Genomic DNA, 114466 nt, shown 5'->3' with positions numbered 1-114466 from the left:
ACAGCCGAATGCGCTGTCAGAACTGTTGGAAAATCGGGACGCTCGCCAGCAGCTTAAAGGAGTCGGAAACGTCTATGTAGAGTACCGAGCACCTTTTCTTGAAGGCCTAACCGCCAGGACATCCTGGGGCGGCGACTTCCGGTCTAACGAAACGGCGGCCTACACGAGCCCGGATACATATTCGGGAAGTTTTGATGTGGGTGGCCAGGGAAGTCTCTTTCGGGAGCTTGATCGGTACTTCCGGTACACCGGAACGACATCGGTGGGCTATGGTAAAACGGTGTCAGAAGACCATACCTTCGCTGTAACGCTCTACAATGAGATCATCAACAATACATTGCGTTCCTTTGAATTTACGGGTTATGGATTGGGAGGTGCATTTGACAACGAGGCGGGCATTACACCAGGCAACGCGGAGAATGGTTTCATCCCCGATGTGGGTGGCAATGGTAGTGCAAATGCTTTGCTGTCTTATTTTGCAGATATTAAGTATAGCTACAAGAACCGTTATTACTTAGATATAACCGGACGACGTGATGGTTCATCACGATTCGGTGCTGACCGCAAATGGGCAAACTTCGGCTCGGTGGGCTTCAGCTGGATCGTGTCGGATGAGGCCTTCATGGAACCGTTGAAACCGATCTTCAATAATTTGAAATACAAGATCAGCTACGGATCGGCCGGTAATCAGGCGGGCATTGAAGACTTCCAGTCGCGCGAACTCTACGCACGGGCTGTTTATGCGGGTGTGGGTGGATTGGTGCAGGACCAACTGGCCAATCCGCTGCTGCAATGGGAGCGTAAAAGTACGTTCAACACTGGAGTTGAATTTAATACGCTAGGCGGCCGTCTTGGCGCTACCATAGAATATTACAATTCCATTACCTCCGACCTCTTCCTCAATCAGCAACTGTCCAGGACCACAGGCTTCACATCACTGACCGCCAACATCGGCGAACTTCAGAACTCCGGAGTGGAAGTCTTTCTCGATGGCAATTTGATCAGGACGAAGGACTTTGTCTGGGGCTTGAATTTGAGCTTTACCTATAACAAAAACAAAGTGCGTAAATTGATAGGCGACCAACAGGAAATCATCAGCACTATCACCATCAATCGTGTAGGTGAATCAATAAACTCCATTTACGTGGTGCCGTATGCGGGGGTAAATCCGGATAATGGGAATCCACTGTATATCGACCTCGAAGGAAATGTGACAGAAGATTACAGTCCTTCGTTTCGAAGGATTGTGGGATCATACGAAGCCCCGTACTTCGGCGGTTTTGGTACCAGTTTGAGCTACAAAGGATTTAGTGCAGACGTGTTTTTCTCGTTTATCACTGGACATTCGATTTTTAATAACGACCGGGCTAACGTAGAAAACCCCAACTACGTGAGTGACAACCTGGCAGCGGTAATGAGTACGGCGTGGAAGCAACCGGGCGACCAAACACAGATCCCGCGTGTGGACTATCCGTTTTTCCGCAGCAGCACATCCCACTTCGTGGAAGATGGCGATTTTCTACGCCTGCGCAATGTAAATTTATCCTACACGCTACCCCGCCAGTGGCTGGACAAGATTGGTGTGAGTAACATACGGCTATTTGCACAGGGCCAAAACCTGGTGACATGGACGGATTTTCAGGGATTTGATCCGGAAATGGCGCGGGGTACATTAAATGGTGCGCAGTATCCGGCGCTACGCACATACACATTCGGATTAAATGTTGGGTTTTAACTTGGAGGGCATTATGAAAAGGAGAAATTTTATTTTAGGGCTGGCAGGTGTTTTTTCGTTGTCAGCATGCAACAGTATCATTGATATCGAGCCAGAGTTCGTAAAAGATGGAAGCCAGATTTTTACAACCATCGAAGATTATGAATACGCCTTGACCGGGGCTTACTCCCTCTTCAGAGAAGTGGGTTATTTCGCTAGTGGTGCGCAAACCACCAGCACATGGGCCAGTCTACCGGACATGATGGGCGACAACTTGGTAAGGACCACGGAGGACTTGGCTAACTGGCAGGAACAGGTCAATTGGGTCTATGAATCAACTGATAGCGATATCAACACGGCTTGGCAGGAGGCCTATAGCGTGGTAGCACAGGCTAACTTGGTACTGCGGAATATCGACCAGTTCAGCGCCACCAATCCGAAGGCCGTCAACCGTATTAAAGGACAAGCGCTCGCGATTCGGGCGGTTGCGCATTTTGATGTCTTACGGTATTGGGGTACAGACTATGACTTGAACAGCACAGGACCGGGAATTCCTTATGTGGAAATCGTAGACATCAATAACAAACCTTCACGGCTGACAGTTGCCGAGAGCTGGGCAAAGATTTTCGCTGATATGACGCAAGCCGAAACATTGTTGGGCAATGTAGACGGTACGATCAATTCGGGAAACAGTAGATCTTACCTCGATCAAAAAGCTGTGCGGGCGCTGCTGGCGCGAATGTACTTGTATGCCGGACAGTATGAAGAGGCTGAAGCTTTTGCTTCCCAAGTAATCGCAGAGGAGCCCTTGGCAACAGGTGCTGACTTTGAAGGGATATGGACGGATGCGTCGACCGCTGAGGTGCTGTGGGCTGTGCCGTTCAATGCGGGCGAAGGGTCGCCGTCTTCGGGTGTGCATAATGCACCTTCCAACCGAAACCGCTTCCGTCCGGCGGATCCCTTGCTTGCGTTGTACGATCAGAATAACGACATACGGTACGGCACCTACTTCGGCGTGCGTTCGCTTTCGGGCGCCCCGCGCAACATCTTACGGAAATTTTACGGAAGAGGAAATGCCTCCGACAACCTGGTTAACTGGAAGGTAATCCGTACTGGTGAATTGTACCTGATACGCGCTGAAGCCCGGGCGCGGCAAGGAGGGGCTAAGGAAGCGCTGGCCAATACCGATCTGAATGATCTGCGATCAGCACGTATAGCGGATTATGCCCCGGAGACGTTGACAGGAAGCGCCCTGATAGAAGCGATTTTTACGGAACGTAAAAAGGAGCTTGTGGGTGAAGGTCATCAGTGGTTTGACATAAAACGGACGACGCGGACAATCGAACGTACCGACCCCGGACTGCTTGCTGGCAGCGGTGTGATCCTCACCCCGGAACACCGTGCCTGGGTATGGCCGGTTCCGCAGTCGGAAATCGACGCAAACGAAAACATTCGTGGACAGCAATCAGCGGGTTACTAATCTGCTGTGCATTTAAGTGCTTTTGGGCTGCTCTCACTCGTTGGGAGCAGCTTTTTCTTTGTATTGCCTCAAGCTTTTTTTAGCTCAACCCAACAATTCGAGCCCTTGTGTGTCTTCTTGGAAGAAAGGATGTTACCAATCGACAACGCTTATGGAACAAAAAGGTTTTTTTTCAGGTAAAGGCGTGTATACCCGCAGGCAGTTCGTAGGCCAGCTATCCCTGATGGGCATTGGAGGAGTTGCCTTTGCCGGGCTATCCAGCATTGGCGGTTGCACGTCGCCGAGCAACCAGCAAGCAGAACAACGTACCGACCAGCAACAGGCGCAGCAGAAACTGGGCATTGCCCTGGTAGGGCTAGGTCAGTATTCCGAAGGGCAGTTAGGTCCAGCATTGAAAGATACCGATCATTGCTACCTCGCCGGTATTGTGACCGGCACGCCTGCCAAAATCGACAAGTGGCGACGCAGCTACGATATCCCTGAAGGGAATGTGTATAACTATGAGAATTTTGATACGATTGCCGATAATCCAGATATTGATATCGTATATGTGGTGCTGCCCAATGCAATGCATGCGGAGTATACCATACGGGCACTTCAAGCCGGTAAGCACGTTATCTGTGAGAAACCCATGGCCGTGACGGTGGAAGATTGCGACCGGATGATTGCAGCCGCGAAGGAGGCGGGTAAACTGCTCTCCATTGGCTACCGGCTACACTTTGAACCGCATAATATTGAGATGATGCGGTTTGGTCAGGAAAAGCGGATGGGGGCGATAACGCATATCATGGCAGAAAACGGGATGAACGGTACGGAAGGTTGGCGGCTGGATAAGGCCCTCGCTGGTGGTGGCCCCTTAATGGACGTGGGCATCTATTGCGTGCAAGCCGCACGGTATACAACAGGCATGGAACCCATCGCCGTAACGGCTGAGGAGGGGACTAAAACGGACCCAGAAACTTTCAAGGAAGTGGAGGAATCGCTGACCTGGCAAATGGAATTCCCAGGTGGTGTGACAGCATTGTGCAAAACCAGTTATTCAGAAAGCATGAACCTGCTACGGGCAGAAGCCGAACACGGATGGGCAAAGCTGGAACCGGCGTATCCATACTCCGGAATACAGGGAGAAACTTCCGAGGGTGAAATGGATTGCGAAGGCGTAAACCAACAAGCACTCCAAATGGATGATTTTGCCATAGCGATTAAGGAAAATCGGCCGACCCCCGTACCCGGTGAAATGGGCCGGCAGGACGTGAAGATACTACAAGCCATCTATAAGGCCATGGAAACCGGCCAACGGGTGGAGGTGTGACGTTGGATGGACGCTTGCAGAGGCCATACCAAAGTGCCTCCAACAAAACGGACGTTTTTTTGTTTCTACGGAAAAAGGAACGATGCGGGCAATTTGGACAGGAGCAATCGGATTTGGACTGGTCAATATTCCAGTGAAATTATTTAGTGCGACAACGGATAGCCGACCGGATTTGGACATGCTGGACCGGAAGGATTTATCACGGATACGGTATAAACGTGTCAACGAACGGACAGGTAAGGAGGTGGACTGGGACAACATCGTGCGTGGCTATCTACTGGATGACAACTACATCGTGCTGGATGAGGCTGACTTTGAAGAGGCTAGCCCTGAAAAGACAAAAATGATAAACTTACAGGTTTTCGTGAAAGAAGCCGATATTGAGAGCATTTACTTTGAAGCGCCGTATTACCTTCAACCCCAAAAAGGTGGTGAAAAGGCATATATGCTGTTGCTGAAAGCGTTGGAAAAAACAAAAATGGCGGGCTTGTCGACCTTTGTCCTTCGCAATACGGAAAACTTGGCTATCATTCGGCCATATCAAAATATATTGATGCTCAATAAACTGCGGTTTCAGGAGGAAGTTAGGGGTGTTGATGAACTTAATGTCCCCGAAAACGTAAAAATTGCTAAGCAGGAAATGGATATGGCAGTGCAGCTAATTAAAAGGCACTCGGGAGCATTCAATATCGATGACTATAAAGATGAATATAGCAAAGAATTGATGAAAATCATCCGGGCTAAAGCAAAAGGTAAACGGCCTACTGTGCGGAAGATGAAAGTGAAGCGCACTGACTCCAACGACCTGCTTGAACAGTTGCGGGCAAGCTTAGGGTAGTCGTATAGGCTTGATTTTGATCATAACATACCTTGTGCCTTAAACCACCGGATGGCATCATCGATTCCCGAGTCGATAGGTCTGAAGGTTACCCCTAATGCTTGCTGGGCTTGGTGATTGGAGTAATAGTTGTTGACGCATAGAATTTTCATGTTGACAGACGATAGGGGCGTTCGGATGCCGATGCTTCTTAGCACGTCGCCGAAGTAACCTGCGGCCAACAGAGCCGGCTTGGGCACGGTAACCAGCAGCGGGTTGCCGGTAGAATACCCGGCCAGTTTTCTGAAAAAGCCACGGTAACTCAGGTTTTCGCCAGCGAGCAGGTAAGCCGCCCCGTTTTCGCCCCGTTCGAGTGCCTCAACAACCCCCTGGGCTGCATCTTCGACATGGACGAAATTTTTGCCGCCGGGGGGGTGAAACACGATCTTCTTGCCGTAGCCCATACGGATAATGGCACCTGAGCTGGGCTTACCATCATAAGCGCCAATCATGAAAGTCGGATTGACGACCGTAACGGCCAAGCGATCTTTGGCGGCGAGGGCACACTGCTCGCCTTCCTGCTTGCTCCGTGCATAATGGGCCTCGGTGAAGGGCGATTTCATGGGCTGCGTTTCATTTCCCGGTCGCTGCATGCTGCCGTAGCCGAAGGTGTTGGCAGTGCTGACGTAGACCACCTTTTTTATGCCATTGGCCAGCGCGGCTGTGATGACCTGTTCGGTCCCGGCAACATTGACGCGGTGATAGTCTTTATAATGCAGCAGGCTCATATCAGTAGTGGCCGCACTATGGATGATGTAGTCGCACCCTGCTACGGCGCGTGCAAGCGACTTGGGGTCGGTAATATCACCGATTGCCAGTTCCAGTTTGTCTTGTGGCGGCAAAAGAAATTTTTTGGCATCGCGGATAAGCCCCCTAACCCGGTAACCGCGCGCCAGAAGTGCGATAATGGTATTCGTGGCCAGCAGGCCATTTGCCCCGGTAACCAGTACGTTCATGCGCGGTTGATTTCTTTCTTGATGGCGTTAGTGAGCAGCGGTAGCCGGATATAGACAGGGAGAAATTTCATAACCATCCAGGTGAGCTTGTTTACCCAATTGAGCATAATCAGCGAATCGCGCTTGAATAGCCGCCGGATGGATATGGCGGCGACTTGATCAGGCGTAAGCAATCCCATCGTAGCGAAAAACCCCTGTTGCTGCAGACGGCTGGCTGAATCAGCATTGGTCATCATAGGGCCGGGGTTGACAAGACTAAAAAATACATTGCTGTCTGCAAATTCTTGGTATAACCCTCGTGTAAGGCTATAGACAAAGGCCTTAGAGGCGGGATAAACGGTTTTATAACCAATCGGACTGTAGGCAGCGACGCTGCCTACATTGAGTACATAGGCCTTGTCACGTTTCATCAGGTTGGGAAGCAACTGGTGGGTAAGCAGCGATGTGGCTTTTACGTTAAGCTGGATAATGCGGTCAAGGTAATCGACCGTGACGTCCTGAAAGCGTTGTGTGCCGCCGCATCCCGCATTATTGATCAAGATGCTTAGGGCGAACCTCTCGTTGACCCAAGCGGCAAGGGCAACGATGTTATCTTTTTGTGTGAGGTCCGTTTCATAACAATGGGCTTCTTGCCCCAAAGCTACTACTTGAGAGGCTACAAAATCCAACCCTTCACCCGGCAGGCTAACCAAAATGGTGTTGATTTGCCTGCTGGCCAGCTCCAGTGCAAAGGCTTTTCCCAAGCCTTGGCTAGCCCCCGTGATTAATGCGTAGGTTTTATTCATCGCCTGTAAATTTACAACAGGTTTTGGTTTGTCATATACTGGAGGTAAAATAAAATTCGTTAATTTTTGTTAATAAATTACTCATCGCCAGTGCGATATTTTTGGGCGGTATTTCTGAATTACAGGGTTTCCTTACGAGCTAATGCTGAGCAAAACAGCGCAGCTGAGATGGCTACGTTAAGTGATTCGGCTTGGCCAACGCGGGGGATGGTGATATGGTGGTTAATGTGAGGCAACACGGCCTGGCTGATGCCATTGCCTTCATTGCCCAGTACAATAAGCCCTTCGTGGCCGAAATCCGCCTCATAGAGCGATAAACCGTTCAATACCGCACCGAAGATAGGCACCGGCGCTTGCGCTACCAGCGCCCGGATATCGGTGTAAACCAGTTGCATGCGGGCAAGTGATCCCATGCTGGCCTGCACGGCTTTGGGATTATAGGCATCTACCGAGCTGACAGAGCAGATGATGCGTTTTAATCCGAACCATTCGGCAGTGCGGATAATGGTACCCAGATTGCCAGGGTCCTGGATGTCATCCAGTACCAAGTGAAATGTGTTGCGCAGCATGTTGTCAGTGATTGGGGGGGCGGTAGGGATACGTACAAGTGCAAGCACGCCCTGGGGCGTCTTCAGCGCGCTGATACGCTGCAAATCCGAGTCGCTGATTTCATCCGATTTTATATTTTGCGGGATTTTAGTCAATTTTGTAGCCGCTTGGGAGGTGTAAAAAACATGTTGCACGGTATAATCTGAACGGAGAAATTCCGTTACGGATTTAACGCCTTCTACGACAAACAACCCATGTTCCCTACGGAATTTTTTATGTTGGAGTGAAGCGATGGTACGTATTTGCAGTTTTGAAAGCATAGTTAATGGATAAACGGGATTGCCTTTTTGTGTATGCAAGTATACTGCTTTTGCTGATATTATTCGCATCCTGCCGCTCGACAAGACTGCTGGAGGAAGGGCAGGCGTTGGTGACCAAAACAGAAATTGAAGGGATCGAACCCCGGCTGACGGAGCAGGCAAAGGCGTATATTCCGCCTGACCTACGGCCGAATTCTCGTATAAATCTATTCATCTATAACTTGGCTAATGCCAGAAAGGGACGTTATCGGACAAAGAATATCCGCAATGTGGGCGAACCTCCGCATGTGCTCGATAGCGCGCTGGTCGACTTTTCTACGCAACAAATTAATCGTTACCTTGCATCCAAAGGGTATTTCAATGCTGAAGTAAGCAACAACATTGTATTAAAAGGAAAACGGGCACATATTTACTTTCATGCAAACCTGGGCGTGCCTTATACGGTACGCAATGTACATGTGAATATAGCCGACCCCCAATTAGCACAGGTATATGCCGAGCACGGTGTCATCGGCCGTAAAGTGCGGCCTGCCATGCGATATGATGCCGATTCGTTGGTCGCTGAGCGCGAACGGATATACCACCTGATGCGCCAGCAGGGTTACTACGAGTATTTGAGGCAATATATGCGGGTAGATGTGGATACCAGCCTTCGTAGAAACCAAGCCGATCTCAAGCTCATCGTGGATAATCCGGAAGGGCAAGCTGCACATACGAAGTTCACTATTGATAGCAGCTTTGTCATCATCCAGCATAGCCGTGATGACCTGAACCATGTGATGCCGAAGAAAATGGTGTTGGACAATCAGGTGTATGTTGAGGATTATACCGGCCGCTTTCATCCGGCGCCTATCGCCCGTTACCTCTTCCACCACCATGGGGATGCCTATAATGTTGATCTGGAGAACCTTACTTACGACCGCCTATACGAACTAAACGGATTCCGCAGTGTGAAAATCGCGTATAGCAAGCCCGACTCCAATCGGCTTAATGTGTATTATGAGCTTACTCCTCGACCATATATGGCCAATCAAATCGAGGGTGAATACACGTTCAATTCGGGGATGAGCGGCTTTAATGTTGGCAATACCTTTACCCACCGCAATTTGTTTGGTGGACTGGAACAGTTGGAGGTAAAGCTACGTTATGGCGTGTTGTTTGATTCCCGGTTGCCAGGCAATCTGCTCGATAGGGTGTTCAACAACGATTTTCAGGTAGGGGTAAACATTACAGTTCCCCGGTTGCTTACACCTTTTTCCGTACCGCTCGGTGGAAGAAACGGGTTGCCTCGAACGATTTTTTCGGCCAACATCCAGGCATTTGACCAGTTTCAGACGTATTCCAACCGCTATTTTAGCGGAACACTGTCTTATAATTGGTCTGATACCCGATATAAGCACCACACACTGACGCCACTAGTGCTGGAATATCGGTATGGGCAACTGAATGAAGAATTTGCGCAGCGGTTAATCGATCAAGGCTTTTTGCTTTACGTGCGGAGCAATAACAGGGCTTACTTCGGGTTGGGGTCGCAGTATGTATACACATTGAATGCCGTGAGGCTATCCCGGCTGGAAGACTTTATTTATTTCCGTGGCGCACTTGACCTAAGCGGCAACCTGCTGGGGGTAGCCAGCCAAGTGATAGACTTCCAGCGGAATGTGGATGGTGAAAAGGAGGTGTTTGGCGTGCCGTATTTGCAGTATGCCAAGGCAGAGACGGATTTGCGGTACTACCGGTATTTCGGGGGTGACAGGCAATTGATTGTCCGGCTTAATCCGGGAATTGCCGTGCCTTATGGCAATAACTCCAGCCTGCTGATTTTTGAGAAAAGTTTTTTTGGCGGGGGCATGAACGGCATCAGGGCATGGCAGGCACGTACGCTGGGGCCGGGCAATTACAATCGCCAGGTGCTGGACCCTGGATTGCGCCTGAACCTGCGCAACCTTGATCAGTTGGGCGAAGTCAAACTGGAAGGTAATGTGGAGTATCGCTTTAAGGTATTGAATGACTTATTTGGAGCAAAACTCAAAGCGGCGACCTTTGCCGATTTTGGTAATGTATGGCGGATAAAGGAGAATGAATTAAACCCGGGCGGTGAATTTAGGTTCGATAAATTTTTGGGGCAGATGGCAATCGGCACAGGGGTAGGGCTGCGTTTTGATCGCGGCTATTTCGTGATCCGACTGGACGCCGGGCTGAAAGTGCGCGATCCGCAATTCGACGGCGCAAATCAATGGGTGATTACGGAACTTTTCAATAGCCGGGAGTTTAAGGAACAATATCGTATCACCAATGCGCCAGACCGCTACAATTTTGTACAATATAATTTTGGTATCGGGATGCCTTTTTGAGTCCGAGGGCTACTCGCATTTCAAACCCAATCTTTGATGCCGTGCACGATGGTCTCGACGATGTTTTCCAGATCTAACCCTTTGCTATAATTGAAGATAAACAACCCCACCAGTATGATGACGGCTAAGACTATCATCCGCTTGAATAGGTAAGCGGCGAGGAGGATCACCGCCGGAACGAGAATCAGGAAATACCAGCTGATGGCAATGGGATTGAGTCCATTGTCGTTTTTTACCACATAGTACAACCGGCCATGCGAACCTTGTTGATTACGGTGCTTGATGAATACAAATGCCGATGACTCAATGGCGTTGGGTGTTATGGCTACCCCTTCACGGAATTCCAATTCTTGCTTAAAACCGTTGACAACAAATTGATAAGTGCCTGAAACCGAAGTTAACGGATTTTCGTCAGCATCCGTGGCGATGACTGCCAATTTGCCGTTTTTAATAAGGTTTTCTTTAATAATAAAATGGTTAATGATATTTTCTTGTTGCGCATGCAGCAACGTCGAAACGCATAGGATAACCATGGAACAAAGAACCTTTCGCATGCTCACTGATGTTGGATGGTGCAATGTTAAGGAAAAAACGGAAAAGTTATGTATTTTTCTATATTTGTGGACACGATTGTGTTTTACTTCATTTTCCAATTATATAGCGTAACGACACTAATGGATTATATTATCGGCGTAGATATCGGTACTTCCGGCACCAAAGCGGTTGCTTTCGGCATCGGTGGTGAAGTGGTTGCGGAATATCGCATAGGCTATGGTATTTTAAATCCGCAACCTGGCTATTTCGAACAGGAACCCGATACGCTGTATATGGCGGTCATCCAGTCCATCGCTGGGGTGGGGCAGGCGGTAGCGCACACTGCTCCCGGCAACCGTGTACTGGGCGTGGGTTTTAGCAGCGCTATGCACGGCCTGATCGCGGTGGACGAACAAAACGCGCCGTTGACCAACTGCATCATCTGGGCTGACACGCGAAGCGAGATGTTTGCGACCCAGCTCAAGGCGACGGCCGCGGGACTCGATATTTATTTGAAAACCGGGACACCGATCCATCCCATGTCGCCATTGTGTAAACTGGGCTGGATGCGTGAACACCTCCCCGCCACGTTTAGCCATGCGCATAAATTTATCTCCATCAAAGAGTATGTATTCTTCAAGCTCTTCGGCCGCTACGTTGTGGATGAATCCATCGCTTCGGCTACAGGGCTATTCGATAGCACCGCCTTTGATTGGTATGCACCGGCTTTGGCGCTGGTAGGCATCTCCAAGGCGCAATTGTCGACGCTTGTGCCGGTTACCCATACGCTGACAGGCCTGGATAAGCAGGCGGCGAAGGTGATGGGCATCCCGGAGGACACGCCCTTTGTTGTTGGCGGAAGCGACGGTTGTCTGGCCAATCTTGGGGCGCATGCCATTGCGCCCGGAGACGCGGCGGTGACCATTGGTACAAGCGGTGCAATTCGGATGGCGTCCAGCTTGCCCAAAACCGATAGCCAGGCACGTACATTCAGCTATGTGCTGACCAAAGACTTATTTGTACTGGGTGGGGCGGTCAATAACGGCGGGGTGGTGTTGAGCTGGTATAACGATAATTTCGGTGTCGCTGGGACGACCATTGAGGACGCGTATCAGCAGCTGGCTGAAGAGGCGGCCTCCGTTCCAGCAGGAGCCGAAGGGCTGATCTTTTTGCCTTATCTTGCTGGCGAGCGGGCACCGCATTGGGATGCTAACGCGAAAGGACTGTTTTTTGGGGTACAAATGCACCACCGTAAGGCTCATTTTACGCGGGCTGTATTTGAAGGAATTGTATACGGGATGTACAGCGTGGGGAAGGTGTTGGAAGAAATCAGCGGCCCTGTTCATGTCATCCATGCCAACGGTGGTTTTGCACGCTCCCCCATGTGGGTACAGCTATTGGCCGACGTATTTAATAAGCAGGTGCTGGTTAAGGAAAGCGTGGAGAGTGCAGCCAAGGGAGCGTTTATGGTCGCCCTAAAAGCGTTGAATAGGATTACTGATTTTCGGGATGTGTTGGAAGATACTGTCACTGCGCGTTATCTGCCCGATCTCGACAACCATCAACGCTATCAGGAAAATTTCAGACTGTTCGAACGACTATATGGCAGAGTCAAAGACGAATTTTATCACTCACCTAATTAAACCAATTTAGACGATGGTGCCTATTCTTATTGTTGTATGTGGTGTATTGTTGCTGTTGTTGCTTGTTGTGGTGTTCAAGCTAAGCGCTTTTTTTTCCTTGATTATCACCTCATTAGCGGTAGGGGTGGCCTTGGGGATGCCTATTTCGGATGTGATTGGTTCAATAGAGCAAGGAATGGGAAGCACACTGGGGTCGTTGGCCTTGATATTGGGTTTTGGGGTTATGCTGGGCAAATTGATAGCCGATGGTGGTGGGGTACACCGGATTTCAACCGTCTTGATTAATGCTTTTGGGATAAAGAATGTGCAGTGGGCCGTCGTATTGATCGGATTTGCGGTGGGCATCCCCATGTTTTATAACGTGGGGTTTGTGATTCTGGTACCGTTTGTTTTTGCGATTGCAGCCCAGACCAAGCTGCCGCTTATCTATGTGGGGCTGCCGATGCTGGCATCGCTGTCTGTGACGCATGGCTACTTGCCGCCGCATCCAGGACCAACGGCTATCGGTACACTATATCATGCCGATATGGGGCTTACGCTTATTTATGGGATCGTGGTAGCCATACCAGCGGTGATAGTAGGAGGGGTGCTTTTTTCTTGGACATTGAAAGGTATCCACCCCAATCCTCCCGCCCAATTTATGCAAGCGGATATGCCGTCCGATGAAGTGGTTCCGGGATTTTGGAGTAGTCTGTTGACTGGGTTATTGCCAGTATTGCTAATCGCGATTGCTTCGGGCTTTACTTTTGTGCTTCCCGCCGATTCTGCCGCGCTGCGCGTAATGTCATTCATCGGTAACCCCATTATTGCACTGTTAATTTCGGTATTTGTTGCCGTTTTTACCATGGGTATCGCCCGCGGAAAAACCATGCAGGCTGTTATGATAAGCTTGGAAGAGGCGGTGAGCAGTATAGCGATGATTTTGTTTATCGTCGGTGCCGCCGGTTCGTTCAAGGAGGTGCTCGTAGATAGTGGAGTGGGCGATCACATCGCCGCCTGGGCAGGCCGTCTTTCTTTCTCCCCTTTGGTACTGGTGTGGGCTATTGCGGCAGTAATCCGGGTAGCCCTCGGCTCGGCAACAGTAGCAGGTCTGATGGCTGCCGGTATTGTATTGCCGCTTATTGAATCTACCCAAACAAGCCCCGAACTGATGGTTTTGGCAACGGGCGCTGGCTCGTTAATGTTCTCGCATGTCAACGACACCGGATTTTGGATGTTTAAAGAGTATTTTGGCCTCAGTATCCGTGACACCATTTTATCGTGGTCACTGATGGAAAGTATCGTGTCCGTCGTTGGGCTCCTCGGCGTGCTGCTGCTGGATATTTATATATAGCCCGTCGTGGTTAAATATACCTATTCCGTAAAAAATGTGATACAGCGATAAAATACCTAATGTTTGCCGTAGTTTTGACAAACGAAAAGCGCTATATTTAGATCTTTTTGAGGTGGAGGGCGTACCCGAAACCGACCTTTCAGATACTAAAATGAATAAGAAATACCTATATATTGCGATAGCTATCGTTGCTGTGGCCTTTGTAAGTTATCGGTTGACCCGAAGCAGTAAAGCGAAAATCGCGCCACCTGATGCAGCGCAGGGGGGGAGTCCGATGGAAGTTAATGGTATTGTAGTGGAACCCCGCGAGTTTGCTAACGTCATCACCCTGTCGGGTTCGATCGAGCCCAATGAGCAAGTGCAGATACGTAGTGAAGTATCCGGTATTGTCAGACAACTGGCATTCCGGGAAGGGACAATGGTGCAGAAGGGACAGCTGCTGTTGCGTATCGATGATTCTGAATTACAAGCACAGCTTATACAGGCACAAAGCCGCGAAAAACTGGCTGAAGATAATGAAAACCGTGCCCGCTTGTTGCTGGAAAAGGAAGCCATCAGCCAGCAGGAGTATGATGTGGCGCACGCTGACTATGAGTCTGCCAAGGCTCAAACGGCGCTGATTCGGGCACAAATCGCAAAAACCACCGTTCACGCCCCTTTCAGTGGAAAGGTAGGCCTCCGCTCAATTTCGGAGGGCGAGTACCTCACCCCCACCACGATAGTGGCCAACTTGATGAGCATCAACCCGGTAAAGATTTTGTTTTCGGTTCCTGAAAAATACAGTAGTCAGGTGCAGGTAGGCCAAGCACTGAAATTTAGCGTCAGTGGTTCGGAGACGATGTATCATGCAGAGATTTATGCCATCGAGCCAGGTGTAGATGCTGCGACGCGGACTATTAGTATCCGGGCGTTAGCCGAAAATCCGAACGGGCAGCTTTTTCCGGGTTCTTTTGCTCGCGTTGAATTGCCGTTAAGCCGTTTGGAAAATGCTATCTTGGTACCTACCGAAGCTATTATTCCAGTTCAAAATGGCAAACAGCTGTTCCTATATAAAAATGGAACGGCTATGGCTACCCCCGTAGAAGCAGAAAATCGGACACGGAGCGATGTGTTGATAAATAACGGGGTGGCAATAGGCGATACGGTAATCATATCGGGTTTGATGTCGCTCAAAGACGGTATGCCCGTGCGTATCAACCTTATGGAAACAGATTAAATGAAACAGCAATGAGCTTGTCCACCATTAGTATCAAGAGGCCGGTTCTTACCATTGTAATGAACCTGATGCTCATTTTGTTCGGTGTAATTGGATATACCTTTCTTGGTGTCCGTGAGTTTCCCTCGATAGACCCGCCGATCGTATCGGTGCGGACAAGCTATGCAGGGGCAAATCCCGACATCATAGAGTCTCAAATCACCGAACCTTTAGAGCGTGCCATCAACCAAATCGATGGAATACGGAATATTTCTTCATCGAGTAACCAAGGCTCCAGCAACATTAATATCGAGTTTGTGCTGGGGAAGGATCTGGAAGAAGCTGCCAATGATGTACGGGACAAGGTTTCGCAAGCTATGCGCAGCCTACCGGATGATATCGACTCTCCTCCGGTGGTCTCCAAAGCGGATGCGGATTCCGAACCGATTGTTATATTGACTGTCAGAAGCGAGACACGTGATCCGTTGGATTTAAATGATATTGCTGACAATGTAATTGCACAGCGTATTCAAACGATATCGGGTGTAAGTGCGGTACAAATTTATGGCCAGAAGCGCTACGCGATGCGTTTGTGGATCGATCCGATGCGTTTATCGGCTTATGGTATTACGCCGCTGGATGTACGTAATGCACTCAACCGCCAAAATGTGGAGCTTCCTTCAGGAAAAATTACTGGAGAGAATACCGAGCTGGCAATCAAGACTATAGGTAACCTGACAACGGAGGAAGATTTTAACAACCTCATTATCCGGTCTGAAGGCGATCGAATCATTCGATTTAGTGACGTGGGCAGAGCGGTATTGGCCGCTGAAAATTTAGAAACGAATATCCGCGAATCGCTGACACCTTTGGTCGCCCTTGCCGTTATCCCACAGCCGGGTACAAATTACATCGAAATTGCCAGCCTGTTGAGCGAACGTGTGGAACAGCTGCGGAAAGAATTGCCGCCCGACATTTCACTAGAAGCATCCATTGATAATACCATCTTTATAAAAAAGTCAGTAACAGAAGTGGCTGAGACTATCTTGATAGCTTTGGTCCTGGTGGTATTGATTATTTTCGTCTTTTTCAGAAACTGGAGTATTGCTTTCCGGCCGTTGATTGATATACCCGTGTCACTTATCGCTACGTTCTTTGTGATGTACTTGTGTGGGTTTTCGATCAATGTGCTGACCTTGCTCGCCATTGTGCTAGCGACAGGCCTTGTGGTTGATGACGGCATTGTAGTGACGGAAAATATCTATAAGAAAATAGAAGAGGGAATGTCGCCTATACAGGCGGCCATCAAAGGATCCAATGAAATTTTCTTTGCCGTTATCTCCATTTCCATCACGCTGGCTGCCGTGTTCTTGCCGGTGATGTTCATGGAAGGCTTCGTAGGGCGCTTGTTCCGGGAGTTTGGTGTAGTCATCGCGTCGGCGGTATTGATTTCTGCTTTTGTGGCGCTGACACTGACGCCCATGCTGAACGCCTACCTGATGCGCAAGGGTGGTCCTAAGCATTCCAAATTTTACCATGTGACAGAGCGTTATTTCGTAAAAATGACAAAGGGCTATGCACATTCGTTGCAGCAGTTTATGCGAATGAAGTGGGTCAGTTTCCCTATTCTTGCATTATGCTTTGGACTTATCGCTTGGTTTTGGGTACACCTTCGGAAGGAAACGGCTCCCTATGAAGACAGAAGTCTGATAACCGCCAATATTACCGGACCGGAAGGCAGCTCATACGAATACATGGATCGTTTTATGGTAAAATTGGCCCAATTGGTAAACGATTCTATTCCGGAGAAGACGACGAATATTGTGAATACATCGCCGGGGTTTGGGTCTGGCGGCGCCAATAGCGGCCGAATGCGCATCCGCCTTGTATCCCCCGAAGAAAGAGAGCGCTCGCAAGAGGAGATCGCTGATGCATTGACGCGTCAAACGCGTAGGTTTACTGAGGCTCGCACGTTTGTCTCACAACAGCCGACCATTTCGGTAAACCGACGCGGGGGGATGCCCATCCAGTATATCATACAAGCGGTCAACTTCCAAAAATTGGAAGAGAAAGTGCCGGAATTTATGAGTAAGGCAACAGCTGATCCGACATTTGTCAACGTAGATGTAAACCTGAAATTCAATAGACCTGAACTTAATATCAGCATAGACCGCGAGAAGGCACAAAGCTTAGGGGTGTCAGTATTGGATGTGGCCCAGACATTACAATTGTCACTGAGCGGTCAGCGGTTTGCCTATTTTTTGATGAACGGAAAGCAATACCAAGTGATTGGACAATTTATGGATCAAGATCGGAGCTCGCCACTGGACTTGGCAGCCGTGTCCGTGCGGAGTACAAACGGCGGCTTGGTCCAGTTGGATAACCTGGTGACAATGGAAGAACGTAGTAGCCCGCCGCAGTTGTACCACAACAATCGGTTCATGTCTGCTACGGTTTCTGCATCGCTGGCACGTGGAAAGACCATTGAAGATGGTATCAACGCTATGGACAGGATTGCAAGCGAAGTGTTGGACGAAAGTTTTTCTACCGACCTGGGCGGTGAATCGCGCGATTTCCGTGAAAGTAGCTCCAATACATTATTTGCTTTTGGCCTGGCGTTGTTGTTGGTCTACTTGATTCTGGCCGCACAGTTCGAGAGCTTTTTGGACCCGTTTATCATTATCCTCACAGTGCCTATGGCGGTGGCGGGTGCAATGCTGTCCCTTTGGATCACGGGCGAATCGTGGAATATTTTCAGCCAGATTGGTACGGTAATGCTCATTGGGCTGGTTACAAAAAACGGTATTCTCATCGTGGAGTTTGCCAATCAACTTAAGGAAAAAGGGTTGCCTGTACGGGAGGCTATTGTCGAGGCGGCTGAGGCACGGCTTCGCCCGATTTTAATGACCAGTTTGGCCATTGCATTGGGAGCTTTACCCATTGCCGTAGCCTTTGGAGCTGCGGCGACTAGCCGTATTGGTATGGGAGTCGTCATCGTGGGAGGAACCTTATTTTCTCTGATACTTACCTTGTATGTTATTCCTGCTGTTTATGCGCTTTGGTCAAGGGAGCACAAGGTTAACCATGAATTAGAAGAAGCTAAACGCATAGAAGAAGAGGTGATGGCCGGCGTGCATTAATTATGAAAAAACTTATTTATATTGTATTTTTTGTCATTCCTTATTTCGGAGTCGCTCAACCAGAACTTACCTTAGAAGAGGCCGTCGCACTTGCGTTGGAAAATAATTTTGATATTCGCTTGGTCGCCACGGATGTAGCGATAGCGGCAAACAACGTACATATTGGAAATGCCGGTATGCTGCCAACGGTCAGTGGAGACGTATCGGCGGCGGCGTCTATCCAAAATACTACACAAACCTTGTTGAGTGGTGAAACGCGTGCATTGCGCGGTGCCCGAAGTCGGTCTGCGGCTTACGGAGCCAGTCTTGATTGGACGATATTTGATGGGTTGCAAATGTTTACCCGCTATGAGCAACTGAAAGCGCTGAAAGCGCTTGGCGATGCCAACCTCAAGGCGGCTATTTTGACTACCGTATTCGAAGTGATGAGTAGCTATTTTGATCTGGTGCAGCAGCAACAACTTATCAATGCGACCCGGACGGCACTGGAGCTATCCGCCTTTCGCTATCAAACAGCCGAAAACCAATACCAGATCGGCCGCGCTTCCAAATTGGAAGTATTAGCGGCGAGCGTGGATATGAATACCGACACCACTAACTTGCTGCGCCAGCGTGATCAATACCGAAGTACACAGATCCGACTCAATGAGTTGCTGGCGCGTGACGTGAATACCGATTTCAGTGTGACGGATACGATCATCATCGCCAACAATCTGAACTATGAAACACTTTCCCGATGGGCAAAGCAATTGAACCCAAATTTGCAATCGGCCATTGTCAACCACCGGATAAGCCAACTGGAGCTCAAACGCGTAAAAGGTGAGCGTTACCCTGTCATTAGCGTTTCATCGGCTTACACGCGGTCGCAATCCCGGGCTGCACTTGGATTTTCGACTGAATCGAAAAATAATGGGTTTAATTACGGTATTGCCGCCTCCGTAAACATCTTTAATGGACTTATGCAACGACGCAACGAACGGAATGCGGAATTTGCTATGGAAGCGGCAGAAATCGAGGTTGATCGGGTTGGTAAGAATATTGAGGCCCAGTTGCTTGCGGCCTACCAGACCTACTTGATGAACCTGGAGTTGGTCAGGCTTGAGGAGCGGAATAAGCTTATTGCGAAAGAGAACATGGATATCACGCTTGAAAAATTTAAGCTTGGCAGTATCGCTCCGCTGGAATTTCGCGAGGCCCAGCGCAACTTCGTGGATGCCAGTGCCCGATATAGCACGGCCCAATATCAAGCCAAACTGGCCGAAATAACACTAAATCAGATAGCAGGTACGCTAAAAACAGAGTAGGTACGCGATAAGTCCGAAGTCGGCGAGGGTTTGACTTGCAAATGAAAGCAAATTTGTCTAAGTTTGATATTCTGAAGCAAGCTAACGCGTAAACTTGTGTATTGAATGATATTAGTAGCAGATAGCGGTTCCTCTCAATCGGATTGGATGTTGGCTCTTCCTGACGGCCAACGACTGGCATTTACAACGAAAGGATTAAATCCCTTTTTTGTAAATGAAAAAGATATTGCCAAAATCATACAGAATGTTCCGGAGATTTTACCTTATGCAGACCGTGTAAGTGAAGTGTATTTTTTTGGATCCGGATGCACGAGCCCCGATAGGCGTGAAATGGTTTCCAATGCCTTGTCTCAACTCTTTAATCATGCATTTATTTCCGTAGAAACCGATCTGCTTGGAGCTGCTTATGCGGCATGTGGCGACCGGAAAGGGTACATTGCTACCTTAGGCACCGGATCGGATGTTAGCTTCTTCGATGGCCAGGATGTGCTTCCCACCCGGCAGGGCATTGGTTATGTACTGGGTGATGAGGGGTCGGGCGTATGGTTCGGAAAACAACTCGTGACCAAGTATTTGTACGGCACAATGCCTGCCGACCTGTCGGAGAAATTCCGCGCGAGGTACCGGATTAATAAGGAAATAGTCATTAAGAACGTGTATCAGCGGGCTTCTCCGAATGCTTATTTGGCTTCTTTTGCTATTTTTATGGGGGAAAATATTCATCATCCCTTTATCGACGAATTGCTGAAGAATGGCTTTAAGGAGTTTATCGCAACCAACATCAGACTTTTTCCCGACTACCGGGATTACGTGTGTCACTTTGTGGGATCGATTGCCTTCCATTTTATAGAACAGCTACGAGAAGTATGTGACCAGTACGAGGTCAAGGTAGGTAAGACGCTGCGCCGTCCTATCGCGGAGTTGTTTGACTATATTATTCAGCGTGAGAGAAATTACGAGATACAGTTATAGTTCGTGAAGAAAAACCGGCGGTGGTTAATGGTTAGCTGTTAGAAAAAAGAAAATAAAAATGAAAACAATGGTATTATTAGTCATTTCAATGATGCTGGGTTCATCATTGAATAATGTGCATCAGTTTACCTTTACATCCATTGATGGTAAGCAAGTCAACCTTTCCCAATTTAAGGGCAAAAAACTCTTGCTGGTAAATACGGCTTCCGAATGTGGGTTTACCAAGCAGTATGCGGGTCTGCAGGAGTTGGCGGAAAAATATGGCGATAAAGTGGTTGTGATAGGTTTTCCGGCCAATAATTTCGGAGGGCAGGAACCGGGGAGCAACGAAGAAATTAAGGGCTTTTGCGAAAAGAATTTTGGTGTAACGTTCCTGTTGGCTGAGAAAAGCAGTGTCAAAGGAGACGATATATCGCCGTTATTTCAGTACTTAACCACAGCTGGTAATGCTGATTTCACCGGTGAGATCAAGTGGAATTTCGAAAAGTTCCTTATCGACGAAGAGGGCAATCTAGTTCATCGCTTTCGATCGAAAGTAGAGCCGATGAGCGACGAGTTGATTAGCAAGTTGTAGGCTAAGCAACGCACCCGATGTGCAAATCGCCCGCTAGGCCGAAAAAAAACATGCCCGGCACCTGGGCTCATAGCTCTCTTTTTCGCCTAGCAGCAGTTTTTGTTGGTCTCCTGCTAGCCGGTAGGAATAGTTTGCAGGGGCTCCGCATCGTACACAAACCGCATGTACCTTCGTGACGTGTTCGGCAATGGCCAATAGCGCAGGGATAGGTCCAAAAGGTCGGCCTTTGAAATCCATATCCAGGCCCGCGACAATCACGCGGAGTCCGCGGTTTGCCAGCTCATTGCAAACGTCGGGCAATCCGTCATCAAAGAATTGCGCTTCATCGATACCTACAACACGTGTTGTACTGCCTAATCGTAAGATTGTTGAGGAATGCTCAACGGGCGTTGAGGAAATATGGCTGCTATCATGTGAGATGATATCCCTATGATGATAACGCGTATCTACCGTTGGCTTGAAGATTTCCACATCTAGTCGCGCAAATTGTGCTCGGCGTATCCGCCGGATGAGCTCTTCGGTCTTGCCAGAAAACATCGAACCGCAAATCACTTCTATGCTTCCATATGAAGCATCACGCCGCACCAACCTATCTTCTGAAAATAGCATATCCGTATCGCATATTTCGTTTGGGCCTTTTTCGTTTGGCCACTCAAATTATTTGTCGCTAAGCGCCGCTAATATCAGCATTTAATGCCGATAAACCGCTTTAGTATGCCGTTTTTGTAATTTGTATATTCGCGGCAATTTAGCTAAGTTTGACTAATCTTTCGTTGATGACATGATCGGGCTTGTTTTGACAGGTAAGACTCCAATCATGTCAGCGAATAGCAGACAGAATTATTTATTGATAACGTACAAATAAGGGCGTTTCTATCAGTATCGTATGGCGACAAAACAGCAAATTTTAGAGCGGATAACAGCACTATTGGACGACATTAATGACCAATATCAACAATTGGCAGCTGATACCAAGCCAAAGCATTCCTTGAAGGGCGATCTTTTTGAGTCTACGACGCATTATTTTGCTGGGCTTGCGGCGTTGTACAATAAATTGCTAAAGACAGATAAAGGTGACGTACCGGCTGCGGCAGTTGTTTCAGACGAAGAACCGCGTGAAAGCCAAGACGCTGGAATGGAAGAAAATGCCGGAACGGAAAAGGAAATCCACTTTACCCCCGCAATCGATGCAGAGGAGGAGCAGGCAATACACGCCGCTCAATTTGAAGAAGTGCGGGAAAATCCCCGGGATTTTACGGCTAAATCCGAACCGGCGCCAGCGCCTTCAAAGGAGGACATGGAGCATAACAAGGATGCCAGCGAGCCGATTTTTACGCCTGCTGTGGATACGGAAACCGAACAGTCCTTACATGCCCAACAAATTGAGAACGTCAGTGAAACAGCGGGCGACGTGTCGCCGCAGCTGATTGCTAAGACAGATGAAGAAGGAAGTGCTGACGTTGAATCATCGAATAGTACATCCGAACGAGCAGATAAGGTTCCCAATGGAGCGGACAAAGTGCAAGATGCTAATGAAGGAGCCGATGATGAGGAAATGGCTAACGAAGTTGTCAATGAAGTTACCATTGCGGAGAAAGCGGTGAGTGTAGACGCCTCCGATTTGCTCACTGCATCCACGGCCGAACCGGAAAAAGCGGTACGTCCGCTGACACTGAACGAACTCATTTCAGCACAACGGAAAGCGGGAACTGCTGGGGCTGCCGGTTCGCTGCTGGCCGCCCGTCGCGGAGGAGATACTGAACGGGTTACAGACATTAAGTCGGCTATCAGCCTTAATGACAAGTTGTTGTTTATTAAGGATCTTTTCAACGGCTACAGCTTAGCCTATAGTGAAGCAATAGAATTGCTTAACCGGTACGATGATTTTGCTTCGGCGGATGCTTTCCTGCAAACCAACTATGCTCAGAAAAATAACTGGGCCGATAAACAGGCTACTGTGGATAAGTTATACGCGGTGCTGAGAAAGCGATTTGGATAATTTCCTGCCTTAAGCGCATTTGCCTACTTTAAGCTTACCCCCCCATAACGGGAGCTGATGCTTACCGAGTTATTGACCGCTTTATTCCAATAACCGGTGTAACTTTTTGAGGTACTACGCTCAGATTTGCTGCCGATACTAATGCGGTTATGGTCATAGTCGAATCCACCATAGCTCACCGACACGCTGAAATTGAACGCTGCATCAGTGGCCGGTTTGATGTGTACATTGGAATAGGATGCCGCGATGTTGGCTTTTTGGATGGCCGGACCGAGCCCCATTTCAAATCCACCACTGTATCGCAGGCTGATATCGGCTTCTCGGTTGACCTTGCCAATGTAGCCACCACTGGAGGTACTCATCGCTAACGTGATTTTTTCGGCCTCAGATAACTTAAAACCGCCATAACGAACAGATACGTCGCCTTCGTTGAGGTAGACGATGGTGGCACTGGAATATGCAACTGCCAACGAGTTGTTGGGGCCTTGGAGACGGCCGGCTTGAAGACTGCCATAGCTGACCGATATCGCTACACTGCCATCCCGGTCGCCCAATTCGATTGGCCCATACCGATTGGCCAGCGCTAATTCATTCTCCCTTGGCATATAAATTTCATAATCTACCTGTAGGGCACGGTCTGTAGCACCGCTTGTCAACGAAGACCACCAGCTGGAATCGTCAGCCAAGATGTTTGTCTTAAATGATATGCTGTTTTCTGAAATGGATTCATCAATACGAACGCGATCGAGTGCCTCCTGCGCTCGCTTCTCTGAGTTTTCAGCAGTACGTATCCTTATGGCCACTTTAATTTCTCGGCGTGCCCAATTATGGAGCTTGATCTTGCCATATCGGTTGGCAATGCTGACCTTTGTATGGCTGCGAATTGGATACATTTTTTCGATGACTTTTTCTTTTTGAAAACCAACATGACCGGTCATATTGGGCCGGGCTTCCGCTTGACCCTGATCCAGGTTTCGCATGGCCATTTTTACTGCATCACTGGCAATGGTTTCGAAATCGATATTCCCAAGTGCTGTCAGCACTTCCACACCGATTTCAGCGGTCAGTTCGGTGATCGTCTCAACCGACGCCTTCAGTGTTTCTTCCTCGACGTACTGGCAGGACTGGCCGAATGCGGTCAGGTGAAGCAACGATACGGGTATGATGAAGGTCACGAATAGTTTAAATCTGTTCATTTTTGGTTTGGTTTTTTGTGCTGTTTATATAATTCAGTATTTCCATTTGCTGGCTAAGCACTTCTATTTGTGCTTGGAGGTTTCGTATCATGGCTTCTAGTGTCAGCTCTTTATTCGGACTTCTCGAAAACTCCTGTTTCAGCACTTGGTAGTTGGCCTCCATCTGGTTAAGTACTTTTGAAAATTCGCCGTATAATGCGGGATTAGATGTGGCAATGTATGCAATAGAGTCCTTTTTTTGCGTGACAAGCTGGGCGTACACCTGTTGCTCGGCGGCCAGGTGCGGATTGATCTGACTGTAATCTTCGTAGGCCTGTTTTTTCCCATAAAAGTATATGAAGATGCCGGCCGTACCGATTATAAATGTAATGGCTGCTACACTCAAGACCCGCATCACCCAGGATTTTCTAATCAGAAGCTTGTCGGGATGTGGTTGTTCATGTTGATCCAAATCGCTGGTGATCCGTTGCCAAAGATCCGCAGGAGGATTTGCATCGTCAAACGCAGCCCTGTTTTCCGTAATGAATATTTTTAAATCCTTTTTCATATCGTCTCCTAATATAACACCGTCAATTCACTAAGTAATCCAGTAGTTTACGCTTTCCCCTAAGGTATTGGCTTCTCGAAGTTGCTTCGCTGATACGCAAGATGTGTGCAATTTCTTCATGATCGTATCCTTCAAGCAAATATAACGTAAGAACCAGTCGATAGCCGTCGGGTAATTTATGAATGGCATTTTTAATCGCTTCCACTTTCCATTCAATATGGCTATCTTCCGTTTCCTCCTCAGCGATTTCGTCTTCTTCGTCGAGCGACTGCAACGGCAATCGCCGCTTGCGCAGGGAGGAGATGGATTTATTTATTACAATTTGTTTTATCCAAAGCCCAAATGTGCTTTCCTGACGGAAACTGTCCAAGCGGGTGAATGCGTCTATGAAGGCCTCTTGCAATACATCCGCAGCTTCCGCTTCATCCTGTACAATGCGTAAAGCCGTGTTGTACATGGATTTTGCGTACAAGTTGTACAATTTGAATTGGGATTGGCGATCGCCTCGTTTACAGGCCACTACCAATTCATAATGCTTATCATTGAATGAGGCTTCCAACTCGTTGCTTACTATGACTCAAAAATGGTATTTCCAATGCGCTCTGCTGCTATTCCCGACTTGCTTTTGACTAATAGACGCAGGCAAGGAGGCATGTGTTGCATCCCGTGCATAAAAAACTTGTTTTGGGAAAAAACGTACTTTCATCGGTCTATGGGTGTTTGCCCGCTTGTGTATAACTGGTAAGTTGCCTATGTTTGCAGCCGATGCACATCATTAAACTCAAAAAGGGTAAGGACAAGGCTGCCCGCCAAAGGCATCCATGGGTCTTTTCAGGCGCAATAGAAGATAGTAACGGCGACATCCTTGACGGCGACATCGTTCAGGTGACGGATTCGTCAGGTGAATTTGTCGCTTATGGCCTATTCAACGGCCAATCGCGTGTGGCTATTCGACTGATGGATTGGGACGTCAGCCAGTTTCCGGATGAACAATGGTGGCGTGTACGGATACAACGGGCGATAACCGCACGGAAACGTTTGCTTGATGCCGCAGACACCGATACCTTGCGGCTTATATTCGCTGAAGCAGACTTTTTGCCGGGATTGATTGTCGATAAGTATGCGGATTTTCTGGTGTTGCAAATACACGCTTCAGGCACGGAGCGCATGAAGCCAATTATCGTTGGCGAGCTGAATCGCTTACTGGCTCCCAGCGGTATATACGAACGCAGCGATGCCAACGCCCGTATGCACGAAGGATTGCCGTTGGACAACGGGTTGCTTTTCGGTATTCATCCCCCAGAATGGGTCGAAGTGTCTGAGCATGGTATCCGTTATCGGGTGAATATCCAAGAAGGCCAGAAATCAGGATTTTACTGTGACCAGCGAGTCAACCGTTTATTGACCGCGAAATATGCAGCTGGAAAGCGGGTATTGGATTGTTTCTGTTATTCTGGCGGATTTTCGTTGAATGCGTTGGCACACGGGGCTAAGGAGGTTGTGAGTGTGGATAGCTCTGCCTTAGCTATCGAAACGCTGCAAGCGAACGTAGCGTTGAATGGTTGGACTGGAGAAAGACATTCGGGTATCCAAGCTGATGTAAACAAGCAACTCCGTGCATTTGCGGATAGTGATGAACGGTTCGATCTTATTGTTCTTGATCCGCCCAAATATGCGCCTTCGCGTTCGAGCCTCGATAAAGCGGCCCGGGCCTATAAGGATTTAAATAGGAGAGGGCTGCTGCTGTTAGAGTCGGGCGGTTTATTGGCTACATTTTCATGTTCAGGCGCGATGGATATAACGACCTTTAAGCAAGTGTTGGCCTGGGCAGCGATAGATGCAGGTAAGGAAATCCAGTTTATCCACCAGTTTTCTCAGCCTGAAGATCATCCGATACGAGCATCCTTCCCCGAAGGAGAGTACCTGAAAGGGGTGTTGTGCCGGGTGGTTTAGTTTTACGGTACTGCGCGGAAACTCGGTACGAAAAACTCACCATCCGTGATGTCGACCGTGCCTGTGACGACCACGATTCCGTTGCTCACATCGCGTGCTTCCAGCGCGCCGGAGAACGATCCTTTTACATTCGTGTCGGTTATTTCATCAAATGTTACGGTTGCATTACCAAATACGCTATACGGATTGTTATTCAGATTGGAAGCACTGTATAATACCCCATCGTTGTCGTAATATCCCATCATAAATAGCTGATAGATTAGCATGGTGGAGCCCGAAGAAACGTTGGAATAGGTGACCCCTGTATCGAATTTTTCAGGATGTTGCATGAAAATAACCAGGTTGTTGCGATAATTGTTTAATGCTCCGCCTTCGGCAAGTGTTCGCATGCCTGCAAGATTGCATACGTAGTAGCTCCCCAGATCGGCGTCATGCCCGGCCATGTTTACGTTTCCTATGAGATTATGTTCTATTCCCGTTCGATATGGGTAATCCACTTGCACACCGTTTACTTTGAAACGGAAATAATAATCAGCGCTGGGTACGGGAGTATCCTTTTTGGAGCAACTCACCGCAGTAGCGCATACGAATAATGCAACGATGATAATGGAAGATTTCATGGGTATTCTCTTTTTTAAGCGTAATGATTTATGATTCCGGTAACATAGATATGCTGTTCGGACTAGAAGGGCGACATATCCGGCTTCAAAAATGCCGTGGTAATTTTCCCCCACACGTAAAACGCCAAAAGGATAGCCAATGGCGAAATATACCAACTGATGGCATCCTTCGTGCCGCTGGCTTTAAGGGATTGCTGGAAGATGTTAACCATGAACAAGAAAATATATAGCGTGAATACCAGTAAGAGGCGGAGTTTTGAAAGTAAGCGACTCGGATCCATCATGTCAAATAGGTCGATATTACCCGAAAAAACGCGCACAAAAACAAAGGACACAAGTACCAAAACCAATCCGATGCCACATAATGCACCCACAAGCAATTCGTTTTTAAAGATGGGCTTTCCGCTGATTGATTTTATCCCAAAGGCGAGGGCCGAAATCACCAGTATGAATACGCCTGAAGAGATGGAGATTTTTAGCAGCACGCCGAGGGAAAGCACTTCTCTTATATACTTACCGGCCAGTAGATAAGGTACGACAAGATAGAGAGCCATCGTGCTCAATAACAGTAGGATTGAGTTGTTGTAGGCGCCTTTTTGTGGGTTTTTAAACAGTTCGAACGTACCGGAAATTGGGTTTAGAAATACGGTTTTTAGCAGCGAGGGCAATTGTTCCTTATAAAAGGATTTCAGGTTGTCTTTGTCCATCAGTTTGGGGTCGGGTACCGTGGTGTTGTCGTATGATTCCATGATTATCAAAAGTTTTTCTAAAAATACAGCTTGATACTTCATGGTCGAAGTGCTACTGATTTTCTGCCGCTTTTTATTGATTTCTTGTGCCAAGTGATTTATTAACCGTAAATTTCTAACTCAATAGGTGCTTGTGGAGGACAGCGAAGGGGTGAATTAATTTTTCTTGCATACAAATTAATTATTTTGCATTAAGTACAAAATTTACCTAAGTTTGATTCTATGAAAGGTCTCCTATCCCTCGTCGTAATATGTAGTATTGGTTCGATGGAAGGATACATTCAGCGGCCGTTGGATTCGCTTCATGCGGACCTTGCGCGCCGAGACGTAATAGACACCGCATTAGTAGACCTCCGCAACGATTACCTCAGGCAGCGCCTATTGGCCAACCCAACGGATACGATACTGCTGGCTTTTGCCAACGAAACATTAGAAATAGCGGGCGCTATCCGTTACGCAAGAGGTACGCTACTCGCTTATGAACGACTGGGCTTGGTGTATCAATATGCGCTGGGAGATCCGTACCGAGCATTGGAGTATTATCAACAGGCGATGCAGCTGGCCGAAAGTGAAGACGTATTGGCGTCCTATCAGGCAGGCATCATTGGAAACATTGGTAACATTTATTACGAACAGGAGGAGTACGGGAAAGCTTTGAATTATTTTCGTCGGGTATTGGCTTTTCAGAATGATATGGAACTTGCAGCCACTGCCAATATTGGTAATATCTATGGGAACCTTCAGCAAAATGATTCTGCTGCATATTATCTAAAGCGGGCCATCAGTTTAGCTCGAGAGACATCCAATTGGGTTTTTCTTGCCAATGGGTTGTGCAGTCTATCATTAGTGTATGTGCATTTGGGCGAAACGCATGCTGCTCAGGAAGCTATAGAAGAAAGTTTAGCGCTTATCGAACAGCATCAAATTGGTTTTGTCCGTACAACAGCGTACATCAATGCCGCTATGGTTTACTTGGCGGGGCATGATCTGGTGCATGCCGAGCGTTTCGCATCGGATGCGCTGAAGATGGACGGCGCCTTGAACAATGCCACTGTCCAAAAGGCTGCTTGGGCTACGTTGGCGGATGTATATGCCGCACAGCATCGCTATAAAGATGCGTTGGAAGCTTATAAGCGCTACGATGCTTTTCAGGACAGCCTCACCAGCCAAAACCGCCGCGTGGAAATCAACCGCAGGCAGCTACAGTATGATTTCGAGAAGCAGAAAGCTCTGGCGCAAGCAGAGATTCGACGGCAAACGACCATAAGAAATGCGAGTTTATTGGGTGGAGGCGTGTTGCTGGTGATTGGGATATTGGGTTTTATATTGTACAAACGCAGGCGTGACATTGTCGTCCAAAAACAAGATGCCGAATTTAAAGCGTTGGTGGCCGATACTGAATTAAAGGCATTGCGCGCCCAGCTAAATCCCCATTTTATTTTTAATTCGTTGAATTCTATCAGCGATTATATCGCCAAGAGCGATATTGAATCAGCTCAGGAATACCTTACCCAATTTGCTCAGTTGATGCGCCAAACGCTGGAAAATTCTGACCGGAAGGAGATTTCGTTGGCCGCTGACTTATTGTTCATGGAGCTTTACCTGAAAGTGGAAGCCAAGCGCTTATCGGATAAGTTTAGTTACCGTATTGACGTCGATGAGGCCATTGATATAGACAATACCTTAGTACCCCCCATGCTGTTACAACCCTTGATTGAAAACAGCATTTGGCATGGGATGGCCAGGAAGGAAGGGAAAGGGCACATTCACATCGCTTTTCGGAAGGCAGGAGAAACGCTGATATGTAGTGTAGACGATGATGGGGTAGGAAGGAGAACGGAAGATGTTGCCAAAGCTTCTAAGCGTTCATTTGGGCTCCGGCTTACCGAGGCGCGGTTGGCGATACTGAATAAGCAGAAAAACGTGCAAGGACGCCTGGATATCATAGACAAAACGGAAGGAGGGGGAGTCTTTACGGAAGTGCGACTGCCGCTGCAACTTGCTTTTTGAGACCATGATGGATGCTGTAATTATTGACGATGAGGAACATTGCGTAGCCAGTTTACGCCGTTTGCTGCTCCCTTACCAGGATAGTGTACGCCTTGTTGGTACCTTTGCGACCGTTGACGAGGCCGTAATGGGCATTGGCACTCGGCAGCCCGATATCGTTTTTATGGATGTGCAGCTTGGCGAAAGTGGAACAGCGTTTGACGTGTTGAACGCCTTAGGAGCTGTTGCCTTTAACTTGATATTCACTACAGCCTATGATCAATATGCGGTTCAGGCTTTCCGCTTTGCTGCTTTGGACTACTTGCTGAAACCCATTGCCGTAGGGGATTTTGCCAATGCAATGAACAGGGTCTTCCAGCGGAACGAACAGCAACAATTGTCAGTGCGCGTTGCGGCGTTATTGGATAATTTGTCCGGCGCTGATAAACCAAAAAAAATGGGATTGCCAACGGCCGATGGCTATGAGTTCGTAGACGTGTCGGAGGTAGTACATTGCCGGTCTGATGTCAATTATACGCACATCTTCACCGTATCAGGGCAGAAGTATACCGTTTCGAAAACATTGAAGCATTTTGAAGAATTACTTGGGGGATATCATTTTTTTCGCATACACCATTCACACTTGATCAATTTAGATTACGTAGTTAAATATGTCAGGGGGAAGGGGGGAGCTGTGGTGCTAGCAAATGGCGTGACACTTGAAGTATCGTCGCGCAGGAAGGATGAATTTTTAGCGCGTTTGAAGATGAAGTAGCCGCGGGCCGCTAACCATCCAGCTTTGAAAGTGCGTCGAGAATGACGTCGCAGGCCGTTCTAATTTCGTCTTCGCTGATGGTGAGCGGAGGTGCAATGCGTAGCGCGGTTTCGCAATGAAGGAACCAGTCGATAATGACGCCCTGTGCCGCACAGTAGTTGCTGATTTGTTCTACCTGAGCGAATGTGTTTAGCTGCAGACAGAGCATTAGCCCTTTACCCCGTATTTCATGAATAGCAGGATGTTGGAGATATTGGCGGAATAATTGGGCTTTGCGGTCAACATGTCCAATCAGACGTTCATCCAATATGACCTGAAGCGATGCTAACGCCGCAGCACAGCTTACTGGATGCCCGCCGAATGTGGTAATGTGTCCCAAAATAGGGTTGTCTTTAATGACGTCCATTACGGACCTGTTTGCCACAAACGCGCCGATTGGCATGCCACCCCCCATACCTTTGGCGAGCAGGATGATGTCCGGCTCGATACCATAATGCTCAAAGGCAAAAAGCTTTCCCGTACGGCCGAAGCCGGTTTGTATTTCATCAAAAATAAGCAGCGCGCCCACGTCATCACAACGTTTGCGTACCGAGCGCATATAGTCTGCATCGGGCACGCGTATACCCGCTTCGCCTTGTATGGCTTCCAAAATTACTGCAGCCGTGTCGGTAGTAATCTGATGGAGATCCGCAGGTGCGTTATAATGAATAAACTTGATTTCTGGCAAGAGGGGAGCATATGCCCTATGGTACTCGGTGTTACCCATGAGGCTTAAGGCACCTTGTGTACTGCCGTGGTATGCCTTGTGGGCGGCAAAGATTTCACGGCGTCGGGTAAACTTCTTCGCTATTTTCATGGCACCTTCTGTAGCCTCAGCTCCGGAGTTGGTAAAATACACGGTGTCGAACCGATCGGGAAGCACGGATAACAGTTTGGTGGCCAGTGCAACCTGGGGAGCCTGTACAAACTCGCCATATACGGTTACATGCAAGTATTTGTTGAGCTGATGGGTGATTGCTTCGAGTACTTTAGGATGCCGATGCCCGATATTGCTTACCGCAAAGCCAGACACCAAATCGATGTATTTCTCACCATTGGGCCCATATAGGTAAACCCCTTCTGCCCGTTCGATCTCAATAAGCCTTGGAGAGTGGGAGGTCTGCGCGGTATTCAATAAAAAAAGCTGCCGATTAGTAAGCATGCATCCGGTGGGGTTTACTCGTGTTCTTTATCGCGGCGCCGGTATTGCAACTCGCGGAGCAGGTAGTTGCGAAACTCTTCTTCAACCTCGAAAAATCGTGAAGCGCGGGCCTCCCCAACAACGCTGGCAAAACGTTTCCGGTAGATTTTTTTTAACTCTAGCTCCTTGGCATCAAATGCCAGGACATCGTGATTGTTGGGATTGAGGGTGTTGCCTGGCAATCGTTGGCTTTGTAGGTTCTGCTGCCCTTTCAAGCTTCCGCCCCGCCGCTCATGCTTCAGTGTAGATATTTCCTTGTAATACTGGTTATACACCGGGAAAAATTTTTGAGCTTCTTGGGGCGTAAGGTTGAGTTCTTTCGTAATGAAGGCTATTTTTTCCGCTTCAATTCGTTCAAATCGCTGTGCCCTGCTTTCCTGTGCTGTTAGGCTGGTAACGGAAAGCAACAGCGTAATTGCGATAAGATTCAATTGTTTTATTACGGTCATCTCTACAGCGTATGATTAAGGTATGCTTCTATATCTTCTTCACTGAGTCCTTCACCAATGTAGCCTTTGTCGAAATCATCTAAATGTTCGGAAATATAGACTACGTCGTCTGCTGTACCATAAAGTTCGAGGTAGTTGAGGATTTCCTGATCAGATACTGATGCCAATGGACCGGCATTCGGCCGACTATCATCAGTTAATCTGAGTAGACCCGCGACACTTATTATTACAGCAAAACAAGCTGCCGCGGCATACACCATCCACCGTGGCCTGTTGATTTTCCTAACAGGGGCCATTTCCCGTCCGAGAACCCGGTTGGTGATGCGGTCTTGCAGGGTATCAAAATAAGCAGTGGGAACCGTAAAGCCTGTTTCCCTGGTCTGTTTGCTGAGCTTTTGTGCCGCCAACAACCGTTCTGTCAGATCGGCAAAATACGCCGGTGGCGCCGAAAACCCGGCTTCGTCGACCATGTCCTTCAGCTTTTGCTCGGCAAATTTGGCCATCATGCTATCTCCGAGTTGCTCGAAATAACCTTCGGGCACCACAAATCCGGGTTGCGGATCGTCTATATGGCGGCACCGGTACAGTATGCGTTGTTGCAAATCTTCGAAATAACCTTCCGGCAGGACGTATGGATTCACACGCAAGGCTTCAGGGAGTGTGCCCGATGCGCCCACATGATTATATGTGTGTTTATCCTTCATGGTATTCCTTAGATGTTTTTGTTACCTAAAGGTTTAATCGTTTGCCTCAAAAAATTGTGCGATCTTCTTTACTGCCAAATGGTAAGATGCCTTCAACGCGCCAACGCTTGTGCCGAGGATGTCTGACATTTCCTCATACTTTAGATCATCGAAATATTTCATGTTGAATACCATACGCTGCTTGTCTGGCAATGTCAATAACGCTTGCTGCAGTTTTAGTTGCGCTTGGGTGCCATTGAAATAAGCAGTTTCCGTGAGTGAATCCGTAAGGTAGGCAGAACTTTCGTCATCCAACGAAACGTTCTGCCGTTGTTTTTTCTTATTCAGAAACGTGATGCATTCATTGGTCGCAATACGGTAAAGCCAAGTATAAAGCTGCGCATCTTCCCTGAAATTCTCCAGATTTTTCCACACCTTTATAAATATGTCCTGTACCAGATCATCCGCGTCGTCGTGATCAATGACCAAACGCCGTACATGCCAATAGATTTTCTGTTGATATTTTTTTAGCAATAATGCAAATGCATCGTCCCGTGTACGCTTATCTGCAAATTTCTCCAATATCTGGGCGTCTTCCATCATCCACTGGCCTTGCCTCGCTGCTTGCTTTTACTTCCGTTTGATCACCCGTTGGGCAGCTGCCACGATATTAGCAGCGTTTAATCCATATTTGTCCATAAGCTGCGCTGGTGTGCCGCTCTCTCCGAAACTGTCATCCACCGCTACATATTCCTGTGGTGTTGGACGGTTTTTGACCAAAACCTGTGCGACACTGTCGCCGAGGCCTCCGAGCCGGTTATGCTCTTCCGCAGTGACAACACAACCCGTTTTGGTCACCGATTTCAAGATGGCTTCCTCATCCAGTGGTTTAATGGTGTGTATGTTGATGATTTCGGCATTGATGCCCAATTCGGCCAATTGCTCGCCTGCTTGGATGGCTTCCCATACCAAATGGCCCGTCGCAAAGATACTGACATCACTGCCTTCATTGACCATCCACGCCTTGCCAATTTCAAATTTTTGGTCGGCATCGGTAAAAATTGGGACTACGGGCCGGCCGAAACGTAGGTATACCGGTCCATCATGGTCAGCGATAGCAATGGTAGCGGCTTTGGTTTGATTATAATCACACGGGTTGATGACAGTCATTCCCGGCAACATCTTCATTAAACCGATATCTTCCAGAATTTGATGAGTCGCACCGTCTTCGCCCAAGGTAAGCCCCGCATGCGACGCGCATATCTTTACGTTTTTTCCCGAATAAGCAATGGATTGCCGGATTTGGTCGTAAACACGTCCCGTGGAAAAGTTAGCAAATGTGCCTGTATAAGGGATTTTTCCGCCAATGGTCAGTCCCGCAGCTATCCCCATCATGTTGGCCTCAGCGATGCCTACCTGAAAAAAGCGATCGGGAAACTCCTTGATAAAGTCGTTCATCTTCAGGGAACCAACCAGATCAGCACACAGTGCCACCACGTTGTCGTTTTTTCGCCCTACTTCTAACAATCCAGCCCCGAATCCGGAGCGTGTGTCTTTTTTATCGGTGTATGTATATTTTTTCATTATTGTTGAGATTTGAGCTGTCAGCTATCAGCTTCCTATCTGACGCCTGATAGGTGATGTCGTATTATTAATAGTCGCCTAACGTTTCTTCCAATTGGGAAAGCGCAGCGGCCAGTTGCTCGTCATTGGGGGCTACCCCGTGCCATTTGTGGGATCCCATCATGAAATCCACGCCATAGCCCATCTCTGTCTTCATCAGTATTAGAATCGGTTTACCTTTTCCGGTGCGCGACTTTGCCTCGGCAAGACCGGCTACAACCTCTTGCATAGCATTGCCGTTCATCGCTAAGACATCCCAGCCGAATGCCTCCCACTTAGCTTTAAGGTTGCCGAGAGATAATACATTTTCGGTGGCGCCATCGATCTGTTGCCCATTATAGTCGATAGTCGCTATGAGATTGTCTATTTTGTTGTATGGTGCATACATTGCGGCCTCCCAGATCTGGCCTTCCTGCTGCTCGCCGTCGCCCATCAGGGCATATACCAAATGGTCATCACCATTCAGCTTTTTTGCGCGTGCCGCTCCGATGGCTACGGAAAGGCCCTGTCCAAGCGATCCCGAGGCGACACGTACACCGGGCAGCCCTTCATGGGTAGTCGGGTGGCCTTGGAGGCGGGAATTAATCTTGCGGAATGTGGCCAACTCACTGACATCAAAATAGCCAGCACGGGCAAGAGTGCTATAAAATACGGGCGAGATATGTCCATTGGAAAGGAAGAAAATATCCTCCCCGATACCGTCAATATCAAATCCGGCTTTACGTTCCATCGCGCTGAAATACAGTGCTACAAAAAAATCGGCACAACCCAGGGATCCGCCAGGGTGTCCGGATTGACAGGCGTGAACCATCCGCACGATGTCTCGCCTGACCTGGGATGCGATACGTTCTAATTTGTTTATGTCTTCGCTCATTATAATGGGTTATTACTGATTCGGTGCTAAAGTTAAGGATTTTACCGATAAATTAGACGCGGGAAAATGGAAAGTTTAAAGTAATGGCTGCAATACTTTCCATACATTTTCGGCAAGTATGCGGTGTCCTTCTTCGGTGGGGTGGATGCCGTCACGTTGATTAAGCCCCGCTTCTCCCGCTACCCCTTCTAATAAAAACGGTACATAAGCCATGTTATTGGCTTTAGCCAATGCCGGAAAAAGGGCTGTGAATGCCTTGCCGTAGTCACCACCCATACTCGGCGGTACCATCATACCCGCGAGTACCAGTTTGCATTCGGGATATTTTGCGGTCACCTTATCGATGATATTTTGCAGATTTTTTCTGGTTTCTTCGGTAGGTATTCCCCGAAGGCCGTCGTTTGCGCCCAATTCTAAGACAAAAATGTCGATATGCTCGTTGAGCAACCAGTCGATGCGCTCATTTCCAGCGGCTGTAGTTTCGCCGCTTAGCCCGGCGTTGATGACACGATAAGGTAGATCTAAGGAGTCTATCCGTTGCTGAATAAGGCCTGGAAACGCCAGATCCTGACTTTCAAGCCCATAGCCGGCAGTAAGGCTATTTCCATAAAATAAAATGGTCCTTTTTTCTGCCGTGTCGGCAGTGGTATCTCGCCGATCGGCTTCTTTACGGCGATTGTCCTTTTGGTCGGGTGCGCTGCTACACGCCGCAGCAAAAAAGACTCCGAGGATCGAGGCAAAGAATACGTTGAAAGACATAAGTCAGCTTACATTGCTTCGGCTACCACTTCCTGTACTTCCGGGACCATCCGTTTGAGTAGTCCTTCAATGCCCGCTTTGAGCGTAATCGTGGAAGAGGGACAGCCGCTGCACGACCCACGCAACTCAACGAATACCGTCCCTTCTTCGAATGACCGGTAATTGATGGCTCCGCCATCCTGTTCGACCGCCGGACGCACATAATCGTGCAGGATTTGCTGTATTTTAATCTCGGTTTCCGTGCCTTCAAAGTTTACCTCTTCATCTTTTACCACCTCTTGCACCTTGAGTTCGGATTCCACGGCCCCTTTTACGAAGTCCTTTAAAATCGCTTCGATGTCTTCCCACTCGGCATCCTCGGTTTTGGTAATGGTCACGAAATTGCTGGCGAAAAACACACCGTTCACGAAATTGAACTTAAACAGCTCCCGTGCGAACGGAGATGCTTGTGCCTTTTCCCGATCCGGGAAGTCCAAGCTGCCATTGACCAATAATTTATTGACCAAAAACTTCATGGTCGCGGGGTTCGGTGTATATTCGGTATAAACGTTTATCGTAGCCATTTCTTCGTCATTTTTACAAAGGTATTAATATTCCAGCAAAATCCGGGTCAACATATCGTCAGATTACACGCCCGTGTAGTCCCACGGTGTTATGGCCTTCAGTTCGGCTTTTACCGTATCACTTACGTTAAGCGTATCCACAAACGCCGCGATGGTAGTCTGGGTGATCGTATCGTTGGTACGGGTCAATTCCTTGAGGGCCTCGTAGGGTTTTGGATACCCTTCGCGGCGCAGAATCGTTTGAATCGCTTCCGCCACCACAGCCCAGTTTTGCTCCAAATCGGCTTTGAGTGCCGCCTCATTCAGGATGAGCTTATTCAACCCTTTTATAGTGGACTTGAAGGCGATAAGTGTATGTGCCATGGGCATTCCGATATTACGGAGCACGGTCGAATCGGTAAGATCGCGTTGCATGCGCGATATCGGCAGCTTCGCAGCGAGGTGTTCAAAAAGCGCATTGGCAATGCCCAAATTACCTTCCGCATTTTCAAAATCAATGGGATTGACCTTGTGGGGCATTGCTGACGAACCAACTTGACCTTTCGTGATTTTTTGCTTGAAATAATCCATCGAGATGTACGCCCAGATATCCCTGCATAAGTCGACTAAGATGTTGTTGATGCGTTTTAACGCGTCGCATTGCGCCGCAAAATGGTCGTAATGCTCAATTTGCGTAGTGGTTTGTGAGCGGTGCAATCCTAACGTATCGTTCACGAAGGCATTGCCGAATGCCACCCAATCTAAGTCAGGATAGGCCACTTGGTGCGCATTGAAATTGCCCGTGGCACCTCCGAATTTCGCGGCGTGCGGTATGGACACGAGAAGCTGCAACTGGTTGGTAAGCCGTTCGACAAATACATTGATCTCCTTCCCCAAGCGGGTGGGGGAAGCCGGTTGGCCATGGGTACGGGCGAGCATGGGGATTCTGGCCCATGTTGTGGCCAGTTGCCGGAGTGTGTTATTAACCGCGTTAACCTGAGGTATATAAACGTTGGTCAATGCTTCTTTCCACGAATAAGGGATAGCCGTATTATTGATGTCTTGCGAAGTAAGCCCGAAATGGATAAATTCCAATGAGTCTACCAATCCCAGTGACTCAAACCGGTCCTTCAGGAAATACTCTACCGCTTTCACGTCGTGATTGGTTTCTTTCTCTTTTTCCTTAATCCATTGGGCGTCTTCCAATGAAAAATGCCGATAGATATCCCTCAGCTTATCGTTGAGGCTGCCATCAAAATGCGCCAACTGGGGCACCCCCGAACCGCATAAACTAATAAAGTATTCGACCTCTACAAACACGCGGTATTTAATCAGCGCATATTCGGAGAAAAAAGCAGACAACTCGTGAGTTACATGATGGTAACGGCCGTCTACAGGAGACACGGCCGTCAGTGGTGATAACGCCATACAGAAATTAGTTTTCTGCAAAGGTAGGTATTTTCCTGTTCACCTTACCCATCGCCCCATCAGGGGAAAGAAGGGCTTGCCAGCGAGTCAGTAGTCGGGGTGGTGTCTCCCCAGGTCGCTGAATCGTTTGCCGTTGAATCTATAAACAGCGAGTCTGATCCGTCGGTGTCCTGATTTTGCCCCGAATTTCCGCATGAAGCCATGCTTGCTATTAGTCCACATGCTATTAATAATCTCAACGTTTTCATGAATAATATAGTGTTAAAGTAAAACAAGAAAATTATATGGTAATACGTCCGCCAGTAACCGGAAGTGTCGCGCCAGAGATATAGTTAGCCTCTTCAGAAGCTAAAAAAACATACGCCGGGGCGACCTCAACGGGCTGCCCGGGCCGTTCAAATGGTGTGTTTTCGCCGAAATGTTCATGATCTGGGATGGTAGAAGGAATAAGCGGCGTCCATATGGGACCGGGCGCCACAGCATTTACGCGGATGCCTTTCCCCTGTTCGAGTAAAATTTGGCTCAAGTTGGCCGTGAAGTTCTGGATGGCGGCTTTTGTCGCAGCGTAGGGCAACAAGGTCGGATTTGGCTCATAAGCGTTGACTGACGTGGTATTGATAATGCTCGAACCCGGTGGCATATGCGGTTCGGCGGCCTTACACAGGTAGAACATGCTATGGATGTTGACGGCAAATGTTTTCTCCCATTCCCATGCCGGAATATCTTGTAAGGTATCCCTTGACATTTGGTACGCCGCGTTATTGACCAGGATATCAATTTTGCCAAATTCCTTTACGGCTGTTTCAATAATTTTTTGGCAGTGCTTTTCTGAGCTAATGTCGCCTTTCACCTGGACGCCTTTCCTTCCCGCCTCTTCGATATATTTAATGGTATCTTCGGCATCCCGGTCTTCGACATCATCCAAGTAACTAATCAGCACATCGGCGCCTTCCCGCGCGAAGGCAATGGCTACCGCTTTTCCGATACCAGAATCTCCGCCGGTGATAATCGCTGCTTTACCGATTAGCCTGCCTTTTCCGCGGTATGATTGTTCGCCATGGTCGGCCTGTGGGTCCATGGCGCTCTCCGTACCCGGCACTTCTTGAGGCTTTTTGGGAAACGGTGGTTTTGGGTATTTGTTAGCCGGATCTTCATGCGATTGCTGAGCTTCATGGCTCATGGTTTTATTCGATGCCATAACAAGAATATTGTTGTTTTACCAATGTTATTTCTATCTGCCTAACAATCCGATCCAACGTTGGTTTGGTTTTTCTTAAACATTCGGGGTGCGCGATTGTAAGTAAGTATACACAACATAACGAAACACACGATATAACGAACAACAAAACTCAATGCAATATGGCTATAAAGAAAGAAAGTGCGCAGGTCTCGGCAGATAGTAGCCGCCTGCGTGACAAAAAGGGCGACGATCTGATCCGAGCAAGGAAGGATTTGAAGGATAAAAAGCAGGAAAAAAACTATGAAGCGGGAATAGACCCTCAAGTTGAACAGATCAATACCGTGCCTGAAGGGGAAGGGGCGAGCCAGGGCGATGTGAAGCCGGGCGGCGGGAACCGATTACATAAGGACAAGGTAGCGGGTGGTGAACAAACCAAACAAAACGATCAAAATTAAAACAATAATATCGTCGGGAAGAAAACATTTAAACGGGTTGTTTGTACACCTTTTACATACATCCGTCAGCGGATGATGTACATTTCAATCAGCGATAAAGGGTTTTAATTTTTGACAGCAATCAACACTAACAATTGTAAATTTGATGAGAAAGAAAATTTTGTACGTCGAGGACGATCTGGATATGGCAGACATTGTTGCCGAGATTATGCAGTTCGAGGAATATGAAGTGATTACGGACAGTGGAAAATCAATGTACAAAATATTGAAGGATAATGATATCGGGCTTATACTAATGGATGAAGGATTGAGTTGGTGCTGGGGGAGCAATCTATGTAGAGAGCTGCGGTTGAATGAAGAGACTGCAACGATCCCGATTATCATGATTTCGGCCGTGCGCGACATTGATGATATTGCCCAACACTGTGGAGCGAATGCTTACATCCGGAAACCATTTGAAATCTATGACGTTATAGATGCCGTAAATGAGTATTATCCAAAAGATGAAGCAAGTTCCCTGCCAAGCGGCGGGGTATAGGCCATTTTAATGCGAATATACGAATGGGGCCTGCCATTCACAATATAAGGCTATGGTAGCGGCAGAACGCCCATCCCTTATGATGCTACAGGCTCCGAGTCCTTACAAGCAATTATTGTCTATGAAAAGGAGTAAATTGAGCCGAGTGGCAGCGTCTACATCCACTCCGTATCAAAGTCCCCTACCAGCGCACGAAGGCATAGCCAACGACGAACATTCCAACGAGATGTCAGGCGTCAGAATGTTTGAGAACATGAAAATGGCGTTGTTTTTCAGTTGGGTACAGAGTGAGATGAGCAAGGACAAACGGGAGCGACAGGAGTAAAACCGCCAAATTGGAGCCAAAACGAAAACGTTCGAAACTTCGGTACCTTCCGGACTTGGTGCGTGGCTACACACGTGTGAAACGAGGGCGGGGGTATTATTTTACAGACCATGAAGGCAACCGGGTGACGGATCCCCGGAAATTGGATCGTTTTCGTGCATTGGTCATCCCACCCGCCTGGAAAAACGTGTGGATTAGCCCCAGTAAAAATGGCCATCTGCAAGCCACGGGACTCGACGAAAAAGGCCGAAAACAGTATCTCTACCATCCCGACTGGACAAGGGAACGGCAGCAGGCGAAGTTGTTGCGGATGGTAGAATTCGGTAATGCGCTGCCGCAATTAAGGAAGCAAATACGTAGCGATTTAAAATCTACGCCGCTCCAAAAAGAGCGGGTCACTGCAATAGCATTGAAAGTGACTGAAGAAACCCTAATACGGATAGGTAATGAACAATATTTCCGCAAATACGGCAGCCATGGGTTGACTACGTTGAAGAAGAAGCATGCAACTATCCTGGCCAGTGAAATAATCTTTCGATTTCGTGGAAAAAAGGGCGTACGGCAGCACATTACGGTGCGCAATGCCCGCTTAGCGTCGCACTTGCGGGAGTTGGTACGATTGCCGGGCGCATATTTATTCCAATACATGGATGACGAAGGAAAAAGACGCCGGCTTAATGCAGCGGATATCAATGCCTATATTCAGCGCCATGCCAATCTGAATTTTACCTCCAAAGATTACCGGACCTGGTATGCCGGACTTTGGGCATTTCGCCTATTTGCCGGCTGCCTTGATTACGGCAATGAGCGCGAATGCCAGGCCAACGTCCTTACCGTCTTGGATGCGGTATCCAAACGCCTGGGAAATACGAGGACGGTCTGCAAGCAATATTATGTGCCTGATAGGTTGGTGAGCGCTTACAGCGATGGATCGCTACTGCCTTATTTGCGTCGTAGCTTAAATGGCAATGGCCAACCGCTGGCTACGGAGACCGAAAGGCAACTTTTAGCGTTTTTGCGTAAAGCCACCAAATGAGCGGGCAGGGCTATTTCCTGCGTAGCATGCCTTTCAACGAATCGAGGAAAGACGTTCTGTTTTTCCGTGTTCCTGCCGGACCGATAAGCGCCCCATAGGCTTGTAGTTGGGGGATATTATCGCAGATAATTTTGATGATGCCTATCAATGGTATGGCCAGGGCCATGCCGGCGATACCCCATAGGAGTTCGCCCGCTACCAATCCCATAATCGTAAACAACGGGTTGATGTTTACCTGTTGGCCAACCACGAGCGGTTCAAGAATATAGGTTTGCAAAAACTGCACAGTCAGGTACACCAGCACGATACCGAGTACCATACGGGCATCGCCGCCTTGTGCCAATGCCGCTAAAATAGCGATCAGGTTGCCAACAAAATTTCCGAAGAAGGGAACAATCTCCAACATGCCACAGATAATGGCGAACAATATGGCGCCTTCTAACCCGGCGATACTGAAGCCAATACCATACATAATCCAGAGGACGACCACCATTTTGAACAGGCCGATCAGGTATTGGCCTGCAACGGCCACCGATTTATGCACAATGCGGTCAGCGTCCTGCCGCTTGTCGTCCGGCACAATACGCAGGATGAATTTTTTCAGATGAGCGCGGTAAAAGATAAGCAGATAGGTATATACGATAATCAGCACACCATCCACCGCAATACTGGTCAAGGTATTGATAACGCTGAAGACTACCGTGCTTGTTTGCTGTGTTGCTTGACGCTCCCCCCCGTTGAGCATCTTTGCCTGTTCGGCCTTGGGAATGCCTAACGTTTCGCTTACCCACGATCGGAGCGCGTCTATTTTTGTGGTCACCGTTTCCTTCATGTTGTCGAAATCATCAGTCATGCGGTTGACTTGCCAGGAAAGGACAAACACGAGTAATACGACCACCCCAAGTACCAATGCGACGGGTACAAGCGCCGCCAGTGCCCGATTAAGGCCCTTTTTTTCCAACATTTCGCTGACCCGATTAAGTAACATAGCAAGTAGTGCCGCCAGTATCACCGGAATAAGGAATGGGGCCGCGAAATATAAACTTGCAACGGATAACGATAAAATGATAATGATATTGGCGATCCGCGCGCTCTTTGGTTCTAACATCCCTAATTTTCCGTACCGTAAGGTCTAAGTTTCTTCTTTAGTTGCTGCCTGGCAACGTGAATCCGTGTTTTGACAGTTCCAATAGGGATTTGGAAATGATCGGCAATTTCGTGATACTTATAGCCTTCATAATACATCGAAAACGGATAATAAAATTCGGCTGATAGTTTGGACAAGGCTTGCTCGATGTCTTCCATTACAAACTTTCCCTCAGCGGTGTTGCGCAGCGAGCTTTTATACAGGTCTGACGACGAGATGGTATCGGTTTTAAGGATGATCGCGTTGGTTTTAACTTTTCTTCGATAGTAATTGATGAATGTGTTTTTGAGTATGGTATAAAGCCATGCTTGCAGGTTCGTGCCCTCTTTGAATTTATTGTAGTAAGAAAACGCTTTTAACAGCGTGTCCTGTACCAGGTCATTGGCATTTTCTTCGTCGCGTGTGAAGTAAAATGCATAGTTGCTTAAAGAGCTGGCTTCTTGAACAACCTTCGCGTTAAACTCAATCTTATTCATAACTATAGAATTAATCGTTTACGTCATTCCCCCTTATAACAAGTGTCAACAATGCGCTTGATGCTCTTTTTAAGGCCATCGTCGATGAAGAAACCACTGAATTGACCGTTTCAGTTTTTGTCTCTTGCTAAATTAACGGAAACTGTATTAGATTAATGTGTTTGTTTAATTGAATATCTGTTTGCCAAGTGCCAACAAAACAGCTGCTTTTTTGTTTTAATTATTTTAACTAATTAAACGCTTCTTGCATGTGCTTCTATAAAATTACTGTATTTAATAATACCAAGGATATGTTTTTGTATTGTAATATAATTTTTACAATTAAATATTTGGTTCAACCCTGCGGTGAATCATTCGTCGCGTTATTCGGATTCCGTCTTTTTCCTTACGGCATCTGCAGGGGGAATATGGTCAACTTCGCTTTCTGTTTCCCGTTCTTCCACATGTACCGCAAATTCCGCAGGAGCAATATGTGATCCATGGTATTCAGTATATGCTCTGGTGAATGACGCCCCGATATAGAGAATGGCTGCTGTATAATACACCCACAGGAGGAGCACAATGACAGATGCAGCGGCGCCATAGGTAGATTCCGGACCGGTTGTCTGGATGTAGAAGCTGATGAGAAAACGACCGACCATGAATAACACGGCCGTGAAAAAAGCACCGGCTTTTACATCTTTCCACTGGATGCGTACATCGGGCAAGAACTTGAAAATGACGCCGAATAAGGTGCTGATGACAATGAAGTTGGTAATGGTTTCTATGGCGATGGACAAGTAGACGGCAAGGTCTGAAAACAGCCTTCTTACATGGTCCATGAATACCATCAATACCCCATTGACAATCAACGATACGATAAGCAGAAAGCCTAATGACAGCACGAGTGAAGAAGAGAGCAACCGGTCGGTAATTAGCTTGACCCAACCCCGTTTCGGTTTCGGCTTGATTTCCCAAATCTTGTTGATGGAATGCTGCATATCCCCAAACACAGTGGTCGCTCCCAGCAATAAGGTTCCGATCCCTATCACAAGAGCCAATGTATTGTCTTCTTTGAGTTGGACATTTTTAAGTATCTCCTGTATCTGTGCTGCGGCACTGTTGCCTACAAGTCCATTGATTTCTTCAAAAATTTTTCCTTCAGCCGCCTCTTGTCCGAAAAATAATGCAGCCAATGATATGGTTAAAACCAGCAGCGGTGCGAGCGAAAATATCGTGTAATAGGCCAGGGAGGCACTAAATTTGAGTCCTTTTACGTCCATAAAGATGGTGAACGTGTTCTTAAGGATGGTGAGCCAATCTTTGATAAAGCCTTTTGATTTCATCTGTTATCTTTTTAATAGTTCGATGTTATCGCCATTTTCTCATCAATCGATGCGTTCGCAAGCCCGGTGATGGAATATTTTTATTTATGTCAAGGTTCCGCCAGCTATGTCGGATAACAGACAATATCGTCGTTTAGTTTACAGCGAAGTCGAAAATGGCTCTGGGTGCTCGCCTGCGAACTGCTAATATTCGCTGAAATAACGGGCAAACACCGTTAGGGCTACCGCCAAACATGCCGTGCTGAGGATGATGAGTACCACTCCCGCCGTTTCGTGGACATAGATCCAGGCAAACCTGCCAAGCATCCCAGCTAAGATGATAAACGCAAAAGCTATCCAGAGTTTTTTTCGGTTTTTCATTATTGTGCCAACAGTTGGCCATCCGGTTTGTTGTGCGAAATATGCAAACACCAATAACACACCCATATCATTGAAAATATATGGCTTTAAAACCCCAGCAAGAACTAACGGAAGGAGATGTGAAGCGTGGGCTGAGGATGGTTATTTGGGATGGGCTTGCTTCTGAAGTGGTAACGTCGCTCACGGGTGGAGCTTTCTTGGTCGCTATGGCGTTGTTACTTGGCGCCAATAATGTTCAAATCGGACTGTTAGCAGCCCTGCCCATGATTACAAATGTCTTCCAGTTACTCTCCATCATGTTGGTGAGGAAATACCAGAACCGGCGGGCAATATCTGTCGTTTGCATCGCTTTGGCAAGGATTCCACTCGCGATTATTGGGTTGATGGTCCTCCGTTGGCAGGGCGGATCGATCAATATGCTTATTTTCTTTCTTTTCTTTCACTTTTTCTTCAGCTCAGTATCCGGCTTGAGTTGGAATTCGTGGATGAAAGACATGATTCCAGAGAAAATGCTGGGCGAATATTTTTCCCGAAGAAGTCGGTATACGCAGACGCTCAATGTGGCGCTGAGTATTATTCTTGCTTTGCTTCTTGATTTTATACGAAGCCGGTATCCGGCGTACGAGCTTACTACGTTTGCCGTGTTTTTCGTTATTGCAGGCGCCGTTGGCCTGGTAGGGGCTTATTTTTTGTCCAGAGCACCCGAGCCGCAATCTTATCTGTCAAAAGCCCGGTTGTTTACGCTTTTGAAAATGCCGTTGAAAAACGAAAATTTCCGTCGGTTGCTGGTGTTTAATTCTGCTTGGGTTTTTGCACTGAATATTGCAACACCTTTTTTTACGGTGTTTATGTTGCAAGGGATGGGATTACCGCTGTCTTATATCATTGTACTAACCATCATCAGCCAACTATCCAGCATAATGACGTTGCGGATGTGGGGCATATTTTCCGATAGGTACAGCAACAAAAGCATCATTGCGATAAGCGCACCCGTATATATTCTTTGTATTATCGCTTGGTCATTTGTTGGCATCTATTCTATCATGTATATCAACCTCGGATTGCTTGTGCTTATCCATATGTTCAGCGGCATATCCACCGCGGGGATCAATCTTTCGCTCACCAATATCGGGCTTAAGCTCGCTCCAAAGGAAGATGCGATCGTATACCTCTCGGTCAAGAACATCGTGACGGCTGTTTTTTCTGCGCTTGGTCCATTATTAGGTGGTGTGTTGGCGGATTACTTTGCCGAAAGAACCTTGGAAATCACCTTTGAATGGAATAGCCCTGATTTTGATAAAACGTTTAAGCTGGTGTCCCTCCACCAATGGAATTTTCTGTTTTTGATAGGTGCTTTCCTCGCCTTATGTGCGTTAGAACTGCTGGGCCGTGTAAAAGAAACGGGTGAAGTGGGAAAAGATATTGTTAAGCGGATTATGCGGAAGCGCCTGAAAAGCAATATGAAAGATGCAATTATCATCGGCAACCTCATCACCTGGAACAATCAATTGAGGGCCATTTTGAAATTGAGAAAAAAACGAACCGTTACCTCCTCCGTCTCGCCCGATAGATAACATAGATCAGTATGCCGATGAAAAAAACTGCACCAAATAGGATAGCAAAAAACATGGTATAAGTGTTAAGTGTTTGTTATTCTCTATACAATGGAGCAGCGAGTTAGTTTTATTTTTTTGGCATTACCTTTCATTGCTGTATCCAGCCTCGTATCGGACTTTCTATGAGCAAGAAATCATCGTACTCTGCCAAAACATGGGCTTGGCTGCCTACGTTCAGGTGGGTGATTTGTGCCGATGTAGTGTCTGGTTGGGCGTACAGGGTACGTTGCCTGGCAAGCCGCATGCGACGTAAGGGGGTGAGCGGTGTGGCGTGTTTCTCGAGTACAAAATGCTTGCTATAATCCGGAAGGACTACACGGTATCCGTTGCGATAAGACGCTTCCACAAGCATGGGCATATGCCGCGAAATGCCGGGAAGCAGTGACGTACTGCTGCGTAATGTGTCGCCGACGCGGGTGGTATCGGCGATAATCTTTGGTGGTGTCGATTTCCCTGGGCGCAAAAAAGGCAGTGGATCGACGGCCCCACCTATCCCATAGATGCCGAAGTGAAGGTGCGGTGGGGTAGTCCGCGCATTTCCGGTATTTCCCATCAGCCCGAGCGTGTCACCCATAGTTACGAATTGGCCGGGAGTTACCAATTGACTATCAAGGTGGGCATAATATAAATTAAACTGACGGTCTTTTGGCCGGAGCCAGATTACTTTTCCCCCCAACCGGTTATCACCTACACGACCTACCACGCCGTCAACGGCTGCGATAACGGGTGTATGGCGCGCAGCAAAAATATCAATACCCTCATGGCTCCGTCTTCCTCCATCCCGGACATCACCGAAAACGCTGCCTATGTGTTGCTTGGCGTTTGGTGCCACCGGGTTCCCGAGCGAGGCCTCCGCGGTAAGCCGGAGCTTGAAAGACAGCTCGGTCAGGAGCTCTGGCTGTACACGCAGTATATACTGCCCATCCCGCTTCGTATCCCAGGTAAGCACTGTAGCCCCGGTGTCTGCTGAGGTAAGGTGCCGCGGTTCGCCGGTTGTGTCCAATGCAGCTTCAAAAAGGTCGATAAATAATTGTACGCTGTCTGTGCTACTTATTGTTATATCGATATGTAGCCGTTCGCCTTGTCGCGCGTTGAATAGGTAACCAATAGCTGTGGGTTTTTCGCGCGCAATATAGGCAGATTCTTGATGGGGGACAGTCACGGTCGTCGGACTGGCAAGGCTATGTCTTGATGCATGTAGCCATTGCTGGTACATCGTACTATGCTCAAGCCCGGCGTCCCGTAGCTGGTTAAGGTAGCGCTCATGCGGCGATGGGCTCCTAAAAAGTGTTCCCGTTAATTGGTCGCTGCATGCTGCCGTAAAAGCAGCAAGCAGGATGACAGCGAATCGGATGTGACGGCGATAACTGTTCATACCTTTAGTTACACGCATGTTGATTCATTTGTTTGTTTATATAACAATTCGGATTTTGGTTTGTATCTTTTAAAAAACAATAACAACATGGGAGACATAACAGTAGATATCATTGGATGTGGTGATGCCTTTGGAAGCGGCGGACAGCTGCAAACGTGCTTTTATATTCATACTTCGCATTCGCGCTTGTTGCTTGACTGCGGGGCTACTGCGTATTACGGAATAAAACAGCAGCGCATCAACATAGACGATATAGATACCATCATGATTTCTCACTTTCATGGCGACCATTATGGCGGTGTGCCGTTTTTGTTGCTGGAGGAAGCCATTCGGCGCCGCGAAAAACCATTAACCATTATCAGTCCGCCGACGGGGAAGGAGCGGATTACAAAACTCCTTGACCAGCTCTATCCAGGCAGCAACGTATTAGGCAAGCTAAACCTCCTATTCAAAACCTATATAACGGACGGTGTTATGGAGGCAGACCATCTTGAAGTAACGGCTTTTCCGGTGATGCATACGCCCGATACGCTGCCGCATGGCGTGCGGATAGAAATTGGGGGGAAGATCATTAGTTTTTCGGGTGATACCGCTTGGACCCCGGTGTTAATCGAATTGGCAAGAGATGCCGATTTATTCATCTGCGAATGCAATGACTACCATTCGGAAGCAAAAGGGCACATGAATTATAAGACCCTGCTGGCCTATGCCGATCAATTGACCCATAAGCGAATTTTGCTTACTCACTTCGGTACAGAAATGTTCCGAAACCGTGAGCAAATCGACTATCCCTATGCACATGACGGGCTTCGCGTGACGCTGAATTAACCGAAATAAGGTTAGCTTACCCGTCTTGTATTAATGGCCAACACCCAGTCATGACGATTGCAACGACTGCAGCGATGGCGGCCTGGCGGCAATTGCTGTAACGTGCCGCAATATATGCAGGCGTACAAGCCGGCTTGTTTGATAAGATCCGAATGCTTGCGATAGGCATGCGGCAGGATCGGTAACCCGTATTTCACTTCGTCCTCCGGATAAAAAAATACACTCATGCTTCCGTTGGTTTCCAAAATAGCTGCTCGGACCTGCCCAAGGTGCTCAACACCCTTGTCTCGCAATTCAGCAAAAAATTCATCCTTCGAAAGGCTGTCCTTAGCCTCGTCCTTAATGATCAGGATACTATCCTCTACAATATACACCGGCTGTCCCTCCAGAAGCCGCTCAAATCGCTCATTTTTGGTCATCAACCAAGTAATCAGGCGGTACAAGCCAATTGCTGTGGCGCACACCAGCACAGTGGGCACGATAGCCACATCGTCATAAAACATCGGGTCGCCGGCTGCTGATCCCAAGCTCAGGATGATTGCCAATTCAAAAACCGACAATTGCCGTACGCCCCGTTTTCCCGATAGCCGCAGCACGGCCATAACAACGATAAACATGAACGCCGTACGAAATACAACTTCCAAGGCAAAATGGCCGTCGACTTCGTGGAGAAAGATACGTTCCCAATCCATGTCATTGAATCCGTTAATTGCGGAAGTTTTGCGTCACCATCAAACCGTATACGCCGCCGTCAAGCACGCCTATGCCAACGCGGCCAAACGCGGGGCGGAGGATATTCTCGCGGTGCCCTGGCGAGTTCATAAGTCCTTCATGGGCCAACGGCAAGGTTTGCGCGAGCGCCAGGTTTTCGCCAGCGGCAAGAAACGTGATCTTTGCCCGGCGGATACGATCAAAAGGGGTGCTGCCATCCGGTGAGATATGCGAAAAATAGCCGTTTGCAAACATATCTGCTGCATGTTCACGAGCTACGGGCGTAAGTTCTTCATCATGCTGTAAGGGTGATAGATCCACCTTTTTCCGCGCTTCGTTTATGAGTTGAAGCATCTGGCTTTCCAAGTCAGGCCGTGGCGTTGGGTTGGCGACGGTAAACGGCAAACGTACACGCTCGGTAGATTCAGGAGCTATCGTCATTTTGTTCACTGAGCGGTTTACCGCCTTTTGGAACGCCGGCGCAAATGGTTGCTCAACCTGTTCCAAACCTGCGGTCAACCGTTGCGCCCACACACTCTCACGTGTGTGGGCGGTGAGCGCCGCGGATAACGGGAATAACAACAACAACGTCGCAATAACCGCTGCATAGAGTTTGCCTGTTATAAAGCCCGGAATAATGCCCAACCACCTATTCAGCAAATTTGTGTGTGCAGCTTGAGGAATCCGCTGTACAATATGGTTCACCAGTAACGACAGAATAGTGCCTGTAAACAGCAACGTCGTTAAGAAAGACAACGGTACCGTCCAGACATTATCCATGATGTACACTTCAACAAAACGGGCCAAATAAGGATATAGCCAAAACGTCAGCACAAGGCTTCCGACCCACGAAACTAAGCTGGCTATCCCAATCAAAAAACCTCTTGAAATGCCATTCCACAGGGCAAATAGCACCACGAGAACTAATATGATGTCTATAACGTTCATTTTTTATGTCAGCCGATAACTGTCAAAGTTCCATGAAATATACATCCCTATGGATAAAATGTTTTGTCGCAAGGCGTCCAACAATTGGCGTAGATGGCTGTTTACCGTATGAGAGTAGTCATCATCGACTGCCTATTGTTTGTTGAACGCTTAAAGAAAGAATTATGGCAACACTAACTGAAAAGCAACTCGATACACTGCTGGGGCATCATGAACCCCCTGTTTTTTCCCTGTATATGCCTACCCATCGCACACATCCTGACAATGCGCAGGACCCTGATGTGTTTAAGAAACTGGTACAACAATTTGAGCCGGTCAGGGCAGAATACGTACGGGATAAGGCTATCCAAAACATATTTTCCGAGTTTGAAGCATTGGCCGGAGATTACCAGTTTTGGCAACATACGAGAGAAGGGTTGGCCGTATTTGCTACGCGTGAGTCGTTTGATGTGTATCGATTGCGGAAAAAAGTCCAACCATTGGCTGTCGTGGCAGATAGCGCCCATACAAAGCCGTTGTTGAAATACTTGCAAAGCAATGATCGCTATCATGTGCTGGTACTTACCACCAATACAGCGCAGCTATTCGAAGGAGACCGATATCAACTGGATGAGATCGATTTATCGGAGGAAAGTATACCCGAATCCATGATTGATGCACTGGATCACGAATTGCGTGATCTGCACGCCACGCTGGCTGCTTATCGTACGGCTACCGGAAAAAAGTGGGATACGGCGCAAAACCATGGGCTAAAAAAAACAGATTTGGATAACGATATTGAGCAGTTTTTTCGGGCGGTTGACCGGGCAGTTATGGCTAAATATTCAATTCCTACGCGACTTCCACTTATATTGGCGTCACTTCCCGAGCATCAGCACATTTTCAGACGAATAAGCCGAAATAAACAGTTATTGGAAGAAGGGATAAAGACGAATGCAGCTGCATTATCTGAAAAGGAGCTTCGGGAAGCCGCTTGGCAAGTGTTTGCGCCTCACTACGACAAACGCCTGGAGGATATCATTGGTGCATACAGGCAGGCAACCACCAAGCGGTTAGGGGCCGATCAGCTCGATGAAATCGTAAAGGATGCGTTTGATGGCAAGGTCGCAGCCGTGTTGCTCGAAGAGGATCGCGTCATCAGGGGACGCATTGTCGATCGCAATAATGTGCTTTATCATACGGATGAGACGGATCATCCGGTTGATGACGTGTTGGACGATCTGGCCGAACTCGTCTTGCGCTTCGGCGGGGAAGTATGGGTTGTCCCCAAAAGTAAAATGCCTTCGGAAACTGGTGCGGCGTCCATCAATCGGTTTTAGTGATTTCTTATCCGGTCGATAAGGTCTTTCTTGTTGAGCTTAGAATAGCCCGTGATACCGATTTTTTTTGCCTCCTGTATCAATTCGCCCTTTGTCCGCTCGTCTAGTTTTCCAGCTTTACCGCCCTTTTTGCTGGCATCTGGTGTGTTGGCAATGCGGGCGGCTTTTTCTTTACTCATTCCCTTTTCTTTCAAGGCTTCATACTTTTCGTCGTCCTTGATTTGTTTTCCGTGATCTTTAGCCATGGCCGTGAAGTTTTTTATAACATGTTTTACAAAGTCCAAACCAAATTTGGTGCGAAAACAACCGTCCGCCCCATTTGTTAGGTAGCATGAACGCAGATAACCCTAAAATGCCAGACAACACGACGCGCAACTACCAAGACTATCTTCCCAATCATCAAGTGAGGCTGCTTACCGGTGGTAAAACCTTTTTTTCCTTGTTGGTCCAACTCATCGAACACGCACAGGAAAGCATTCACTTGCAGGTGTACATTTATGAGGCGGATGAAACGGGGCAGTTGGTCGCTGACGCCTTAATTGCCGCGGCAAAGCGGGGAGTGGCGGTCTATCTATTGGTTGATGGCTACGGATCACAGGCGCTGAAAAAGACCTTTATTTCCCAGTTTGTTGAAAATGGGATACATTTCCGTGTTTTTGAGCCGCTGTTCAGAAGTAAGCGTTTTTATATTGGCCGCAGGATGCACCAGAAAGTGCTCGTTGTGGACGCTCGTTATGCGGTGGTTACGGGGACCAACATTGGCGACCGGTACAATGATAAGCCGGGGAAACCGGCTTGGCTGGACTTCGCCCTGTGCGTGCAGGGAGAGGTCGCAGTGAGGTTGTGTGAATTGTGCTGGGCGATGTGGAAAAACTTGCAGCGCATGAAAAGCGTACCAGAGCGTTGCAGACCTGCCGATACCGAGATAGCTTTTGGTTCCGAGCACGTAGGTGCTGTCCGTATACGCCGCAACGACTGGGTGCGCCGCAAATACGATATCACCCGCACCTATAAAGCGATCTTCCGCAAAGCCAAAAAGAAGGTAATTCTGCTGTCCAGTTATTTTTTGCCGGGAGCTACGGTCAGGCGGGATATCACTATGGCTGTAAAGCGTGGCGTGACGATACAATTAATTGTTTGCAGCCGCATGGATGTCCCCTTGGTAAAAGACGCTGAGCGTTCCATGTACGAATGGCTCTTGCAACACGGTGTAGAAATATACGAATATACGGGCAATATGCTGCATGGCAAACTTGCTACCTGCGATGACGAATGGTTGACTATTGGGTCGTTTAATGTGAATGATCTGAGTGCCCGTGTAAGTGTAGAATTGAATTTGGATGTACAGGGAAAATCGTTCGTGCGGCAGACAATCGGGGAGCTGGAGTACATTATGCAAAACCATTGCACACGGGTCAATCCTAGTGATTTTGCGGCTAAGACGACGTTGCTAAGTCGGCTAATCCGCTGGTTTTCATTTAAAATATTACGCCTTATTTTCTTTTTGGGAACCTTCTATATGAAACAGGAAACCTATCCACGAAGTTAATACCAGCTGAATTGTATACAAAAAACAACATCATGTACACAAAAGCGTATTGAGCATCCCCTTTGCCCTACTTGTGGCTTCGCTGATTGGTAAGTCTGTTTTTCTTAGTCCGGTTGGAATGGTTATCGTATTATCAGTCCGTATAAAGGAGGAATGTAGTCATGGAAAATCATTTTGAACAGTATGCCCACGAGGGAAATCTTTTCTTAAAAAAAGTAGCCGAACAGTTAGGAACCCCGGATGACCGGCAGCATGCTTTCCGCGTGGTACAGGCGGTATTTCAAGCATTACGTGACCGGATAACGGTAGAAGAATCAATGCATTTGATATCTGAGCTGCCTATGGTGCTGAAAGCCATATACGTCAATGGCTGGAATATCAGCAAGGAACGACGTGATTCATCGACGATGGATGATTTCTTACAGGAAATCACCGCAAATAGCCCTACACCAGGTCGTGATTTCGGTAGCAATCCGAAGGACGGCGCTGCCGCGGTATTCCGTGTTATAAAGGACTATGTATCGCCAGGAGAATACGAACACGTCAAAGGGCAATTAACACCTGAAATTGCAGAATTGTTGGAAGCTTAGCTATACAGGGGGATACGATTATGAGGCGAATTAAGGTTAAAGAACCCATCACCGGCGAGCAGCTTAGTTTGCTCGCCCAACCCGAGGATTATAATGGCGAGCAAGGGTGGCGAATCATCACGCCGGATAAAGACTCGTTTGTCATCCTTGAAAAGGAGGGGGCCTGGCAAGTGGTCGACGATGAAATCCATCCGGATATCATATCAGCTATCGGTAACGCCCTGCGGCCCTACGCACGGTACAACTCACTAAGTTAACGATTATCCGAAATTTTTCAAACAAATTTTGGTCATCAATTGTCAACCCCATAGAAAAGGCCTATAGCGGCCATAAAAGTTTGGCTTAAGAAAAGAAAGGAGCGTAAAAAATGGAAGATTTGAAAAAAACGGCAGAAGTACTTAATGATCTAATTAAAATAAACAATGATCGGATAGCCGGCTACGAAAAGGCTATCGCAGAATTGCCAGTTGCCGATGTGGATCTTAAGGCGTTGTTTAGCAGTCTCATCGAGCAAAGCGAACGGCTCAAAACCGAGCTGCAGCAGCATATCAGTGCGTGGGAAAATCGGGTGGATGACCAAACTACCGCATCCGGCAAAATTTACCGTGCATGGATGGATGTCAAACAGGTGTTTGCCGTAGATGACCGGTTGGCCGTGTTGGAAAGCTGTGAGTACGGCGAGGATGCAGCGCAAAAGGCTTATCGGCAGGCAGAAGAGGAAGAAGGAATATCCACTGCAGCAAAGGCGCTAATCTCCAGCCAGAAAACGCAGTTGCTGGCGTCGCATGATCAAATCAAGCAATTGAGAGACCGGGAGAAGGTCGAGTGATATTGCATAAAATAAATAATCAACACGTACATGGAAAACCTAAAAACAACAGTGGAATGCCTCCGGGATTTGGTGGCATTCCATAGCGAACGAATCAATGGTTATGAAGCCCTGCTTAATAGACTTACACCAGACGAACAACATTTGACGACTCTTTTTGAGGCCTTTATTAAGCAAAGTATCAACATGCGGCAGGAGTTGCTCGACATCGGTGCCAATTGGGGATTACCTGAGACGCAGCTTGTGGTCGGCGGTAGATTCGGTCTGGCATGGTCAGTGGTGAAAGCGGTTTTTTCCAGCAAAATGCCGAGTTATTCATTAGATAAGTGTAAGTCTGGAGAGAATGCATTGCTCATAGCGTACCATAGCGTTGAAGGCACAGACGGGTTGCAACCTGCTTTAAGGTTAGTCATCAATAGGCAAAAACGAGAGGTCATCGCCGCGCGCGATTGGATCGCACATTTTGGAAGGCTTCAAGGACAACCTGTGGAACAGCCGCTGGCCGCTGTTTCCTGAATATAAAACGTATGCCGCTGCGATATGGATCAGCTAACAAAAACACTGGAAGTGCTCAATGATCTGATAGAAGTGAATGGGCAGCGCATTTGGAGTTACCAAGCGGTACTCGAAGGGCCAGCAGACAGGGCGGACGATGAGTTGAATAGGGTTTTTGAGCAGATTATCGCGCAGGGGCAACGTTTGCAGGAAGATCTGGAGCTGGAATTCGTGGCGCTGGCACATGACCTTCCGGCAAAAGGTAAACCGTCGGGGACGATCCTCAGGGCTTGGAATGTTGTCAAAGCCACGTTCGCCAAGAACGGCAATTCGTTGTCCATTTATGAATTTTTCAATACAGGCGAGCGAGCATTGCTCAAAGCTTACCAATACGCAGAACGACAAGAGGGGCTATTCCCCACGGCGAGAAAACTAATTGTCAGCCAAAAAGCGGAGTTATCGACATTTTACCGCCAGTATAAACAGTTGTATAAAGGCCATCAGTTTGCTTAGCAACAACTAATCGAGACCTTTTCCTATCGCTTTCCAGAAACTCAAAGCCACCGACACCGGTGGCCATCCTGATTTGATGCATAATTAATCGGCTAAAATATTGAGATGTGTCAAAACAATTGTATTTTTGTTGATAACGCAAGGTAAGTCCAAAATACTGGCGGACTATTCATTGTGTAAACTACCTGTCTGGATGAAAAAAGTGTATAGCGAAGTTGATAATGTTGTGTTCAGGGATTTGTTTTTTGCCTCCCCAATAGCAAGTTATATCTGTAATGTCGAAGGATTTGTAACAGTGGTTAACGATGCGGCGATAGCGCTTTGGGGGCGCGAACCTGAGATTGGTAAAGAGAAATGGTCGGGGGCGTTTGCGATCTCATCTGTTGACGGACGCCCGATGCCCTTAGAAAAATCTCCCATGGCCCGGGCAGTGATTGGGCAGGAGGGAGTATCCGGTGAAGAGATAGTCATCCAGCGTTCAGACGGCACACAACGGATTGTGCTGGTTTTCCCGAAGCCTATCCATACTGCGGCGGGGGCGTGTATCGGTGTATGTACCACCTTAGTGGATATTACGCATTACAAGCAATATGAGGAAAGGCAGGCCGCCCTCTCCGAAATTGTACAGTCATCTGACGATGCCATTATCAGCAAAAAACTTGATGGCACAATCCTCAGCTGGAATGCAGGAGCGGAACGTATTTTTGGCTACAGTGAGCATGAGATTATCGGTAAATCGATTTACACGCTTATCCCAACCTATCTCCGTAGCGAAGAAGAAACCATTATACGGGAGATCCGCGAGGGGCGGAAGGTAGACCATTACCAAACCATCCGGGTGACCAAATCGGGCAAAGAAATCCCCATCTCGCTCACCATATCCCCGATGCGTAACAAGCAAGGTCAAATTATCGGAGCATCAAAAATAGCAAGAGATATTTCTGATAAAATCCAACGGGAACAGACCATTCAGTTCCACGCGCAAAAACTGGAAACGCTTCACGCTATCGGCAAGGTGATTTCCGAAAAGCTCGACACGCATTCCATCATCCAGACGGTGATCGACTCGACGACACACCTCGCTTCCGCAGATGTGGGGCTTTGCTTTTACCGGATTTCGGACGACCAGGGGCATACAAGCTTGTCAGTAGCCGTGGCTGCACATGGAAATAACAACGAATATTACAACCTCCACTTAGACGAAGGGATTATTCACGCCATATTTGCAGGCGAAGATGTTGTAAAGTTTGATGATGTGTGTGAGGCGGCACATGTGCTGTCTCTTTTTGACACAAAAGAAGGGGCCAAGGCTCCCCGTATACGGCATTGCTTAGCCATCCCTATCCGATCTGGCGACAAACTACTGATTGGGGCCATGTTTTTCGGTTATGCACAATCCGACGTGTTTAAGACCGCAGACGAAGACATGATGCGGAGCATCGCTTTGTTGGTTGCCGTGACACTGGACAACGCCCGTTTGTTGGAAGAAGTAAATGCACTGAATCTTAAAAAGAATGAGTTTATCGCATTGGCAAGCCATGAACTCAAAACGCCACTGACGACGATTAAAGGGTACCTCCAAATTCTTGAAAGGTCCGAAATCGACCAAGTTGGACGTCGCTTTCTCACGAAAGCGCTGAAGCAACTGGAACGTATAAATGCGCTTATCGCCGAACTACTGGATATCTCTAAAATCGAGGCGGGCAAATTAAGTTTTCATTTTGAGCGTTTCGATATGAGCGAGATGGTTCTTGATGTAGTCGAAACCTTCCATTTCAGCAGCCAAACACATACAATCTTTGTCAATAATGTCCGTGGAGACTATACGGTAGTCGCTGATCGGCAGCGCATGGAACAGGTGATCATCAACCTCATCACCAATGCCATAAAATACTCTCCTGATGCAAACAACGTCTATGTGACGCTCGAATCGTCTGTACATGAAGTGAGTGTACAGGTCAAGGATGAAGGGATGGGGATGAGCCGGGATCAACAGGAAAAGGTGTTTACCCGTTTTTACCAAGTAGAGGGCACCTCCAAGATGACTGGCCTTGGACTTGGGTTATATTTAAGTAAAGAAATTATTGAGCGCCACGGCGGCCATATCGGCGTAAACAGCGAATTGGGGAAAGGATCAACCTTTTATTTTTCCATACCCAGAGGTCAATAAATTCGATTAACTTGTAATTAATAGCCAATTTTTCTAACTTGCGAGGCATGAAAAAAGCAGTCCATGTCTTAGAGGACGATATCGATATTGGCGAGCTTATCGTATTCTTATTGACGGAACAAGGATACGATGTTGCCGTGTTTAGCAACATCGCATCGTTTAAACAGCATGCAGGGCAGCAGTCGCCGGATTTGCTGATCATTGACGTCATGCTGCCAGATGGTAATGGCTTGGATATTTGCGAAGCATGGAAAACCGATGAGGCAACCAGCCAGATACCTATTTTACTGATGTCTGCATATGATGATTACCGGCACGATCACCGAGCCGAAAAGGCCAATGGATTCATCAGTAAACCATTTGATATCAAGACCTTTCTTGGAGAAGTGAAGCTGCGGTTAGGCTAAGAAAAAGAAAAGAGCCCCGCTTTGCGAATATGGTGTTTCTTGTGTGTTAGCCATGGGGATGACGCAAAGGGGGCAGGGAACATGTGTTTTTTTGCTATCGGCGCATCACTGCGTCACATTTGCTTCTTCCATGGCAATTTCCGTGAGCTTTGCATCGGTGTCTTTCTCTTCTTCCAACGTTTGGTTAAGCAGATCGGCAGCCTCTTGGTGGTCCATTAGATTGGCATAAGTGACCAAGCATCCATAACTGGCAATTTCATAATGCTCTGCTTTCTGGGCAGCCGCAATCAGTGCAGCATCCAGCACTTGGGCGTCCTCGAAGTTTTCGATAATTTCTTCAGCTTCTTCCAATAGGCTTTCCATAGCCTTGCATTTTTTTGCTCTTGGTGAAAGGTTTATTGAAGCGAAAACTTTTTTTAGCCGTTCAATATGCTGTTCCGTCTGGGCGTAGTGCTCTTCGAACGCAGTTTTCAAGCCTTCGCTATTTGCTTTTCCGGACATGGTCTTTAACCCTTTAAGCAAAAGCTTCTCGGCACTTAATACATCTCTCAGTTCGTCTACAAATAATTCGTGCAGATGCGCGTTGGGCATGTTCGAATTGTTTTTTGCTTTGTTTGCCATGATGTTTAATTCATTTGGTTCGACTAATGCAGTTCATTTTTTATGCCGATATCGAGGGCATCGTTGCTGCTGGGGTCATTGATGCCATCGATGGCCGTTTTTTTTCCGTTCAGTGCTTTAGCCGTCCTGCAGCACCAACGGCAAGTGTCCTTTTTCTTGGTATGGATGTCTGTTTCTGCTGACTTTCATTCCCTATTTTAATCCGTCCGAAGCAGCGTACACGAGCACCCTCTCCGGAAAGGCCGACACAAATTGTTTGGCAGTATTTTAGGAAAAGCAGGATACAACGATTCAACAGCGCCAGATGGAAAAAGAGATAACCACGTTGGCAGACTACATGTTATGCATCAAGGCTTTAAAACAGAAACACCTGGAGGCCGGTACGCAGCGTGATTTTTTATACCGGGGGCAAGCGACCGACACGCCGCTTATTCCAAAGATTTTAAGGTTGAAGCCGCGCGAGGGAAGCCTGTTAGCGATGGAGCAGGCTATGCTCGATGAGTTTAAACGTGCCAACCCATTGCTGATAGAGCCGTTTCAGGTAAGAAATGATTGGGATTATCTGACGTTAGGACAACATTATGGCCTTCCTACGCGGTTTCTCGATTGGACCAACAACGCCTTAGCAGCGCTGTGGTTTGCTGCAAGCTCGGCACTTTCTGATCAGACGGCCGGATCACATGCCATCGTCTGGGTCTTCACGGCTGAAGCCGAAGATTTTCTGCCGAACGAGCAAGACCAGCATCCGTTTGACATCAAGGAAAGTAAATTGTTCAGACCGCGTATTATCAAGCAACGCATCAATAATCAATCGGGCGTATTTTCCGTACATTCAACCGAAGCGCTAAAACATCGGTATCGGTTTGAAGAAATTGCAGATTACCGGGCCAAAATGACTAAGATCAAGGTGCCCAAATCAGCCGTAGAAGCCATCGTGGATGACTTGCACAGTTTGGGGGTCGACGCCTTTAGCATTTTTCCGGAATTGGAAGGGCTATGCGCTTATTTACAGTGGAAGTTTTTCAACTAAATCAAGCCGTCATTTCTCGGAGTGTTTTTGCGTTGGCTGGTGCATACGCGTGCTGGTCATTATCGAAGTAAAAAAAGACATCGACACCGGCTTCAAGCCATGTCCTGCATTGGGCCGCCCATGAAGCGAGTTTGTCATCAGTATAAGTTCCCTGATATTTGCCCTCCGGCCCGTGCAGTCTGACATATGCAAAATCAGCTGTTATTTCGAGCGGGGATAAATGCCCGGCAAGTTCATAGATACAGAAAGCACAATTGTGCTCCTTCAAGACTTCATAGACCTGCTGCTGGTACCAGCTCGGATTCCTGAATTCAAAGGTATAGCGTGGCCCTTTGGGCAGTTCCGCCACGAAATTTGTTAGCAAGCGAGTATTTTCTTTCAGGAAAGGGGGCAATTGAAACAGGATAGGCCCCAGCTTCTCGCCTAAATTTAATGCACGCTCAACAAAACCAGCGGTATACGCTTTCACTTCGTGAAATTTTTTAAGGTGCGTAATGTAACGGTTTGCTTTGACAGCAAAAAGGAATCCATCAGGAACGGTTTCTTTCCATTGGCGGAATGTTCGTTCGATAGGTAGCCTATAAAATGAATTATTTACCTCTACCGTATCGAACGACTGGGTATAAAAAGCGAGCTGGTCAGCGTCTTTCAAACCTTCCGGATAAAAGACGGCCTTCCAATGTTTATAATGCCAACCGGAGGTGCCGATATGAATCGTGCCCATAGCCAATTCAACTGGAATTTATTCTTGGTGGTTATAACTGGCTATGGCTTCGCCAAGTTGTTGTACGGCATCCGGTTGCAAATCACCCCAAAGCTGTGTCCATTCGCCCGATGTCTCCTGCCGTAATTGCGCAATGGAAGCCCCTTCATCATAACAGTGGTAGACCGGCACGCCATCGGTGGTTTGCTCGGCTCTTATCGTCAACTGCCTGCCTTCAAACTGTTCGCCTGCCAGGCTGACTTCGAAGATGTCGTCCAATTTTTCCATGATCAACTGCATTTATTTGCCTCAGACAGCCTTATTAGTTCAGCACGCCCTGCTGAAGCGCGATGCGGATGACCGTGCCAATGTCGGGAGCTCCTGTTTTTTGAAGTAGGCTTTCGCGGTATTTCAGGATGGTGCGTTTATTGGTAAATAACTGGTAGGCAATTTCTTGGTTTGAATACCCTTCTAAGATTAGTTTGAGGATTTGCTCCTCCCGGGGAGAAAACTCCACGGTTTGTCCTTTCCTCCCGAAATCTGTCGCCGCCATCGATTCCAGTACCTTGAGGTACAGGGCTGTGCAAATGTATGTATTGCCTGCCAGGATGTGTTTGATGGCAAAGACCAATTCATCCTTGTTCGCTTCATTTACAATGTAGCCGTCCGCCCCGGATTTCATCAAACTCAGGATATCTTCGTCATATTCAATTCCTGATAACACAAGTACTTTGATGTGCGAAGCTATCTTTTTTAATGTAGCTAAATACCGCTGATCTTCTTCAAGAAAAACGTGGTCAACAACCAACAGGTTTGTTGCCGGCCTGGCTGAAAGCGCTGGTATAATATCCTCCCGCTTGGAAACAATTTCCGCAAAAGTAAAATCGGGCTCTTGATCCAAAAGTGCGATAATGCCGTCACGGGCGAGTGTTTGAGGCGAGGCCCAAATGATTTTTGCTGAATTTTCCATAATCTTACCTTCGTTCTTTAAACTTATAAACACGATGTTAATCGTAGAGGTATACGTTTCAACCGTTAGAAAGGTTTTAGTTTTTTTAACATACTTTCCGTTAGCCGACAAAAAGTTTGCTTTTTAGTACATCGAAGAATGGCAGACTAAACTATTCAGCAAAATGATTTTATAATCCCCAATGGGGCCATCCGGGACAAAGGTATATTGTTGCTGGTTGTAAGGTGCACGTTATAAGTGATTTATAGTGGTGTGGTTCGGCGCTCGCCAGAAAAATTAGGTGTGCTCAGGTGCCGTGGTATATAGCTTGAACCGGTTATACTATTGGATATGATTCGCTTTTATCATGTATGCAATACCGTACGGTGTTGGACGGGTGTCACATACAAGTGTTTCTGCATACAAGTGTTTCTATACGATTAACAGCGACAGCATGAACGGCAACAATAGACGACTACGCATTTTTACATGGCATATACACGGAAGCTACTTGTACTACCTGTCACAGGGCAACTACGACCTCTACATTCCAGTAAACAGCGATCGCACACCGGGTTATTACGGACAGGGCACCACCTTTCCATTTGGTCCGAATGTGCATGAAGTAAATGTAGAAGACTTGCAATCGCTTGATTTCGATCTTATCCTGTTTCAAACGGCAAATAATTACCAGAATGACCAGTATGAGGTACTATCTGCACGCCAACGGGCATTGCCGAAAATCTTCCTTCAGCACGATCCGCCATGGGGGCACCCCACCGACACCAAACATATCACCTACGGAAGTGATGTCATGCTGGTTCATGTGACTCATTTCAATAAGTTGATGTGGGATAATGGTCAGCCGGATGCACAGGTCATCGAGCACGGGGTTGTTGATCAAGGGTATACGTACAGCGGCGAACTTAACCGCGGTCTTGTGGTCATCAACAACCTGCCTGATCGTGGGCGTATGCTCGGATTTGATCTTTTCCTTGAAATGCGCAAGTACGTGCCACTCGACCTGGTCGGGATGGGCACCGAGCCATACGGACTGTCTGAAATATTGCACCCCCAATTGCCTGCTTTTGCCGGTCGGTACCGTTTTTTTTTCAACCCCATCCGCTATACCAGCATGGGTTTAGCAGTCTGCGAGGCCATGACATACGGAATGCCCATTGTCGGACTGGCCACCACCGAGATGGTGCGGCATATCCGGGATGGTTACAATGGCTTCCTTGATCTAAATCCAGCGCAGTTGATCGATCGGATGACGTTTCTGCTGGAAAATAAGGAGGTTGCAAAAACCATGGGTGCCAATGCCCGCCGCTACGCGCTGGAGAAATTCAGTATCCAACGGTTTGTACACGAGTGGGAGGCGCTGTTTCTTCGGGCCATAGCGGGGCAAGCAACGGCAAAAACATCATATAGCTACTAGCACATACAATCATGAACAAGACTATTGCATTAATTAGTGAACACGCATCGCCGCTGGCGGCGATCGGCGGTGTCGATAGCGGAGGGCAGAATATTTACGTGGGCGAACTGGCACGGCAATTAGCTACGCTTGGATATTCCATCGATGTTTTTACCCGCAGGGACGATCCCAAGTTGCCCATGGAGGTGCAATGGTTGTCTGATGTCCGTATCATACATATCGAAGCCGGCCCGGCTAAGTCCTTGCCGAAAGAGGAACTGTTTCAATATATGGATAGGTTTACGCAATCCATGGAAGCCTTTATAGCGCGGCAGCCAAAGCAATATGCGCTGGTGCATGCCAATTTCTGGATGTCGGGTTATGTAGCCATGAAACTCAAAGAGCGTCATGCTATTCCCTTTGTGGTCACCTTCCATGCCCTGGGTAAAGTAAGGTTGATGCATCAACGGGAAACCGACAGATTTCCCGAAGAGCGTTGTGAAATAGAAACCCAGATCATGCAGGCCGCAGATGGTATCATCGCTGAGTGCCCACAGGATGAGTCGGATTTGATTCAATTATACCAAGCCGACCCTCAAAAAATAACGATGATTCCCTGCGGTTTCAGTCCGCACGAATTTCATCCCATCGACAAGGCGTACGCAAGAATGCTACTGGACTTGCATCCCACGCGCAAAATCATTCTGCAACTGGGTAGAATGGTGCCACGTAAGGGCATTGATACGGTTATTCAGGCATTAGCGCAGTTGCGCAAAGAAGCGACAGATGCGCAGTTGGTCATTGTGGGGGGCGAATACGAAAAACCGCACCTTCATGCCGACATCGAATACCGGCGGTTGATGGATATGGCTACTTCGCTGGGGATAGCCGACGCCATCATATTTGAAGGACGGAAGAGTAGAGAGCAGCTTAAGTATTTTTATTCTGCGGCCGATGTGTTTGTATCTACCCCTTGGTATGAACCGTTTGGCATCACACCCCTGGAAGCTATGGCGTGTGGCACGCCCGTGATTGGTGCAAAGGTAGGCGGAATCCAATATAGCGTGGCCAATGGCAAAACCGGATTTTTGGTGCGGCCAAAAGACCCGGGAGCACTCGCCCGAAAACTGGAGTTGGTGCTTAAGAATGACGATTTAAGGATATACATGCGACACAATGCGATAAAACGCGTAAACGAATACTTTACGTGGAAAAAGGTAGCACAGCAGATGGACGACGTATACCGCAAGCTGACCAGCCAACGGCTCGAAACCGCGGATGATGAAAGGCAGACCATTGCCCAGGCGTTTCAAGAAGCAGCAGACCTCTTCCGATTGTCTGCCGATGGTCTTACCGATCACGTGTTGCGGGCGGGAAGGGTGCTGGCAAAGACATTTGCCAAGGGAGGCAAGGTGCTCGTCTGCGGCAATGGTGGCAGCGCAGCGGAGAGTCTCCATTTTTCCGCCGAGTTACTTGGACGGTTTGAACTGCCGAACCGAGTGGGGCTGCCGGTTATTTCCTTGATGGCAGATATGGCCATGCTGACGGCCTGGTCCAATGACATCGGTTTCAACGATGTCTTTGCTCGGCAGGTAGAAGCATATGGTCGCCCAGGTGATATCCTGTTGTGCCTAAGCACCAGCGGCAACTCCCCCAATATCCTGGAGGCTATGGATAAAGCCAGGCAATTGGGACTGGTATGCATGACGTTATTGGGCAATGACGGCGGCCGTGCCGCGGCAAAAGGAGATATCAATGTCATCGTGCCTTCCGGCAACACACAACGCATCCAGGAATTGCATCTCCATATCATTCACCTGCTTTGCACGATCGTGGAGCACCGGTTGGTCGATTACGCCGCCTCGCAAGCGGCAACCGGGCACTCTTCATCTTTGGTGCAGGCTATTGATCTGCCTCACCAGCAAAATGGGAAACTTAAACATCATCATGCCAAGCAAAAAAGCGATATTTTTGGATAAGGACGGCACACTGATCCGGGACGTCCCCTATAACGCAGACCCTGCTAAAATCGAACTGTTGGCGGGTGTGGCTGATGGCCTACGGCAACTCGGCACTTTGGGTTATTCGTTTTTCGTAGTAACCAACCAGGCAGGCGTAGCAAAGGGCTATTTCAGGGAGGAGGCACTCCTGGGGGTGGAGAAAAAACTGCAGCAGTTACTCAGCAGCAGCGGCGTGGTATTGTCAGGCTTTTATTATTGCCCACATCATCCGGAAGGCACCGTCAAGTCATACACGCGTATATGCCGCTGCCGCAAGCCCATGCCCGGCATGTTATTGCAGGCGGCGGCAACCTACGGCATCAGCCTCAGCGACTCTTGGATGGTAGGGGATATCCTCGATGACGTGGAAGCAGGTAACCGGGCAGGCTGTAAAACCGTATTGATCGATGGGCTTAGGCGCGAGCGGAAGAATGTGTTGAACGAACACCAGCGGCCTTCATACATCGCTGATAGTTTTACGCAAGCCGCAAACTTAATTATAAAAAGCACCTCACATGGAAAAGTATAATTGGCAATTTACCGCACAGTTTGAGCAAAAGAAGATCGTAGTAATAGGTGATTTTATCATTGATGAATACATCGAAGGGGGCAGTACGCGGTTATCTCCCGAAGCTCCGGTGCCGGTAGTTGATATCCATTCGGATAGATGGGTACTGGGTGGTGCCGCAAATGTCGCCGCCAACCTTCGCGCACTTGGCGCTGAGGTGGTCTTTTGTTCGGTCATCGGCGACGATATGGAGGCCGGTCGGGCATGTGATTTAGCTGTTGAAGCCGGGTTTTCGCCTGATTTTCTCATTCGGGAAACAGGGCGCGCGACGTTGGTCAAAACCCGGATATTGGCCGATGGCCATCCACTGGTACGGCTTGATCGGGGCGACGATACGACGATTTCAGCGGAATCGGCTCAACGGCTGATTCAATATCTACAACAGCATGTTGAGGCCTGTGACGGTGTAATCGTTGCCGACTATAACAAAGGTGTGGTAACCCACGCCGTAATAGACAGCCTCATCCAATTGAAGCGCAAACAGGCAAAATTTATCGCGGTAGATTCAAAACGGCTTTTGCTTTTCAAGGAGTTGGCTCCGACCTTGGTGAAACCTAATTATGAAGAAGCGGTTCACCTGCTTGGACACGAGGCTGGCACCAAAGACAGGAGGGCTTTGCTTGAGCAATGTGGCGACGCCCTCTATCAGAAAACAGGCGCGCAGTGGTCGGTAGTGACGTTGGATAAAGACGGCTCCTTATGGTTTGAAAAGGGCAAATTGATTTTTCATGCCGGAGCAATCCCGGTGGCTGCCCCACATGTATGCGGAGCGGGGGATACGTTTATCAGTACTTGTACCCTGGCCTTACTTTCGGGTGCCGATGCCAGGCGCACGGCGACCATGGCAACTGCCGCAGCCACGGTGGCAATTGAAAAGGATGCAACGTCGCTATGCACGCGTTTGGAGCTCTTAGCCAAGTTGGACAACGAACAGAAGCTGGTTACATCAATGAGGCACCTGGAAGAAATCCGTGCCTATTATAAAAGCATGGGACGCCGTATTGTATTTACAAACGGGTGTTTCGATATCCTGCATAGTGGACATGTCAATTACTTGAAGGAAGCGAAAAAGCTTGGTGACGTACTTGTCGTTGGAGTCAATGATGACGAGAGCATCCGGCGGCTAAAGGGTCCAGAGAGGCCCATCAACGGCCTTGCCGATAGGCTGTCCGTCTTGGCTGGGCTCGGATGTATTGATCATCTGGTGGTCTTCGGCCATCGACAAGATGACACACCTTCGGCACTCATTAAGGTGTTGGCGCCAGATATCTTCGTCAAGGGGGGCGACTACCGGATGGCCGAGTTGCCCGAAGCCAAATTGGTAGCGTCGCTGGGTGGCCGTGTGCAGTTGATTCCGTTGACGGCCAACCGATCGACCACCCAGTTGATACGGCGGATTTATGAACACACGCATGTAAACAGCGCCATTGTATAGTCATTATGGATAATTGGAATAGTTGTACCAACCTATTGATCATTCGCCCAGACAATATTGGCGATGTACTGATGAGCAGTCCGGCGATACGCGCGATAAAACGTAGTTTTGGATGCAAAATTACGTTGCTTACGTCTGAGGCAGGCGCAGCCGCCTCCGCATTGCTACCCGAGGTAGATGAAACGCTGGTGGCCAACTTCCCATGGGTAAAACACACATCGTCAATCCAGCCGGCATATTTGAGCAAAATGGTTTCTCGGCTCAAAAATGCTGCTTTTGACGGTTGCGTGATTTTTACCGTATATAGTCAAAATCCGTTGCCCACCGCTATGCTGGCCTGGGCGGCTGGTATCCCGCGCCGCCTGGCGTATTGTCGCGAAAATCCTTACGATTTGCTTACACGCTGGGTTCCGGATGACGAACCTTACTCCCATATCAGGCATCAGGTTGTACGTGACTTGGATTTGGTAGAACAAATCGGGGCATACACCAATGATGACCGGATCACCATCGCGGTACCTGCCGAAGCTCATATTCGAGCGATGGCAAAGCTGGCTCGCATCGGCATGGACACGCGGCAACCGTTTGTTATTTTCCATGCCGGGGTCAGCGAGCCTAAACGGGCGTTTCCCGTCGATCGGTGGATGGAGCTGACGAAACGTGTACTTGCTGCTCATCCTGCAAAACAAATTGTGTTTACCGGCAATTCCGATGAGCGCGCATTGACCGACTGCCTGAGCCGGGCGTCGGGGCCGGGTACGTTTTCTGCGGGAGGGCTATTGGATATTGCCGAATTTGCGGCCGTCATTCGGCAGGCAACGCTGGTCGTATCCGTCAATACCGCGACCATTCATTTGGCGGCAGCTTTCGGGAGGCCGTTGGTGGTTTTGTATGCACTTACTAATCCCCAGCATACGCCGTGGCGTTGTCCGCATATGCTTTTTCCTTACAGTATTACGGACAAGAGCCTTCAGAGCCGGAACGAAGTGATCCGCCATGTGGATCGTTCGCTGTATCAAGAAAAGATAGATCTACCGGCCACTGAAGCGATCTCAAACGCTATCGATATGGTGCTCAATAGACAAGGGGAGGGCCAGCTTGCTTGTTAGTGCTTTTTCTACCAACTTCAAATCGGGGGTTTGAATCCAGTCGATGGTAGCCAATGAAGATTTATTTAATGGCCGCCACCGGTTTGGTTCGCCATCCATGCTGATGATGACGCCTGGCGTTCCCAATGCCGATGCCAAATGGGATGTCCCTGTACAATTAGCCAGAATGGCTTTGGCCTGCTTGATAAGTACAGCCGCGGCACCCAAAGATGTTTTTCCCGCCGCCACAACCGGTATGTGGCGCATGTATCGGACAACCTGACTGACAATAGGCATTTCTTCTGTCGTGCCGGTAATGACAACACCGTAGCCAAGTTCGGCGCACCTATCGGCCATATAGGCAAAAGCCATGGGCGGCCACTGCCTCCAGGCAGCCCTGCTTCCAGGATGGATGCATACGTATTCGCCCGGTTGGATTGGCAGGCCAAGTGCATCAAAGTCCGCATAATCTTCGTCCGTAAGCGGAAACTCCAAATCCAGCCCTTGGTGCGGAATGCCAAGGTGCTGCATTAATAGTAGATGCCGGCATACCTCGTGCACATGCGAAGGATAGGGGATAAATAGTCCACCGGGCGGACGATAGCTTGCCTCCGTATAAAATCCAGCGGTATACGTAGCGCCGAAAAGCTCAATAAGTGGATTGACCAACGTACCGTCGCCCTGCATCTGCAGTGCCAAGTCAAACCGTTCGGTCTGCATGCGGGCAAGAAAGTGGGGCATGTCCTGTACGCTATAAGGCTGTTCGGGAAGCCCCGGGTAGCCCGGAAAAGGTTCCATTGCGTCAAAATACATCGGAAACCGCTCAACCAGTTGCTTGGCCCAGGGAAGTCCTACCAGCGTAATCGTCGCTTGAGGGAAATGGCGTCTCATGGCGCGTACAGCCGGTATTGCACATAGCAGATCACCCAATTGTAAGGCTCTAAAGACAGCTATTTTAGCGATTTCTTCGAATTGCATAGTCAGCTCTCGGTTAAAGTAACAATACCCGGTATTTGATCGCTCCATACCATTGCCAGTAGACGGACGCGAACGGAATCAGCATGGACGTCACCGCCATTTCGGCAATATGGCTTATCGATTTGCGGGTCGTGCGCAACCGTTTCCAGGTAAAAAGGACCACGCAGAGCAGCCAACCGATCAAGGCCAGCTGGAACCACGGCCTCCAATCGAATACCAATGCAGCGCACATGGCCACAAACAGCGATACCGTGATATAATAATGCCAAAGCGGACGCCGCTGTATTTTTTCACGGAAGAGGCGGGGATGCTTTTTATAAAGCAATGCATTGTATAGCCCTTTTTTTTGCTCCCGGAGGCTCACACCCCAAGGAGCGGGGCGCACCGGATGCCACACGCAGGCTTCGTCGATGCGTACAATGGGAATGCCCTGCGTAATCAATTTAAATTGCAGTTCGCTATCCTCGCGCCATGCCATGCCGAACGCTTCGTCAAAGCCATCAACGCTAAGCAATGCAGCTTTGGAACAGCAACAGTTGGCCGTGATGAACTCTGCTGTCTGCAATTGGGCCGTATTCCATTCGAAGTCCGTCGGCCGTGGCGATAGTGGCACTTGTACACGGCCTGTCATGGCCACATGAGGCTCGCCATGGTAGTGGCACCGGAACGCCTGGAGCCAGCCTGGTGCGGGTACGCAATCATCATCTGTAAAGGCGATAAGTGTGTGCTTTGCCGCCATCCAGCCGGCATTACGTGCCGCGGCAGGCCCTTTTTTTGCCGGCGTCGATAGATAACGGAGATTTACGGCCGGCTGCGTGGCATACCATCGGGCAATGGCTTCTCCGGTAGCCCGGTCTGGGCCGTCACTTACTATGACCACTTCAAACATTGTCTTATCCAACGTTTGAAGTGCTAATGCCTCCAAGCACCTAACCAAAAGCCGAGGCCGTTTGTATGTGGGAATGACCACTGATATCTTTGTTTCCATATTGTTTTGAAATTAAGAACGATCCCATAATCAATACGTCAAACGGCGAGGTCCAGAAGCACTCCAAGGCATCCCGCGGGCTGCAGACGATAGGCCGACCTACGGTATTAAACGAAGTGTTGATCAGCACCGGAATCCCCGTGATCTGCTCGAAAGCCCTCAGCAAATCATAATACAGCGGGTTTTGTTCACGATTTACAGTCTGTATGCGAGCTGTGCCATCTACATGTTTTACCGCCGGTATCAAGGCTGCCCTAGCGGGGGGTACTTGATTGACGAAAAGCATGAAGGGCGATTGCTGTGCATTCATAAACCACAACGGAGCGTCTTCTTCGGTCACGACCGGCGCCACCGGACGGAAATCTTCACGGTCCTTCACTTCATTGAGCCAGGCTTGCATTTCCGGGAGCACCGGTGAAGCCAGGATTGAGCGGCTGCCCAACGCCCTTGGTCCATATTCCATCGCGCCCTGAAACCATCCAACGATGCGATTAGCCGCCAATAGCTGGGCAGTCTCCTCGGCAACGCGCTCCATTCGCGTGTACGGAACTTTTGCTTTCTCCAAGAAATCGGCGATTACATCATCCTCATAAGCCGGCCCCCAGTAGGCGTGGCTCATTATAAATGCTTTTTGGCGCTCGCCGCGTAGCTTGGCATCTGCCCAAAGTGCGGCGCCCAAGGCCGTTCCCGAATCTCCTGCCGCAGGCTGTACCCACACCTTTTCGAACGGGCCATCGTCACGGATACGGGCATTGAGCACGCAATTGAGCGCCACACCGCCAGCCATGGTCAAGTAGCGTTGTTTGGTTTCGCTATGCAGCCACAATGCCAATTCCAGTACCGTTTCTTCCAGCACGTATTGAAGCGAACGGGCAATATCGAAATGATGATTGGTGAGGGCAGCATGTCGTAGCCGGGCAGGCCCGAAGCGCGCTTCAAGCTGCGTCTGTTGGATGCGGTATTGGCCATTTTCGCTCAAGTAAATCATGTCCCGGAAGTCTTTTGCATAAGTAGGCTTGCCGTAGGATGCCAACGCCATTACTTTGTACTCGTCTGAGGAATGGAGGAACCCGAGGTAACTGGTCACTTCTTCGTACAGTAGGCCCAGCGAGTGCGGTAAGTTTACCTGGCCAATCCGGGTTAAACTTTGCTGCTGCCCTACGTGATAGGAGGTGGTTGCGATTTCACCGCGGCCATCCAATACCATCACCGCTGCATCTTCAAAAGGCGACGGCAGGTATGCGCTTGCTGCATGGGAAAGATGATGTTCAACGAAGTGCCAGTCCCAGTCTGCTTGGCTGGCTTCCCTGAATCGTCGCTGAAGATGGTGAGGATAGCCATCTACAAGTTGTGCTGATGCATTGATAATAGACGAAAGGAAGAGGCCCTCCCAGGGTTGTGGATCAGCCGGTTCCCAGTCTTTTAAGTGAAACGGGATGGCGATGTTTGGGCTGGCAGCCTGATTTTCATCGATGAGCAGATAGGGGTCAAACGAATATACCACTTGGTCAACATCCTTCAGATGGATTCCGGCCACCTGTAAGCAGTAATCGATGGCATGAAATGGCAATTCATAGGTGGAAAACGGTATAGGTCGTTTCCCATGTTTGATGCGTGTGAAGCGCTCGTCTTCCACGGCTGCAAGCAATTGCCCGTCTTTGACAATGCAGGCCGCTGTGTCGTGAAAGACTGCGTTGATTCCTAATGTATACATATTGAAAGCTGGTTATTTGTTTTGTTCAGGCTTCCGGGCTCCAAAAAAAGTTATCGCAGCGATAAAGATAGCCTGTATGGCCGCATCCAATAGGTAGACGCGGCTGATATCCCCGCGTGCGACATACAGGATGTCCATCACCAGGAAACTCAATGCGGCACTGTAGCCGAGCAGCATGGGCAGACGCTGTTTTCTCAGGCTTGCTACAATAAAGGTGAGGCCAATGGAGGCTGCCAATAGCCCCACCATTTCCACAAGCCATGTGTCTTGCTTTGGGCCTGTAGCTACCAAAAAACTCTCCATGTTGAGCAATGGCCATATCCCGGTGATGATGAAATAAGCTCCTTGAAAAAGGAAGGCATTGCCCAATACACCCCTATTGCGCAGATTTAGCCATCGACTCATCTTAACTATCTTGCTGGTCGTGGCCCTGTGTTTTCACGATTTTATTATACGTGCCCAGTAATAGAAAAGGTGCTGCCCATTGCCCGACAAATAACGCTGTGTGTTTGTGCCCTGCACACTTCAACGCCAGTGATACGCCCATAGCTGCCAATGCTGCACAGAGAAACAGTTTAGAGGGTAATTTGGCGGTTTGTTCTTCGATTGCCTTCGTGGTTTGTCCTTCTTGGTGTTGCGGATTTTCTTGCAGTGCCATAATTGTTCTGTTTAGTATTATGTTGTCAACTCTGTTTATTGCGTATATACGAATGCACAGACGGTGCCATGATTTGTACGACAGCGGCATGCCAGCTTAAAAGGCTGTTTTGTCCTCAAAATCGCCTAGTCAGGCATGCGTGGCGCTCCGGTAGTTTGGTGATGGGGGCGCCGGCTATTCGGCATTACAAAACATCGTTTTTTGAAATGTCGACACTCTTATGCAGTATTTAGTACAGTGCGCTTATATGCGAATGTAGGGGATGGATATACGGAGTGGGTAGGCTTTTTGCATAGGTCAGGCACATACAAAAAGCTTATGGATATCGAAAGACTTTATGCACGGTTTGTCGAATGGTTTATCCATCAGGCGCCGCGTGTTGTACTTGGCATTCTCGTGCTCGTTGCGGGCATGTGGTTGATTAGACTGCTCTCGGGTTGGGTAAAAAGGAAGATTACACAGAAAGATTGGGATCCGACGCTGGAAGTTTTCCTTTCCAGTTTGATTGTCATGGCCTTACGGGTGTTACTGATTCTCTTGGTCATTCAAGTGATGGGCTTGCAGATGACGCTGTTTGCGGCTTTGGTGGGTTCCTTCGGCGTTGCGGCCGGGCTTGCGCTATCGGGCACCTTGCAAAACTTTGCCAGCGGTGTACTCATTCTCATGCTCAAGCCTTTCCGTGTCGGCGATTTGATCTTTACTCAAGGGCAGGAAGGAGAAGTGACATCTATCCAGTTGTTTTACACCGTCATGCTGACGCGCGATTATCGCACCGTCATCGTGCCCAACAGCAAACTCTCCAACGAAGTTATTATTAATATGAGCCAAGCTGGCAAGCGCCGGCTCGACATGGAGCTGAAAGTGACGTATGAAATCGATTTCGAGCATGCTAAGCAGGTGTTGATTGGTGCATTGCGTACAGCAGGCGATTTATTAGTCAATACCAATTACCTGATAGGCATCAGTATGCTGGAACCGGACGGGTACAAGATTTCTGTTTCAGTGTGGGTCGATGAACAAAACTACCCGGATACGCGGCTGGCCGTTCAAGAAAAATTACTCCAAGCCATGAAGACGCTTCGCTGAGGTGTGCTTTTTTGCAAACAACTAAACCACAAAAACGAACAGGATCGTCCAAAAGACCCCATTTCCTGCGGAAGGATTGTATGAGGAATCCCACGCATTGGCGCGAAAGCTGGCACAATGCGATACTGGCGCAGTATGTGATTTAAATCATGAAAAAAGAAGTGATGATACCAGATAATCGGAAAAACCCGCCTGTAATTCCGCTCGATGTAGCGGATACAGACGAAACAAGAGAACCAACAGGCGAAGACCTGCGGTTTAATGAAGAAGAAAATAGCTTCGAACTGGACGTCGAGACCGAAGATGCCGAATACCAGCATCCCGACCCGTATGACACCGCCGCTCCGGATGGTGAAGATGATAACTCAACTTATGATGAAGAAAACCCGTACACGCCCGATGAATACCGCGACAAACGAAGCGAGCTGAAAGGAGAACTCGAAGAGTTGGACGCAGAGGTGGCGGCGGACAGCTATGCGCGGCTTGACGAAACGGATGAGGCGCTGGCCGAAACACCAGAAGACGAACGGGTCGACTTGGATGAAGAAGGGTATCCTGTACGTGACGATGCGGGAGGCGATGATAATCCAATTTTAGAAAATATGGATAACACCATTGACGGCCCCGAGGACGAAGACGAAGACTCGGACGTGGAAGTCCCTCCATTTGAGGATCCGCGGCGCGACGATGATGAACCGATTTGGGATGATCCGAATAGTCCGATGGAGCCGGAGGACGTGCCCCCTGTGGATGAGCGTGATCCACTGGGGGATAAGCAAATCCAGTCAGATGACCCAACGGAGACCAGCGGCTAATAACCACCAAAAGTAGATATGATGACAGAACAACGTAAAACCATGGGGGACCCCTCGGTGCCTCCTCAATATACCGGAAAGCAGGTCGATCTGGATGCGCATATCGACCTTCCTGACGACCAAAGTGCCAGCAATTTCTTTTTGCTGGCGAAAAGTCGGCTGTTTGACGTGAACAATTGGTACCAAATTGCTGAAGTGCCCGTCTCGTCATTCGTGCTTACAGACCGATATGGCGGCGAAGCTGTCAAATCACGCCCCGAGGAAGGCGACAGGATCCGCATCGATATTCCCGGTCCGGGCCCGTCTGCAGGCGACGGCTACGATTGGGTGGAGGTTGAAGACATTACGGAAGAAAATGGACCGATGGGAGAACGGTGTTCGATAACCCTTCGGCCCACCAATAACCCGTTGAAGTTGAACGACGATACCGCTCATTTTTTTAAAGACGTAGCCAGTTCGACCATTGTCGTTGAGCGGCAAGGCCATCGGGTGATAGCCAGGTACCACGGCAGGAACGAAGTAGTCAATACCGATACAGACTCGGTTGTCGACAATACAAGAAACACCATGGTGGGTCTGGGAGCCAAGCTGGGGCTTTCGTACCCGCAATGGAAGAGCCTGGTAGCCGGTATCGTGAAGCGGCCTTAGAACCATTGCATATCAATTAACTATAGAATAGAATCAAATAGAATAGAATCCAACAAACTTATCAAAATTGAAAGCTTATGAGAACGTTAAAATGTTTAATGATCGTATTGATATCAAGTATGGCAATGTTGGCATGCAACAATGCTAATCAGCGCACGGCAAGTGACAGTGTGGATCAGGCTCAGGATGTGAATGACACTACCGCAATGACCAACAATAGCGATGCTGACTTTGCCGTAAAGGCAGCCGATGCCGGATTAGCCGAAGTGGAACTTGGCAAGCTGGCTTTGGAGAAGGCTACGGACCAGCGCATCAAGGATTTTGCGCAAAAAATGGTGAACGACCACCAAAAGGCCAACGACGAGTTAATGACCATCGCCAGTAAGCACAATATTACCCTGCCGCCGGTGATCAGCGAAGAACATGTAGAAAAGCAACGCAAGCTACGCGAGAAGTCCGGCGCTGAGTTCGACCGTGAATATATCGACCTGATGGTGAAGGATCATGACAAGGTGGTATCCATGTTTGAGGACGCTTCGTCGGATGCACAAAATGCCGATCTAAAAGCATTTGCGTCTAAAACGCTGCCTACATTGAAGCATCATCAGGAAGAAGCCAGAGCATTGCGTGATGCCGTGGATACAACAGACACGACCACGACGCAACGTATAATGCCCTAAACGGCAAACCGCATTATCAATACTTGCCTGAGCCCGTAAACACGCACGTTTACGGGCTTCGCTTTTGCTATGCCAAGCATTGAAGATAGTGGCTAATGTAATCCTGGCGATGCTTTGAACGATATTGTTCAATAAAGCGCGGATGATCAAGGGCAACAAACGAATCAAATAACTTTTCTTCCGCATTGATAATTTCGAAATACTTCGCGTTCTTTTTACCCAGAATGAAACATTTTGTGGTGTCGATGCCAAAGTCAATCTGTTTTTTAAGGCTGGAAATGATAAAAGGCTTCATGGTCGTAAACAGGCGTTCGTCGTCGTAGTAATTGCAATTGATCCAATTGCCTCTGTTATTTAACCGGATAAATCCGAGGGGACATACCGAGTTGATGAAATAACGGCTGTAGAAGGCCGCCGCACCACCGTACTGGCGGATAACTTCATAGATAAATACAGAGGACGGCTCGTGTGTACTGATGGACGAGACGGGAATGTCACATACCTGCGTAAGCCGTTTGGAATCGGTGAAGGGTATCCCTGTGGCCCCGCCGCCGAGCCTGCCGGGATTAATACCAAGAATCAATGTTCGTTCGTGGGCGTCGTTGTAGAACTTGCTGTAAAATGCCGCCGTCACCGACATAATTTCCTCGTTTTCCCGAAAAGGATTCAGTAACTGCACATCGTCGGGTAAGTGATCCGCAAACGTTAGGTTTCGATTGAAGTGGATGACTTGTTCTGCAAATGTATTCATTGGCCATGCGTACCTTTGGTTATTGCGGTACGATTGACAAAGAACGGCATATTTCGATAGATAACACAAAAAAAATACCTATAGCCAATTGTCTGTGTTTTTGGCATCGGAATTGCTATGGAATGCATAGGTTTAGGTTGATAGCCCCTAACCCCATTGGGGCGGCCGCCTCGATACATATCGGGGCGGCTCTTTTTTTGGCCATCAGTACGTTTTCCAAGACAGCGGGCGCGTGAGCGACGTTACCTTCATGAGCGTATTTTCGGTAAGTAAAGTAGGCGATGTCGTTTCGGCATTTGCTTTAAATAATTGGGTATATTGCTTGCCTATCTTGGGCCAGCGCAAAGACAGTCCGTGCCGGAAGGCGTTCTGTTTTAGTTTGTTCAATTCTGCGGGGTTACTGAGCAGGTTATTGACAATCGCTGACAACTGGCTGTGGTCATTGAAATTGAAGAGTTTGCCGCGGTTGCTCTTTAGGAGCTCCTGGGCATGCCAATATGGTGTAGAAACCACAGCGGCACCAGCTCCCACGGCATACGAAAGCGTCCCGCTGGTGATTTGAGCCTCGTTTGGATAAGGGGTCAAATAGATATCACATGCCGACAGGTAGGCGTGTAGGTCTTGCTCATCCACAAATTTAGAAATAAACAACAGATGCTTCTCCACACCGAGCTGGGCAGCCAGCAATTTTAAACTATCGCGGTAGTCTTCGCCCGAGCGCTTCAGCACGCCCGGGTGGGTTTTACCGAGGATCACATATTTTGCATCGGGATGTTGTTCGCGGATAGTAGGAAGCGCTCTGATTACGGTTTCCAATCCTTTACTGGGGCCGATCAAGCCGAAGGTGAGCAGTATCTTCCCGATGGGGAGCTCCAGCTGCTGTTTTATGGTTTGAATGTCCGGCTTCTCGAAATCGGGTACACCGTGGGGGATGGAACTGATCTTTCCCAGTGGTATCCGGTAAGCCTCGCGCAGCAGCTGGACGGCTTTTTTACTCATGACAATGACTTTGGCCGCTCCGTCGGCGAGTTTCCTGGTTATGAAAAGCTGAACCGGATCCGGGCGCTCAAGGACGGTATGTAAGATAACGGTATAAGGCATTTGCAAAGCGCTGGTCAACGTAAGTAGGTGAGCACCGCTACGCCCGCCGAATATCCCGAATTCATGTTGGATGCAGCACATATCAGCGCCACTTCGATTAATGAACGACGCCGCGGCCTGATAGTCCGCCAGGTGTTCCTGAGCGATGACAAATTTTACCCGATTGTCGTAGTCGTATTGATATTTATCATCTGAGTCGTTGAGGGCGACCATAAAGCTGCCCGATGCGTTAAACGGCAGATAATGATTTACCGCTTGCAGTAAATTTTCATTGAATGTGGCCAGACCGCATTCCCGAGGCTGACAAGTGGAGATGTACGCTATTTTCATTTGAATAAATTGTTTTCTGCTTTTAGATGGCAATGAAGCTGGTCCGTCTACCTAATAACGACATTAACTATCTCGGTAAAAAGTGGCAATCGTCCCCGCAGCATCCGGTATATACTTGCTCACTATATACGTGCTAACAAGCGCAATCCTGTTATTGTTTTGATAGCTTGCCAGGGGCAAAAAAAGTGGCGGATAAATGGTAAGTTTGGGTGATATTTTGCATGAAAAAAGCACATAGTAGTAAAAGGACTTTATGACGACGGCACTTTATAAGCGCGTTTTTCCATTAGTGGCTCGTTATGTAGCCAAGCGGGATGGAACATTAGAAGAAGCGAAAGATGTGTTCCACGAAGCCTTGTTGGTTTATTACGAGAAAATGCGCGATGGACAACTCACTTTGCGGCAAGGGGAGGAGGCTTATATCTTCGGGATAGTGCGGCATCTCTGGACTAAGCGATATCAAGAAAATCAGCGATACGCGTCGTTGGATCAACTGATGGCCGGATTTGGTGACGATGACGTAAACACGGATTGGGCGGATGGCGTTTCGGCCGATGAAACCGTGTCAAGCAAACGTATTCTTCGGTTGTTGCAGGCCGCAGGTCGCAGGTGTATGGACATGCTTACTGCCTTTTATTACGAAAAGTTGGATATGGAGGAGCTGGCACATCGTTTCGGTTTTTCAAGCACGCGCTCTGCAACCGTTCAGAAATTTAAATGCCTACAAAAAGTAAAACAAGTGGTCAAAGAAAAATCGTTACATTATGAAGACTTTGCTGGATAATTTGCAGATGGCGGAAGATTGTCTGCTTGGACATGCCTCCGACGAGCAGCGGCTACTTTTTGAGGCCAGCCTCCTTTTATATCCGGCGCTACGTGAGGATGTCCACTGGCAACGGAAGACTTACCATATCATCCGAGCCTACGGCCGGCAACGATTGCGGCATGAATTGGAGGCCATGCACCGGACACTGTTTACTGCGCCACGTCATCGCGCGTTCCGTGATAAGGTACTACGCATCTTCCAACAGCGATAACCGTTGATTTTTTGGCTTAATAGTGCTGGCATGCTCTTCAATGGGCGTGAAGGGACGCCTATGTTTAATCGTTAACAACGTATACTATGACTATCAATCACAATGAATTTCGCCGGTATGCCGTGCAGCATCACGGCATCAATGGCATGTATGTCGATCACTATCTTTCACGGGCATCAGCCTACGTCATGCCTGTAGCCCTGACGCCGTACATTACCGAAGAACGCCAGCTTAACGTCGCTCAAATGGATGTGTTTTCGCGCCTCATGGTCGACCGCATTATCTTCCTCGGTGAGCCTGTAGATGATCGCGTAGCTAATATCATTCAAGCCCAACTGCTCTTTTTACAATCAGCCGACGCGAAAAAAGATATCCAATTATACATCAATTCGCCAGGCGGATCAGTCTACGCCGGACTGGGTATCTATGATACCATGCAATACATCGGCCCCGACGTAGCCACAATCTGTACGGGCATCGCGTTATCCATGAGCGCAGTGCTGCTCAGCGCCGGAGCCGCCGGCAAACGCGCCGCCTTGCCTCATGCACGCGTGATGATCCACCAGACGTCTGGTGGTATGCAGGGAACGGCAGCGGATATGGACATCAGCATCCGGCAGACCTTGAAAATACAGCAGGAGCTTTATCGAATCATTGCCAATCACAGCGGGCAGGACTACGAAGTAGTGGATAAGTTGGCTGATCGCGATTACTGGATGACCGCAGATGAAGCCAGGGAATTCGGCATGGTAGACGAAGTATTGGGCGGCAGGGGTCGGTAAACTTGTCGTCTTCCCGCCTTCTGCCGCACCGCTGGGCTGCCGTTTGGCAGGAGAGGCTATTCCAGCGCTTCAATTCCATGGAGGTCCCGGAGTCGCGCCACTACGCCCCAGCCGTAGAAATTGTTTGCCAGGCCGATGAGGATTTCATTGTCGCCCTTTTTCAATGGCATATAGACGGCTGTATTTTCAATGGAGCAACGGCCGAAAGGAGGCTTCATGATGGGCGTGCCGTAGTAGTTCTTGTCGGCATAAGTATATGAGCCGTTGACGAAGAGCCATACCTCATCGCTGAAACCGAAGTCCATCCACTTTTGCTGATCGATGGCCGACCGGATGCGCGCCTTAATCCAGATTAGCTGTCGTTCAGGCATCTTAGAGCCATGTAGGCGGGTAATGTTGAGCAGTCCGCGGCGCTCGGCACGATGGTCAGTCCAGCGGGCGTCCGGCTTAGGGAGATCAAGGTCTGCCGGTTCACGACCGAATGGAAAGTCCATAGGATCGCTGACTAGCCATTGCCGGAGGTAGCGGGGGTCATTGGCTGTGGGATCTAAGCCAGCCTGATGGGGTAGCCCCTCCGTGTCGCCCGGTTTCACGGCCAGGTTGGCCACCAATCCCTCACCGGAAAAGGCCAACGTGCCGCTCGTTACATCCCCCTCCAGCTCGGGCACCCAGAGGCGGGGCGTCGAGAGATCATTGATAAAGATCAGCAACTGCTTTTCGGAAATGATCAATTTGATGCGGTTCCATTCCCTTTTACTGAATGTGGCCGTTGCCTGGAAATGAAGGAGCATATCCCATAGGTTGACGCCTTTGATAAACGGCGCATACTGCACCGCATCCATGGCCAAGGAGTCGCCTGCCCGGGCGGTACGCAGGTACACGCACTCGCTTTCCATGCTGCTTTGATACCGGAAATTGAAATGCGAAAACGTGGTGTCGGTTGGTTGCCAGTCGAATTCGATGGTGCCCGTGGTGAAATCGAAATCTTTTAGCCATGTGAATCCCGCCATCGGCAATAGCCGCATGATGGGTACGCCGCCGATTTGTTCAAATACCACCTTGCCGGAATCATTCTGCCAATGTGCGGCATCCAGGGGGATGGCCATCCCATTGCTGTCTGGAAAACTTGGCTTGCGTTGTTGTGCTGTAGCTGATCCAAGAAGCGAAAGGCAGCAGATCAGCGTTGTCAAATTGTTTGTGCTCATCATACGGTTGTTTATTGGGTTACTTTAATAACTTTGTATTTGTCATCACAAAGATTAACATCGCGAAAGCCAACAACGAATCATAGCCGGTTCAAAACCGTTCAATTTCGTTCAAGGTCTTTCGCGTTTAGGTAACACCGTGGAAAAACAGGATGTATATTTGGAAGCCTGTCTGCGAGCCATCGAGAAAAAACTGGGATGGGGCGACAGTAGCGATTGGACGGGTACCGACTTCCAGCAATTGAGCGATCGCATTTATGAGGCTACGAAGGTTATGCTAAGTGCCAGCACGCTGAAGCGGGTATGGGGCCGAGTTAAACACGACGGCAAGCCGGCAACATCGACGCTGGATACGCTGGCAGCCTTCCTAGGCTACGAAAACTGGCGTTCGTTTGTGGTAGCGCAGCAGCAGGCAGCCCCGATGGAACCACCGGCTAAGCTTGGCAGGAAGAAGCGGCTTTTGCGCTGGGGATTAGTCATCGTGGCTTTGGTCTCCATTGGGTTTGCCACCTATTACCGGGGCGGCAAGGAAGATGGGGGTGGTGATAATGAGGTAGGAACGGTAGCGACGGCTTCACCTGATGATTATCGGTTCAGCAGCGAGCCGGTGACCCGTGGTATCCCCAATTCGGTTATCTTCACGTACGACGCTTCCCGGGCCCAGATTGATTCCGTTTTTATCCAGCAGAGCTGGGATCCCATGCGGCAGGAGCAAGTAGCAAAAGACGGGCATAAGCATACCTCCGTGTATTATGAGCCTGGGTTTTATATAGCCAAGCTGTTGGTGGGCCAGCAGGTGGTGAAGGAGCATCCACTGCTCATCCCATCAAATGGGTGGCTCGGTATGATAAACCGGGCACCCAGACCGATATACCTGAAGCCGGCGGATTATCTCCATCCTGATCACATGGGCGCAACCACCGTTGCCATCGAGGCTAACCAAGTCAGCCTGACGCCTGATCCGCCCATGGTGAAATACTACAACGTAGGGAATTTCGAGCCTGTGTCTATTGCGGACTTTTCGTTCAGCGCCCGTGTGCGCAACGACTATGCAGCGGGCAATAACGCATGCCAATTTTCGCAGGTCATGCTCATCACCGACGGCATGCCTATATCGCTGCTGCTTTCAAGCAAAGGATGTGTATCCGAATTGGCGCTGATGGGAGGCGGCCGTTCCGTCTCCGGAAAACATGAGGACTTATCGGCATTCGGCGTGGACCTTTCAGACTGGGTGACCGTCGGGTGCCGCAGTGTTGACGGCAAGCTTGTCTATGAGGTCAATGGCTCGGAGGCTTATGTATTGCCTTTAGGGCCTGAACCGGTCCGAATCGTCGGCATGATGTTTTTATTCGTAGGAACTGGATCGGTGCAGGCCGTCCGGCTACAAGAGGGCGATGATACGGCATACCGTGCCTTCTAAACGGGATTTACCGCCTTCTGCCACCCCAGCTTCCTCCGCCGGAAGAGCTGCTCACGCCACTTCTGCTGCTTGCGCTCTCCCACGACGAACCGGAGCCGATTTTCGGAAGGGTGGCGATACCAAGGGAAATGGAATGATCACAGCTGCGGTACACTTCGGCGCGGAATCGCGCGATGGCTGGTATGGCTGCAGAAAGTAGCCAGCATATCGCCGATAAAAAGACGGTTTGTGCAACAAACTTTAAAGAGTCTTCTTGGAGCTCGCCTCGATTTTGTCTTCCAACGCTTTAATATACTTTTCTTGTATTTTCACCAGCTTCTGGAGAGATTCCAGGGTAAGATCGTCATTTTGGTCGACAGGCTGATAGGCACCGTCCGAATCAGTTGCAATGGTATACCCCGAAGGGGGGGTCGATTCCAGATCTTTTTCAACTAAGTCCTTTAGGTCGATGTGAAACAAATTCACGATTTTGACCAGCACTTCCAACTTCGGGATAGACCCCCGTTCATAGGAAGCCACATTATCGCGGGTCACATTCAACTGCCTGGCCAATTCAGCTTGGCCCCATTTCCGCTCCTCCCGAAGGAACTTTATATTTTTAGAAAAATAGTTCATTGTGAAAATAAATCACAAATTAGTTGTAAATATGAAAAATATTCACAAACTTTGCTTGTGTATTCACAAAAGTAATAAAAAATGAAGAAAGCGAGGTATCCCGAGAATTTGCCGCTGAAGCTCGAGATCGTGAAATCCCGGCGCACCATCAAAGAGATTGCCGAGAAAATCGGCGTCAGCAGGGAAGTGCTGACAAACACCGTGAATGGACACTATAAAGGTGTCGAGGTGATTAAGAAACTGAAGTCTGAACTAAACATCAACGATTGACGAAATTTTTACGCGCCATGCACGCATCGACCTACCGTACCAAGAAAAACGCCGAACGATTTTTCGACGCGCTCAAAGCTGGCGATGAAGCCGGGCTGAATTATTTCTACCGGGCCTATTATAACTACTATGCCTGGCGGGCCGAGCGGTTCGTCAAAGACGACGTCATAGCCCATGTTATCGCACAGGAAGCGTTTCTCCGGCTGTGGCTCATGCGCGATATCATCCGCGACGTACCGCACCTGCACGAATTCCTCGGCAGCCAGCTTCGCGAAGCCGGCATGGCGTATTACCGCAAAACCGCCAACCGCTTCCACCGGAGTATGCTGCGGCTGGATGGCATCGAAGATTTCCAGGAGTTCATGCTGGGTTATGAAATAGAGGGAGAAGAGGAGGCAGATGTGGTCTACCTCGAACAGCTGGAAGCAGAAAAACAGCGGCAACTGGAGCAAATCAATGGGCTGTTGCCCAACCTGACCGCACAGCAGCAGTTGTTTATCCGGCTGTGCCTGCGGTACGGATTCAACAACGAGCGCATCGCCTACCATTTGGGCGGCATCTCGGACTACGAAGTGGCCCAGCGCGTGGAGCAGTGCATCGCCAACCTGAAAGCCGCACTGTCGGACACGACCAAACTGGACAGCGCCGCCCGCACCAAGCCGCTCGTCGCCGAAGGCATGCTCAGCGATGAGCAGGCGCAGGTACTGGCCATGCGGTATGACCTGCAATATTCCTTCGAGGAAATCGCCGAGGCGCTGCAACTGGACGACGCCAAGGTGAAATCATTGTTTGTACAGGCACACGCCGCCATTAAGAAGGGGAGACAATCGGCCTGACCATGGAAAAGAAGACCATCATCCTGACACGGAAAATACAGATATACGTAGACTGCGAAGACAAGGAGCAGAAAGATGCGCACTACAAACAGCTGTACGAATGGCAGTTTATGGCTTTTCAGGCCGCCAACCTGATTTTCACCCACCTGTATGTACAGGATCGGGTGAAAGACCTGATTTACTTTACCGATGAGGTGAAAGTGAAGCTGGCCGACCGTGCCAAGGATGCCGGGGGCATTTTGAACACCTCGCGGATGAGCACCACCTACCGCGTGCTGTCCGCCAAGCTGCTGGGCAAGATGCCCTCGGACATCTTTTCCAACCTGAACAATTCGCTCTACAGCGTTTACAGCACCGAACGCAGCGCGTATTGGAAAGGGGAGAAGTCGCTGCGCAACTATAAGCGCAGCATCCCGCTGCCCTTTTCGGGCAAACTGCTGAAGTTCGTGGCCGACGAGAAGCAGCGGGAGTTCCGGTTCACATTGTTCAAAATTCCGTTCAAGACCTATTTGGGCAAGGACAAGACGGACAAACGAGTGCTCATCCAGCGCCATGTAGCCGGTACGCTCAAGCTTTGCGCCAGCTCGCTGAAAATCGATAACGGCAAGCTGTACCTGCTCGCGGCCTTTGAGATGGAGCGCGACGAGCACCGGTTGAAAGATACGGTAATCGCCGAAGCGTCGCTCTCCATCGAACACCCCATCGTGGTGAAGGTAGGGAAGGCCCAGTTCCAAATTGGTAACAAGGAGGAATTCCTGCACCGTAGGCTGGCCATTCAGGCCGCGCGGCACCGCCTGCAGCGGGGCTCCACGTACAACCGCCCGGGCAGAGGCCGCCGGCGCAAGCTGAAAAGTCTGGAAGATTGGGATGCTAAAGAAAAGCGGTATGTCGACAACCGGCTGCACCTGTACAGCCGAAGGCTGATTGACCTGTGCGTGAAGTCTGAGGCAGGCACATTGCTTCTGGTGAACCAACAGCAAAAAGAGGAGGTGGCGAAGGACGAGGAGTTCTTGCTCCGCAACTGGAGCTATTACGGGCTGAAGGAAAAGATTGCCTATAAGGCCAAGAAGGCGGGGATAAATGTGATTGAGGAGTAGGCAGATACAAAGTTCTTTGAAATGTTAGAGGCTGCTTGTACAGCCGCAGGGTGAGGTCAGGTTGACACTCACTGAATACCTTATTTTACTTTTGCCTTTTCAACAGAAAGCCCATGATGGCGCTTGGCGGGTATTTGTAACTAATAAATAGCTCTGGCGTCGGAAGTATAATGTGATGTTGCAGCCCCGATTTAAAGGTATATACAACCCATTAAGGTTGCGGATGCCGTAAACCTCCGGTGTTACAGACCCCTATTTGAAAGGTATATACAACTAGGGCTTGCTTTAGTAGCACACCCAAAGGTGTTACAGCCCCCAATTTGAAAGGTATATACAACTGCATTTTCTTGATAGAACCTAGCAATGGAGGTGTTACAGGCCACAATTTGAAAGGTATATATAATCTTTGGCCCAGCGGTCGGTTTTTGAAACAAGGTGTTACAGACCCAAATTTGAAGGTATATACAACTTGTTGAACTTAGATAAGAAAGCAATGTCAGGTGTTGCAGATCCCAATTTGAAAGGTATATACAACTTCAATCCAACATAAAGAACGTATTTACTGGGTGTTGCAGATCCCAATTTGAAAGGTATATACAATGCAGGATTTCTTTACCATAAGCAGCTCTATGGTGTTGCAGATCCCAATTTGAAAGGTATATACAATGGATTCGGAGAGGATTGTCGTCCCATACGAGGTGTTGCAGATCCCAATTTGAAAGGTATATACAACTATTGCGATTCTCATCCCTGAATTTCTGAAGGTGTTACTGACCACAATTTGAAAGGCATTTACAACAGGTATTAAGCGATGTTTGCAATATCAATAGGTGGTGTTAGAGACCACAATTTGAAAGGTATTTACAACTGCACATAATGTCATATCGCTTTATGTACGGGTGTTACAGATCATAATTTGAAAGGTATATACAACGGTGCAAGAACTGGGTCTCCGTGTAGGCCCGGTGTTACAGACCCCAATTTGAAAGGTATTTACAACCATCAGCCAATCTTTCAGATAAAACGTCTAGGTGTTACAGACCCCAATTTGAAAGGTATATATAACTAGTGGTTGCCTTGCCAAAAAGCATAATGGGGTTTACAGGACCCAATTTAAGATGTGTCCATTAATTGAGTTCCATTGAGATCTTCATTTTTGGATGTGTATAAAATTTCGTATCTTTACACATAATAAAATGAGTGATTATGCGTACCAACATTGAATTAGATGACCAACTGGTTAAGCAAGCGCTACAAATCAGTAATCTGAAAACAAAAAAGGACGTCGTGCACGAAGCGCTTAAACAATACGTTGCCTCGTTGAAGCGGAAGAAACTATTGTCTATCCGCGGTAAGGGAACGTGGGAGGGCAATTTGGAGCAGATGCGCAGTCTATGAATGAGCCGTTAATTTTTGATACCTCTGTTTGGATTGATTTTCTCAACAAAAAGGAAACACACGAAGCGAGGTTATTGGAAGAATATGTTTTAGCTGATGACGAGGTGCTGCTTACTCCAACCATCCTACAAGAAATTCTCCAAGGGATCCGTACAGACAGTACCTATATTGACGTTAGAGAAACACTGTCGTATTTCCGATTATTAGAATTGCCAGCTTATGAAGCTGCCGTTGGGGCGGCCGATTTATATCGCTCGTTACGAAAGCGAGGGGTTACTATTCGTAAAAGTAACGACTGCTTAATTGCTTATTATGCAATTTGGTTTTCGACTCCGCTTGTCCACTCGGATCGCGATTTTGGCAAAATTGCAAATTATAGCGAATTGGAGGTGTGGAAATAAGTGTGATAATGCGACGGCTGCTTGTACAGCCGCAGGGTGAGGTCAGGTTGACATTCACTGAATACTTTATTCTATTGCGAATTTGCTTATTCGCTAACTTGCCGTAGTGGTGGAAACCAATTTGTAAGGTATTTACAACCAACGTATTTCTGTCGCCAATTTCGTTTGAGGTCTTACAGACCCAAATTTGAAAGGTATATACAACTCTGGGATATCTCCGTCAAACACAGCGCGCGGTGTTACAGACCACAATTTGAAGGGTATATATAACTAGGTATCACATTTTGCGGTACCATCAATTGGTGTTACAGGCCACAATTTGAAAGGTATATACAACGCTCCCGAATAAAGTGCTTTCAAAAACACCGGTGTTAATGACCACAATTTGAAAGGTATATACAACAGAATTTATCAAGCGGTATGGTGTTACTGACGCCAATTGAAAGTATATACAACAGTCGATATAGAAATGTCCAATTCTGTGCAGCGTTACAGACCCCAATTTGAAGGTATATACAACTGCTTGTTGCTTTTCCTTGCGGGCGAGGAAGGTGTTACAGATCCAAATTTGAAAGTTTATACAACTATTTGATTGCACAGGATCCGCCTGAAATAGGTGTTACTGACCACAATTTGAAAGGTATATACAACTCATGAGCATGTAACTAATTGAAATAGACAGGTGTTAGAGACCACAATTTGAAAGGTATATACAACCGTTGGCCAACGGGTCGGTTTTTGAAAAAAGGTATTACAGATCATCATAATTTGAAAGGTATATACAACGTGAAATACTCATTATCAGGAGTTTATTTGGTTGTTAGTGGCCCCAATTTGAAAGGTGTTTTAAAAAAAGATAATTCATCGGTATCTTTGTTTTAAACGTGACTCATATGACACAGGTGACTTTGCATATTGATAGTAAAAAGAAATGGGCGGCCATAAAGGCTATTTTGGAGGCTATGGATATTGCCTACGATGCGCAAGAGCCTGTGAAGGAAATCAGTGAAAAAGAACAGGTGCTGTTGCGGCGGGCAGAAGCGGATATTGCTGAAGGGCGACTGCACAAGTTTAAATCCCATCGTGAAATATTGGGTCGTTAGTACCGATTCGTGTTTAAGAAAATCGAATATACCGAAACCTACAAAGAAACCTTATCAGCTACAGTTTCGATAATCGGGCGTGATTGGGCGACCGGTATGTCAATCGTTTTCTGAAAAAATTGGACGATATGGTTGGCAAAATTCAGACGCACCCTTATCTGTTTCATGCTGTACCTGTGAACCCGAGATATAGAAGGTGTGTCATTTCCAAACAAACGTCTCTGGTCTACGAAGTCACCGATTCAAAAATTATACTCCTGTATTTGTTTGACAATCGCCAAGAGCCACTATGGGATTAGGTATTGATTAAGCTTTCGTACATAACAAACGCCCTGTAAGCTCTTTAAAATCTTTGAGGCTGCTTGTACAGCCGCAAGGTGAGGTCAGGTTAACACTCACTGAATACTTTATTCTATTGCGAATTTGCTTATTCGCTAACTTGCTGTAGTGGTGGAAACCAATTTGAAAGGTATATACAACTCAATTATGTGTTGTGCTAGGGGTGTGATTGGTGTTACAGACCACAATTTGAAAGGTATATACAACTTGTTGAACTTAGATAAGAAAGCAATGTCAGGTGTTGCAGATCCCAATTTGAAAGGTATATACAACTTCAATCCAACATAAAGAACGTATTTACTGGGTGTTGCAGATCCCAATTTGAAAGGTATATACAATGCTGGTCAACCCTTGCTTCAAGCTTGGCTAGGTGTTGCAGATCCCAATTTGAAAGGTATATACAATTTTCTTCTCATATTCGTCAAACCTCATACGGTGTTGCAGATCCCAATTTGAAAGGTATATACAATATGAGAGCGGATTCGATATTTCTTTCTGGTGTTACAGCTCCCAATTTGAAAGGTGTTTCAGCAGGCAGCACATCTTTCAGAAGTAATGGAAAATGAACAGGTACTGCTTCAGGCGGCAAAGGTAGCTGTCGTGGAAGGCCAACTGCGCAAGTCTAAATCCCGCTGTGAGATTTTGGGAATTAACCTATTTAAACTGTAAATACAAATAGTCGCTTGTCACTAGTTCTCCGGCTTCGTTATATGAGGTCCAGGGAGATAGCGTAATTTCAATGGTATATCGCCCCGGTTTCAACGCAGATTTCTCCGTGGCGCACCAGAAAAACGTGGAAACTCCCTCCAATAGCTGGTCGTCCACTGTTGCTTCGATCTGACAGTCCGGCAATCCGGAATCCGTGCCGAATGCGTCAAACCGCCTGACACCCGAAGACTTGCCATTCGAAAGAGTGCCTAAAGGCTGTCCATTGACAGATAGATTGTTCAGCGTTTCGCCGCTTACATTGCGGAAATCATGACGATACCGTCCGATTCGTTCTTCTGGCAACCGGCAAGAAAAAGGGCTGAACCTACGAAAAGTAGGTTGACCCAAATAGATAACCGCTGTTTCATTGCGCCGCCGTTTATTTTGTTAATTGATTTGTACAACGGAATATGCGTCTTAATCACTACACCAATTGATTGCAAAACATTGTTTATTTTTGGGCATGGCACGGAAAGTTTTCAAAAGCCGGAAAGATGCGCTGTTTACAGTGGTTATGTGGGGCACCGTATTGACGATGCTCTTTGTATTGGCTGCTGAACTAAACCGTATCAGGCAGCCGGGCAACGGAGTAGAGGTTTTAGGGCTCATTATATTGGGATTTGTAATAGGTCTTATGTTTTGGCTGTGGTTTGATACCCGCTATTCGATAGACGAAGCCTTTGTCTATTTCCGCTCAGGTCCGATCCGCGGGAAAATCCGCGTCACAGCAATACGCGAAGTCGTCATAGGAGAAACCATGTGGTCCGGACTCAGACCCGCCCTGGCGCGGAGAGGGGTAGTTGTGAAATACAAGCGGTATGACGAAATCTATTTTTCCCCAGACAGCAACGAGGCATTCGTCTCCGCACTGCTGGAAGTAAATCCGGAAATAACGGTCGCCACTAAGGCCGCATATCGATGATGCTATCTACAATGAACGGGCTGAACCCGCGCCAAGGAATGGCTTTTTTATACTCTTTGTAGTGCAGGTCAAATGTCTTGCCGCTATTCACCATCAGCACGTTGGCGATGCTGTCGTCCTCAACGGAAAACTCAAATTCGTTGGATTGGATGGCGCCAGCAGTGGCCGAACGTAGCCCAACCTGAATAAGTTTGCCTTCGTAAGTCTTAAAGATGTTGCCCTTTTTGACAACATAGTTGAGTTGGCCGGATTTTACGCCTTCGCCGAATACATAATAGTAATTCCACCAAATCAGTGCTGCACCAATAACGAGCAGAGCGATTCCAGCAATAATCATAAATTTCCGAAGGGGATTTTTTCGTTTCTGGGGAGTTTGTCCATGTTCCATGGTATGCGGATGAAATGAATGAACCTGATACACAAACTTAAACAAATTAGCTTTGATATGCAATGCCTATCTTAATCAATCTTCACCGCGTTGCCAACCGGATGTAGGTGCGTCGTCCCGATGGATAGACCCGCTCATAAATTGAACGCGAGTTTAAGCACGGCCATGCGCCCGCGTAGGTTGTACCGGCTATAACCAAATTGGTTGGCAGATAAACTGTAGGTCTCATACGCCGTGATATTGGCGAGATTTGTCAGATTCAATTCGATATCCGTATTCCATGGATCCAACTTGTACCGGATATTGGCATCCATGAAGAAATAGCTGATGTCTTCCGCCTGCGCTTGGCTGGTATATTGATGACGGCCACTCAGGCGCAAAAACGTATTGGGGAAAGGTGAATACAATAGATTCACTGATTGGTCATACCGGCTGATTTGCCTATCGGGCATGCGGAGGGTCGTTTCGCCCGTTACCAGCTTGCTGGTCGTCCAGGTACCTGTGCCTTCATAGCGGAGACTAATGCGGTTCCACAGCCGTGCCTCGAAAAGCGGGGTGAGGCTGAATGACACATTGTTATACGGGAGCAGTTCATCGTTGAGGAACTGGTTGAAGCGTGTCGTGCTCCATGCGCTCTTTAAACCTGCCGTAGCACCGAGAGCAAAGATATACTTGCTGATGCCGGCGTTCGCTGTGAATGTGCTCACGTCGTTTTCGTAAGGTAGCAGGACGGTGCTCGAGATGTTGTCGGTCTGTACGTTGGACGCAATGGTGTTTGCTTTGGCATGCGTATAGCTAATGCCAGCATTCATAAACAACATGCTGATGTTGCGCTGAAAGTTGTAGTTCAAGCCGACGTTATGCGCATATTGTTCCTGCAACGCCGCATCATTGGCCTGCAAACTACGAAAGTTGGTAAGGACAGCGCCCCGGTATACGCCGTTGATATTGCCCATTTGGTTGCTGTATGTATAGCTTGCCGATAGGTAGTCTTCCGGGGTGGTCATGTATTTCGCGCGGAAGAATGGATTGAACAGCAACCGTTCGTTGGTCTCATCAAGGCCGAAGCCAGCGTCTTTATACGCAATGCGCTGCCAGATAAGTGGCAGGGAAAGCAGGGCCTCCCATCGGCTTTCCCTGAGTTCGTACGTGGTGTTGAGCTGGGCATTGTGCCGTTGCCAATGTAGGTTGTTGTCGGTACTCCCGACGTAGGCAGACTGTTCGCCGGTGTGCTGTGTCAGACGGAGCAGCGAAAGGAGTTGCTGCCATTCGCTAAGTGTGCTCAACCGGTAACTTTGCATAATCCGTCCGTTTGGCATGCGGTAACCCACAGCCAGCGTATTGAACCATGTTGGCGTCTCTGTATGTTGGGATACGGCATCGAACGGGTGGCCCTGGTTGAGGACATCCGCGTGGATGCCTGGCTCAATGTTCAGTGCTTGCGGGCGGTTGAAATGGTTCAGGTACCAATTGACGCTTAGGATATTCCCGTTGCGCAGGGCAGGTATATAGTCCAAGGTATTGGAAAAATCACGTATGCGGTGGCTGATTCGTTGGTTCATCGCCATTGCATTGCTGGCCAGGGCCGCATGGCCCGTTTCACCCGAGTAGCCGATTTTGAGTGCATTGTTGAGGTAATAGGTCGCCTTGTTGGCTTGTGCATTGAGCGAAATGTCGACAAGAAATGGGCTCCGGTCGATTTGTTGGACTTCGCTGTACCGGATGGTGTCATCGGCGAGATAAAGATCATGGGTGCTTTGGTAGTCCATGTTGTTGTTGTCGAGCAATAGTCCCACATTGGCTTTGAGTTGCAGCCCACTTCGGAGATTCATCAGGTTGTTTGCATTCAGCGAACCTGAATTGTTGAAATAGTAACGGTTCGTAGGCAATGCCGGGTTGCCCACCGTGCCGGAGGAAAGCAGTTCGCCGGGGCGCGAATTGCCCGCGTTGGCGCGCCTGCCTGCCTGATTGAATGCGGTGAAATCCGTGGCGAGGTCAGTGCCCACGTTGTTGGCCTTGCCTACATTCAGCATTTTATATTTTTTGTTGAACAGGATGGTGTTTAACTCCCCGTCATACTGGCTCGGAAGGCCACCGCCCGGCTTGGCCTGCCCCGTGAGCTTCAATTTGGCTTCGTCCCTGATTTTGAGATTGAGGGCTACGTTTTCGCTGAGTGCCTTGCCCTGTAATACGTTCAGGGGCTGATGGTTTTGCATCACTTCGACGTCTTTGACCATAGCGTGAGGGATGGTCTTCGTGCCGATAGCATACTTGTCGTCCAGCAAATCGTCGCCATCCACATAGAAATTGGATATGGCTTTGCCATTATACTTAATCTGGCCGTTTTCTTCGACCTCTACGCCCGGCATGCGCTTCAATACATCCTCAATGGTACGGTCTTCGGGCTTGGTGAAAGAAGCGACGTCATAGCTCAGTGTATCGCCGCGCAAATTGATTTTTGGCCTGCTCTTGACTTCCACCTCTGCCAGATCGATGGCTTCCTCTGTCATCAAGATGTCGTAGTGATGTTGGTCTGCCACAAGCGGCACCGACACTTTTTTGTAGCCGAGGTGGTTGATTTCAACGCGGAGCCCGGCAATATCGACCGTATCTCGCCATACCAGCGTAAAGGCGCCGTGGCTGTCGCTGGTCTTAAAAGCCAGTATGCGCTGTTGATCATTTTTGATGGTTACGCTGGCGTAAGCAACAGGCTCACCCCCTGCCGTTTTCAATGTGCCCCGAATCGCGCGGTTTTGCGCGGACGCAAGGAAAGACCATAAGGGTAGTAGGATGATAATTAACAAGGTCGCTTTCATACATCGACGTTTTATAGCATATCTTTACGGCCATGAATCACAGGCCATCCAGTGACTGTTTACGCCACCGATCAGCGATCACCGTGTAATTCGAGCGGATTATTGGGGTGCTTCATTTTTCCCGCTTTCATGGCCATTTCACGCATCGCGTTAAATTCTTCTGGCGACAGCTCGCGCCCATGCTGATCTTTCAGTACGATCTTGCGTTCTACGTTGGCACCTGCGGGCGCCTCGATATTGCGCAGGGCATTTGCCATAGGATTTTTGTCAAAGGCTGCCTTGGCTTTCGCGAATTCTTTGGCTGTCGTCGTTGCCGCATCGCTGGGCAATGCGATTTCGATGCCGCCGCTTCCTTGCTTATCAAAACCGGCGTATCGGAAAATGACTTCTTTCCTGCTGTCTTCTGCCTCAAGGATGAGCCCGGGCAGGCCATTTAGCTTCCAAGGACCATAGGGGAAGGGTAGTTCCGGAGCGAACCATACGGTGTATTCGCGCCCACCGAATGTGCCGATGGCCTGTTGGCAGGTATAGCCACCGATTTCTTTGACGTCATCGCCGATTTGCCAGTCGATCTGCGGGTATTCCTGGGGGATAATGTAAGTACTGGCGCCAAGCCGGTTGGTAAGAAAAGCGTTGTTTTCCTGAGGGAAAAGGTAAAGCGTCTCATTCGATACATTGGGTGAGCTGACAAAAAAACGGGATTGGCTGGGGCCGTTTGCCGCACCTGCCTTGGCGGCGTCAGCTCGCTGGCGGCTTTCCATTTCCTTTTTCATTTTTTCCAGGGTGGATGCGAGGGTGAAGCTGTTGTACATAGCTGATCGTCGGCCAATATAGAGCATCATATCTTCCCGCCGTGGATTGTCTCGGAAGTTGGTGTCGTCGATGTGGACAAGCTCATACTTGACGTGAGCCAAGGCCACGTCGCTTTCTTGGGCGCGGACGGCAAATAGGTGGCCGAAGGTGGAAACACCCGCCAAGATGGTTGCAAATGAGATGTTTTTTATGGTCATAATCTTCAATTTTTAAACCGTGTTTTGCATGCAAAAGTAGGGGAGTACCGCCGGCGGATTTTTATTTTTAGTGTTAAGCAGTGTTAACATCGCCCGCGTGTGTTAAATACTGTTAACGAGTGTTAAGCGGTGTTATATTTGTTCGGCAAACACGTTCAAAAGCTATCAGGTTTCATAGCTTTGCAGGATGATGTCCAAAAGGATACGTTTTATCGTTATTATCGTCAGCTGTTCTTTGGCGGGGATACTCCTTTTCCAGGGGTATTGGTTATATAATTCGTATCAGCTGTCCACGCAGCAGTTCGAACGGGATGTACGCGAGATCATGAAGCGGATGGAACGTAGCCATGCGTTGGCAGACATGGGGGAGATGGGCTTTTTAGACAGTGTGGGCAGAAGCGACACGGGCCGGTTGGCCAGAACAGTGGACTTTTTGCTTTCGGGGCCACACATGCAACCGGAAATGCCGGACGGCGAACGGCTAACAGACCGTAAATTCATCGCCGAATCAAAGGTTGTGCTCGCTTATTTAGAGGATACGGTCGATACCCCGCACAACATCAGTTTGGACAGTGTCGTGGCGTTCAGGGCGCGGGTCGGAGACTCCATTATCCGGGATTCGCAGATACGGGTGCGGGCAAACACCTCAAAACAATTGTTTACCATCAATACGGCGCATGATTATACCGCCGACGAATTTTCGGCGTTGAGCGGCGCGTTGGCTCGTGAAGTCGATTCCTTGTTGCGGGCTGCCGGTATCGGTTCGCCCTTTGCCTTCAAATTGAGTAATTTCAGCGGGCGGGGCGATACGTATATCTCGGACAGCACGCGCTTTGGGCGGCAGGCCGATGTGATTCATGGAGCCATCAGGGTGGGGATACGCAAGCCCTACCGGCTGACGTTAGCTACCGGCAATGATGTCGTTTACATCTTGCGCGATATGCTTTGGGCGCTATTGGCATCGTTGATTATTATCGGGATTACGTCATGGGCTTTTCTGGCGATGCTTCGCACTATTTTCCAGCAGAAACGGTTGTCAGCTATCAAAAACGATTTTATCAACAACATGACACACGAGTTTAAGACACCGATTGCTACGGTGTCATTGGCGGTGGAGGCCATGAAGAATTTCGATGTGATGAACAAGCCGGACCAGGCAAAGGAATATCTTGATATCTGCGATCATGAGCTGAAGCGTATTTCGGCGATGGTGGAAAAGGTATTAAAGATGGCTGCATTCGAACGGCTCGATCTCAACTTGTCCTTGCAAAAAACCGATATCGGAAAGCTGGTGCATGATGTAGTGGAAAACATGCGGCCGCAGTGGGAAAAAAAGGCCGCCAGGCTGTCTGTCAGAATGGAAAGCAACAGCAACGTGGAGGCCTTGGCTGATCGTGCTCACTTGGCCAATGTGGTCTATAATCTGATAGACAATAGCCTCAAATATACAGCCGGTATACCCGAAATAGAAATCGCCTATGGGCTGACCAGCAATGGCCTGGTACAGCTGGCCGTGAGCGACAACGGCATTGGCATTCCCTCGGCATATCGCGAGCGCATATTTGAAAATTTCTTTCGTGTGCCTACCGGCAATGTCCACAATGCCAAAGGGTTTGGCTTGGGATTGGGGTATGTGGCGGCTATTGTTCAGAAGCACCAGGGCAATATCCAGGTGAAAAGTACCGTCGGAGCCGGGAGTACATTCACCATTACGTTTCCCGTGGCGCCAAATCAATAACTAAAACCCGAAACATGACAAAGGACGTCGGAACTCAAGGTCTTATTGGCAGAGGATGAACCCTTCTTGGGAAAAATCGTAAAGGAAAGCCTGGAATCGCGGGATTTTGACGTGATCTGGGTACAGGATGGACTGAAAGCTTATTCGGCATTCCGGACGTTCGACCCAGCTATCTGTGTCTTCGACGTGATGATGCCGGCCAAGGATGGATTTACGCTCACCGAAGAAATCCGCAAAATAAATGAGCATGTGCCCATCATCTTCCTTACCGCAAAGTCGCTGACCGAAGACGTGGTGAAGGGCTTTGAAATGGGCGGGAATGATTACCTTAAGAAGCCTTTCAGCATGGAAGAGCTTATCGTACGGATGAAAGCGCTGCTAAACAGGCCCGTTAAGCAACCGCAGTACACCACACGTGAGCAATTTGCTATTGGCAGTTACATGTTCAACAGCACGTTGCAGGAACTAGCTGCAGATGGCGAGGTTGTCAAGCTTTCGTTCCGCGAATCGGCGTTGCTCAAAATGTTGGTCGAAAACAAAAACCAAGTGCTTGACAGGAAGATGGCATTGGACTACCTATGGGGGGAGGACAGTTTCTTCAATGCGCGGAGCATGGATGTCTTCATCACCAAACTCCGCAAATATTTAAAAAAAGACCGCAATATCGAAATCGTCAATATCCGGGGCATCGGATATAAATTAATGGTAGACGATGACGAGTAAATGGACAAAAAAAGGGACAGCTGAAAGCCGTCCCCTTCTTTTTTAGATTTTTTTTAATCAGTCTGACATCAAATCTTACAAAGAGTCAGTTGACAGAGAGTCAAGAGAATCAATGGCAGCGCCGCCGATAGAGTCGATAGAATCTGTAGTGGCATCAACTTCTGACTCAATTTCATTGGTCAAAGAATCAGTGGTTGAGTCGCTTTCAGAAGTGCCTGAATTACAAGCGGCAATAGCTACAGAAAGAGCCAAACCTAAAAAACCGAACTTAAATACCTTTTTCATTGCTAATTTCCTTTTTTGGTTAAAACAAATTTGTTTATTTATCCCTTAATACATCGGCTCCGAAAAGGTAACCCAAAAAAAAACAAAAGGTCGCAGGAATTTGCTTTCGGCAATCCGGAAGCCGGAGATGACAGCGCCTGATAGACGGCAGCAACAGCTGTCAGGTGACGACCGAAGGGGGAACTTTTTGCAGAAAATAAAAGAATACCGTATCTTGTAACCCATGATAAACCTTGAATTTAACCAGAATGAGGATCTAAATAAACTGGCGGTTGCTGAGTTGAGGAGTCGGTTGAAGAAGGTATATGCGGGAGGGGGTGGCAACGCTGCCGAGAAGCAGAAGGCCAAAGGCAAACTGTTGGCTCGTGAGCGGATAGCGTATCTGTTGGACGATAATAAGCCGTGGCTTGAAATCGGTGCGTTGGCGGCTGACGGCATGTATGCCGAGCATGGCGGCTGTCCGTCGGCTGGTGTAGTAGCCGGTATAGGTTATGTTGCGGATCGGCAATGCGTGGTAGTGGCTAATGACGCCACGGTAAAGGCTGGCGCATGGTTTCCGATGACGGCCAAGAAAAACTTGCGCGCACAGGAAATCGCTATGGAAAACCGGTTGCCCATCATCTACCTGGTTGACTCGGCAGGTGTGTTTTTGCCTTTGCAGGATGAGATATTCCCAGACAAGGAGCACTTTGGCCGGATCTTTCGCAACAACGCCCGGATGAGCAGTGAGGGGATCGTGCAGATAGCGGCCATCATGGGGGCTTGTGTGGCGGGCGGTGCCTATCTGCCCATCATGAGCGATGAGGCCATGATTGTAGAAGGTACGGGCTCTGTGTTTTTGGCTGGGTCGTACCTGGTCAAATCGGCCATCGGCGAATCCGTGGACAATGAGATGCTGGGCGGAGCGACGACACACTGCGAAATCTCCGGAGTGACGGATTATAAACAGCCTGACGACAAGGCTTGCCTGGACTCGATCCGTAATATCATGGGCATGTTAGGCAAACCGAGCGATGCCGGCTTCGATCGGATAAAAGCCGCGCCTCCCAAGTTGGATGAGCATGAAATTTATGGTATTCTACCGTCATCGCGCGAGAAACCATACGATACCAGGGAGATTATCCGCCGGCTGGTAGATGACTCCGCGTTTGAAGAATATAAGGCGCTGTACGGCCAAAGCATCGTTTGCGGTCTCGGTCGGGTGGAGGGCTGGGCTGTCGGATTCGTGGCCAACCAGCGAAAAGTAGTAAAAACCAAAAAAGGCGAGATGCAGTTTGGCGGGGTGATCTATTCGGACGCGGCAGACAAGGCGGCGCGCTTCATTATGAACTGCAACCAGAAAAAAATACCCCTGGTTTTTCTGCAAGACGTGACCGGTTTCATGGTGGGCAGCCGTGCCGAACACGGGGGCATCATCAAAGATGGTGCTAAGCTGGTCAACGCCGTAGCCAACTCCGTGGTGCCTAAAATCACCATCATTTTGGGCAATTCCTATGGCGCTGGCAACTACGCTATGTGCGGCAAGGCCTATGATCCGCGGCTCATCGTTGCTTGGCCTTCAGCCAAAATTGCGGTAATGGGAGGGGCGCAGGCCGCCAAAACGTTACTTCAAATCCAAACGGCGTCCATGAAAGCCAAGGGCGCTGAAATCGACGGCTCAACGGAAGAAGCGCTGCTGAAAACAATTACCGAGCGTTATGACGAACAGACGACGCCCTATTATGCGGCGGCAAGGCTTTGGGTAGATGGGGTCATTGACCCGCTGGATACCCGGAAGGTAATTGCTATGGGGATAGAAGCGGCTAACCACGCACCCATCGAAAAACGTTTTAACGTCGGGATAATACAGACGTAGTTCGGGACCGTCTTTTTATTTGTCTGGATTGTTTGTGAAACCAAAATAGAGAACCATGTTGTCAAAAATCAAAAAGGCTTACCAGCTGCTCAAAAGTATCGACTTGGAAGCGTTGGATAAGCTGTCGCAGAAAATAGACCTACCCAAGGCGATGGCGTCTTTTTCAAAGCTGGACGATAAACAACTTAAAGGCCTGATGAAAATGCTGGAGGGCGGAAAGGCTAAAAAGGAATTGCCACCTATCAACGGCGACTTTTACGAGTTGCATCTTCGGTTGAGCGAGGCGGATCGGGCATTGCAACTCAAGGTGCGCGATTTTATGGAGCGCGAAATACGCCCGCTGGTCAACCAATATTGGTTGCGCGATGAATTCCCCTTTGAGATTATCCCGAAATTAGCCGAACTGAATATCTGTGGCCTGACCTATGAAGGGTATGGGTGTGCCGGCCGGTCATCGTTGATGGAAGGTATCATCGCCATGGAAATCGCACGCATAGATGCGTCTGTAGCTACATTCTTCGGCGTGCAAAGCGGCTTGGCCATGGGGTCGATCTACCTGTGTGGATCGGATGAGCAAAAGGAAGAGTGGTTGCCTGCTATGCAACAGATGAAATTGATTGGCGCTTTCGGCCTTACCGAACCGGAAGTTGGATCAGGCGCTGCCGGGGGGCTTACGGTGACCGCACGCAAGACGGACAATGGATGGGTACTCAACGGACAGAAAAAGTGGATTGGCAACGCACCGTTTGCGGACGTGACCGTTATCTGGGCGAAAGATGTCGATGACGGCGAGGTGAAGGGCTTCCTGGTGCGGAAAGGCGCCCCGGGATTTGAGGTGGCGAAAATCAAAGGGAAAATGGCACTGCGTATTGTCCAGAATGGGTTAATTACGTTGACGGATTGTTTGGTGCCTGAAAGCGACCGCCTGCAACACGCCAATTCGTTTAAAGATACAGCCAAGGTATTGCAGCTGACCCGGGCGGGTGTGGCTTGGATGGCAGTAGGGTGTGCGCGCGGTGCCTATGAAAATGCCCTTGACTATACACGTAAACGCAAACAATTTGGCAAACCGATTGCCTCTTTCCAGCTTATTCAAAATCACCTCGTGGAGATGCTCTCCAACCTCACAGCCATGCAAACTTTGGTGTACCGCCTTTCTGAATTGCAGGATGCCGGAATGCTGCGTGATGAACATGCGTCGTTGGCAAAGGTATTCTGTACACTCCGTACGCGCGATATCGTGAGTCGTGCACGGGAGGTGATGGGCGGAAACGGTATCCTGCTGGAATACGATGTGGCGCGCTTTCTGGCCGATGCTGAAGCCATTTATTCGTACGAAGGCACGAAGGAGATCAATTCGCTCATCGTTGGTCGGTCGATTACCGGATTTAGCGCCTTCGTGTAGGGCGTTAACGCACTGAAGCCGGGATAACGCCCGGCTTCAGTGTTCTGCAATAGTACCTGTGAATTACTTCTTGCCTTTTTTGCCTTGCGCTTGCTGCTGGCGCATGTATTCTTCCATGCGTTGCTGGAATTTCGATTTCTTCTGTGCTTCGGGTTTCTTCTTGTTGGCCTCGATGATGGCGAGTATTTTATCGTCATTGATTAGCTGCCGGATAACCAACTGCTGCCCGAAGGTGAATACGGTAGAAAGCAGGTAATAGTAGTTAAGACCGGCAGGAAAGCTATTCAGCACAAACAAGAAGATGAGCGGCATGAAATAACCGATGTATTTCATTTGACCGGTGGCTCCGGAAATGGAATTGTTGTACCACGTCGAAAGCAGCGTGGCGACGGTCATCAAAATACACATTAAGCTGATGTGATCCATGCCGATGAGTGGCAAAGGAGGAAAGGTAATGGGTGAATCATAAGTTGAAAGGTCTTTCACCCAAAGGAGGCTCTCGCCCCGCAACTCAAACAGATTGGGGAAAAAGAAAAAGAATGCGATCGTAAACGGCATCTGGAGCAGCAACGGGATGCAACCGCCTAATGGGTTGACACCGGCCTGTTTGTACAGTTTAAGATACTCCTGTTGCAATAGGGTTGGATTATCCTGTCCTACTTTTTCCTTGATCTGGTCCATCTCCGGCTTAAGTACCCGCATCTTGGCCATCGATACATACGAACGGTAAGTGAGGGGCGACAGGACCAGCTTCAACATGACTGTCAAAATGAGTATAACCAGACCATAGCTCCAGTTGAAACTGTCCAAAAAGGAAAATACAGGGATGGTGATGAACCGGTTGATCCATTTCATCGGCCCCCAGCCCATGTCTATTTGTTTTTCCAGTCCGTATCCATGCGCTTTCAGCACCTTGTATTGGTTCGGCCCGAAGAAGAAATGCATCGGATAGGTGTTGATATCCTGACGGCTGAAATCAAGGCGGAGGTTCGCGGAAAACAACTTTACAATATCACGGTCTGCGCTGGTATATACATTCACCTTGCCGCCGTTGAATCCGTTCTCAGCAACCAGTACGTTGGAGAAAAAATGTTGCTTGAAGGATACCCATTCCACCCGTTCGTCGAGTTGTTCCTCGTCATCCTTCGCTGTATTGAGATGGTCGACTTCCCCATCGGCAAGGGAATAATATAAGGTAGAACGCTGACGTTCGCTGCTCATATCTTTCTCCTTTTGGGAAAGCACGGCTTCCCAGTTGAGTACCAGCTGACTTTCCGTAGGTGCTACCACATCCTGTAACCCTTTCGTGACGACGGTAAAACCGAGGTTGTGGTCATCGCCTTTGATGGAGTAAATGTAGTCAATGTACTTTTCTGGGGCATAGGACAGCCTGAAGGTCACGGACGCAGAGTCCTGCCCTGTCACCTGGATATCACCGCCTTCTGTTGTAAAATAGAGGTCGTTGGTTATGATGTTTTTCCCCGCAGCGGAGAAAAAGAGGCCAAATTTGTTTTGATCGCCTTCGAAGAGCATGAGCGGCCGTCCGTCATAGGTTGTTTCATTCTTCAGCTCAACCGATTTTACGCGTCCGCCCTTGGTACTGATTGCCGCGCGGATATAGTCATTTTCGAGGGTGACAACCCGATCCTCGCCCTGGATGGCATTGCCGAAGGGTCCGCTGAGCAGGGCTGAATCAAGGGCGGTGGTTTGCTGTACCGTGGTGTCACGATCGACTTGCTCAATGCCTGCCCGCGCCCGGGCAAGGGAATCCTGCAGTTGGCGCTCCCGTTTCAGTTCTTCTTCCGAGGGCTGTAGTAAATAAAAGGAACCCGCGATAATAATGAAGATTAAAACGAGTCCTGTGATTGAATTTCTATCCATTTCTTAATATACACTATTTCTGCTTCGCTGCTTTGCTATGCGCCAGGGAAGCGGCTACAAAGCTAACAAAAAGTGGGTGAGGATTTGCAACTGTTGACTTTAATTCGGGGTGGAATTGCCCGGCGACGAAAAAGGGGTGTCCCTTGAGTTCTACAATTTCAACCAGGTTGTTCGCGGGGTTGATGCCCGAAGCAATCATGCCTGCGGCTTCATATTGCGCAAGGTAGTCGTTGTTAAATTCATACCGGTGCCGATGCCTTTCCGAAATTCTGCTCTTCCCATAGATGGCAGCTGCCTTCGTGCCTTTTTTGACTTCACATTCATAAGCGCCCAGCCGCATGGTGCCACCCATGTTTTTCACTTTCTTTTGTGCTTCCATGAGGTGGATAACCGGGTGTTTGGTTTTGGGATCCATTTCATAGCTATTGGCATCCTTGATTTTCAATACGTTTCGGCCAAATTCAACGACGGCACATTGCATACCGAGGCAGATGCCAAAGAACGGTATATTGTGCTCCCGTACATATTGGATGGCAATCAACTTTCCATCCAACCCGCGTTCGCCGAAACCGGGTGCAACCAACACACCGCATACCCGTTTCAACTTTTCGTCAACGTTAGCCGCATTAATACTTTCCGCGGCAATGAGCTTAACCTTGACCTTGCATTCATTGGCAGCACCGGCGTGGATAAAAGCTTCGTTAATGGACTTGTATGCATCGGGCAGTTCCACATATTTGCCTACGAGCGCAATCGTCACTTCCGCTGTCGGATTTTTCAGTTTACCCAGAAACGCTTTCCAACTTTCCAAATCGGGGTCGCTTTTGGTCGAGAGCTTAAGTTTTGCCAGCACAGTTTTGTCCAATTGTTCTTTCAGCATCAACAAAGGAACATCATAGATCGAAGGCGCATCAATGGATTCGATAACAGCATTGGCATTGACGTTGCAAAACAGCGCGAGCTTTTTGCGGATCTCGGCGTTGAGGTGGTGCTCGGTACGGCAAACCAGCACGTCAGGCTGAATGCCATATTCCAATAGGGTTTTCACCGAGTGTTGCGTAGGCTTCGTTTTGAGTTCGCCGGCCGCAGCCAAAAAGGGTACAAGCGTCAGGTGGATAACCAGGGAGTTATTCGTACCCAGTTCCCATCGGAGCTGTCGCACGGCTTCAATAAAAGGAAGTGACTCGATATCGCCGACAGTTCCGCCAAGTTCGGTAATAATGATATCGTACTGACCGTCCTTACCCAAGAGGCACATCCGCCGTTTTATCTCGTCCGTGATATGCGGTACGACCTGTACAGTTTTGCCAAGGTAGGCTCCCTCGCGCTCCTTGTCAATGACGTATTGATAAATACGGCCCGTGGTCACGTTATTGGCCTGTGAAGTGGGCGTATTAAGAAAACGCTCATAATGGCCAAGATCCAGGTCGGTTTCTGCGCCGTCTTCGGTCACATAGCATTCGCCGTGTTCATAAGGATTAAGTGTGCCTGGATCGATGTTGATGTAAGGGTCGAATTTCTGGATGGTCACTTTATAACCACGTGCTTGAAGCAGCTTGGCTAAGGACGCCGAAATAATACCTTTTCCTAACGACGAAGTAACGCCGCCCGTAACAAAAATGTATTTAGTCATGACAAATTCTGGGTGTATTTTATACGTTGTCTACGCCAAAAAAGCTTCGAACATCACGTTTGTGTACGGGATGCAAAGATACGTTTTTTTGTGTAAATGATAAAAAAGATTTTCCTCAGCGGGGATAAACAGGGCGTGGTCTTTGTTATAGCAACAATGTTGTCTTAACTGGTAACTTTCCTATTACGATGGTAGTTTTTTGTTAAAAAACCGAGGTAACCGTCTAATTTTGGTGAAAATCATTCCTTTTTAATGTAAAGCTGTCGCGAGTGGCCTGCGAAATGGCTAAAATAATGCTCATGATTGTTTTATTGTCTTAAAAAAACAAGTGTTATGATGAAGAAACCGATACTTTTCTTTTGTTTTATGCTGGTTTCGGGGCTTATACTGGCTCAAGGGACCTTTCCGGTAAACGGATCGCATGATGAACGCCCGCAATTATTTGCATTGACCAATGCAAACATCGTAGTGAAAGCGGGAGAGATTATCCAAAACGGCACGTTACTGGTAGACGGGCAACGCATAGCCGCATTGGGAAAGGGCCAAGCCGTCCCCAAAGGTTATGTTGTTGTCGATTTGAAGGGCAAATTTATTTATCCGTCATTTATCGATGCCTTCAGCGAATATGGTCAATCCAGGGAGAGCCGGAGTGGCGGCCAACAGGGATTCGGAGGACGGCAGGCTCAGATTTTCGAGTCGACTAAAAATGGCCCTTACGGTTGGAACGAAGCCATACGCCCGGAAGTGGCAGCTAAGGAGACCTTTACCGTCAACCAGCGGCAAAGCGAAGAATTAAAGAAGATAGGATTCGGCGCGGTGCAATCCGTTGTGCGAGATGGTATTGCCCGTGGGAGCTCCGTCGTTGCAACCTTGGCCGATGCCCGTGAAAACGAGGTCATCATCCTTCCGGAAGCGGGAGCACACTATTCATTTAACAAAGGGACGGCACGGACCAGTTACCCATCATCGTTAATGGGGACCATCGCATTGCTTCGTCAAACCTATTATGACAGTCAATGGTACGCCAAGCAACACGATGAATATAATATCTCGTTGGAAGCGTTCAACAAATTGCAATCGCTGCCTCAATTTTTTGAGGTGGATGATATGCTGGATATCCTCCGGGCGGATAGGATTGCGAAAGAATTCGGAAAAAGCTATATCATTAAGACCGGAGGCAATGAATATCAGCGGATTGCGGATATCAAAGCGACGAACGCCAGTTTGATAGTCCCGCTTAACTTCCCCAAGGCATACGACGTAGAAGACCCGGCAGATGCGCGCAACGTGACGTTGGCACAGTTGAAACATTGGGAGATGGCTCCAGCGAATCCGGCTATGCTCGAAAAAGCGGGTATCCGTTTTGCGATATCCCCCGTCGGACTGGATAACCTCCGCGATTTCTGGAGCAATCTACGTGTCGCCATCGCTAACGGCCTTTCTCAGGATTATGCACTACGGGCGCTCACCGAAGTGCCGGCGGAAATGTTAGGGCTTTCGAGCAAGTTGGGAACGCTGGAAAAAGGCAAACTGGCCAATTTCATTATTACCAGCGATTCCTTATTCAAAGACGGTACGGTGATTTATGAAAATTGGGTGCAAGGCAAAAAATTTGTAGCCACAAAAAGTTATGACAAAGCCTTGACGGGAGAATATGCCACGCAATTCCCCAATGTGGGCAACGCCAAATTGTTTGTCAAAGACAATGATGGCAAACTGGAGGCGCATCTGAAAATCGGGTCGGATACAACGGCCACCAAGATGGTTGCCTCCCGAACCGGCGATTTGGTGTCATTCAGCTTCAATCCCAAGGGGCAGCAAGGAAGCACACGCGTCAGTGGTTACATCGCCGAAGGCGACCCGCTGATACTGAAGGGAGAGGTCGTGCAGCCAGACGGCACATCTTCATCATGGGCGGCTACGTATACCGCGGCATATACAGCTGAGACATCAAATAAGGCGCGGCCTGCCGCGAATAAAGTCGTCGCCGAAGGCGATATAATCTACCCGTTTGTAGCCTACGGCAATAAAACCGTACCTGCTTCAGAAACCGTGTTAATTAAAAATGCAACGGTATGGACTAATGAAGCCGATGGGGTCCTGGAAAACGCGGACGTGCTGTTGGCGGGTGGAAAAATCAAAGCGGTAGGCAAAGGACTGTCGGCCGCCGGAGCCACGGTAATCGACGGAACAGGCAAGCATGTCACGCCGGGGATCATCGATGAGCACTCCCACATTGCCATTAGCCGGGGCGTCAATGAAGGTTCGCATTCAGTCACCGCGGAAGTACGGATAGGCGACGTTGTCAATTCGGAAGATGTCAATATCTACCGGCAGCTGGCGGGCGGGGTCACGGCCTCGCACCTGTTGCATGGGTCTGCTAATTCCATCGGCGGCCAGTCCCAGCTTATCAAGCTGCGCTGGGGTCAAAATCCGGAAGGGTTAAAATTTGGCAACAACGACGGGTTTATCAAATTTGCCCTGGGAGAAAACGTAAAACAAAGTAACTGGGGAATTACAGGTAGTCGCTTTCCACAAACCCGTATGGGGGTGGAGCAGGTATTCTACGATGCATTTACACGGGCTAAGGAGTACAAAACACGGATGGCGGCTAATGACCCCACCTTGCGACGGGACCTTACGCTCGACGCACTCGTCGAAATACTTGACAAAAAGCGCTTCATCACTTGCCACTCTTATGTGCAGTCCGAAATAAACATGTTGATGCATGTGGGAGACAGTATGGGCTTCCGCGTGAATACCTTTACCCATATCCTGGAGGGCTACAAGCTGGCAGACGAGATGGCTAGCCGCCAGATTGCAGGTGCCTCCTTCGCCGACTGGTGGGCTTACAAAATGGAAGTGCAGGAGGCGATCCCCTACAATGCATACCTCATGCATAAGCGAAACGTGCTGACGGCCATCAACTCGGACGATGCCGAGATGGCGCGCCGGCTGAATCAAGAGGCGGGGAAAGCCGTAAAATATGGTGGAGCTACGGAAGAGGACGCGCTAAAAATGGTAACACTCAACGTTGCCGAAATCCTCCATGTTGAAGATAGGGTGGGGAGCCTAGCACCGGGTAAGGATGCCGATGTTGTGATATGGAGCGATAGGCCACTCTCCATTTATGCCAAAGCGGAAAAGACCTTTGTAGACGGCGTGAAATATTGGGATATCGAGGAAGATCTTGCTAAACAGCAGGAATTGGCAGCGGAGAAGGCACGGCTTATCCGCAAATCTTTGCAGGCCAAAGGCAATGGAGGCGCCACGCAACGTGCCGTCGCTCAACCCAATATGGAGTACCACTGCGATACTATTGGTGAAATCGGTGAATATGAGGAATACATGGATTAACGGCTTTCAACTTTTAGAGAAAATGAAATCAATTATCACATATATAGCAGGCGTGGCAGCATTCATACTAGCCAGTGGCTTGGCCAGCGCCCAACCAACCATCTATCCCGCGAAAGCGCAGGAACGCCCTGTGGCCATCACGGGCGCTACAATTCATGTCGGTAACGGCGAGGTCATCACGCAGGGTACATTGCTTTTCGACCAAGGAAAGATCACTTACGTTGGCGGCGCAACGACCGTCCCAGCCGAAGCGTTGACCATAGACGCTGCGGGCAAGCACGTTTATCCCGGATTTATTGCGCCGAATACCAACCTGGGGCTTGTGGAGGTTTCATCGGTACGAGCTACAGTGGATTTCGCTGAAGTAGGGGAGAACAATGCGCATGTGCGTTCGTTGATTGCTTATAATACAGACTCCAAGGTCATCAATACCTTGCGTTCCAATGGTATATTGCTCGCGCAGATTACTCCGCAGGACGGTGTTGTATCCGGGCAATCGTCTGTTGTCCAATTGGATGCGTGGAATTGGGAAGACGCCGCTTACAAAATTGATGAAGGAATCCACATCAATTGGCCTACCGTTCGTTTCGGGCGTTTCGGTGGCGGGCCTTCCAATCCCGAGGCGCAAAAAGAGCAGGTGCAGGCGGAAATCGCCCAATTGGAGGGTTACCTCAGTGAGGCGAAAGCGTATGCCGAGTTGGGTGGAGATAAGGTCAGCAATGCACGTTTTGAAGCTTTCAGGGCGGTATTTGCTGGCGATCGCCAAGTATATGTGCATGCAAACAGGGCGACGGATATCATAGCGGCAATTTCAAGCCTGAAGCGTCTTGGCATCAAGCCGGTGTTGGTCGGGGGGACCGAGGCTCATCTGGTGACCGAGTTGCTCAGCGATAATCAAATACCAGTCATCGTCAGACAGTCGCACTCGCTGCCTTATGCAAGCGATGCCGATGTATACCTTCCTTATAAACAAGCAAAGTTGTTGAGCGATGCCGGCATACTCGTTGCATATAGTATTGACGGTTTTTGGCAGCAGCGCAACTTGCCATTCATGGCCGGTACAGCGGCAGCTTACGGAATGAACAAAGAACAGGCATTGGCCACGATCACAAGCAATACCGCGAAGATACTTGGAATCGATGATCGCACAGGCACCCTTGAGGTAGGCAAGGATGCTAATATCATCGTGTCCAGCGGCGATGCGTTGGATATGCTCGGTAACGATATCGAGCGCGCGTTTATACAAGGGCGTGACATCAATCTGGATGATCTGCACAAGCAACTCTTTGAACGCTACGAATACAAGTACGGATTAATTGAAGATAGGTAATCCATCTTCAGTGCATAGCAACGAAGCGGCAAGCTTTCAACCGGACTCCAGCACGTCCAATACACGTTCGTCTGCGTTTCCAACAAGAATGCTTGCCGCACTGTTTTGGTATGTGTTTGTTTCTTAGATTGATTATAAATAAGCGGTCAATTGTTTTATATTTGCTGAATGAAAACACGGTATTATAAAACGTTGTCAGTCGTTGTGTTGGCACTGACTGTCATCAAGGCACTTCATGCCCAGGAAGTAAAAACAGTAAGCAACATCGATGCATCGGCCAAAACCGCTTATTTTAGTTTTGCGACCGGGAAGGAAGTCGCTGAAGGGTCCCAAGATTGGGATATCGCATTCAACCGTACGACCATCCTGGTCAACGGCGGCAGTAGCGGCAAGGGAGGTGCAACGGCCTTGCTGTTGAAAGATACGTCGTTTGAAACGGTGACGACAGCTCCCGAATCCGGCTTTAAGGCAGATACGGAGAGCGAAAAAGCAATACCGACGGGAAGCGGCAACGGCTGGTACGAGTACGACATGAGTGACCACAGCATCAACCCTATTCAGGGGCGTATTTTGATAGTCAAGACATCATCCGGCAAATACGCCAAGGTAGAAATCCTGGGTTACTATAATAAGTCCAACCACAATGCTGCAAGCTATTCCTTCCGGTACAGTTTTTTATAAAAAAAAGAAGCTGCCGATTGGCAGCTTCCTATAATATCTAGCATGTTCACGTGTGTTAAACCCTCTTGGATTTAATACGAGCGGCTTTACCAGTAAGACCACGCAGGTAGTATAGCTTCGAGCGGCGTACTTTTCCGTAGCTGTTTACCTCAATTTTTTCAATGTTTGGCGAGTTTATGGGGAAAATACGCTCAACACCTACGCCGTTGGAAATCTTACGTACCGTAAACGTCTGATTGGCGCCGATGCTATTGCGTTGGATGACAACACCTTGGTAAACCTGAATACGCTCTTTGTTGCCTTCCCGAATTTTATAGTGAACGCTAACAGTATCCCCAGCCTTAAATGCGGGAACTTCGTTATGTGTTACCGCCTGCTCTTCTACAAATTTTACTAAATCCATGATTTTGAGTAATTAATGACGATTATTATCCCGTAAAAATCGAGCTGCAATATTAGTGATTATTTTCTGAATATAAAAACCGTTTTTAAAAAAAGAAATATGAAGTTATTTTTGGAATTTGGATTTAATTTTTACCTTTGCAAACCCTTACGGGAACGGGGTGTAGCGTAGCCCGGTATCGCGCCTGCTTTGGGAGCAGGAGGTCGTAGGTTCGAATCCTGCCACCCCGACCGAGAAGCCCACAACGGCGGTCAAAACCCCTTTAATCATATGATTAGAGGGGTTTTTCGTTTTTTCTTCCTTAATCTGTTCAAGTAAAACCAAAATCCGGATGGTGAGGTTGCTCTATCCGCAAGTATCATTGGATATTGGGACGTAAGGCAATCCAGGGAGCAGGCAGAGCGGACAAAAGAAAAGCCTTAAAGACTGAAACAGCAAAACAATAGGAATTTATATAATACAAAAGGGGCCGCCTTTTTAGACAGCCCCATTTTCTTTAATGAGACTTTTTAGACAGCCCTTTTTTTAATTTTTTATTCCTTGTTGATAATGAAAGTTTGCAATACAACGGAGGATATTACAAAGACCAATCCTATATAAAACGAGAAATTTACTTCTTTGCTCTCTCCGAAAAATAGAAATGCAACAATGATAGCGTAAACAGGTTCAAGGTTCATACTCAGATTTGCCGTAAATGCAGAAATCTTTTTAAATGCTTCTGTAAGGAAAACATATACTAATACAGTGCAGAAAAGTGCAAGCATTAACAAATAAGAACTATCCCTAAAATCGGGAATAAGGTTTTCAGAGGGAAAGAAATACAGGTAAACAGGCAATGAAACGCCCAAACCCACCGTACCGCCAATCATTTGGTAATAATTGATGAGTTTACTGTCATAATGTTCCACCAATCGCTTGTTATAAACTGAATAGAGTGTATAAAAAAAGGGGGAAATAACACCTAAAGAAATACCCAGTTGATAGGAAGTGTCAAAATGGAAAATTAGACCTATGCCAACAATGGTTAAGGCGCTTAATAAAAATTCTGACAATCTGAATGGTGTTTTGTTGACTAAAGGCTCTAAAATAGCCGTAAAGAAGCTTGCCATACAATAACAAACTACACCAATCGAAATATTGGAGTATTTGATGCCTGCAAAAAAGAATACCCATGATAATGTGAGGAGTATTCCGATTTTAGCGATGTTGAATTTTTCTTTACGCCCAATATTTTTGTTTACCCTAAACAACTTTAGTGCAAAAAACAGGATGACCGCGGAGAAAAATACCCTGTACCAAGTAAGCAATCCCTCATTAAGCGATATTAGTTTTCCGAAAACAGGAGAAAAGCCGAGAAATAGCACGGCGGTGTGCAATAATAAATATGTTTTTTTCATTAAGAATTGTCGTTAATATTTAATTGAGAATTTGAAGCATAAAAATCCTGCTCGATGTAACATCGATATTATACTTCTTTGAAATTTCCAAGAAATATTAAACTATTGGGGGCGGAAGACAATTCTTGATATTCATATTCTATTTAATTGATGCAAATATAGCAAAAGCTTATTATGCTTGCTGTACGCATAGATTAAGTAAAATCTAATGACTTCATAAATACCAAAGGATGGGAAACACCACCGCTCTTGGTTTTTTGGATGTGATAGTAGGCTACTTAGGCGCTGCAAACCGAATCTATTATGGCGATAAAAGCTTGAAATACGGTAATTTTGATGAATTTGGGGATTCGACAGCAACAAGTTCAATTGCAGTGGGTGATTTAAACGAAGATGGTATTATGAATATCGTTGAAGGGAATGTTGAATCTGTAAATCGTGTTTTCATCGGAAATGTACATCGCACTTTCGAAATACAAAATCTTCGAGAGGATTTAAACGACGATACTTATCATGTGGAAATTGGGGATTTACACAATGATGGCCTGTTAGATATTGTGAAGCTAATTCCGATGCATGGAATCTTTACTATTACACGATTCCTAAAAAATAATTGTTTTCATCTGTATAGCTCCATTAAAATGGCAATATTTGTACTAATCATTGGCAAACATATATCTGAGCAAACAATCCGCTTATTCATGGCATACCAGTGGGGAAGTGCTGGGGCAGGCTTCCGCTGCCGCAATAGCCGCTACCTGGGCCAACCAAGCGCTTCGCTGACTTTCGTCAGCTTCGACGATGGGCCCTATGAATGTGGTAGATACCGGCGCTATACCGCACAGTTCCAAGGTGCCCTTTTTTAGCTGCGTGAAGCCCGTATTGTCGTAGTCCAGTTGGTAGGCCGTTTCGGTCATGTCTGAGGTGCAGATAATCCGGGCGGAGCGCCCGTGTAAAAGCCCCGACAATTCGTTACGTTCGTTTACCGAATACGTTATCCCCGGAAGGAAGACCCGGTCAATAAAGCCCTTCATCACGGCCGGATAGCTCCACCACCATAAGGGGTGTATCCAGACCATATGATCCGACCACTGGATTTTTTCAATGGCCTGCAACAAGTCGGGTTCCAGGTGGCTGCGCTTCCGGTAGCCGTAGCGGAGGTTCGGATCGAAGTCAAGCTCGCCTAAGGCCAGGTATTCCACGGCAGCGCCCTGGCGGGACGCGGCTTCAATATACGTGCTGGCGATGGCGCGGTTGAAGCTTTCAGGGTCGGGATGCCCGTTGATGATCAATATTTTTCGCATCTTTGGTACGTGTTAAAGATAAACAAATAACTGTAGGTCATTTGACCTAAAAACAAAAATAGGTCATTTGACCTACATTGGCAAGGAAAAAATTAAATCCGCTGATAAATAACGCGATGACAAAGCGAAGCGACCGTACGAACGGAATTATTGAGGCGACAGTACAGCTGTTGAAAGAGGAAGGGAGCGAAGGGCTGACCTTGCGCAAAGTGGCCGGTAGGTGCGGTATCACGTTGAGTAACCTGCAATATTATTACCCGGGCAAAACGGCCTTGCTCCAGGCAACGGCAGACCATTTTTTCCGGACCTGCGAGGAGCAGATATTAGCTGAGCGCGCCGAAGCGCTGAACGGAGATCCTGCGTCGTCGCATGTTTTCCTGAAAAGGCTGCTGACGTTGCTGATCGTGTGTGAGCTGGATGAGTTTTACAATGCCGTCTTCCGGGAGTTGTGGGCGTTGGCGATCCGCGATGCCGCATTGGGTGCTGCGTTGCGTACGTACTACCGGCGGTATGCCGCCTGGATGGTGGATATGATTGCCGAGTTATTCCCCCAGGCAGATGCTATCGTCAGCTTACTGATCCCTTATGCGGAGGGCTATGCGTTGGTGGGTGAGTCCATGCCGCTGGATCGCGAAGAGGTGGTGTCCTTATGGTACCAACTGATCACGGCCTTGCCGGATAATCCGTTATAGTCCGAGTACTTCGTCCAGAGTCGACGAGCCTTATCCAGCGAAAGTATGCGGTAAGCACGGCCAAATGTGCCTAAGCAGCGTCCTGTAGAAGATTAGTATATTTGTGCTGCAATACTAGTCGTCGTGACGACAATAATTTGTGAAATGGAGTTATCAGAAAAAGTAGCTATAGCAAGAAAAAGAAAGGGGCTTACCCAGGAACAATTGGCCGATTTAGCAAATGTTACAGTTCGTACCATCCAGCGTATAGAACGTGGTGAGAGCATTCCGAGAGCGTTTACCATTAAGACTTTGGCAAAGGCTTTAGGTACAAATTTCGAGGACTTAGCTAATAACGAGACTCAAAATGATAGTTCCCCAAACGTTTCAGCAGTCGTTCAAAATAACTTTAACCCCGATAACGAAAGGCACATTCTCAAAATCCTTTGCTTGTCATGTTTTAGTTATCTTGCAATCCCGCTTGTACATTTTATAATTCCCATTTATTTGTTGAAACATTCAGGTAGTAGCAATACGCTGACAATTAATCTTGCGCGTGTAGTTATAAGACGGCAGATTTATTGGGCGATCGTACATTCTTTTTTATTGCTACTTACGTTAGCTTATAACTTTATTAATGCCGTCTATTTTGAAGCATCATATCTGTTACATTATTTATGGCCTTTTTTTACAATGTATATTTTAAATGCCTTCATCATTATGCACAGCTTGATAAGGATAAATAACACAACTTATTCCCCTGTTTTTAGCGTCTAAAGCACTGGTTATTAGCTAATGTCAGGTTAATGTCGGGTAAATTACCGATTGTTGACTTCATTTAAGGTCATAGCTTTGCATTAAACAAATAATGCAAACCAAAATGAGGCTTTTTAAAAAAACATTATTAGCAATAGTATGATACTCCCTATTTGCTGGACAACTTTTGCACTAATTTAAGATATAATCACGACACATTTTTGATTATCTGATAGAACCTTTCGTCGGGTGTTATCCGGCCGATCGATTTATGCCTTCTCTCGGTATTGTAGAAGCATACATAATCCTTTACCTGCCGATATAGATCGACCCCACCGTTTGGTGGATTCAGATAGATTTTCTCCCTTTTGAGCGAACCCCAGAACCGTTCGATGTAGATATTGTCCAAAGCCCGGCCCTTACCGTCCATGGATATTTTCACCTCATGCTTTTTAAGTGCTTCGATGAATACCGAGGATG

114 protein-coding genes and 1 tRNA gene (1 of these 115 cut by a window edge) are annotated in these 114466 nt (G+C 48.3%); 62 read left to right on the top strand and 53 right to left on the bottom strand.

What is annotated here, in order from left to right:
* From B5X72_RS17630 to ku, 4 genes are all read left to right on the top strand, one after another.
* Positions 1 to 1735, top strand: partial view of a SusC/RagA family TonB-linked outer membrane protein gene (locus B5X72_RS17630; RefSeq protein ID WP_079718243.1) — the 3' portion only. 1187 nt of this gene lie to the left of the window's left edge; 1735 of the gene's 2922 nt are visible here — the last part of the coding sequence; its start codon lies off the left edge, out of view; its stop codon occupies positions 1733 to 1735.
* 13 nt (positions 1736 to 1748) lie between these two features.
* A complete protein-coding gene (locus B5X72_RS17625; protein ID WP_079718261.1) occupies positions 1749 to 3194 on the top strand; it encodes a RagB/SusD family nutrient uptake outer membrane protein in 1446 nt (481 codons plus the stop codon).
* Between the two features lie 151 nt (positions 3195 to 3345).
* Entirely contained in the window at positions 3346 to 4506 is a 1161-nt protein-coding gene (locus B5X72_RS17620; protein WP_079718242.1) for a Gfo/Idh/MocA family protein, read from the top strand.
* An 82-nt stretch (positions 4507 to 4588) separates the two neighbouring features.
* Entirely contained in the window at positions 4589 to 5344 is a 756-nt protein-coding gene (ku, locus tag B5X72_RS17615; RefSeq protein WP_079718241.1) for a non-homologous end joining protein Ku, read from the top strand.
* A 20-nt stretch (positions 5345 to 5364) separates the two neighbouring features.
* On the opposite strand, the gene B5X72_RS17610 is transcribed toward ku, so the two are convergent.
* From B5X72_RS17610 to B5X72_RS17600, 3 genes are all read right to left on the bottom strand, one after another.
* Complete coding sequence (locus tag B5X72_RS17610; RefSeq protein WP_079718240.1) at positions 5365 to 6339, bottom strand: NAD-dependent epimerase/dehydratase family protein; 975 nt, start codon at positions 6337 to 6339, stop codon at positions 5365 to 5367.
* On the bottom strand, positions 6336 to 7124 hold the full coding sequence (locus B5X72_RS17605) for an SDR family NAD(P)-dependent oxidoreductase (RefSeq protein WP_079718239.1): 789 nt from the start codon (positions 7122 to 7124) through the stop codon (positions 6336 to 6338). The genes B5X72_RS17610 and B5X72_RS17605 overlap by 4 nt, the downstream gene beginning before the upstream one ends.
* 119 nt (positions 7125 to 7243) lie before the next feature.
* Positions 7244 to 7993, bottom strand: coding sequence for a TrmH family RNA methyltransferase (locus B5X72_RS17600; RefSeq protein WP_079718238.1), 750 nt, complete (start codon positions 7991 to 7993; stop codon positions 7244 to 7246).
* A gap of 5 nt (positions 7994 to 7998) precedes the next feature.
* Between B5X72_RS17600 and tamL the strand changes: the two genes are divergently transcribed.
* Positions 7999 to 10347 (top strand): translocation and assembly module lipoprotein TamL, encoded by a 2349-nt coding sequence (tamL, locus tag B5X72_RS17595; protein WP_079718237.1) that lies wholly within the window; start codon positions 7999 to 8001, stop codon positions 10345 to 10347.
* A 20-nt stretch (positions 10348 to 10367) separates the two neighbouring features.
* Here the strand turns inward: tamL and B5X72_RS17590 are convergent, their stop codons facing one another.
* Entirely contained in the window at positions 10368 to 10901 is a 534-nt protein-coding gene (locus B5X72_RS17590) for a hypothetical protein (RefSeq protein WP_139378767.1), read from the bottom strand.
* Positions 10902 to 10949: 48 nt separating this feature from the next.
* On the opposite strand from B5X72_RS17590, the gene B5X72_RS17585 reads away from it, so the two are divergent.
* From B5X72_RS17585 to B5X72_RS17555, 7 genes are all read left to right on the top strand, one after another.
* On the top strand, positions 10950 to 12524 hold the full coding sequence (locus tag B5X72_RS17585; protein WP_245826988.1) for a gluconokinase: 1575 nt from the start codon (positions 10950 to 10952) through the stop codon (positions 12522 to 12524).
* A 13-nt stretch (positions 12525 to 12537) separates the two neighbouring features.
* Positions 12538 to 13857 (top strand): gluconate:H+ symporter, encoded by a 1320-nt coding sequence (locus B5X72_RS17580; RefSeq protein ID WP_245826986.1) that lies wholly within the window; start codon positions 12538 to 12540, stop codon positions 13855 to 13857.
* Positions 13858 to 14008: 151 nt separating this feature from the next.
* A complete protein-coding gene (locus B5X72_RS17575; RefSeq protein WP_079718259.1) occupies positions 14009 to 15073 on the top strand; it encodes an efflux RND transporter periplasmic adaptor subunit in 1065 nt (354 codons plus the stop codon).
* 11 nt (positions 15074 to 15084) lie between these two features.
* Complete coding sequence (locus B5X72_RS17570) at positions 15085 to 18192, top strand: efflux RND transporter permease subunit (protein WP_079718234.1); 3108 nt, start codon at positions 15085 to 15087, stop codon at positions 18190 to 18192.
* A 2-nt stretch (positions 18193 to 18194) separates the two neighbouring features.
* A complete protein-coding gene (locus B5X72_RS17565) occupies positions 18195 to 19496 on the top strand; it encodes a TolC family protein (protein WP_079718233.1) in 1302 nt (433 codons plus the stop codon).
* 105 nt (positions 19497 to 19601) lie between these two features.
* Positions 19602 to 20468, top strand: a complete 867-nt coding sequence (locus B5X72_RS17560) for an N-acetylglucosamine kinase (RefSeq protein ID WP_079718232.1) — start codon at positions 19602 to 19604, stop codon at positions 20466 to 20468.
* A 58-nt stretch (positions 20469 to 20526) separates the two neighbouring features.
* Positions 20527 to 21042, top strand: a complete 516-nt coding sequence (locus tag B5X72_RS17555; protein ID WP_079718231.1) for a glutathione peroxidase — start codon at positions 20527 to 20529, stop codon at positions 21040 to 21042.
* Positions 21043 to 21075: 33 nt separating this feature from the next.
* Here the strand turns inward: B5X72_RS17555 and B5X72_RS17550 are convergent, their stop codons facing one another.
* Entirely contained in the window at positions 21076 to 21651 is a 576-nt protein-coding gene (locus B5X72_RS17550) for a thymidine kinase (RefSeq protein WP_079718230.1), read from the bottom strand.
* 277 nt (positions 21652 to 21928) lie between these two features.
* Between B5X72_RS17550 and B5X72_RS17545 the strand changes: the two genes are divergently transcribed.
* Positions 21929 to 23041, top strand: coding sequence for a hypothetical protein (locus B5X72_RS17545; protein ID WP_079718229.1), 1113 nt, complete (start codon positions 21929 to 21931; stop codon positions 23039 to 23041).
* A gap of 23 nt (positions 23042 to 23064) precedes the next feature.
* On the opposite strand, the gene B5X72_RS17540 is transcribed toward B5X72_RS17545, so the two are convergent.
* The 3 genes from B5X72_RS17540 to B5X72_RS17530 are packed head-to-tail and all read right to left on the bottom strand — an operon-like array spanning position 23065 to position 25343.
* Entirely contained in the window at positions 23065 to 24237 is a 1173-nt protein-coding gene (locus tag B5X72_RS17540; protein ID WP_079718228.1) for a hypothetical protein, read from the bottom strand.
* A complete protein-coding gene (locus B5X72_RS17535) occupies positions 24224 to 24784 on the bottom strand; it encodes a hypothetical protein (RefSeq protein ID WP_079718227.1) in 561 nt (186 codons plus the stop codon). Before B5X72_RS17535 ends, B5X72_RS17540 begins: the two co-directional genes overlap by 14 nt.
* 22 nt (positions 24785 to 24806) lie before the next feature.
* Positions 24807 to 25343: an RNA polymerase sigma factor gene (locus tag B5X72_RS17530; protein WP_079718226.1), complete on the bottom strand. Its 537-nt coding sequence runs from the start codon at positions 25341 to 25343 to the stop codon at positions 24807 to 24809.
* A 206-nt stretch (positions 25344 to 25549) separates the two neighbouring features.
* Between B5X72_RS17530 and B5X72_RS17525 the strand changes: the two genes are divergently transcribed.
* Positions 25550 to 26737 carry a class I SAM-dependent rRNA methyltransferase gene (locus B5X72_RS17525; RefSeq protein ID WP_079718225.1) on the top strand — a complete coding sequence of 396 codons (1188 nt, stop codon included), beginning with the start codon at positions 25550 to 25552 and terminating at the stop codon, positions 26735 to 26737.
* Between the two features lie 2 nt (positions 26738 to 26739).
* Here the strand turns inward: B5X72_RS17525 and B5X72_RS17520 are convergent, their stop codons facing one another.
* Positions 26740 to 27357, bottom strand: coding sequence for a hypothetical protein (locus B5X72_RS17520; RefSeq protein WP_079718224.1), 618 nt, complete (start codon positions 27355 to 27357; stop codon positions 26740 to 26742).
* A 62-nt stretch (positions 27358 to 27419) separates the two neighbouring features.
* Positions 27420 to 28106 carry a hypothetical protein gene (locus B5X72_RS17515; protein ID WP_139378766.1) on the bottom strand — a complete coding sequence of 229 codons (687 nt, stop codon included), beginning with the start codon at positions 28104 to 28106 and terminating at the stop codon, positions 27420 to 27422.
* Positions 28107 to 28328: 222 nt separating this feature from the next.
* Here B5X72_RS17515 and B5X72_RS17510 point away from each other — a divergent pair, with 222 nt between their 5' ends.
* Together B5X72_RS17510 and B5X72_RS17505 are read left to right on the top strand one after the other, a co-directional pair.
* Complete coding sequence (locus B5X72_RS17510) at positions 28329 to 30116, top strand: tetratricopeptide repeat-containing sensor histidine kinase (protein WP_079718222.1); 1788 nt, start codon at positions 28329 to 28331, stop codon at positions 30114 to 30116.
* 4 nt (positions 30117 to 30120) lie between these two features.
* Entirely contained in the window at positions 30121 to 30870 is a 750-nt protein-coding gene (locus tag B5X72_RS17505; protein WP_139378765.1) for a LytR/AlgR family response regulator transcription factor, read from the top strand.
* A 10-nt stretch (positions 30871 to 30880) separates the two neighbouring features.
* On the opposite strand, the gene B5X72_RS17500 is transcribed toward B5X72_RS17505, so the two are convergent.
* From B5X72_RS17500 to B5X72_RS17455, 11 genes are all read right to left on the bottom strand, one after another.
* A complete protein-coding gene (locus B5X72_RS17500; RefSeq protein ID WP_079718220.1) occupies positions 30881 to 32071 on the bottom strand; it encodes an aspartate aminotransferase family protein in 1191 nt (396 codons plus the stop codon).
* A 14-nt stretch (positions 32072 to 32085) separates the two neighbouring features.
* Positions 32086 to 32559, bottom strand: a complete 474-nt coding sequence (locus B5X72_RS17495) for a hypothetical protein (RefSeq protein WP_079718219.1) — start codon at positions 32557 to 32559, stop codon at positions 32086 to 32088.
* A gap of 2 nt (positions 32560 to 32561) precedes the next feature.
* Positions 32562 to 33263 carry a hypothetical protein gene (locus tag B5X72_RS17490; protein WP_079718218.1) on the bottom strand — a complete coding sequence of 234 codons (702 nt, stop codon included), beginning with the start codon at positions 33261 to 33263 and terminating at the stop codon, positions 32562 to 32564.
* Positions 33264 to 33296: 33 nt separating this feature from the next.
* Complete coding sequence (locus B5X72_RS17485; protein WP_079718258.1) at positions 33297 to 33842, bottom strand: RNA polymerase sigma factor; 546 nt, start codon at positions 33840 to 33842, stop codon at positions 33297 to 33299.
* 30 nt (positions 33843 to 33872) lie between these two features.
* Positions 33873 to 34826 carry a transketolase family protein gene (locus tag B5X72_RS17480; protein ID WP_079718217.1) on the bottom strand — a complete coding sequence of 318 codons (954 nt, stop codon included), beginning with the start codon at positions 34824 to 34826 and terminating at the stop codon, positions 33873 to 33875.
* 67 nt (positions 34827 to 34893) lie between these two features.
* A complete protein-coding gene (locus B5X72_RS17475) occupies positions 34894 to 35739 on the bottom strand; it encodes a transketolase (protein ID WP_079718216.1) in 846 nt (281 codons plus the stop codon).
* A 75-nt stretch (positions 35740 to 35814) separates the two neighbouring features.
* Complete coding sequence (locus tag B5X72_RS17470) at positions 35815 to 36498, bottom strand: arylesterase (protein WP_079718215.1); 684 nt, start codon at positions 36496 to 36498, stop codon at positions 35815 to 35817.
* Positions 36499 to 36506: 8 nt separating this feature from the next.
* Positions 36507 to 37061 (bottom strand): NifU family protein, encoded by a 555-nt coding sequence (locus tag B5X72_RS17465; protein ID WP_079718214.1) that lies wholly within the window; start codon positions 37059 to 37061, stop codon positions 36507 to 36509.
* Between the two features lie 63 nt (positions 37062 to 37124).
* A complete protein-coding gene (gene purB / locus B5X72_RS17460) occupies positions 37125 to 38468 on the bottom strand; it encodes an adenylosuccinate lyase (RefSeq protein WP_079718213.1) in 1344 nt (447 codons plus the stop codon).
* A gap of 59 nt (positions 38469 to 38527) precedes the next feature.
* A complete protein-coding gene (locus tag B5X72_RS20655) occupies positions 38528 to 38716 on the bottom strand; it encodes a hypothetical protein (RefSeq protein WP_139378764.1) in 189 nt (62 codons plus the stop codon).
* A 32-nt stretch (positions 38717 to 38748) separates the two neighbouring features.
* Positions 38749 to 39666 carry an SDR family oxidoreductase gene (locus B5X72_RS17455; protein ID WP_245826984.1) on the bottom strand — a complete coding sequence of 306 codons (918 nt, stop codon included), beginning with the start codon at positions 39664 to 39666 and terminating at the stop codon, positions 38749 to 38751.
* Positions 39667 to 39827: 161 nt separating this feature from the next.
* Here B5X72_RS17455 and B5X72_RS17450 point away from each other — a divergent pair, with 161 nt between their 5' ends.
* The 4 genes from B5X72_RS17450 to B5X72_RS17435 all read left to right on the top strand — a co-directional run bounded on the left by B5X72_RS17450 (position 39828) and on the right by B5X72_RS17435 (position 42002).
* Positions 39828 to 40103, top strand: a complete 276-nt coding sequence (locus B5X72_RS17450) for a hypothetical protein (RefSeq protein ID WP_079718212.1) — start codon at positions 39828 to 39830, stop codon at positions 40101 to 40103.
* A 145-nt stretch (positions 40104 to 40248) separates the two neighbouring features.
* Entirely contained in the window at positions 40249 to 40641 is a 393-nt protein-coding gene (locus B5X72_RS17445) for a response regulator (protein WP_079718211.1), read from the top strand.
* A gap of 121 nt (positions 40642 to 40762) precedes the next feature.
* Complete coding sequence (locus B5X72_RS17440) at positions 40763 to 40966, top strand: hypothetical protein (protein ID WP_079718210.1); 204 nt, start codon at positions 40763 to 40765, stop codon at positions 40964 to 40966.
* Between the two features lie 10 nt (positions 40967 to 40976).
* Entirely contained in the window at positions 40977 to 42002 is a 1026-nt protein-coding gene (locus B5X72_RS17435; protein WP_139378763.1) for a DNA topoisomerase IB, read from the top strand.
* 10 nt (positions 42003 to 42012) lie between these two features.
* Here B5X72_RS17435 and B5X72_RS17430 read toward each other — a convergent pair whose 3' ends face one another.
* The 4 genes from B5X72_RS17430 to B5X72_RS20855 form a co-directional block, all read right to left on the bottom strand.
* Complete coding sequence (locus B5X72_RS17430) at positions 42013 to 43110, bottom strand: AI-2E family transporter (RefSeq protein ID WP_079718208.1); 1098 nt, start codon at positions 43108 to 43110, stop codon at positions 42013 to 42015.
* 2 nt (positions 43111 to 43112) lie between these two features.
* Complete coding sequence (locus B5X72_RS17425; RefSeq protein WP_079718207.1) at positions 43113 to 43625, bottom strand: RNA polymerase sigma factor; 513 nt, start codon at positions 43623 to 43625, stop codon at positions 43113 to 43115.
* 362 nt (positions 43626 to 43987) lie between these two features.
* Positions 43988 to 44950, bottom strand: a complete 963-nt coding sequence (locus B5X72_RS17420) for a YihY/virulence factor BrkB family protein (protein ID WP_079718206.1) — start codon at positions 44948 to 44950, stop codon at positions 43988 to 43990.
* 183 nt (positions 44951 to 45133) lie between these two features.
* Positions 45134 to 45310: a hypothetical protein gene (locus tag B5X72_RS20855; RefSeq protein WP_176146257.1), complete on the bottom strand. Its 177-nt coding sequence runs from the start codon at positions 45308 to 45310 to the stop codon at positions 45134 to 45136.
* A gap of 80 nt (positions 45311 to 45390) precedes the next feature.
* On the opposite strand from B5X72_RS20855, the gene B5X72_RS17410 reads away from it, so the two are divergent.
* On the top strand, positions 45391 to 46884 hold the full coding sequence (locus B5X72_RS17410; RefSeq protein ID WP_079718204.1) for an MFS transporter: 1494 nt from the start codon (positions 45391 to 45393) through the stop codon (positions 46882 to 46884).
* Positions 46885 to 47014: 130 nt separating this feature from the next.
* Here B5X72_RS17410 and B5X72_RS17405 read toward each other — a convergent pair whose 3' ends face one another.
* The gene (locus B5X72_RS17405; RefSeq protein ID WP_079718203.1) at positions 47015 to 48319 is read right to left on the bottom strand and encodes a M23 family metallopeptidase; all 1305 of its coding nucleotides are present in this window, start codon (positions 48317 to 48319) and stop codon (positions 47015 to 47017) included.
* A 69-nt stretch (positions 48320 to 48388) separates the two neighbouring features.
* Between B5X72_RS17405 and B5X72_RS17400 the strand changes: the two genes are divergently transcribed.
* The gene (locus tag B5X72_RS17400) at positions 48389 to 49129 is read left to right on the top strand and encodes an MBL fold metallo-hydrolase (protein WP_079718202.1); all 741 of its coding nucleotides are present in this window, start codon (positions 48389 to 48391) and stop codon (positions 49127 to 49129) included.
* Positions 49130 to 49140: 11 nt separating this feature from the next.
* On the opposite strand, the gene B5X72_RS17395 is transcribed toward B5X72_RS17400, so the two are convergent.
* Together B5X72_RS17395 and B5X72_RS17390 are read right to left on the bottom strand one after the other, a co-directional pair.
* Positions 49141 to 49821, bottom strand: a complete 681-nt coding sequence (locus B5X72_RS17395; protein WP_079718201.1) for a DUF421 domain-containing protein — start codon at positions 49819 to 49821, stop codon at positions 49141 to 49143.
* Positions 49822 to 49834: 13 nt separating this feature from the next.
* Positions 49835 to 50788, bottom strand: a complete 954-nt coding sequence (locus tag B5X72_RS17390; protein WP_079718200.1) for a CvpA family protein — start codon at positions 50786 to 50788, stop codon at positions 49835 to 49837.
* Between the two features lie 164 nt (positions 50789 to 50952).
* Here B5X72_RS17390 and B5X72_RS17385 point away from each other — a divergent pair, with 164 nt between their 5' ends.
* Positions 50953 to 52107 carry a baeRF3 domain-containing protein gene (locus B5X72_RS17385; RefSeq protein ID WP_079718199.1) on the top strand — a complete coding sequence of 385 codons (1155 nt, stop codon included), beginning with the start codon at positions 50953 to 50955 and terminating at the stop codon, positions 52105 to 52107.
* On the opposite strand, the gene B5X72_RS17380 is transcribed toward B5X72_RS17385, so the two are convergent.
* Positions 52104 to 52352 carry a DUF7218 family protein gene (locus tag B5X72_RS17380; RefSeq protein ID WP_079718198.1) on the bottom strand — a complete coding sequence of 83 codons (249 nt, stop codon included), beginning with the start codon at positions 52350 to 52352 and terminating at the stop codon, positions 52104 to 52106. The genes B5X72_RS17385 and B5X72_RS17380 overlap by 4 nt on opposite strands.
* 86 nt (positions 52353 to 52438) lie before the next feature.
* Between B5X72_RS17380 and B5X72_RS17375 the strand changes: the two genes are divergently transcribed.
* From B5X72_RS17375 to B5X72_RS17340, 8 genes are all read left to right on the top strand, one after another.
* Positions 52439 to 53656, top strand: coding sequence for a phospholipase D-like domain-containing protein (locus B5X72_RS17375; protein ID WP_079718197.1), 1218 nt, complete (start codon positions 52439 to 52441; stop codon positions 53654 to 53656).
* 161 nt (positions 53657 to 53817) lie between these two features.
* Complete coding sequence (locus B5X72_RS17370) at positions 53818 to 54246, top strand: DUF2267 domain-containing protein (RefSeq protein WP_079718196.1); 429 nt, start codon at positions 53818 to 53820, stop codon at positions 54244 to 54246.
* A gap of 20 nt (positions 54247 to 54266) precedes the next feature.
* On the top strand, positions 54267 to 54503 hold the full coding sequence (locus B5X72_RS17365; protein WP_079718195.1) for a hypothetical protein: 237 nt from the start codon (positions 54267 to 54269) through the stop codon (positions 54501 to 54503).
* Positions 54504 to 54613: 110 nt separating this feature from the next.
* The gene (locus B5X72_RS17360; protein WP_079718194.1) at positions 54614 to 55075 is read left to right on the top strand and encodes a PA2169 family four-helix-bundle protein; all 462 of its coding nucleotides are present in this window, start codon (positions 54614 to 54616) and stop codon (positions 55073 to 55075) included.
* 30 nt (positions 55076 to 55105) lie between these two features.
* Positions 55106 to 55591, top strand: coding sequence for a ferritin family protein (locus tag B5X72_RS17355; RefSeq protein ID WP_079718193.1), 486 nt, complete (start codon positions 55106 to 55108; stop codon positions 55589 to 55591).
* A gap of 24 nt (positions 55592 to 55615) precedes the next feature.
* Complete coding sequence (locus tag B5X72_RS17350; RefSeq protein ID WP_079718192.1) at positions 55616 to 56083, top strand: ferritin family protein; 468 nt, start codon at positions 55616 to 55618, stop codon at positions 56081 to 56083.
* Positions 56084 to 56276: 193 nt separating this feature from the next.
* On the top strand, positions 56277 to 58253 hold the full coding sequence (locus B5X72_RS17345; RefSeq protein ID WP_079718191.1) for a PAS domain-containing sensor histidine kinase: 1977 nt from the start codon (positions 56277 to 56279) through the stop codon (positions 58251 to 58253).
* 47 nt (positions 58254 to 58300) lie between these two features.
* Positions 58301 to 58660 (top strand): response regulator, encoded by a 360-nt coding sequence (locus B5X72_RS17340; RefSeq protein WP_079718190.1) that lies wholly within the window; start codon positions 58301 to 58303, stop codon positions 58658 to 58660.
* 105 nt (positions 58661 to 58765) lie between these two features.
* On the opposite strand, the gene B5X72_RS17335 is transcribed toward B5X72_RS17340, so the two are convergent.
* Positions 58766 to 59281: a YciE/YciF ferroxidase family protein gene (locus B5X72_RS17335; RefSeq protein ID WP_079718189.1), complete on the bottom strand. Its 516-nt coding sequence runs from the start codon at positions 59279 to 59281 to the stop codon at positions 58766 to 58768.
* Between the two features lie 304 nt (positions 59282 to 59585).
* Here B5X72_RS17335 and B5X72_RS17330 point away from each other — a divergent pair, with 304 nt between their 5' ends.
* Positions 59586 to 60311: an FRG domain-containing protein gene (locus tag B5X72_RS17330; RefSeq protein WP_079718188.1), complete on the top strand. Its 726-nt coding sequence runs from the start codon at positions 59586 to 59588 to the stop codon at positions 60309 to 60311.
* A gap of 1 nt (position 60312) precedes the next feature.
* Here the strand turns inward: B5X72_RS17330 and B5X72_RS17325 are convergent, their stop codons facing one another.
* The 3 genes from B5X72_RS17325 to B5X72_RS17315 are packed head-to-tail and all read right to left on the bottom strand — an operon-like array spanning position 60313 to position 61984.
* Positions 60313 to 61035 carry a DUF72 domain-containing protein gene (locus B5X72_RS17325; RefSeq protein WP_079718187.1) on the bottom strand — a complete coding sequence of 241 codons (723 nt, stop codon included), beginning with the start codon at positions 61033 to 61035 and terminating at the stop codon, positions 60313 to 60315.
* Positions 61036 to 61053: 18 nt separating this feature from the next.
* Positions 61054 to 61302, bottom strand: coding sequence for a hypothetical protein (locus B5X72_RS17320; RefSeq protein WP_139378762.1), 249 nt, complete (start codon positions 61300 to 61302; stop codon positions 61054 to 61056).
* Between the two features lie 34 nt (positions 61303 to 61336).
* A complete protein-coding gene (locus tag B5X72_RS17315) occupies positions 61337 to 61984 on the bottom strand; it encodes a LuxR C-terminal-related transcriptional regulator (RefSeq protein WP_079718185.1) in 648 nt (215 codons plus the stop codon).
* A 433-nt stretch (positions 61985 to 62417) separates the two neighbouring features.
* On the opposite strand from B5X72_RS17315, the gene B5X72_RS17310 reads away from it, so the two are divergent.
* The 5 genes from B5X72_RS17310 to B5X72_RS17290 are packed head-to-tail and all read left to right on the top strand — an operon-like array spanning position 62418 to position 68492.
* Positions 62418 to 63401: a glycosyltransferase family 4 protein gene (locus tag B5X72_RS17310; protein ID WP_079718256.1), complete on the top strand. Its 984-nt coding sequence runs from the start codon at positions 62418 to 62420 to the stop codon at positions 63399 to 63401.
* Between the two features lie 11 nt (positions 63402 to 63412).
* Complete coding sequence (locus B5X72_RS17305; protein ID WP_079718184.1) at positions 63413 to 65359, top strand: glycosyltransferase; 1947 nt, start codon at positions 63413 to 63415, stop codon at positions 65357 to 65359.
* Positions 65328 to 65909, top strand: a complete 582-nt coding sequence (locus tag B5X72_RS17300; RefSeq protein ID WP_079718255.1) for a D-glycero-alpha-D-manno-heptose-1,7-bisphosphate 7-phosphatase — start codon at positions 65328 to 65330, stop codon at positions 65907 to 65909. Before B5X72_RS17305 ends, B5X72_RS17300 begins: the two co-directional genes overlap by 32 nt.
* Entirely contained in the window at positions 65896 to 67383 is a 1488-nt protein-coding gene (gene rfaE2 / locus B5X72_RS17295; RefSeq protein ID WP_079718183.1) for a D-glycero-beta-D-manno-heptose 1-phosphate adenylyltransferase, read from the top strand. The genes B5X72_RS17300 and rfaE2 overlap by 14 nt, the downstream gene beginning before the upstream one ends.
* A 5-nt stretch (positions 67384 to 67388) precedes the next feature.
* The gene (locus B5X72_RS17290) at positions 67389 to 68492 is read left to right on the top strand and encodes a glycosyltransferase family 9 protein (protein ID WP_079718182.1); all 1104 of its coding nucleotides are present in this window, start codon (positions 67389 to 67391) and stop codon (positions 68490 to 68492) included.
* Here B5X72_RS17290 and B5X72_RS17285 read toward each other — a convergent pair.
* Genes B5X72_RS17285 through B5X72_RS17265 form a run of 5 tightly spaced genes read right to left on the bottom strand, consistent with a single transcriptional unit; the run spans position 68436 to position 72809 of the window.
* Complete coding sequence (locus B5X72_RS17285; RefSeq protein WP_079718181.1) at positions 68436 to 69449, bottom strand: glycosyltransferase family 9 protein; 1014 nt, start codon at positions 69447 to 69449, stop codon at positions 68436 to 68438. The two genes, B5X72_RS17290 and B5X72_RS17285, sit on opposite strands and share 57 nt — an antisense overlap.
* Positions 69450 to 69462: 13 nt before the next feature.
* On the bottom strand, positions 69463 to 70437 hold the full coding sequence (locus B5X72_RS17280; protein WP_079718180.1) for a glycosyltransferase family 2 protein: 975 nt from the start codon (positions 70435 to 70437) through the stop codon (positions 69463 to 69465).
* Complete coding sequence (locus tag B5X72_RS17275; protein WP_079718179.1) at positions 70379 to 72151, bottom strand: carbamoyltransferase family protein; 1773 nt, start codon at positions 72149 to 72151, stop codon at positions 70379 to 70381. The genes B5X72_RS17280 and B5X72_RS17275 overlap by 59 nt, the downstream gene beginning before the upstream one ends.
* A 12-nt stretch (positions 72152 to 72163) precedes the next feature.
* Entirely contained in the window at positions 72164 to 72556 is a 393-nt protein-coding gene (locus B5X72_RS17270) for a hypothetical protein (RefSeq protein ID WP_079718178.1), read from the bottom strand.
* Position 72557: 1 nt separating this feature from the next.
* Positions 72558 to 72809: a hypothetical protein gene (locus B5X72_RS17265; protein WP_079718254.1), complete on the bottom strand. Its 252-nt coding sequence runs from the start codon at positions 72807 to 72809 to the stop codon at positions 72558 to 72560.
* A 318-nt stretch (positions 72810 to 73127) separates the two neighbouring features.
* Here B5X72_RS17265 and B5X72_RS17260 point away from each other — a divergent pair, with 318 nt between their 5' ends.
* From B5X72_RS17260 to B5X72_RS17245, 4 genes are all read left to right on the top strand, one after another.
* On the top strand, positions 73128 to 73895 hold the full coding sequence (locus B5X72_RS17260; RefSeq protein WP_079718177.1) for a mechanosensitive ion channel family protein: 768 nt from the start codon (positions 73128 to 73130) through the stop codon (positions 73893 to 73895).
* A 149-nt stretch (positions 73896 to 74044) separates the two neighbouring features.
* Complete coding sequence (locus tag B5X72_RS20850; protein WP_176146256.1) at positions 74045 to 74710, top strand: hypothetical protein; 666 nt, start codon at positions 74045 to 74047, stop codon at positions 74708 to 74710.
* 18 nt (positions 74711 to 74728) lie between these two features.
* On the top strand, positions 74729 to 75358 hold the full coding sequence (locus tag B5X72_RS17250) for a hypothetical protein (protein ID WP_079718176.1): 630 nt from the start codon (positions 74729 to 74731) through the stop codon (positions 75356 to 75358).
* A gap of 77 nt (positions 75359 to 75435) precedes the next feature.
* Positions 75436 to 76038, top strand: a complete 603-nt coding sequence (locus B5X72_RS17245; RefSeq protein ID WP_200121665.1) for a DUF4142 domain-containing protein — start codon at positions 75436 to 75438, stop codon at positions 76036 to 76038.
* Positions 76039 to 76105: 67 nt separating this feature from the next.
* Here the strand turns inward: B5X72_RS17245 and B5X72_RS17240 are convergent, their stop codons facing one another.
* A complete protein-coding gene (locus B5X72_RS17240; protein WP_079718174.1) occupies positions 76106 to 76789 on the bottom strand; it encodes a uracil-DNA glycosylase family protein in 684 nt (227 codons plus the stop codon).
* Between the two features lie 204 nt (positions 76790 to 76993).
* Entirely contained in the window at positions 76994 to 78220 is a 1227-nt protein-coding gene (locus B5X72_RS17235; RefSeq protein WP_245826983.1) for a glycosyltransferase family 4 protein, read from the bottom strand.
* Positions 78221 to 78473: 253 nt separating this feature from the next.
* On the opposite strand from B5X72_RS17235, the gene B5X72_RS17230 reads away from it, so the two are divergent.
* The 3 genes from B5X72_RS17230 (at position 78474) to B5X72_RS17220 (ending at position 80039) form a co-directional block, all read left to right on the top strand.
* Positions 78474 to 79004 carry an RNA polymerase sigma factor gene (locus B5X72_RS17230; RefSeq protein ID WP_079718173.1) on the top strand — a complete coding sequence of 177 codons (531 nt, stop codon included), beginning with the start codon at positions 78474 to 78476 and terminating at the stop codon, positions 79002 to 79004.
* Entirely contained in the window at positions 78985 to 79257 is a 273-nt protein-coding gene (locus B5X72_RS17225; protein WP_139378761.1) for a hypothetical protein, read from the top strand. Before B5X72_RS17230 ends, B5X72_RS17225 begins: the two co-directional genes overlap by 20 nt.
* An 86-nt stretch (positions 79258 to 79343) precedes the next feature.
* On the top strand, positions 79344 to 80039 hold the full coding sequence (locus B5X72_RS17220; protein WP_079718171.1) for an ATP-dependent Clp protease proteolytic subunit: 696 nt from the start codon (positions 79344 to 79346) through the stop codon (positions 80037 to 80039).
* A 56-nt stretch (positions 80040 to 80095) separates the two neighbouring features.
* Here B5X72_RS17220 and B5X72_RS17215 read toward each other — a convergent pair whose 3' ends face one another.
* A complete protein-coding gene (locus B5X72_RS17215) occupies positions 80096 to 81247 on the bottom strand; it encodes a hypothetical protein (RefSeq protein ID WP_139378760.1) in 1152 nt (383 codons plus the stop codon).
* Positions 81248 to 81383: 136 nt separating this feature from the next.
* On the opposite strand from B5X72_RS17215, the gene B5X72_RS17210 reads away from it, so the two are divergent.
* Entirely contained in the window at positions 81384 to 82664 is a 1281-nt protein-coding gene (locus B5X72_RS17210) for a flagellar basal body-associated FliL family protein (protein WP_079718169.1), read from the top strand.
* Between the two features lie 240 nt (positions 82665 to 82904).
* On the opposite strand, the gene B5X72_RS17205 is transcribed toward B5X72_RS17210, so the two are convergent.
* Positions 82905 to 83279 (bottom strand): helix-turn-helix domain-containing protein, encoded by a 375-nt coding sequence (locus B5X72_RS17205; protein ID WP_079718168.1) that lies wholly within the window; start codon positions 83277 to 83279, stop codon positions 82905 to 82907.
* An 81-nt stretch (positions 83280 to 83360) separates the two neighbouring features.
* Between B5X72_RS17205 and B5X72_RS17200 the strand changes: the two genes are divergently transcribed.
* The 6 genes from B5X72_RS17200 (at position 83361) to B5X72_RS17175 (ending at position 88384) form a co-directional block, all read left to right on the top strand.
* Positions 83361 to 83549, top strand: a complete 189-nt coding sequence (locus B5X72_RS17200; RefSeq protein ID WP_079718167.1) for a hypothetical protein — start codon at positions 83361 to 83363, stop codon at positions 83547 to 83549.
* Entirely contained in the window at positions 83546 to 84385 is an 840-nt protein-coding gene (locus B5X72_RS17195) for a sigma factor-like helix-turn-helix DNA-binding protein (RefSeq protein ID WP_139378759.1), read from the top strand. The genes B5X72_RS17200 and B5X72_RS17195 overlap by 4 nt, the downstream gene beginning before the upstream one ends.
* Before the next feature lie 2 nt (positions 84386 to 84387).
* On the top strand, positions 84388 to 85482 hold the full coding sequence (locus B5X72_RS17190) for a hypothetical protein (RefSeq protein ID WP_079718165.1): 1095 nt from the start codon (positions 84388 to 84390) through the stop codon (positions 85480 to 85482).
* A 1206-nt stretch (positions 85483 to 86688) separates the two neighbouring features.
* Positions 86689 to 86880 (top strand): type II toxin-antitoxin system VapB family antitoxin, encoded by a 192-nt coding sequence (locus tag B5X72_RS17185; RefSeq protein WP_079718164.1) that lies wholly within the window; start codon positions 86689 to 86691, stop codon positions 86878 to 86880.
* On the top strand, positions 86877 to 87281 hold the full coding sequence (vapC, locus tag B5X72_RS17180; RefSeq protein WP_079718163.1) for a type II toxin-antitoxin system VapC family toxin: 405 nt from the start codon (positions 86877 to 86879) through the stop codon (positions 87279 to 87281). Before B5X72_RS17185 ends, vapC begins: the two co-directional genes overlap by 4 nt.
* A gap of 893 nt (positions 87282 to 88174) precedes the next feature.
* A complete protein-coding gene (locus tag B5X72_RS17175) occupies positions 88175 to 88384 on the top strand; it encodes a hypothetical protein (protein ID WP_079718162.1) in 210 nt (69 codons plus the stop codon).
* A 993-nt stretch (positions 88385 to 89377) separates the two neighbouring features.
* Here the strand turns inward: B5X72_RS17175 and B5X72_RS17170 are convergent.
* Positions 89378 to 89734 (bottom strand): hypothetical protein, encoded by a 357-nt coding sequence (locus B5X72_RS17170; protein ID WP_079718161.1) that lies wholly within the window; start codon positions 89732 to 89734, stop codon positions 89378 to 89380.
* A gap of 160 nt (positions 89735 to 89894) precedes the next feature.
* Here B5X72_RS17170 and B5X72_RS17165 point away from each other — a divergent pair, with 160 nt between their 5' ends.
* Positions 89895 to 90353, top strand: a complete 459-nt coding sequence (locus tag B5X72_RS17165; protein ID WP_139378758.1) for a PH domain-containing protein — start codon at positions 89895 to 89897, stop codon at positions 90351 to 90353.
* On the opposite strand, the gene B5X72_RS17160 is transcribed toward B5X72_RS17165, so the two are convergent.
* From B5X72_RS17160 to B5X72_RS17150, 3 genes are all read right to left on the bottom strand, one after another.
* Positions 90334 to 90741 carry a hypothetical protein gene (locus B5X72_RS17160; protein ID WP_079718159.1) on the bottom strand — a complete coding sequence of 136 codons (408 nt, stop codon included), beginning with the start codon at positions 90739 to 90741 and terminating at the stop codon, positions 90334 to 90336. The genes B5X72_RS17165 and B5X72_RS17160 overlap by 20 nt on opposite strands.
* A 134-nt stretch (positions 90742 to 90875) precedes the next feature.
* Positions 90876 to 93557 (bottom strand): TonB-dependent receptor, encoded by a 2682-nt coding sequence (locus tag B5X72_RS17155; protein ID WP_079718158.1) that lies wholly within the window; start codon positions 93555 to 93557, stop codon positions 90876 to 90878.
* Between the two features lie 71 nt (positions 93558 to 93628).
* A complete protein-coding gene (locus tag B5X72_RS17150) occupies positions 93629 to 94567 on the bottom strand; it encodes a GLPGLI family protein (protein WP_079718157.1) in 939 nt (312 codons plus the stop codon).
* Positions 94568 to 94754: 187 nt separating this feature from the next.
* On the opposite strand from B5X72_RS17150, the gene B5X72_RS17145 reads away from it, so the two are divergent.
* Together B5X72_RS17145 and B5X72_RS17140 are read left to right on the top strand one after the other, a co-directional pair.
* Entirely contained in the window at positions 94755 to 96305 is a 1551-nt protein-coding gene (locus B5X72_RS17145) for a sensor histidine kinase (RefSeq protein WP_079718156.1), read from the top strand.
* A 45-nt stretch (positions 96306 to 96350) separates the two neighbouring features.
* Positions 96351 to 97028: a response regulator transcription factor gene (locus B5X72_RS17140; RefSeq protein WP_079718155.1), complete on the top strand. Its 678-nt coding sequence runs from the start codon at positions 96351 to 96353 to the stop codon at positions 97026 to 97028.
* Between the two features lie 75 nt (positions 97029 to 97103).
* On the opposite strand, the gene B5X72_RS17135 is transcribed toward B5X72_RS17140, so the two are convergent.
* Complete coding sequence (locus B5X72_RS17135) at positions 97104 to 97313, bottom strand: hypothetical protein (protein ID WP_079718154.1); 210 nt, start codon at positions 97311 to 97313, stop codon at positions 97104 to 97106.
* A 226-nt stretch (positions 97314 to 97539) separates the two neighbouring features.
* Between B5X72_RS17135 and B5X72_RS17130 the strand changes: the two genes are divergently transcribed.
* Together B5X72_RS17130 and B5X72_RS17125 are read left to right on the top strand one after the other, a co-directional pair.
* Positions 97540 to 99168, top strand: coding sequence for an acyl-CoA carboxylase subunit beta (locus B5X72_RS17130; protein ID WP_079718252.1), 1629 nt, complete (start codon positions 97540 to 97542; stop codon positions 99166 to 99168).
* A 55-nt stretch (positions 99169 to 99223) separates the two neighbouring features.
* Positions 99224 to 100573: an acyl-CoA dehydrogenase family protein gene (locus B5X72_RS17125; protein WP_079718153.1), complete on the top strand. Its 1350-nt coding sequence runs from the start codon at positions 99224 to 99226 to the stop codon at positions 100571 to 100573.
* Positions 100574 to 100636: 63 nt separating this feature from the next.
* On the opposite strand, the gene yidC is transcribed toward B5X72_RS17125, so the two are convergent.
* Both yidC and B5X72_RS17115 read right to left on the bottom strand, forming a co-directional pair.
* Positions 100637 to 102454 carry a membrane protein insertase YidC gene (yidC, locus tag B5X72_RS17120; RefSeq protein WP_079718152.1) on the bottom strand — a complete coding sequence of 606 codons (1818 nt, stop codon included), beginning with the start codon at positions 102452 to 102454 and terminating at the stop codon, positions 100637 to 100639.
* 13 nt (positions 102455 to 102467) lie between these two features.
* Positions 102468 to 104087 (bottom strand): CTP synthase, encoded by a 1620-nt coding sequence (locus B5X72_RS17115; protein ID WP_079718151.1) that lies wholly within the window; start codon positions 104085 to 104087, stop codon positions 102468 to 102470.
* A gap of 333 nt (positions 104088 to 104420) precedes the next feature.
* On the opposite strand from B5X72_RS17115, the gene B5X72_RS17110 reads away from it, so the two are divergent.
* From B5X72_RS17110 to B5X72_RS17100, 3 genes are all read left to right on the top strand, one after another.
* Positions 104421 to 107444 carry an amidohydrolase family protein gene (locus tag B5X72_RS17110; RefSeq protein WP_317043124.1) on the top strand — a complete coding sequence of 1008 codons (3024 nt, stop codon included), beginning with the start codon at positions 104421 to 104423 and terminating at the stop codon, positions 107442 to 107444.
* Positions 107445 to 107466: 22 nt separating this feature from the next.
* The gene (locus tag B5X72_RS17105) at positions 107467 to 108774 is read left to right on the top strand and encodes an amidohydrolase family protein (protein ID WP_079718149.1); all 1308 of its coding nucleotides are present in this window, start codon (positions 107467 to 107469) and stop codon (positions 108772 to 108774) included.
* Positions 108775 to 108942: 168 nt separating this feature from the next.
* Entirely contained in the window at positions 108943 to 109455 is a 513-nt protein-coding gene (locus B5X72_RS17100; protein ID WP_079718148.1) for an HmuY family protein, read from the top strand.
* A gap of 55 nt (positions 109456 to 109510) precedes the next feature.
* On the opposite strand, the gene rplS is transcribed toward B5X72_RS17100, so the two are convergent.
* Complete coding sequence (gene rplS / locus B5X72_RS17095) at positions 109511 to 109858, bottom strand: 50S ribosomal protein L19 (RefSeq protein ID WP_079718147.1); 348 nt, start codon at positions 109856 to 109858, stop codon at positions 109511 to 109513.
* Between the two features lie 156 nt (positions 109859 to 110014).
* Here rplS and B5X72_RS17090 point away from each other — a divergent pair.
* A tRNA-Pro gene (locus B5X72_RS17090) sits at positions 110015 to 110088 on the top strand.
* Between the two features lie 303 nt (positions 110089 to 110391).
* On the opposite strand, the gene B5X72_RS17085 is transcribed toward B5X72_RS17090, so the two are convergent.
* Positions 110392 to 111255 (bottom strand): DMT family transporter, encoded by an 864-nt coding sequence (locus B5X72_RS17085; RefSeq protein ID WP_079718146.1) that lies wholly within the window; start codon positions 111253 to 111255, stop codon positions 110392 to 110394.
* Between the two features lie 695 nt (positions 111256 to 111950).
* Positions 111951 to 112559, bottom strand: coding sequence for an NAD(P)H-dependent oxidoreductase (locus tag B5X72_RS17080; protein ID WP_079718145.1), 609 nt, complete (start codon positions 112557 to 112559; stop codon positions 111951 to 111953).
* 116 nt (positions 112560 to 112675) lie between these two features.
* Between B5X72_RS17080 and B5X72_RS17075 the strand changes: the two genes are divergently transcribed.
* Entirely contained in the window at positions 112676 to 113251 is a 576-nt protein-coding gene (locus B5X72_RS17075; protein ID WP_139378756.1) for a TetR/AcrR family transcriptional regulator, read from the top strand.
* A 144-nt stretch (positions 113252 to 113395) separates the two neighbouring features.
* Positions 113396 to 114007 carry a helix-turn-helix domain-containing protein gene (locus tag B5X72_RS17070; protein WP_079718143.1) on the top strand — a complete coding sequence of 204 codons (612 nt, stop codon included), beginning with the start codon at positions 113396 to 113398 and terminating at the stop codon, positions 114005 to 114007.
* A gap of 187 nt (positions 114008 to 114194) precedes the next feature.
* Here B5X72_RS17070 and B5X72_RS17065 read toward each other — a convergent pair.
* Positions 114195 to 114466: integrase core domain-containing protein (locus tag B5X72_RS17065; protein ID WP_139378755.1), on the bottom strand; the 272-nt coding region annotated here is incomplete at its 5' end.

It is taken from the genome of Parapedobacter luteus (assembly GCF_900168055.1).
GTDB classification, from domain to species: Bacteria; Bacteroidota; Bacteroidia; order Sphingobacteriales; family Sphingobacteriaceae; genus Parapedobacter; species Parapedobacter luteus.
This window is presented reverse-complemented; position numbering and strand designations above follow the sequence as displayed.

What these genes read in the sequence shown, in the direction of transcription:
- B5X72_RS17625 (WP_079718261.1), top strand. Translation starts at nt 1,749, where the DNA reads ATGAAAAGGAGAAATTTTATTTTAGGGCTGGCAGGTGTTTTTTCGTTG.
- B5X72_RS17150 (WP_079718157.1), bottom strand. Translation starts at nt 94,567, where the DNA reads ATGACCATAAAAAACATCTCATTTGCAACCATCTTGGCGGGTGTTTCC.
- B5X72_RS17135 (WP_079718154.1), bottom strand. Translation starts at nt 97,313, where the DNA reads ATGAAAAAGGTATTTAAGTTCGGTTTTTTAGGTTTGGCTCTTTCTGTA.
- B5X72_RS17400 (WP_079718202.1), top strand. Translation starts at nt 48,389, where the DNA reads ATGGGAGACATAACAGTAGATATCATTGGATGTGGTGATGCCTTTGGA.
- B5X72_RS17550 (WP_079718230.1), bottom strand. Translation starts at nt 21,651, where the DNA reads ATGCTATTTTCAGAAGATAGGTTGGTGCGGCGTGATGCTTCATATGGA.
- B5X72_RS17560 (WP_079718232.1), top strand. Translation starts at nt 19,602, where the DNA reads ATGATATTAGTAGCAGATAGCGGTTCCTCTCAATCGGATTGGATGTTG.
- B5X72_RS17445 (WP_079718211.1), top strand. Translation starts at nt 40,249, where the DNA reads ATGAGAAAGAAAATTTTGTACGTCGAGGACGATCTGGATATGGCAGAC.
- tamL (WP_079718237.1), top strand. Translation starts at nt 7,999, where the DNA reads ATGGATAAACGGGATTGCCTTTTTGTGTATGCAAGTATACTGCTTTTG.
- B5X72_RS17350 (WP_079718192.1), top strand. Translation starts at nt 55,616, where the DNA reads ATGGATCAGCTAACAAAAACACTGGAAGTGCTCAATGATCTGATAGAA.
- B5X72_RS17575 (WP_079718259.1), top strand. Translation starts at nt 14,009, where the DNA reads ATGAATAAGAAATACCTATATATTGCGATAGCTATCGTTGCTGTGGCC.
- B5X72_RS17540 (WP_079718228.1), bottom strand. Translation starts at nt 24,237, where the DNA reads ATGAACAGATTTAAACTATTCGTGACCTTCATCATACCCGTATCGTTG.
- B5X72_RS17190 (WP_079718165.1), top strand. Translation starts at nt 84,388, where the DNA reads ATGGAAAAGAAGACCATCATCCTGACACGGAAAATACAGATATACGTA.
- B5X72_RS20655 (WP_139378764.1), bottom strand. Translation starts at nt 38,716, where the DNA reads ATGAAAACGTTGAGATTATTAATAGCATGTGGACTAATAGCAAGCATG.
- B5X72_RS17075 (WP_139378756.1), top strand. Translation starts at nt 112,676, where the DNA reads ATGACAAAGCGAAGCGACCGTACGAACGGAATTATTGAGGCGACAGTA.
- B5X72_RS17420 (WP_079718206.1), bottom strand. Translation starts at nt 44,950, where the DNA reads ATGAAATCAAAAGGCTTTATCAAAGATTGGCTCACCATCCTTAAGAAC.
- B5X72_RS17580 (WP_245826986.1), top strand. Translation starts at nt 12,538, where the DNA reads ATGGTGCCTATTCTTATTGTTGTATGTGGTGTATTGTTGCTGTTGTTG.
- B5X72_RS17315 (WP_079718185.1), bottom strand. Translation starts at nt 61,984, where the DNA reads ATGGAAAATTCAGCAAAAATCATTTGGGCCTCGCCTCAAACACTCGCC.
- B5X72_RS17535 (WP_079718227.1), bottom strand. Translation starts at nt 24,784, where the DNA reads ATGAAAAAGGATTTAAAAATATTCATTACGGAAAACAGGGCTGCGTTT.
- B5X72_RS17215 (WP_139378760.1), bottom strand. Translation starts at nt 81,247, where the DNA reads ATGATGAGCACAAACAATTTGACAACGCTGATCTGCTGCCTTTCGCTT.
- B5X72_RS17070 (WP_079718143.1), top strand. Translation starts at nt 113,396, where the DNA reads ATGGAGTTATCAGAAAAAGTAGCTATAGCAAGAAAAAGAAAGGGGCTT.
- B5X72_RS17340 (WP_079718190.1), top strand. Translation starts at nt 58,301, where the DNA reads ATGAAAAAAGCAGTCCATGTCTTAGAGGACGATATCGATATTGGCGAG.
- rplS (WP_079718147.1), bottom strand. Translation starts at nt 109,858, where the DNA reads ATGGATTTAGTAAAATTTGTAGAAGAGCAGGCGGTAACACATAACGAA.
- B5X72_RS17230 (WP_079718173.1), top strand. Translation starts at nt 78,474, where the DNA reads ATGACGACGGCACTTTATAAGCGCGTTTTTCCATTAGTGGCTCGTTAT.
- B5X72_RS17590 (WP_139378767.1), bottom strand. Translation starts at nt 10,901, where the DNA reads ATGCGAAAGGTTCTTTGTTCCATGGTTATCCTATGCGTTTCGACGTTG.
- B5X72_RS17280 (WP_079718180.1), bottom strand. Translation starts at nt 70,437, where the DNA reads ATGGAAACAAAGATATCAGTGGTCATTCCCACATACAAACGGCCTCGG.
- B5X72_RS17085 (WP_079718146.1), bottom strand. Translation starts at nt 111,255, where the DNA reads ATGAAAAAAACATATTTATTATTGCACACCGCCGTGCTATTTCTCGGC.
- B5X72_RS17480 (WP_079718217.1), bottom strand. Translation starts at nt 34,826, where the DNA reads ATGAAAAAATATACATACACCGATAAAAAAGACACACGCTCCGGATTC.
- B5X72_RS17440 (WP_079718210.1), top strand. Translation starts at nt 40,763, where the DNA reads ATGAAAAGGAGTAAATTGAGCCGAGTGGCAGCGTCTACATCCACTCCG.
- B5X72_RS17285 (WP_079718181.1), bottom strand. Translation starts at nt 69,449, where the DNA reads ATGCAATTCGAAGAAATCGCTAAAATAGCTGTCTTTAGAGCCTTACAA.
- B5X72_RS17520 (WP_079718224.1), bottom strand. Translation starts at nt 27,357, where the DNA reads ATGAAATCTTCCATTATCATCGTTGCATTATTCGTATGCGCTACTGCG.
- B5X72_RS17155 (WP_079718158.1), bottom strand. Translation starts at nt 93,557, where the DNA reads ATGAAAGCGACCTTGTTAATTATCATCCTACTACCCTTATGGTCTTTC.
- B5X72_RS17105 (WP_079718149.1), top strand. Translation starts at nt 107,467, where the DNA reads ATGAAATCAATTATCACATATATAGCAGGCGTGGCAGCATTCATACTA.
- B5X72_RS17265 (WP_079718254.1), bottom strand. Translation starts at nt 72,809, where the DNA reads ATGGCACTGCAAGAAAATCCGCAACACCAAGAAGGACAAACCACGAAG.
- B5X72_RS17320 (WP_139378762.1), bottom strand. Translation starts at nt 61,302, where the DNA reads ATGGAAAAATTGGACGACATCTTCGAAGTCAGCCTGGCAGGCGAACAG.
- B5X72_RS17430 (WP_079718208.1), bottom strand. Translation starts at nt 43,110, where the DNA reads ATGTTAGAACCAAAGAGCGCGCGGATCGCCAATATCATTATCATTTTA.
- B5X72_RS17250 (WP_079718176.1), top strand. Translation starts at nt 74,729, where the DNA reads ATGATGACAGAACAACGTAAAACCATGGGGGACCCCTCGGTGCCTCCT.
- B5X72_RS17425 (WP_079718207.1), bottom strand. Translation starts at nt 43,625, where the DNA reads ATGAATAAGATTGAGTTTAACGCGAAGGTTGTTCAAGAAGCCAGCTCT.
- B5X72_RS17355 (WP_079718193.1), top strand. Translation starts at nt 55,106, where the DNA reads ATGGAAAACCTAAAAACAACAGTGGAATGCCTCCGGGATTTGGTGGCA.
- B5X72_RS17165 (WP_139378758.1), top strand. Translation starts at nt 89,895, where the DNA reads ATGGCACGGAAAGTTTTCAAAAGCCGGAAAGATGCGCTGTTTACAGTG.
- B5X72_RS17100 (WP_079718148.1), top strand. Translation starts at nt 108,943, where the DNA reads ATGAAAACACGGTATTATAAAACGTTGTCAGTCGTTGTGTTGGCACTG.
- yidC (WP_079718152.1), bottom strand. Translation starts at nt 102,454, where the DNA reads ATGGATAGAAATTCAATCACAGGACTCGTTTTAATCTTCATTATTATC.
- B5X72_RS17565 (WP_079718233.1), top strand. Translation starts at nt 18,195, where the DNA reads ATGAAAAAACTTATTTATATTGTATTTTTTGTCATTCCTTATTTCGGA.
- B5X72_RS17495 (WP_079718219.1), bottom strand. Translation starts at nt 32,559, where the DNA reads ATGACCGTAATAAAACAATTGAATCTTATCGCAATTACGCTGTTGCTT.
- ku (WP_079718241.1), top strand. Translation starts at nt 4,589, where the DNA reads ATGCGGGCAATTTGGACAGGAGCAATCGGATTTGGACTGGTCAATATT.
- B5X72_RS17235 (WP_245826983.1), bottom strand. Translation starts at nt 78,220, where the DNA reads ATGAAAATAGCGTACATCTCCACTTGTCAGCCTCGGGAATGCGGTCTG.
- B5X72_RS17395 (WP_079718201.1), bottom strand. Translation starts at nt 49,821, where the DNA reads ATGGATTGGGAACGTATCTTTCTCCACGAAGTCGACGGCCATTTTGCC.
- B5X72_RS17225 (WP_139378761.1), top strand. Translation starts at nt 78,985, where the DNA reads ATGAAGACTTTGCTGGATAATTTGCAGATGGCGGAAGATTGTCTGCTT.
- B5X72_RS17185 (WP_079718164.1), top strand. Translation starts at nt 86,689, where the DNA reads ATGCGTACCAACATTGAATTAGATGACCAACTGGTTAAGCAAGCGCTA.
- B5X72_RS17145 (WP_079718156.1), top strand. Translation starts at nt 94,755, where the DNA reads ATGATGTCCAAAAGGATACGTTTTATCGTTATTATCGTCAGCTGTTCT.
- B5X72_RS17620 (WP_079718242.1), top strand. Translation starts at nt 3,346, where the DNA reads ATGGAACAAAAAGGTTTTTTTTCAGGTAAAGGCGTGTATACCCGCAGG.
- B5X72_RS17300 (WP_079718255.1), top strand. Translation starts at nt 65,328, where the DNA reads ATGCCAAGCAAAAAAGCGATATTTTTGGATAAGGACGGCACACTGATC.
- B5X72_RS17175 (WP_079718162.1), top strand. Translation starts at nt 88,175, where the DNA reads ATGACACAGGTGACTTTGCATATTGATAGTAAAAAGAAATGGGCGGCC.
- B5X72_RS17545 (WP_079718229.1), top strand. Translation starts at nt 21,929, where the DNA reads ATGGCGACAAAACAGCAAATTTTAGAGCGGATAACAGCACTATTGGAC.
- B5X72_RS17380 (WP_079718198.1), bottom strand. Translation starts at nt 52,352, where the DNA reads ATGGCTAAAGATCACGGAAAACAAATCAAGGACGACGAAAAGTATGAA.
- B5X72_RS17600 (WP_079718238.1), bottom strand. Translation starts at nt 7,993, where the DNA reads ATGCTTTCAAAACTGCAAATACGTACCATCGCTTCACTCCAACATAAA.
- B5X72_RS17335 (WP_079718189.1), bottom strand. Translation starts at nt 59,281, where the DNA reads ATGGCAAACAAAGCAAAAAACAATTCGAACATGCCCAACGCGCATCTG.
- B5X72_RS17290 (WP_079718182.1), top strand. Translation starts at nt 67,389, where the DNA reads ATGGATAATTGGAATAGTTGTACCAACCTATTGATCATTCGCCCAGAC.
- B5X72_RS17375 (WP_079718197.1), top strand. Translation starts at nt 52,439, where the DNA reads ATGAACGCAGATAACCCTAAAATGCCAGACAACACGACGCGCAACTAC.
- B5X72_RS17110 (WP_317043124.1), top strand. Translation starts at nt 104,421, where the DNA reads ATGATGAAGAAACCGATACTTTTCTTTTGTTTTATGCTGGTTTCGGGG.
- B5X72_RS17490 (WP_079718218.1), bottom strand. Translation starts at nt 33,263, where the DNA reads ATGAAGGATAAACACACATATAATCATGTGGGCGCATCGGGCACACTC.
- B5X72_RS17465 (WP_079718214.1), bottom strand. Translation starts at nt 37,061, where the DNA reads ATGGCTACGATAAACGTTTATACCGAATATACACCGAACCCCGCGACC.
- B5X72_RS17330 (WP_079718188.1), top strand. Translation starts at nt 59,586, where the DNA reads ATGGAAAAAGAGATAACCACGTTGGCAGACTACATGTTATGCATCAAG.
- B5X72_RS17555 (WP_079718231.1), top strand. Translation starts at nt 20,527, where the DNA reads ATGAAAACAATGGTATTATTAGTCATTTCAATGATGCTGGGTTCATCA.
- B5X72_RS17570 (WP_079718234.1), top strand. Translation starts at nt 15,085, where the DNA reads ATGAGCTTGTCCACCATTAGTATCAAGAGGCCGGTTCTTACCATTGTA.
- rfaE2 (WP_079718183.1), top strand. Translation starts at nt 65,896, where the DNA reads ATGGAAAAGTATAATTGGCAATTTACCGCACAGTTTGAGCAAAAGAAG.
- B5X72_RS17310 (WP_079718256.1), top strand. Translation starts at nt 62,418, where the DNA reads ATGAACGGCAACAATAGACGACTACGCATTTTTACATGGCATATACAC.
- vapC (WP_079718163.1), top strand. Translation starts at nt 86,877, where the DNA reads ATGAATGAGCCGTTAATTTTTGATACCTCTGTTTGGATTGATTTTCTC.
- B5X72_RS17360 (WP_079718194.1), top strand. Translation starts at nt 54,614, where the DNA reads ATGGAAGATTTGAAAAAAACGGCAGAAGTACTTAATGATCTAATTAAA.
- B5X72_RS17275 (WP_079718179.1), bottom strand. Translation starts at nt 72,151, where the DNA reads ATGTATACATTAGGAATCAACGCAGTCTTTCACGACACAGCGGCCTGC.
- B5X72_RS17205 (WP_079718168.1), bottom strand. Translation starts at nt 83,279, where the DNA reads ATGAACTATTTTTCTAAAAATATAAAGTTCCTTCGGGAGGAGCGGAAA.
- B5X72_RS17325 (WP_079718187.1), bottom strand. Translation starts at nt 61,035, where the DNA reads ATGGGCACGATTCATATCGGCACCTCCGGTTGGCATTATAAACATTGG.
- B5X72_RS17240 (WP_079718174.1), bottom strand. Translation starts at nt 76,789, where the DNA reads ATGAATACATTTGCAGAACAAGTCATCCACTTCAATCGAAACCTAACG.
- B5X72_RS17500 (WP_079718220.1), bottom strand. Translation starts at nt 32,071, where the DNA reads ATGCTTACTAATCGGCAGCTTTTTTTATTGAATACCGCGCAGACCTCC.
- B5X72_RS17525 (WP_079718225.1), top strand. Translation starts at nt 25,550, where the DNA reads ATGCACATCATTAAACTCAAAAAGGGTAAGGACAAGGCTGCCCGCCAA.
- B5X72_RS17270 (WP_079718178.1), bottom strand. Translation starts at nt 72,556, where the DNA reads ATGAGTCGATGGCTAAATCTGCGCAATAGGGGTGTATTGGGCAATGCC.
- B5X72_RS17410 (WP_079718204.1), top strand. Translation starts at nt 45,391, where the DNA reads ATGGCTTTAAAACCCCAGCAAGAACTAACGGAAGGAGATGTGAAGCGT.
- B5X72_RS17510 (WP_079718222.1), top strand. Translation starts at nt 28,329, where the DNA reads ATGAAAGGTCTCCTATCCCTCGTCGTAATATGTAGTATTGGTTCGATG.
- B5X72_RS17115 (WP_079718151.1), bottom strand. Translation starts at nt 104,087, where the DNA reads ATGACTAAATACATTTTTGTTACGGGCGGCGTTACTTCGTCGTTAGGA.
- B5X72_RS17370 (WP_079718196.1), top strand. Translation starts at nt 53,818, where the DNA reads ATGGAAAATCATTTTGAACAGTATGCCCACGAGGGAAATCTTTTCTTA.
- B5X72_RS17605 (WP_079718239.1), bottom strand. Translation starts at nt 7,124, where the DNA reads ATGAATAAAACCTACGCATTAATCACGGGGGCTAGCCAAGGCTTGGGA.
- B5X72_RS17585 (WP_245826988.1), top strand. Translation starts at nt 10,950, where the DNA reads ATGTATTTTTCTATATTTGTGGACACGATTGTGTTTTACTTCATTTTC.
- B5X72_RS20855 (WP_176146257.1), bottom strand. Translation starts at nt 45,310, where the DNA reads ATGAAAAACCGAAAAAAACTCTGGATAGCTTTTGCGTTTATCATCTTA.
- B5X72_RS17385 (WP_079718199.1), top strand. Translation starts at nt 50,953, where the DNA reads ATGGCAACACTAACTGAAAAGCAACTCGATACACTGCTGGGGCATCAT.
- B5X72_RS17505 (WP_139378765.1), top strand. Translation starts at nt 30,121, where the DNA reads ATGATGGATGCTGTAATTATTGACGATGAGGAACATTGCGTAGCCAGT.
- B5X72_RS17610 (WP_079718240.1), bottom strand. Translation starts at nt 6,339, where the DNA reads ATGAACGTACTGGTTACCGGGGCAAATGGCCTGCTGGCCACGAATACC.
- B5X72_RS17390 (WP_079718200.1), bottom strand. Translation starts at nt 50,788, where the DNA reads ATGAACGTTATAGACATCATATTAGTTCTCGTGGTGCTATTTGCCCTG.
- B5X72_RS17260 (WP_079718177.1), top strand. Translation starts at nt 73,128, where the DNA reads ATGGATATCGAAAGACTTTATGCACGGTTTGTCGAATGGTTTATCCAT.
- B5X72_RS17405 (WP_079718203.1), bottom strand. Translation starts at nt 48,319, where the DNA reads ATGCGTGTAACTAAAGGTATGAACAGTTATCGCCGTCACATCCGATTC.
- B5X72_RS17305 (WP_079718184.1), top strand. Translation starts at nt 63,413, where the DNA reads ATGAACAAGACTATTGCATTAATTAGTGAACACGCATCGCCGCTGGCG.
- purB (WP_079718213.1), bottom strand. Translation starts at nt 38,468, where the DNA reads ATGGCGTTATCACCACTGACGGCCGTGTCTCCTGTAGACGGCCGTTAC.
- B5X72_RS17470 (WP_079718215.1), bottom strand. Translation starts at nt 36,498, where the DNA reads ATGTCTTTCAACGTATTCTTTGCCTCGATCCTCGGAGTCTTTTTTGCT.
- B5X72_RS17345 (WP_079718191.1), top strand. Translation starts at nt 56,277, where the DNA reads ATGAAAAAAGTGTATAGCGAAGTTGATAATGTTGTGTTCAGGGATTTG.
- B5X72_RS17485 (WP_079718258.1), bottom strand. Translation starts at nt 33,842, where the DNA reads ATGGAAGACGCCCAGATATTGGAGAAATTTGCAGATAAGCGTACACGG.
- B5X72_RS17450 (WP_079718212.1), top strand. Translation starts at nt 39,828, where the DNA reads ATGGCTATAAAGAAAGAAAGTGCGCAGGTCTCGGCAGATAGTAGCCGC.
- B5X72_RS17125 (WP_079718153.1), top strand. Translation starts at nt 99,224, where the DNA reads ATGTTGTCAAAAATCAAAAAGGCTTACCAGCTGCTCAAAAGTATCGAC.
- B5X72_RS17160 (WP_079718159.1), bottom strand. Translation starts at nt 90,741, where the DNA reads ATGGAACATGGACAAACTCCCCAGAAACGAAAAAATCCCCTTCGGAAA.
- B5X72_RS20850 (WP_176146256.1), top strand. Translation starts at nt 74,045, where the DNA reads ATGAAAAAAGAAGTGATGATACCAGATAATCGGAAAAACCCGCCTGTA.
- B5X72_RS17200 (WP_079718167.1), top strand. Translation starts at nt 83,361, where the DNA reads ATGAAGAAAGCGAGGTATCCCGAGAATTTGCCGCTGAAGCTCGAGATC.
- B5X72_RS17365 (WP_079718195.1), top strand. Translation starts at nt 54,267, where the DNA reads ATGAGGCGAATTAAGGTTAAAGAACCCATCACCGGCGAGCAGCTTAGT.
- B5X72_RS17080 (WP_079718145.1), bottom strand. Translation starts at nt 112,559, where the DNA reads ATGCGAAAAATATTGATCATCAACGGGCATCCCGACCCTGAAAGCTTC.
- B5X72_RS17475 (WP_079718216.1), bottom strand. Translation starts at nt 35,739, where the DNA reads ATGAGCGAAGACATAAACAAATTAGAACGTATCGCATCCCAGGTCAGG.
- B5X72_RS17455 (WP_245826984.1), bottom strand. Translation starts at nt 39,666, where the DNA reads ATGGCATCGAATAAAACCATGAGCCATGAAGCTCAGCAATCGCATGAA.
- B5X72_RS17515 (WP_139378766.1), bottom strand. Translation starts at nt 28,106, where the DNA reads ATGGAATCATACGACAACACCACGGTACCCGACCCCAAACTGATGGAC.
- B5X72_RS17220 (WP_079718171.1), top strand. Translation starts at nt 79,344, where the DNA reads ATGACTATCAATCACAATGAATTTCGCCGGTATGCCGTGCAGCATCAC.
- B5X72_RS17245 (WP_200121665.1), top strand. Translation starts at nt 75,436, where the DNA reads ATGAGAACGTTAAAATGTTTAATGATCGTATTGATATCAAGTATGGCA.